The 112,080-nt window shown below is 63.9% G+C and carries 109 protein-coding genes and 6 tRNA genes (2 of these 115 cut by a window edge); 67 read left to right on the forward strand and 48 right to left on the reverse strand.

Going from position 1 to position 112,080, the window contains the following annotated elements:
* The 9 genes from FPZ08_RS04145 to FPZ08_RS04185 all read left to right on the forward strand — a co-directional run.
* Window positions 1-874, forward strand: partial view of an ABC transporter substrate-binding protein gene (locus tag FPZ08_RS04145; RefSeq protein ID WP_146288815.1) — the 3' portion only. The gene continues 104 nt to the left of window position 1, outside the view; the window shows 874 of its 978 coding nt (coding positions 105-978); the start codon falls outside the window, past its left edge; its stop codon occupies window positions 872-874.
* Window positions 875-1,320: 446 nt separating this feature from the next.
* Window positions 1,321-2,661 carry a homoserine dehydrogenase gene (locus FPZ08_RS04150; protein WP_246132869.1) on the forward strand — a complete coding sequence of 447 codons (1,341 nt, stop codon included), beginning with the start codon at window positions 1,321-1,323 and terminating at the stop codon, window positions 2,659-2,661.
* A gap of 37 nt (window positions 2,662-2,698) precedes the next feature.
* A complete protein-coding gene (gene glpX, locus FPZ08_RS04155; RefSeq protein WP_146288817.1) occupies window positions 2,699-3,685 on the forward strand; it encodes a class II fructose-bisphosphatase in 987 nt (328 codons plus the stop codon).
* A gap of 413 nt (window positions 3,686-4,098) precedes the next feature.
* Window positions 4,099-5,889 carry a single-stranded-DNA-specific exonuclease RecJ gene (recJ, locus tag FPZ08_RS04160; RefSeq protein WP_146288818.1) on the forward strand — a complete coding sequence of 597 codons (1,791 nt, stop codon included), beginning with the start codon at window positions 4,099-4,101 and terminating at the stop codon, window positions 5,887-5,889.
* 164 nt (window positions 5,890-6,053) lie between these two features.
* Window positions 6,054-7,292 carry an SAM-dependent methyltransferase gene (locus FPZ08_RS04165; RefSeq protein WP_146288819.1) on the forward strand — a complete coding sequence of 413 codons (1,239 nt, stop codon included), beginning with the start codon at window positions 6,054-6,056 and terminating at the stop codon, window positions 7,290-7,292.
* A gap of 341 nt (window positions 7,293-7,633) precedes the next feature.
* Window positions 7,634-8,584, forward strand: coding sequence for an ABC transporter substrate-binding protein (locus FPZ08_RS04170; RefSeq protein WP_146288820.1), 951 nt, complete (start codon window positions 7,634-7,636; stop codon window positions 8,582-8,584).
* The gene (locus FPZ08_RS04175) at window positions 8,584-9,615 is read left to right on the forward strand and encodes a FecCD family ABC transporter permease (RefSeq protein WP_186767201.1); all 1,032 of its coding nucleotides are present in this window, start codon (window positions 8,584-8,586) and stop codon (window positions 9,613-9,615) included. The genes FPZ08_RS04170 and FPZ08_RS04175 overlap by 1 nt, the downstream gene beginning before the upstream one ends.
* Complete coding sequence (locus tag FPZ08_RS04180) at window positions 9,615-10,667, forward strand: FecCD family ABC transporter permease (RefSeq protein WP_146288821.1); 1,053 nt, start codon at window positions 9,615-9,617, stop codon at window positions 10,665-10,667. Before FPZ08_RS04175 ends, FPZ08_RS04180 begins: the two co-directional genes overlap by 1 nt.
* Before the next feature lie 130 nt (window positions 10,668-10,797).
* The gene (locus FPZ08_RS04185; RefSeq protein WP_146288822.1) at window positions 10,798-11,613 is read left to right on the forward strand and encodes an ABC transporter ATP-binding protein; all 816 of its coding nucleotides are present in this window, start codon (window positions 10,798-10,800) and stop codon (window positions 11,611-11,613) included.
* A gap of 152 nt (window positions 11,614-11,765) precedes the next feature.
* Here the strand turns inward: FPZ08_RS04185 and FPZ08_RS04190 are convergent, their stop codons facing one another.
* Entirely contained in the window at window positions 11,766-12,842 is a 1,077-nt protein-coding gene (locus FPZ08_RS04190; protein ID WP_146288823.1) for a tartrate dehydrogenase, read from the reverse strand.
* 54 nt (window positions 12,843-12,896) lie between these two features.
* Window positions 12,897-13,865: a tripartite tricarboxylate transporter substrate-binding protein gene (locus FPZ08_RS04195; RefSeq protein ID WP_146288824.1), complete on the reverse strand. Its 969-nt coding sequence runs from the start codon at window positions 13,863-13,865 to the stop codon at window positions 12,897-12,899.
* Between the two features lie 125 nt (window positions 13,866-13,990).
* Between FPZ08_RS04195 and FPZ08_RS04200 the strand changes: the two genes are divergently transcribed.
* Complete coding sequence (locus tag FPZ08_RS04200) at window positions 13,991-14,653, forward strand: GntR family transcriptional regulator (protein WP_246132800.1); 663 nt, start codon at window positions 13,991-13,993, stop codon at window positions 14,651-14,653.
* A 185-nt stretch (window positions 14,654-14,838) separates the two neighbouring features.
* Here the strand turns inward: FPZ08_RS04200 and FPZ08_RS04205 are convergent.
* The 4 genes from FPZ08_RS04205 to FPZ08_RS04220 form a co-directional block, all read right to left on the reverse strand.
* A tRNA-Glu gene (locus FPZ08_RS04205) sits at window positions 14,839-14,913 on the reverse strand.
* A 51-nt stretch (window positions 14,914-14,964) separates the two neighbouring features.
* Window positions 14,965-15,039, reverse strand: a tRNA-Glu gene (locus tag FPZ08_RS04210).
* 61 nt (window positions 15,040-15,100) lie between these two features.
* Entirely contained in the window at window positions 15,101-15,577 is a 477-nt protein-coding gene (locus FPZ08_RS04215; RefSeq protein ID WP_146288825.1) for a YcbK family protein, read from the reverse strand.
* Between the two features lie 162 nt (window positions 15,578-15,739).
* Window positions 15,740-16,156 carry a VOC family protein gene (locus FPZ08_RS04220; protein ID WP_146288826.1) on the reverse strand — a complete coding sequence of 139 codons (417 nt, stop codon included), beginning with the start codon at window positions 16,154-16,156 and terminating at the stop codon, window positions 15,740-15,742.
* 244 nt (window positions 16,157-16,400) lie between these two features.
* Between FPZ08_RS04220 and FPZ08_RS04225 the strand changes: the two genes are divergently transcribed.
* Together FPZ08_RS04225 and FPZ08_RS04230 are read left to right on the forward strand one after the other, a co-directional pair.
* Window positions 16,401-16,943, forward strand: coding sequence for a cold-shock protein (locus tag FPZ08_RS04225; protein WP_246132870.1), 543 nt, complete (start codon window positions 16,401-16,403; stop codon window positions 16,941-16,943).
* A gap of 11 nt (window positions 16,944-16,954) precedes the next feature.
* Entirely contained in the window at window positions 16,955-17,437 is a 483-nt protein-coding gene (locus FPZ08_RS04230) for a DUF192 domain-containing protein (protein ID WP_146288828.1), read from the forward strand.
* Between the two features lie 2 nt (window positions 17,438-17,439).
* Here the strand turns inward: FPZ08_RS04230 and trhA are convergent, their stop codons facing one another.
* Window positions 17,440-18,123 (reverse strand): PAQR family membrane homeostasis protein TrhA, encoded by a 684-nt coding sequence (gene trhA, locus FPZ08_RS04235; protein WP_146288829.1) that lies wholly within the window; start codon window positions 18,121-18,123, stop codon window positions 17,440-17,442.
* Between the two features lie 189 nt (window positions 18,124-18,312).
* Between trhA and FPZ08_RS04240 the strand changes: the two genes are divergently transcribed.
* Window positions 18,313-18,741 carry an ArsR/SmtB family transcription factor gene (locus FPZ08_RS04240; protein WP_146288830.1) on the forward strand — a complete coding sequence of 143 codons (429 nt, stop codon included), beginning with the start codon at window positions 18,313-18,315 and terminating at the stop codon, window positions 18,739-18,741.
* 1 nt (window position 18,742) lies between these two features.
* Here FPZ08_RS04240 and FPZ08_RS04245 read toward each other — a convergent pair whose 3' ends face one another.
* From FPZ08_RS04245 to FPZ08_RS04255, 3 genes are all read right to left on the reverse strand, one after another.
* On the reverse strand, window positions 18,743-19,024 hold the full coding sequence (locus tag FPZ08_RS04245) for a PilZ domain-containing protein (RefSeq protein ID WP_186767202.1): 282 nt from the start codon (window positions 19,022-19,024) through the stop codon (window positions 18,743-18,745).
* Between the two features lie 108 nt (window positions 19,025-19,132).
* Window positions 19,133-19,209, reverse strand: a tRNA-Arg gene (locus FPZ08_RS04250).
* Entirely contained in the window at window positions 19,200-20,342 is a 1,143-nt protein-coding gene (locus FPZ08_RS04255; RefSeq protein ID WP_146288832.1) for a LacI family DNA-binding transcriptional regulator, read from the reverse strand. The genes FPZ08_RS04250 and FPZ08_RS04255 overlap by 10 nt, the downstream gene beginning before the upstream one ends.
* A gap of 227 nt (window positions 20,343-20,569) precedes the next feature.
* On the opposite strand from FPZ08_RS04255, the gene FPZ08_RS04260 reads away from it, so the two are divergent.
* The 8 genes from FPZ08_RS04260 to FPZ08_RS04295 all read left to right on the forward strand — a co-directional run bounded on the left by FPZ08_RS04260 (window position 20,570) and on the right by FPZ08_RS04295 (window position 29,437).
* A complete protein-coding gene (locus FPZ08_RS04260; RefSeq protein ID WP_146288833.1) occupies window positions 20,570-21,811 on the forward strand; it encodes an ABC transporter substrate-binding protein in 1,242 nt (413 codons plus the stop codon).
* Between the two features lie 134 nt (window positions 21,812-21,945).
* Entirely contained in the window at window positions 21,946-22,848 is a 903-nt protein-coding gene (locus FPZ08_RS04265) for a carbohydrate ABC transporter permease (protein WP_425457592.1), read from the forward strand.
* A gap of 14 nt (window positions 22,849-22,862) precedes the next feature.
* Complete coding sequence (locus FPZ08_RS04270) at window positions 22,863-23,780, forward strand: carbohydrate ABC transporter permease (protein WP_246132872.1); 918 nt, start codon at window positions 22,863-22,865, stop codon at window positions 23,778-23,780.
* A 4-nt stretch (window positions 23,781-23,784) separates the two neighbouring features.
* Window positions 23,785-24,867: an ABC transporter ATP-binding protein gene (locus FPZ08_RS04275; protein ID WP_146288836.1), complete on the forward strand. Its 1,083-nt coding sequence runs from the start codon at window positions 23,785-23,787 to the stop codon at window positions 24,865-24,867.
* Window positions 24,868-25,056: 189 nt separating this feature from the next.
* Window positions 25,057-25,806: a sugar phosphate isomerase/epimerase family protein gene (locus tag FPZ08_RS04280; RefSeq protein WP_146288837.1), complete on the forward strand. Its 750-nt coding sequence runs from the start codon at window positions 25,057-25,059 to the stop codon at window positions 25,804-25,806.
* Between the two features lie 5 nt (window positions 25,807-25,811).
* Window positions 25,812-26,951 carry a Gfo/Idh/MocA family protein gene (locus tag FPZ08_RS04285; protein ID WP_146288838.1) on the forward strand — a complete coding sequence of 380 codons (1,140 nt, stop codon included), beginning with the start codon at window positions 25,812-25,814 and terminating at the stop codon, window positions 26,949-26,951.
* Between the two features lie 144 nt (window positions 26,952-27,095).
* Entirely contained in the window at window positions 27,096-28,151 is a 1,056-nt protein-coding gene (locus FPZ08_RS04290) for a sugar phosphate isomerase/epimerase family protein (RefSeq protein WP_146288839.1), read from the forward strand.
* Window positions 28,152-28,285: 134 nt separating this feature from the next.
* A complete protein-coding gene (locus tag FPZ08_RS04295) occupies window positions 28,286-29,437 on the forward strand; it encodes a Gfo/Idh/MocA family protein (RefSeq protein WP_146288840.1) in 1,152 nt (383 codons plus the stop codon).
* Window positions 29,438-29,503: 66 nt separating this feature from the next.
* Here the strand turns inward: FPZ08_RS04295 and FPZ08_RS04300 are convergent, their stop codons facing one another.
* From FPZ08_RS04300 to FPZ08_RS04315, 4 genes are all read right to left on the reverse strand, one after another.
* Window positions 29,504-30,370, reverse strand: a complete 867-nt coding sequence (locus FPZ08_RS04300; RefSeq protein WP_146288841.1) for a TraB/GumN family protein — start codon at window positions 30,368-30,370, stop codon at window positions 29,504-29,506.
* Between the two features lie 52 nt (window positions 30,371-30,422).
* A complete protein-coding gene (locus tag FPZ08_RS04305) occupies window positions 30,423-31,166 on the reverse strand; it encodes a sulfite exporter TauE/SafE family protein (RefSeq protein WP_146288842.1) in 744 nt (247 codons plus the stop codon).
* Window positions 31,167-31,235: 69 nt separating this feature from the next.
* On the reverse strand, window positions 31,236-31,541 hold the full coding sequence (locus FPZ08_RS04310; protein WP_146288843.1) for an ETC complex I subunit: 306 nt from the start codon (window positions 31,539-31,541) through the stop codon (window positions 31,236-31,238).
* 29 nt (window positions 31,542-31,570) lie between these two features.
* Window positions 31,571-31,647, reverse strand: a tRNA-Pro gene (locus FPZ08_RS04315).
* 103 nt (window positions 31,648-31,750) lie between these two features.
* On the opposite strand from FPZ08_RS04315, the gene FPZ08_RS04320 reads away from it, so the two are divergent.
* Window positions 31,751-32,488 carry a phosphatase PAP2 family protein gene (locus FPZ08_RS04320; protein WP_146288844.1) on the forward strand — a complete coding sequence of 246 codons (738 nt, stop codon included), beginning with the start codon at window positions 31,751-31,753 and terminating at the stop codon, window positions 32,486-32,488.
* Here the strand turns inward: FPZ08_RS04320 and metC are convergent.
* Window positions 32,470-33,657, reverse strand: coding sequence for a cystathionine beta-lyase (gene metC / locus FPZ08_RS04325; RefSeq protein WP_146288845.1), 1,188 nt, complete (start codon window positions 33,655-33,657; stop codon window positions 32,470-32,472). The two genes, FPZ08_RS04320 and metC, sit on opposite strands and share 19 nt — an antisense overlap.
* A gap of 222 nt (window positions 33,658-33,879) precedes the next feature.
* Between metC and FPZ08_RS04330 the strand changes: the two genes are divergently transcribed.
* From FPZ08_RS04330 to FPZ08_RS04350, 5 genes are all read left to right on the forward strand, one after another.
* The gene (locus FPZ08_RS04330) at window positions 33,880-34,896 is read left to right on the forward strand and encodes an amino acid ABC transporter substrate-binding protein (protein WP_056229623.1); all 1,017 of its coding nucleotides are present in this window, start codon (window positions 33,880-33,882) and stop codon (window positions 34,894-34,896) included.
* Window positions 34,897-35,007: 111 nt separating this feature from the next.
* Window positions 35,008-36,198, forward strand: a complete 1,191-nt coding sequence (locus FPZ08_RS04335) for an amino acid ABC transporter permease (protein ID WP_146288846.1) — start codon at window positions 35,008-35,010, stop codon at window positions 36,196-36,198.
* 8 nt (window positions 36,199-36,206) lie between these two features.
* A complete protein-coding gene (locus tag FPZ08_RS04340; protein WP_056229630.1) occupies window positions 36,207-37,334 on the forward strand; it encodes an amino acid ABC transporter permease in 1,128 nt (375 codons plus the stop codon).
* A 4-nt stretch (window positions 37,335-37,338) separates the two neighbouring features.
* Complete coding sequence (locus FPZ08_RS04345; protein ID WP_146288847.1) at window positions 37,339-38,139, forward strand: amino acid ABC transporter ATP-binding protein; 801 nt, start codon at window positions 37,339-37,341, stop codon at window positions 38,137-38,139.
* Window positions 38,140-38,249: 110 nt separating this feature from the next.
* A complete protein-coding gene (locus tag FPZ08_RS04350) occupies window positions 38,250-39,281 on the forward strand; it encodes an amino acid ABC transporter substrate-binding protein (RefSeq protein ID WP_146288848.1) in 1,032 nt (343 codons plus the stop codon).
* A 166-nt stretch (window positions 39,282-39,447) separates the two neighbouring features.
* Here the strand turns inward: FPZ08_RS04350 and FPZ08_RS04355 are convergent, their stop codons facing one another.
* The 3 genes from FPZ08_RS04355 to cls are packed head-to-tail and all read right to left on the reverse strand — an operon-like array spanning window position 39,448 to window position 41,577.
* Window positions 39,448-39,996 (reverse strand): alanyl-tRNA editing protein, encoded by a 549-nt coding sequence (locus FPZ08_RS04355; protein WP_342780162.1) that lies wholly within the window; start codon window positions 39,994-39,996, stop codon window positions 39,448-39,450.
* Window positions 39,996-40,163, reverse strand: a complete 168-nt coding sequence (locus tag FPZ08_RS22755) for a hypothetical protein (RefSeq protein ID WP_342780163.1) — start codon at window positions 40,161-40,163, stop codon at window positions 39,996-39,998. Before FPZ08_RS22755 ends, FPZ08_RS04355 begins: the two co-directional genes overlap by 1 nt.
* 13 nt (window positions 40,164-40,176) lie before the next feature.
* A complete protein-coding gene (gene cls / locus FPZ08_RS04360) occupies window positions 40,177-41,577 on the reverse strand; it encodes a cardiolipin synthase (RefSeq protein WP_246132801.1) in 1,401 nt (466 codons plus the stop codon).
* Window positions 41,578-41,884: 307 nt separating this feature from the next.
* Between cls and FPZ08_RS22965 the strand changes: the two genes are divergently transcribed.
* Window positions 41,885-42,577 (forward strand): glyoxalase superfamily protein, encoded by a 693-nt coding sequence (locus FPZ08_RS22965; RefSeq protein ID WP_425457570.1) that lies wholly within the window; start codon window positions 41,885-41,887, stop codon window positions 42,575-42,577.
* A gap of 39 nt (window positions 42,578-42,616) precedes the next feature.
* On the opposite strand, the gene FPZ08_RS04370 is transcribed toward FPZ08_RS22965, so the two are convergent.
* The 3 genes from FPZ08_RS04370 to FPZ08_RS04380 all read right to left on the reverse strand — a co-directional run bounded on the left by FPZ08_RS04370 (window position 42,617) and on the right by FPZ08_RS04380 (window position 45,605).
* Window positions 42,617-43,660, reverse strand: coding sequence for a cysteine synthase A (locus FPZ08_RS04370; RefSeq protein WP_146288850.1), 1,044 nt, complete (start codon window positions 43,658-43,660; stop codon window positions 42,617-42,619).
* Between the two features lie 269 nt (window positions 43,661-43,929).
* Window positions 43,930-44,388: an SRPBCC family protein gene (locus FPZ08_RS04375; RefSeq protein ID WP_146288851.1), complete on the reverse strand. Its 459-nt coding sequence runs from the start codon at window positions 44,386-44,388 to the stop codon at window positions 43,930-43,932.
* Window positions 44,385-45,605: an MFS transporter gene (locus tag FPZ08_RS04380; RefSeq protein WP_146288852.1), complete on the reverse strand. Its 1,221-nt coding sequence runs from the start codon at window positions 45,603-45,605 to the stop codon at window positions 44,385-44,387. Before FPZ08_RS04380 ends, FPZ08_RS04375 begins: the two co-directional genes overlap by 4 nt.
* A 127-nt stretch (window positions 45,606-45,732) precedes the next feature.
* Here FPZ08_RS04380 and FPZ08_RS21835 point away from each other — a divergent pair, with 127 nt between their 5' ends.
* Window positions 45,733-46,002, forward strand: coding sequence for a DUF2188 domain-containing protein (locus FPZ08_RS21835; RefSeq protein WP_186767203.1), 270 nt, complete (start codon window positions 45,733-45,735; stop codon window positions 46,000-46,002).
* Between the two features lie 24 nt (window positions 46,003-46,026).
* Here FPZ08_RS21835 and FPZ08_RS04390 read toward each other — a convergent pair.
* From FPZ08_RS04390 to FPZ08_RS04405, 4 genes are all read right to left on the reverse strand, one after another.
* A tRNA-Asn gene (locus FPZ08_RS04390) sits at window positions 46,027-46,102 on the reverse strand.
* A gap of 201 nt (window positions 46,103-46,303) precedes the next feature.
* A complete protein-coding gene (mobA, locus tag FPZ08_RS04395) occupies window positions 46,304-46,924 on the reverse strand; it encodes a molybdenum cofactor guanylyltransferase (protein WP_186767204.1) in 621 nt (206 codons plus the stop codon).
* Entirely contained in the window at window positions 46,921-48,123 is a 1,203-nt protein-coding gene (locus tag FPZ08_RS04400; RefSeq protein WP_210246879.1) for a benzoate/H(+) symporter BenE family transporter, read from the reverse strand. The genes mobA and FPZ08_RS04400 overlap by 4 nt, the downstream gene beginning before the upstream one ends.
* Window positions 48,124-48,267: 144 nt before the next feature.
* A tRNA-Cys gene (locus FPZ08_RS04405) sits at window positions 48,268-48,341 on the reverse strand.
* Between the two features lie 81 nt (window positions 48,342-48,422).
* On the opposite strand from FPZ08_RS04405, the gene FPZ08_RS04410 reads away from it, so the two are divergent.
* From FPZ08_RS04410 to FPZ08_RS04425, 4 genes are all read left to right on the forward strand, one after another.
* Window positions 48,423-48,989, forward strand: coding sequence for an SH3 domain-containing protein (locus FPZ08_RS04410; RefSeq protein ID WP_146288855.1), 567 nt, complete (start codon window positions 48,423-48,425; stop codon window positions 48,987-48,989).
* A 172-nt stretch (window positions 48,990-49,161) separates the two neighbouring features.
* Window positions 49,162-49,806: a protein-L-isoaspartate O-methyltransferase family protein gene (locus FPZ08_RS04415; RefSeq protein ID WP_146288856.1), complete on the forward strand. Its 645-nt coding sequence runs from the start codon at window positions 49,162-49,164 to the stop codon at window positions 49,804-49,806.
* 136 nt (window positions 49,807-49,942) lie between these two features.
* Window positions 49,943-51,322: a TolC family outer membrane protein gene (locus FPZ08_RS04420; protein ID WP_146288857.1), complete on the forward strand. Its 1,380-nt coding sequence runs from the start codon at window positions 49,943-49,945 to the stop codon at window positions 51,320-51,322.
* A 260-nt stretch (window positions 51,323-51,582) separates the two neighbouring features.
* On the forward strand, window positions 51,583-52,308 hold the full coding sequence (locus tag FPZ08_RS04425; protein WP_246132802.1) for a PopZ family protein: 726 nt from the start codon (window positions 51,583-51,585) through the stop codon (window positions 52,306-52,308).
* 146 nt (window positions 52,309-52,454) lie between these two features.
* Here the strand turns inward: FPZ08_RS04425 and FPZ08_RS04430 are convergent, their stop codons facing one another.
* Complete coding sequence (locus FPZ08_RS04430) at window positions 52,455-52,730, reverse strand: hypothetical protein (protein ID WP_146288858.1); 276 nt, start codon at window positions 52,728-52,730, stop codon at window positions 52,455-52,457.
* A gap of 155 nt (window positions 52,731-52,885) precedes the next feature.
* Between FPZ08_RS04430 and FPZ08_RS04435 the strand changes: the two genes are divergently transcribed.
* Entirely contained in the window at window positions 52,886-55,642 is a 2,757-nt protein-coding gene (locus FPZ08_RS04435) for a valine--tRNA ligase (RefSeq protein WP_146288859.1), read from the forward strand.
* 186 nt (window positions 55,643-55,828) lie between these two features.
* Here FPZ08_RS04435 and FPZ08_RS04440 read toward each other — a convergent pair whose 3' ends face one another.
* The gene (locus FPZ08_RS04440; protein ID WP_246132873.1) at window positions 55,829-57,565 is read right to left on the reverse strand and encodes an ABC transporter ATP-binding protein; all 1,737 of its coding nucleotides are present in this window, start codon (window positions 57,563-57,565) and stop codon (window positions 55,829-55,831) included.
* A gap of 662 nt (window positions 57,566-58,227) precedes the next feature.
* Here FPZ08_RS04440 and FPZ08_RS04445 point away from each other — a divergent pair.
* Window positions 58,228-59,037: a tetratricopeptide repeat protein gene (locus tag FPZ08_RS04445; RefSeq protein ID WP_186767205.1), complete on the forward strand. Its 810-nt coding sequence runs from the start codon at window positions 58,228-58,230 to the stop codon at window positions 59,035-59,037.
* Between the two features lie 225 nt (window positions 59,038-59,262).
* Here FPZ08_RS04445 and xth read toward each other — a convergent pair whose 3' ends face one another.
* From xth to FPZ08_RS04460, 3 genes are all read right to left on the reverse strand, one after another.
* Window positions 59,263-60,042: an exodeoxyribonuclease III gene (xth, locus tag FPZ08_RS04450; RefSeq protein WP_146288862.1), complete on the reverse strand. Its 780-nt coding sequence runs from the start codon at window positions 60,040-60,042 to the stop codon at window positions 59,263-59,265.
* Between the two features lie 109 nt (window positions 60,043-60,151).
* A complete protein-coding gene (locus tag FPZ08_RS04455; protein ID WP_146288863.1) occupies window positions 60,152-61,249 on the reverse strand; it encodes a serine hydrolase domain-containing protein in 1,098 nt (365 codons plus the stop codon).
* A gap of 55 nt (window positions 61,250-61,304) precedes the next feature.
* Window positions 61,305-61,655 (reverse strand): HesB/IscA family protein, encoded by a 351-nt coding sequence (locus tag FPZ08_RS04460; protein ID WP_146288864.1) that lies wholly within the window; start codon window positions 61,653-61,655, stop codon window positions 61,305-61,307.
* Window positions 61,656-61,748: 93 nt separating this feature from the next.
* On the opposite strand from FPZ08_RS04460, the gene FPZ08_RS04465 reads away from it, so the two are divergent.
* The 12 genes from FPZ08_RS04465 to FPZ08_RS04520 all read left to right on the forward strand — a co-directional run bounded on the left by FPZ08_RS04465 (window position 61,749) and on the right by FPZ08_RS04520 (window position 75,180).
* Window positions 61,749-62,939 (forward strand): deoxyguanosinetriphosphate triphosphohydrolase, encoded by a 1,191-nt coding sequence (locus tag FPZ08_RS04465; RefSeq protein ID WP_146288865.1) that lies wholly within the window; start codon window positions 61,749-61,751, stop codon window positions 62,937-62,939.
* A 30-nt stretch (window positions 62,940-62,969) separates the two neighbouring features.
* A complete protein-coding gene (argS, locus tag FPZ08_RS04470) occupies window positions 62,970-64,715 on the forward strand; it encodes an arginine--tRNA ligase (RefSeq protein WP_146288866.1) in 1,746 nt (581 codons plus the stop codon).
* A gap of 107 nt (window positions 64,716-64,822) precedes the next feature.
* The gene (locus FPZ08_RS04475) at window positions 64,823-66,982 is read left to right on the forward strand and encodes an SPOR domain-containing protein (protein WP_186767206.1); all 2,160 of its coding nucleotides are present in this window, start codon (window positions 64,823-64,825) and stop codon (window positions 66,980-66,982) included.
* 104 nt (window positions 66,983-67,086) lie between these two features.
* Window positions 67,087-67,875, forward strand: a complete 789-nt coding sequence (locus FPZ08_RS04480; RefSeq protein ID WP_146288868.1) for a segregation and condensation protein A — start codon at window positions 67,087-67,089, stop codon at window positions 67,873-67,875.
* Window positions 67,872-68,537, forward strand: coding sequence for an SMC-Scp complex subunit ScpB (gene scpB, locus FPZ08_RS04485; RefSeq protein WP_146288869.1), 666 nt, complete (start codon window positions 67,872-67,874; stop codon window positions 68,535-68,537). The genes FPZ08_RS04480 and scpB overlap by 4 nt, the downstream gene beginning before the upstream one ends.
* The gene (locus tag FPZ08_RS04490) at window positions 68,537-69,634 is read left to right on the forward strand and encodes an ABC transporter ATP-binding protein (RefSeq protein ID WP_146288870.1); all 1,098 of its coding nucleotides are present in this window, start codon (window positions 68,537-68,539) and stop codon (window positions 69,632-69,634) included. The genes scpB and FPZ08_RS04490 overlap by 1 nt, the downstream gene beginning before the upstream one ends.
* 57 nt (window positions 69,635-69,691) lie before the next feature.
* Window positions 69,692-69,901: a twin-arginine translocase TatA/TatE family subunit gene (gene tatA / locus FPZ08_RS04495; RefSeq protein WP_146288871.1), complete on the forward strand. Its 210-nt coding sequence runs from the start codon at window positions 69,692-69,694 to the stop codon at window positions 69,899-69,901.
* Between the two features lie 105 nt (window positions 69,902-70,006).
* Window positions 70,007-70,720 carry a Sec-independent protein translocase protein TatB gene (gene tatB / locus FPZ08_RS04500; protein ID WP_146288872.1) on the forward strand — a complete coding sequence of 238 codons (714 nt, stop codon included), beginning with the start codon at window positions 70,007-70,009 and terminating at the stop codon, window positions 70,718-70,720.
* A gap of 3 nt (window positions 70,721-70,723) precedes the next feature.
* Complete coding sequence (gene tatC / locus FPZ08_RS04505) at window positions 70,724-71,539, forward strand: twin-arginine translocase subunit TatC (protein WP_146288873.1); 816 nt, start codon at window positions 70,724-70,726, stop codon at window positions 71,537-71,539.
* A gap of 136 nt (window positions 71,540-71,675) precedes the next feature.
* Window positions 71,676-73,007, forward strand: a complete 1,332-nt coding sequence (gene serS / locus FPZ08_RS04510) for a serine--tRNA ligase (protein WP_146288874.1) — start codon at window positions 71,676-71,678, stop codon at window positions 73,005-73,007.
* The gene (gene surE / locus FPZ08_RS04515; RefSeq protein ID WP_146288875.1) at window positions 73,004-73,771 is read left to right on the forward strand and encodes a 5'/3'-nucleotidase SurE; all 768 of its coding nucleotides are present in this window, start codon (window positions 73,004-73,006) and stop codon (window positions 73,769-73,771) included. The genes serS and surE overlap by 4 nt, the downstream gene beginning before the upstream one ends.
* A gap of 143 nt (window positions 73,772-73,914) precedes the next feature.
* On the forward strand, window positions 73,915-75,180 hold the full coding sequence (locus FPZ08_RS04520) for a peptidoglycan DD-metalloendopeptidase family protein (protein WP_146288876.1): 1,266 nt from the start codon (window positions 73,915-73,917) through the stop codon (window positions 75,178-75,180).
* A gap of 56 nt (window positions 75,181-75,236) precedes the next feature.
* Here the strand turns inward: FPZ08_RS04520 and FPZ08_RS04525 are convergent, their stop codons facing one another.
* Window positions 75,237-76,115 (reverse strand): ATP-binding protein, encoded by an 879-nt coding sequence (locus tag FPZ08_RS04525; RefSeq protein WP_146288877.1) that lies wholly within the window; start codon window positions 76,113-76,115, stop codon window positions 75,237-75,239.
* Between the two features lie 207 nt (window positions 76,116-76,322).
* Between FPZ08_RS04525 and yajC the strand changes: the two genes are divergently transcribed.
* The 4 genes from yajC (at window position 76,323) to FPZ08_RS04545 (ending at window position 80,523) form a co-directional block, all read left to right on the forward strand.
* On the forward strand, window positions 76,323-76,673 hold the full coding sequence (gene yajC, locus FPZ08_RS04530) for a preprotein translocase subunit YajC (protein WP_146288878.1): 351 nt from the start codon (window positions 76,323-76,325) through the stop codon (window positions 76,671-76,673).
* Window positions 76,674-76,736: 63 nt separating this feature from the next.
* Complete coding sequence (gene secD, locus FPZ08_RS04535) at window positions 76,737-79,283, forward strand: protein translocase subunit SecD (protein ID WP_146288879.1); 2,547 nt, start codon at window positions 76,737-76,739, stop codon at window positions 79,281-79,283.
* 14 nt (window positions 79,284-79,297) lie between these two features.
* Window positions 79,298-79,681, forward strand: a complete 384-nt coding sequence (locus tag FPZ08_RS04540; protein ID WP_146288880.1) for an Mth938-like domain-containing protein — start codon at window positions 79,298-79,300, stop codon at window positions 79,679-79,681.
* On the forward strand, window positions 79,681-80,523 hold the full coding sequence (locus tag FPZ08_RS04545; protein ID WP_146288881.1) for a phytoene/squalene synthase family protein: 843 nt from the start codon (window positions 79,681-79,683) through the stop codon (window positions 80,521-80,523). The genes FPZ08_RS04540 and FPZ08_RS04545 overlap by 1 nt, the downstream gene beginning before the upstream one ends.
* 71 nt (window positions 80,524-80,594) lie before the next feature.
* Here FPZ08_RS04545 and trmFO read toward each other — a convergent pair whose 3' ends face one another.
* Window positions 80,595-81,980, reverse strand: a complete 1,386-nt coding sequence (gene trmFO, locus FPZ08_RS04550; RefSeq protein WP_146288882.1) for a methylenetetrahydrofolate--tRNA-(uracil(54)-C(5))-methyltransferase (FADH(2)-oxidizing) TrmFO — start codon at window positions 81,978-81,980, stop codon at window positions 80,595-80,597.
* 94 nt (window positions 81,981-82,074) lie between these two features.
* On the opposite strand from trmFO, the gene FPZ08_RS04555 reads away from it, so the two are divergent.
* Complete coding sequence (locus FPZ08_RS04555; RefSeq protein ID WP_246132803.1) at window positions 82,075-82,728, forward strand: glutathione S-transferase family protein; 654 nt, start codon at window positions 82,075-82,077, stop codon at window positions 82,726-82,728.
* Between the two features lie 79 nt (window positions 82,729-82,807).
* Here FPZ08_RS04555 and FPZ08_RS04560 read toward each other — a convergent pair whose 3' ends face one another.
* The 4 genes from FPZ08_RS04560 to FPZ08_RS04570 all read right to left on the reverse strand — a co-directional run bounded on the left by FPZ08_RS04560 (window position 82,808) and on the right by FPZ08_RS04570 (window position 87,406).
* Window positions 82,808-82,957 carry a DUF1127 domain-containing protein gene (locus tag FPZ08_RS04560; protein WP_082530928.1) on the reverse strand — a complete coding sequence of 50 codons (150 nt, stop codon included), beginning with the start codon at window positions 82,955-82,957 and terminating at the stop codon, window positions 82,808-82,810.
* 200 nt (window positions 82,958-83,157) lie between these two features.
* Entirely contained in the window at window positions 83,158-83,310 is a 153-nt protein-coding gene (locus FPZ08_RS21840) for a hypothetical protein (protein ID WP_186767207.1), read from the reverse strand.
* Between the two features lie 338 nt (window positions 83,311-83,648).
* On the reverse strand, window positions 83,649-86,543 hold the full coding sequence (gene uvrA / locus FPZ08_RS04565; protein ID WP_210246858.1) for an excinuclease ABC subunit UvrA: 2,895 nt from the start codon (window positions 86,541-86,543) through the stop codon (window positions 83,649-83,651).
* Window positions 86,544-86,761: 218 nt separating this feature from the next.
* Window positions 86,762-87,406, reverse strand: coding sequence for a LysE family translocator (locus FPZ08_RS04570; RefSeq protein ID WP_146288885.1), 645 nt, complete (start codon window positions 87,404-87,406; stop codon window positions 86,762-86,764).
* Window positions 87,407-87,647: 241 nt separating this feature from the next.
* Between FPZ08_RS04570 and ssb the strand changes: the two genes are divergently transcribed.
* Window positions 87,648-88,154, forward strand: coding sequence for a single-stranded DNA-binding protein (ssb, locus tag FPZ08_RS04575; RefSeq protein WP_146288886.1), 507 nt, complete (start codon window positions 87,648-87,650; stop codon window positions 88,152-88,154).
* 850 nt (window positions 88,155-89,004) lie between these two features.
* Here the strand turns inward: ssb and FPZ08_RS04580 are convergent.
* From FPZ08_RS04580 to FPZ08_RS04595, 4 genes are all read right to left on the reverse strand, one after another.
* Window positions 89,005-90,258 carry a sensor domain-containing diguanylate cyclase gene (locus FPZ08_RS04580; protein WP_246132804.1) on the reverse strand — a complete coding sequence of 418 codons (1,254 nt, stop codon included), beginning with the start codon at window positions 90,256-90,258 and terminating at the stop codon, window positions 89,005-89,007.
* A gap of 186 nt (window positions 90,259-90,444) precedes the next feature.
* On the reverse strand, window positions 90,445-90,966 hold the full coding sequence (locus FPZ08_RS04585; protein ID WP_146288887.1) for a hypothetical protein: 522 nt from the start codon (window positions 90,964-90,966) through the stop codon (window positions 90,445-90,447).
* A 177-nt stretch (window positions 90,967-91,143) separates the two neighbouring features.
* Window positions 91,144-93,537, reverse strand: coding sequence for an efflux RND transporter permease subunit (locus tag FPZ08_RS04590; protein ID WP_186767208.1), 2,394 nt, complete (start codon window positions 93,535-93,537; stop codon window positions 91,144-91,146).
* 305 nt (window positions 93,538-93,842) lie between these two features.
* Window positions 93,843-94,721 carry an NAD(P)H-binding protein gene (locus FPZ08_RS04595; protein ID WP_146288889.1) on the reverse strand — a complete coding sequence of 293 codons (879 nt, stop codon included), beginning with the start codon at window positions 94,719-94,721 and terminating at the stop codon, window positions 93,843-93,845.
* 137 nt (window positions 94,722-94,858) lie between these two features.
* Here FPZ08_RS04595 and FPZ08_RS04600 point away from each other — a divergent pair, with 137 nt between their 5' ends.
* Window positions 94,859-95,263: a winged helix-turn-helix transcriptional regulator gene (locus tag FPZ08_RS04600; RefSeq protein WP_146288890.1), complete on the forward strand. Its 405-nt coding sequence runs from the start codon at window positions 94,859-94,861 to the stop codon at window positions 95,261-95,263.
* 4 nt (window positions 95,264-95,267) lie between these two features.
* Here FPZ08_RS04600 and FPZ08_RS04605 read toward each other — a convergent pair whose 3' ends face one another.
* From FPZ08_RS04605 to FPZ08_RS04615, 3 genes are all read right to left on the reverse strand, one after another.
* On the reverse strand, window positions 95,268-95,603 hold the full coding sequence (locus FPZ08_RS04605) for a hypothetical protein (protein WP_146288891.1): 336 nt from the start codon (window positions 95,601-95,603) through the stop codon (window positions 95,268-95,270).
* A complete protein-coding gene (locus tag FPZ08_RS04610) occupies window positions 95,596-95,853 on the reverse strand; it encodes a hypothetical protein (RefSeq protein WP_246132805.1) in 258 nt (85 codons plus the stop codon). The genes FPZ08_RS04605 and FPZ08_RS04610 overlap by 8 nt, the downstream gene beginning before the upstream one ends.
* Window positions 95,854-95,927: 74 nt before the next feature.
* Window positions 95,928-96,974, reverse strand: a complete 1,047-nt coding sequence (locus tag FPZ08_RS04615; protein WP_146288892.1) for a serine hydrolase domain-containing protein — start codon at window positions 96,972-96,974, stop codon at window positions 95,928-95,930.
* 124 nt (window positions 96,975-97,098) lie between these two features.
* Here FPZ08_RS04615 and FPZ08_RS04620 point away from each other — a divergent pair, with 124 nt between their 5' ends.
* From FPZ08_RS04620 to gyrA, 4 genes are all read left to right on the forward strand, one after another.
* Window positions 97,099-97,464 (forward strand): bleomycin resistance protein, encoded by a 366-nt coding sequence (locus FPZ08_RS04620; RefSeq protein ID WP_146288893.1) that lies wholly within the window; start codon window positions 97,099-97,101, stop codon window positions 97,462-97,464.
* A 65-nt stretch (window positions 97,465-97,529) separates the two neighbouring features.
* A complete protein-coding gene (locus FPZ08_RS04625) occupies window positions 97,530-98,141 on the forward strand; it encodes a winged helix-turn-helix domain-containing protein (protein ID WP_146288894.1) in 612 nt (203 codons plus the stop codon).
* Complete coding sequence (locus FPZ08_RS04630) at window positions 98,138-99,358, forward strand: MFS transporter (protein ID WP_146288895.1); 1,221 nt, start codon at window positions 98,138-98,140, stop codon at window positions 99,356-99,358. Before FPZ08_RS04625 ends, FPZ08_RS04630 begins: the two co-directional genes overlap by 4 nt.
* Window positions 99,359-99,521: 163 nt before the next feature.
* A complete protein-coding gene (gyrA, locus tag FPZ08_RS04635; RefSeq protein ID WP_210246881.1) occupies window positions 99,522-102,206 on the forward strand; it encodes a DNA gyrase subunit A in 2,685 nt (894 codons plus the stop codon).
* A 58-nt stretch (window positions 102,207-102,264) separates the two neighbouring features.
* Here the strand turns inward: gyrA and FPZ08_RS04640 are convergent, their stop codons facing one another.
* The 4 genes from FPZ08_RS04640 to FPZ08_RS04655 form a co-directional block, all read right to left on the reverse strand.
* The gene (locus FPZ08_RS04640; protein ID WP_146288897.1) at window positions 102,265-102,666 is read right to left on the reverse strand and encodes a hypothetical protein; all 402 of its coding nucleotides are present in this window, start codon (window positions 102,664-102,666) and stop codon (window positions 102,265-102,267) included.
* A gap of 64 nt (window positions 102,667-102,730) precedes the next feature.
* Window positions 102,731-103,357, reverse strand: a complete 627-nt coding sequence (locus tag FPZ08_RS04645; RefSeq protein ID WP_146288898.1) for a dihydrofolate reductase family protein — start codon at window positions 103,355-103,357, stop codon at window positions 102,731-102,733.
* A 136-nt stretch (window positions 103,358-103,493) separates the two neighbouring features.
* Window positions 103,494-103,745 (reverse strand): DUF1127 domain-containing protein, encoded by a 252-nt coding sequence (locus FPZ08_RS22970; protein ID WP_146288899.1) that lies wholly within the window; start codon window positions 103,743-103,745, stop codon window positions 103,494-103,496.
* A gap of 223 nt (window positions 103,746-103,968) precedes the next feature.
* Window positions 103,969-104,466 (reverse strand): DUF805 domain-containing protein, encoded by a 498-nt coding sequence (locus tag FPZ08_RS04655; RefSeq protein ID WP_146288900.1) that lies wholly within the window; start codon window positions 104,464-104,466, stop codon window positions 103,969-103,971.
* Window positions 104,467-104,628: 162 nt separating this feature from the next.
* On the opposite strand from FPZ08_RS04655, the gene FPZ08_RS04660 reads away from it, so the two are divergent.
* The 7 genes from FPZ08_RS04660 (at window position 104,629) to queA (ending at window position 109,309) form a co-directional block, all read left to right on the forward strand.
* Complete coding sequence (locus tag FPZ08_RS04660) at window positions 104,629-105,246, forward strand: LysE family translocator (protein WP_146288901.1); 618 nt, start codon at window positions 104,629-104,631, stop codon at window positions 105,244-105,246.
* A 74-nt stretch (window positions 105,247-105,320) separates the two neighbouring features.
* Complete coding sequence (locus tag FPZ08_RS04665) at window positions 105,321-105,941, forward strand: LysE family translocator (RefSeq protein ID WP_146288902.1); 621 nt, start codon at window positions 105,321-105,323, stop codon at window positions 105,939-105,941.
* A gap of 90 nt (window positions 105,942-106,031) precedes the next feature.
* Window positions 106,032-106,526: a pantetheine-phosphate adenylyltransferase gene (coaD, locus tag FPZ08_RS04670; RefSeq protein WP_146288903.1), complete on the forward strand. Its 495-nt coding sequence runs from the start codon at window positions 106,032-106,034 to the stop codon at window positions 106,524-106,526.
* Window positions 106,523-107,110: a peptidylprolyl isomerase gene (locus tag FPZ08_RS04675; RefSeq protein ID WP_146288904.1), complete on the forward strand. Its 588-nt coding sequence runs from the start codon at window positions 106,523-106,525 to the stop codon at window positions 107,108-107,110. Before coaD ends, FPZ08_RS04675 begins: the two co-directional genes overlap by 4 nt.
* Before the next feature lie 198 nt (window positions 107,111-107,308).
* Window positions 107,309-107,788 (forward strand): peptidylprolyl isomerase, encoded by a 480-nt coding sequence (locus FPZ08_RS04680; RefSeq protein WP_146288905.1) that lies wholly within the window; start codon window positions 107,309-107,311, stop codon window positions 107,786-107,788.
* 19 nt (window positions 107,789-107,807) lie between these two features.
* On the forward strand, window positions 107,808-108,170 hold the full coding sequence (locus tag FPZ08_RS04685) for a hypothetical protein (RefSeq protein WP_146288906.1): 363 nt from the start codon (window positions 107,808-107,810) through the stop codon (window positions 108,168-108,170).
* A 50-nt stretch (window positions 108,171-108,220) separates the two neighbouring features.
* Window positions 108,221-109,309, forward strand: a complete 1,089-nt coding sequence (gene queA, locus FPZ08_RS04690) for a tRNA preQ1(34) S-adenosylmethionine ribosyltransferase-isomerase QueA (protein ID WP_146288907.1) — start codon at window positions 108,221-108,223, stop codon at window positions 109,307-109,309.
* 149 nt (window positions 109,310-109,458) lie between these two features.
* Here the strand turns inward: queA and FPZ08_RS04695 are convergent, their stop codons facing one another.
* Complete coding sequence (locus tag FPZ08_RS04695; RefSeq protein ID WP_146288908.1) at window positions 109,459-109,899, reverse strand: hypothetical protein; 441 nt, start codon at window positions 109,897-109,899, stop codon at window positions 109,459-109,461.
* Window positions 109,900-110,029: 130 nt separating this feature from the next.
* Here FPZ08_RS04695 and tgt point away from each other — a divergent pair, with 130 nt between their 5' ends.
* Both tgt and pgi read left to right on the forward strand, forming a co-directional pair.
* Window positions 110,030-111,169 (forward strand): tRNA guanosine(34) transglycosylase Tgt, encoded by a 1,140-nt coding sequence (tgt, locus tag FPZ08_RS04700; RefSeq protein ID WP_146288909.1) that lies wholly within the window; start codon window positions 110,030-110,032, stop codon window positions 111,167-111,169.
* A gap of 14 nt (window positions 111,170-111,183) precedes the next feature.
* Window positions 111,184-112,080: the 5' portion of a glucose-6-phosphate isomerase gene (gene pgi, locus FPZ08_RS04705; protein ID WP_146288910.1), read on the forward strand. Its footprint extends 741 nt past the window's final position; 897 of the gene's 1,638 nt are visible here — the first part of the coding sequence; the start codon lies at window positions 111,184-111,186; the stop codon falls past the right edge of the window.

The raw sequence follows: 112,080 nt of genomic DNA on the forward strand, positions 1-112,080 counted from the left end.
CTTCGGCGAAACCACCATTCCCGCCAAGCCGCAGCGCATCGTCACCTGGGGCTGGGCCAGCCAGGATGCCGTGCTGGCGCTGGGCGAAGTCCCGGTCGGCATTCCGTACTTCGCCTATGGCGGCGACGAAAACGGCGCCCTGGGCTGGGACAAGGATGCCGTGGCCGCGCTGGGCGGCACATTCCCCACCATCCTGCCGGCGGGCAATGACGTCCCGATAGAAGCCGTCGCCGCCCTCCAGCCCGATCTCATCATCGCCGTCTATTCCGGCCTGACCGAGGACGAATACAATACCCTCAGCGGCATCGCCCCCGTCGTCGCCTATCCCGAACTGCCCTGGAGCACCGCCTGGCAGGAGGTCATCACCACCTCGGGCAAGGCCATCGGCAAGGGTGCCGAAGCCGAAGCCCTCGTCGCCGAACTCGAACAGTTCATGGCCGACGAAACCGCAAAATATCCCGAAGTGCAGGGTGCCACCTTCGCCGGCATTGCCGAATATAATGGCGAAGTCGCCGTCTATGCCGGGCTCGATCCGCGCATGAGCTTCCTCGAAGATCTCGGCATGGTCCTCGCCCCCAGCGTCACCGAACTGGCCCAGGGCGAAAGCTTCTTCTATTCGCTGAGCTTCGAAACCTTCGACCGCCTCACCAGCGACATCCTGATCTCCTATTTCGAGACCCCCGAAACCGACGCCGCCTTCTTCGCCAATTCCCTCGTCGCCCTGCAGCCTCAGGTCAAATCCGGCGCCGTCGCCCATGTCGTGGGCGCCGAACTGATCAATTCAGTCTCCCCGCCCACCGCGCTCTCGATCAGGTGGGGCTTTCCCCAATACATCAAGCTGATCGCCGACGCGGCGAAGGCGGCCGGGAAGTAGGCAGGGGCAGGGCACTCTCTTCCCGCACTCACGGTGTCACCCCGGCCTTGAGCCTGGGCCCATCTCGAGATCAGGCCACAGCCGCGAGGTGTGGCGATCGGCGGGACGATCTGGCGGCTGTTATGGCGATCCCGACTCAAGGCCGGGATGACATCGTGGTAGCGGCGAATGAAGGGCAAGCCGAGTCGCATCTTCGGCCCGCAACCCACACAAGCCGCTGACTTTTCCATCAAACTCCTATTGACGACTAGGCATATTCCTATGCACATGGCGCCACCATGAGTGATATTGCTTCCTTCCGCCAAGCCGTCGAAACCTTCATCTCCGCCCGTGGCTGGACGCCGACACGGTTCGGCCGCACCGTCGCGGGCGATCCGCTGTTCGTCTTCGACTTGCGCGAGGGCCGCGAGCCGCGCTCCGATACCCGCACGCGTATCCTCAAGGCCATGCAGGATTTCGGCGATGGCGAAACCCAGACGCCCCTGCGCGTCGGCGTCGCCGGCCTCGGCAATGTCGGCGCCACCCTGGTCCGCATCCTGCAGAAGGACGCCGCCGACCTCACGCGAAAGCTAGGGCGCCAGCTCGTCGTGACGGCTGTTGCCGCGCGCTCGCGATCCCGCGACCGCGGCATTGATATTTCCGGGCTCGACTGGTTCGACGATCCGGTCGCCCTCGCCAAGTCCGACGGCATCGATCTCTTCGTCGAACTGATCGGCGGCGAAGACGGCCCCGCTTTTGCTGCTGTGAAAGCTGCCCTCGAAATCGGCCGCCCCGTCGTCACTGCCAACAAGGCGCTGCTCGCCAAGCACGGCGTGACCCTTGCTCGCCTCGCCGAGGAATCCGGCGCCCAGCTCGGCTTCGAGGCCGCCGTGGCCGGCGGCATCCCCGTCATCAAGACCCTGCGCGAGGGCCTGGGTTCGGCCCGCATCGCCAAGGTCTTCGGCATCATGAACGGCACCTGCAATTACATCCTCACCCGCATGGGCAATGAGGACATCAGTTTCGCCGACTGCCTCAAGGACGCGCAGGCCCTGGGCTATGCCGAAGCCGACCCCACTTTCGACGTCGAAGGCTTCGACACCGCCCACAAGCTCTCCATTCTCGCCACGCTCTGCTTCGGCTACGAGATCGCGCCCAACGAGATCCGCGTGGAAGGCATTTCCCGCATCACCCAGCACGATATCAAGGTCGCCGCCGAACTCGGCTACAAGATCAAGCTGCTCGGCATCGCCCAGCGCACCGATCAGGGCATCGAGCAGCGCGTGCACCCCACTTTCGTGCCCAAGGGCTCGGCCATTGCCGGCGTCGATGGCGTGATGAATGCCGTGGCGCTCGAAACCGACCACGTGCACGAACTGCTGCTGGCCGGCCCCGGCGCCGGCGGCCCACCCACCGCCTCCTCGGTGCTGTCTGATATTCTCGACATCGCCCGCGGCACCCGCGTGCCGCCTCTGGGCGTACCCAGCCACGAGCTGCTGCCCTATAAACAGGCCCCCAACCGCGCGCATGATGGTGGCTATTATATCCGCCTCAATGCCAAGGATGTGCCCGGCGCCCTGGCCGCCATCTCCACCCGCATGGGCGAACGTGGCATTTCCATCGATTCCGTCATCCAGCGGTCCGATTTGGGCGCTAAAGCCGTCGCGCCGGATGGCTCGCCCACCCGCACCGTGGTGATGATCACCCAGCAGACTTTGGAATCGTCCGTGCGTGAATCGCTTGCGCAGATCGCCGCCGACGGGTTTATCGTCGGTGAACCGCAATTGATCCGGATCGAAACGCTCTGATATCCCCACCCGGGGCAAGTCAGGCCCGGGAGGAAATATGAGACTTTCGAAGGTCGAGGGCGAAAAAACCCCCGCCAACCTGCATCGCAGCCTGGCGCTGGAACTGGTGCGCGTCACTGAGCGCGCTGCCATCGCCGCTGCCGAATGGCGCGGCAAGGGCAATGAGCAGGCGGCCGACGAAGCCGCCGTGCTCGCCATGAAGGCCGAGCTCGACCGCGTCGCCATTTCCGGCCGCATCGTCATCGGCGAAGGCGAAGCCGGCGAGGTCGACAATCTCTATATCGGCCAATCCGTCGGCGCTGGGCAGGGGCCTGAGGTCGATATTGCCGTCGATCCGCTCGAAGGCGTCACCCTCTGCGCCAAGAACCAGCCCGATTCCATCGTCGTGCTGGCCATGGCCGAGCGCGGTGGCCTGCTCAACGTCGCCCGCAACGTCTATATGCACAAGATCGCCATCGGCGCCGAATACGCGCCCGGCACCGTCCATATCGACTGGACGGCCACCGAAAACGTCAAGGCGCTCGCCAAGGCCAAGGGCGTGCCGCTAAGCGAAATCACCGCCATCGTGCTCGATCGCCCGCGCCACGCCGCCCTCATCGAGGAGCTGCGCACCACTGGCGTCGCCGTCAAGCTCATCAGCGACGGCGACATTGCCGGCGTCATCCACGCGGTCAATACCGAGGATACCGGCATCGATATCTATCTCGGCTCCGGCGGCGCCCCCGAAGGCGTCCTCGCCGCTGCCGCTCTCCGCTGCATTGGCGGCCAGATGCAGGGCAAGCTCATCCTCGACACCCCGCCCAAGCGCGACCGCGCTGTGGCCATGGGCATTACCGACCCCAACCGCATCTACGATGTCACCGATCTGGCTGCGGGCGACGTCCTCGTCGCCGCCACCGGCGTCACCGACGGCACCTTGCTGGAAGGCATCCGCCTCCGCCGCAACGCGGTGCAAACCAGCACCATCGTCATGCGCTCCTGGAGCCAGACCGTTCGCTGGATCAAGGCGCAGCACGCACGGTAAAGCGGCGAGTAGCCCTAACGGTGAGCTTGTCGAACCACGAGGGCGTGGCAGATACCGCTCGCCCAAGAGTGGAGCCACCCCTCGCCCCTTGCGGGAGAGGGGGTAATTTCTTCGTTCAGAAGAAATTACGGGTGAGGGGCTTCGAACCGGCCGAAGGCAAAATCGCTCCAGTGGAGCGATTTTAGGCGAGAAGGCCATGAGCGCTATGCGCGAATGGCAGGCGCCCTCCCATGCTTCACCGCCCGTGAAAGCGACCCCTCATCCGCCCTTCGGGCACCTTCTCCCGCAAGGGGAGAAGGGGAACTCGTTGCCTGCCAAACACACCGGCCGGATTCCTCCCCCTTTTCAGGGGGAGGCTAGGAGGGGGTACTCTTCCTCTTCCCACCACCTCCCAAATCGCCTACCTCTCCCTCATGCTCGACGCGCCGCGCCCTTTCCTTGACGTCACCCGCTCGGTCACCGGCCGCGCCTGGATCGACCGGCTCGATGCCGCCACCACCCGTACGGCCACCGCCATCGCCCAGCGCGCCGGCATCTCCGAAATCCTCGCCCGCATCATCGCCGCCCGCGGCGTGAGCCTCGATGAAGCCGCCACCTGGCTCGAGCCCACCATTCGCGGCCTCATGCCCGATCCCTCGACGCTGACCGCCATGGATGCCCTGGCCGAGCGCCTCGCCAAGGCCATATCAGACAACGAGGCCATTGCCCTCTTCGGCGATTACGATGTCGACGGCGCCTGTTCCTGCGCCCTCATGGCCAGATACCTGCGCCATTTCGGCATCGAGCCGCAGGTCCACATCCCCGACCGCATTTTCGAAGGCTATGGCCCCAATATCGCGGCCATGGACAAGCTGATCGATTCCGGTGCCACCCTCATCATCACCCTCGATTGCGGCACCACCAGCGACGGCCCCATCGCCCATGCGCGGCAGAGGGGCGCCGATGTGCTGGTCATTGACCACCACCTCAGCGACCACGAGCTCCCCGACGCCACCGCTCTGGTCAATCCCAACCGCCCCGACGATATTTCCGGCCTCGGCTATCTCTGTGCCGCCGGCGTCACCTTCATGGTGCTGGTCGCCGTCAACCGCGCCTTGCGTAACCGCGGCGACACCGGTCTGCCGGACCTGCTGAAACTGCTCGACCTCGTGGCGCTTGCCACCATCTGCGATGTCGTCCCGCTCACCGGCCTCAACCGCGCCTTCGTCGTCCGCGGCCTCGAAGTCGCCCGCCGCGGCGACAACAAGGGCATTGCCGCCCTGGCGCTCGCCGCCCGGCTCAGCGGCCCGCTCAATCCCTATCATCTCGGCTTCCTCATCGGCCCGCGCATCAATGCCGGCGGCCGCATCGGCAATGCCGCCATGGGCACTGAACTGCTGACCGTGGACGATGAACACCACGCCCTCGCCATCGCCGCCCGGCTCGACGAACTCAATGCGGAGCGCCAGCGCATCGAGGTCGAGGCTGTGGAGGAAGCCGCCGCCGTCGCCGAAATGGAAATCGGCAGCGGGGAGGGGCCGCCGGTCCTCGTCCTCGCTTCAGCCAATTGGCATCCCGGCGTTGCCGGCCTCATCGCCGCCCGCCTGCGCGAACGCTTCGAGCGCCCCACCTTCGCCATCGCCCTCGGCCCCGATGGCACGGGCACCGGCTCGGGTCGCTCCATGCCCGGCGTCGATCTCGGCCGCGCCGTCATCGAGGCGGTAGAACTCGGCCTCGTCGCCAAGGGTGGCGGCCATGCCATGGCGGCCGGCGTCACCATCAAGCCGGGCCAGCTCGGCCCGTTCCGCTCCTTCCTCGCCGGGGCGCTCTCGGTCGATGTCACCGCCGCCCGCGCCGCCACCGCGCTCTCCATCGATGCGGCACTGACAGCGCGCGGCGCCAGCCTCGATCTGGTGCATGATCTGGAGCGGGCAGGGCCTTATGGATCAGGCAATCCCGGCCCGGTCTTCGCCTTTCCCGCCCATCGCGCCCGCTTCGCCCAGGTCGTCGGCAAGGGCGGCCATGTCAGTTTCACCCTGGCCTCCGAGGATGGCGCCCGCCTCAAGGCCATCGCCTTCCGCGCCGCCAGCACGGCCATTGGCGATGCCCTGCTGCGCGATGGCGATTCGGCGTTCCACTTCGCCGGCGCGCTCTCCATCGATCACTATCAGGGCCGCGAGCAGGTGCAGCTCCGCCTTACCGATCTGGCCCGCCCCAAGGGGTGAAATCGCAGAAACTGCTGCTTGCATATCCCCTTATGGCGGATAAACTGGCTTCAGGCAGACCCTGGAGGCGCTGTTTTCCGCTCAAGGGTGTGCCGCCGACACGCGCATTGAGACGACAGCTCGGATGCTGTCGCCAGGTTTAGTAATTTGGATCAAGCGGCCCGATGACGAAGTCCCTAGCAGAAAATTCCACCGATACCGGCGCAACCCTGTGGACCCGGTTTGCCTCCTGGGCCGTCGAGCGTATCGGCGTGACCATGATCGGCAAGCCCAGCCATGGCGCGCTGACTGTCATTTTCCCCAATGGCCGCACCCGCACGGTCGGCAATCCGGCGACCGGCGAACACGCCGTGCTGCGCCTCAGAAATTTCCGCGTCCTCACCGAGGCCATGCAGCGCGGCACCGTGGGTTTTGCCGCCGCCTACATGAATGGCGATATCGAAGTGGACGACCTCACGGCCCTGTTCCGCTTCTTCCTGCAGAACCGCGACATGTTCGAAAGCGCCAATCCCGGCTTTTTCCGCAAGGCCGCCGGCGACCTGCATTACCACCTGGCGCGCCGCAACACGCTCGAAGGCTCCAAGAAGAACATCGCCGAGCACTATGACCTCGGCAACGATTTCTACGGCCAGTGGCTCGACCCCTCGATGACCTATTCCTCGGCGGTCTTCACCTCCGGCGACCAGAGCCTCGAAGAAGCCCAACTCGCCAAATACCGCCGCGTCGCCGACATGGCCGGCATCACCGAGGGCTCCTCCGTGCTCGAAATCGGCTGTGGTTGGGGTGGTTTCGCCGAAACCGTCGCCCGCGACTACAAGGCCCACCTGCGCGGCATTACCCTCTCCGCCGAACAGCTCAAATTCGGCCTCGAACGCCTGGCGCGCCAGGGCCTCGACAAATTCGCCACCCTGGTCTTCGAGGATTATCGCCACACCGAAGGCCAGTTCGACCATATCGGCTCCATCGAGATGATCGAGGCCGTCGGCGAGGACAACTGGCCGAGCTATTTCCAGACCATCCACGACCGCCTCAAGCCCGGCGGCACTGCCGCCATCCAGGCCATCACCATCCGCGAAGAGGATTTCGACGGCTACAAGAGCGGCCCCGATTTCATCCAGCGCTACATCTTCCCCGGCGGCATGCTGCTGACCAAGACGGTGATGAAAGACTTCGGCGACAAGTACAATCTGGTGCTCGAAAACGTCGAAACCTTCCGCCTCTCCTATGCCCGCACCCTCAAGCTCTGGCGCGAACGCTTCCTCGAGCGCTGGCCCATGATCGCCCCGCTCGGCTACGACGAAGAATTCAAACGCAAGTGGGTCTACTACCTCTCCTATTGCGAAGCCGGCTTCACCGAAGGCTCCATCGACGTCGGCATCTACCAATACCGCAAACCGGCCTGACCGCCGCTCTGCGGCCCTCATGTTAGGGAGTGTAGACCTGAAGCGCAGGCCTTACCCTCTCCCCTCGTGGGAGAGGGTGGAAATCCGCGTCCAGCGGATTTCCGGGTGAGGGGGCTGCGCCATCCCATGCTTCACTGCCAACGGACAGCCCGGCGCCCCCTCATCCGCCCTTCGGGCACCTTCTCCCACGAGGGGAGAAGGGAAAGCACCCAGACATCCAGAATAGGCATCCCCTCAGGGTGCCAGTCGTCCCACACTCCCTTGCGCTAAACATGACTTGACCAATCAACTTACCTCCCGTAGGGAACGGCCAAGTTTCGTCACCAGCGCATGAGCCGAAAATGCCGTCCAGGACCCTGCTTTCCCTCGCCGTCGCCGCCTTTGCCCTGACCCCGCTCATGGCCCATGCCGAACCCTGGTCCTACACCGATAGTCTGGGCAACACCGTCACCCTCGACGCCGTGCCCACCCGCATCATCGCCAGCCAGGACGCCGCGGCCGGCCTCATCCCGCTGGGCATCCGCCCGGTCGGCATCTATGCCGATGGCCCCCTGGCCGATGCCAAGGCCCTGCAGGGCCTCGACCTCACGGGCATCGAGATCATCGGCCAGGCCTGGGGCGAGGTCGATATCGAAAAGGCCGCCGCGCTGCAGCCCGATCTGGTCATTGCCGAATACTGGCCCCTCGACAATGCCTGGAGCGGTGGCGAAAACGTCGTCAATGCGCTGACCCCGCTCGCCCCCATCACCGGCCCCACCAATGGCGATTCCATCCTCGCCCTCATCGAGGATTACGAAACCATCGCCACCAGCCTCGGCGCCGATCTCGACGAGCCCTCCATCGCCGCCGACAAGGCCGCCTTCGCCGCCGCGAAAGCCGCCTTCGAGGCCGCCACCGCAGCCAAGCCTGATCTCACCGCGCTCGCCGTCTGGGCCGGCACCGACGCACTCTATGTCGCCGCCACCGCCGGCGCCGCCGAGCTGATGGATTTCCACGCCTGGGGCCTCAACCTCATCGATCCCGAAGTCGCCGATGACCGCGGCTATTGGGAAACCCTCTCCTGGGAAAACACCGACAAGTACCAGCCCGATCTGATCCTGGTCGACAATCGCTCGCCCGCCACCATGGAAACCGCTCTGGCCCAGCCCACCTGGACCCTGATGAAGGCCGCCGAAGCCGGCGCCGTCACCGACTGGCCGGCCTTCTGGCTACGCAGCTACCACGCCTATGCCGGCGAGCTCGACAAGATCACCGCAGCCATCAACGCCGCCGACGAGAACCTGGGCGACTGATGCCCGACACACCGGCAGGCGTCGTCAGGACCAGGGGGGCCGCGCTTGCGCTCGGCCTCCTTTGCCTTGCCGTGGCTTTGCTGCTGGTCGCCTTCTTCTCCATCACCGTCGGCGCCCGCCCGATCACGCTCGAAACGGTGTGGACGGCGCTAACCGCCTTCGACCCAGATTCCACCGATCACCGCATCATCTGGGATCTCCGCCTGCCGCGCACCGCCATCGGCCTGGCCGTCGGCGCCGCCCTCGGCCTGTCCGGCGCAGTCCTCCAGGGAGCCACCCGCAATCCCCTGGCCGATCCGTCCATTCTCGGCATCCACTCCGGCGCCGCCGTCTTCGTCGTGCTCGGCGTTGCTGTCTTCGGCATCACCCAGCTCAGCGCCTATGTCTGGCTGGCCTTTATCGGCGCTGGCGTCGCCATGCTGGTGGTCTATGCCGTGGCCTCGCTCGGCCGCGAAGGCGCCACCCCCATCAAGCTGGCTTTGGCCGGCGCGGCGATGACGGCCGCCATGCAGTCGGTCACCAATGCCATCCTGCTCACCAGCCCGCGCACGCTCGATGAAATCCGCTTCTGGCAGGTCGGTTCGCTCGTCGGCCGCGATATGGAAATCTTCATCCAGGTCGCCCCCTTCCTCGCCGTCGGCATCGTCCTGGCCCTCGCCACCGGCCGCATGCTCGATGGCCTCTCCATGGGCGAGGACGTCGCCCGCTCCCTCGGGCAGAATGTCGGCCGCTCCCGTGCCATAGCCGGCCTCGCGGCGGTCATTCTGGCCGGCGGCGCCACTGCCGCTGCCGGTCCCATCGCCTTTGTCGGCCTCACCGTGCCCCACGTCGCCCGCGCCATGACCGGCCCCAACTACCGCTGGATTCTGCCCTATTCCATGCTGCTGGCACCCATATTGCTGCTTGGCGCCGATGTCATCGGCCGCGTCATCGCCCCGCCGGGCGAGGTGCAGGTGGGCATTGTCACCGCCTTTCTCGGCGCGCCCTTCTTCATCGCGCTGGTCCGCCGCCGCAAGCTGGCCAGCCTCTGATGACCGCGCTCGACGCAACAGGCACCGTCCGCCACATCCGCCACCGCCTCGCCACCCGCCGCCGCACGGTCACGCTGGCGCTGCTGGTCCTCCTGGCGCTGACTTTCGCCGCCGCCCTCTATCTCGGCGATTACTACGTGCCGCCGGGCGAGGTGCTGCGCTCGCTGCTCTCGCCCATCACCGGCCTGACCGACAGGGGCGTCGATTTCATCGTGCTCAATGTCCGTCTGCCCCGCGCCACCCTGGCCGTTCTGACCGGAATATCCTTCGCCCTCAGCGGAATCATTTTCCAAACGCTTCTGCGTAACCCCTTGGCTAGCCCCGATATTATCGGCATTTCCCATGGCGCCAGCGCCTCGGCCGTGTTCTGCATCATCATCCTGGGCTTCTCCGGCATCCTTGTTTCGCTGGGCGCCCTGGTCGGCGCCATCGTCACTGCGCTCGTCATCTATGCCCTGTCCTGGCGCGGCGGCGTCACGGCCTATCGCGTCGTGCTGATCGGCATCGGCATGGCCGCCATGATGGCATCAGTCATGTCCTACCTGTTCACCCGCGCCCGCCTCTTCGAGGTGCAGAAGGCCCTTGGCTGGCTCGTCGGCAGCCTCAACGCCTCCAATAGCGGCGATATTATCGGCCTCGCCATTGCCCTGGCGCTGCTGCTCCCCGTCACCGTGCTGCTGGTTCGCACGCTCGATGCCATGCAATTGGGCGACGATACCGCCACCGCCCTCGGCGCCCGCGTCGAAGCCGTGCGGCTGGGCCTCATGCTGGTCGCCGTGGCCTATGCCGCCTTCGCCACTGCTGCGGTCGGCCCGGTCACCTTCGTCGCCTTCGTCGCCGGCCCCATCGCCCGCAACCTGCTGTCAGGCGCGGGCAAGGGCTTTGTGCAGGCCGCTCTCGTCGGCGCCCTGGTCATGCTCGGCTCGGACCTCGTCGCCCAGCACGCCCTTCCTGCCGTCCAACTCCCCGTCGGCGTCGTCACCGGCATCTTCGGCGCCGGCTTCCTGCTCTGGCTGCTGGTCGTCTCCAACCGGGCCGGTAAGGTGAACTGATGGTACTCCACCCCCGCATCTCAAGTAGACCTCATGGTGAGCTTGTCGAACCACGAGGGCGTGGCACCGGCGGCGCGCCCGTCCGCATGGTTCGACAAGCTCACCATGAGGCCTTCGAGAGGATTGTGAAATGACCACGAACCACCAGCTTCTCGCCGCCGGCATGGATCTCGGCTATGGCGAGCGCAAGGTCGTGGACGACCTCAGCCTCACCATCCCGCCCGGCAAGCTCACGGTCATCGTCGGCGCCAATGCCTGCGGCAAGTCCACCGTCCTCCGGGGTCTGGCGCGCCTGCTCGCGCCCACCCGCGGCGCCGTCTATCTCGATGGCAAGCCCATCCACCAGATGCCGACCCGCGAAGTCGCCACCATCCTCGGCGTCCTACCGCAATCCCCCATCGCCCCCGATGCCATCGTCGTCGCCGATCTGGTCGGTCGCGGCCGCTATCCCCATCAGGGCTGGTTCCGCCGCTGGACCCCGGAGGATGATGCCGCCGTTGCCGAAGCCCTCACCGCCACCAACACGCTCGACCTGGCCGACCGCCCGGTGGATGAACTCTCCGGCGGCCAGCGCCAGCGCGTCTGGATCGCCATGGCCCTGGCCCAGCAGACCGACGTCCTGCTGCTCGACGAACCCACCACCTTCCTCGACATCAACCACCAGGTCGAAGTCCTCGACCTCCTCACCGACCTGGTCAAGCATGCCGGCCGCACCGTCGTCGTGGTCCTCCACGACCTCAACCTCGCCTGCCGCTACGCCGACCACATCGTCGCCATGAAAGCCGGCCAACTGGTCGCCGAAGGCCGCCCCGCCGACGTCATGACCGAAGCCGTTGTCGCCAACGTCTTCGGCATGACCTCACGCGTCGTCATCGACCCCATCTCCGACACCCCCATGATCATCCCCATCGGCCGGCATCATGTCGGGGCAGGGGTCCTGGCCTGACGCTTGTCATCCTCCGGAGTGGAGCCACCCCTCGCCCCTTGCGGGAGAGGGTGGTTTTCCGCGTTCAGCGGAAAACCGGGTGAGGGGTTCTCTCCACGAGTCCGATAGTGCCGTGAAAACCGGCATTTGCAGGCCAGCATCGGCTGACCGCACTAGATGATGTTGGCGCCCTCGATCGCCCGGCACACCGCCTCGGTCACGTCGCGCGTTGTGGCTGTGCCGCCGACATCCGGCGTCAGCACGCCTTCGCCGGTGACGCGCTCCACGGCATTCATCAGCACCCTGGCCGCCTTGGCTTCGCCGAGATGCTCGAGCATCTGCGCTGCCGTCCAGAACGTGGCGACCGGGTTGGCGATGCCCTTGCCGGTGATATCGAAGGCCGAACCGTGGATGGGCTCGAACATCGAGGGAAAGCGCCGTTCCGGGTCGATATTAGCCGTCGGGGCAACCCCCAGGCTGCCAGCCAGTGCGCCAGCCAGGTCCGACAGGATGTCGGCATGCAGATTGGTGGCGACAATGGTGTCGAGGCTCTGTGGCTTGAGCGTCATGCGCACGGTCATGGCGTCGACCAGCATCTTGTCCCAGGTGACATCGGGAAATTCCTTCGATACCTCGGCGGCAATCTCGTCCCACATCACCATGCCGTGGCGCTGCGCATTGGATTTGGTGACCACGGTCAGCAGCTTGCGCGGCCGCGACTGGGCCATGCGGAAGGCGTAGCGCATGATGCGCGTCACCCCCACACGGGTAAAGATGGCGACTTCGGTGCCCACTTCCTCGGGCAGGCCGCGATGTGCCCGCCCGCCATGGCCGGAATATTCGCCTTCCGAATTTTCCCGGATGATGACCCAGTCGAGATCGCCAGTGCCGACATTGGCCAGTGGCGACTGGATGCCGGGCAGGATGCGCGTTGGCCGCACATTCGCATATTGATCAAAGCCTTGGCAGATCGGCAACCGCAGGCCCCACAGCGTGATGTGGTCCGGCACGTCGGGCGCCCCGACCGCCCCGAAGAAAATGGCATCGAACGGCTTGAGCGTTTCGATGCCGTCCGCCGGCATCATCGCGCCGTGACGCTTATAATAGTCCGAACCCCAGTCGAAGGTCTGGGTGTGGATTTTGAAATCGCCGACGCGCTTTTCCAGGGTTTCGAGCACCTGTAGGCCGGCGGCGATGACTTCAGGGCCGATGCCGTCGGCCGGGATGGCGGCGATACGATATTCGCGCATGATGATATCCGTATGAAGAAGGTGGGCGCGGCAACAGCGCCGCGCCCGGGGAGGTCAGTTTTGGGGCAGCGTGGCGATCAGTGCGCCCAGGCGCTCCAGCTCGCTCTTGAAGCGCTCGTCCAGCGCCGCGGGCGTCGCCATCTCGGCGGGCACCGGCGCGGTGCCCAGTCCGGCAAAGCGCTCGATCAGCGTGGGGTCCGTCAGGGCAACCTGCAGCGCCGCCGGCAGCTTCAGCCTGATATCTTCCGGCGTTCCGGCGGGCGCCCACAGAGCATGCCAGGCGGAAACCTCGAAGCCGTCGAGGCCGCTTTCGGCCAGGGTGGGCAGGTCCGGCAAGACTGCAATGCGCTCACGCGTGGTCACCGCATAGGGCTTGATTTCGCCGGCCTTGATCTGGGTAGTGGTATTGGTGGTCTGGTCGCACATCAGGTCGATGCGGCCTCCGATCAGGTCGGTCATGGCTGGCCCCGACCCCTTATAGGGCACATTGGTCAGCGTGGTGCCGATAGCCTCTTCCAACAGCATGCCGCACAGGTGGGACACCGCGCCAACCCCCGCCGTGCCGAAGGTGACCTGATCGGCATTGTCCTTGAGATAGGCGAGCAGTTCAGTGATATCGGCCGGCGGCAGGTCATTGCGGCCGACGATCGTCATGGGCACTTCGGTAATCAGGCCCACCGACGTGAAATCGGCTGGAACATAGGGCAGGGCAGGGTACAGGGCGGCAAAGGTCGCCACCCCGATATGATAGAGCAGCAGCGTATAGCCGTCGGGCTCAGCCTCGGCGACGGCGCCCGAGCCCAGCGAGCCGCCCGCGCCGCCCTGATTCTGCACCAGCACCTGCTGGCCGAGTTCCTTGCCCAGCGCATCCGCCACCAGGCGCGCCACCGTGTCGCTGGGACCGCCCGCCGCGGCCGGCACCAGGATGGTGATCGGATGGTCGGGAAAGTCCTGCGCCATTGCCAGCGTCGAGACGCTGAGGCCAGCCATCAGGGCCACGGTGGCCGCTATTTTGGTGATCATGGAATTCCTCCCTTGCAGCATGTCTATGTATGTTATCTTGCATGCAAGAATAAATGTGAGGATGTGCGCTACCGTTTGTCAACCGGAAATCGGCACGCTAGGCTGGCGGCGTAATGAGAGGCATCATGCGTTCTACCCAACAACTTCAGTCGTCGTCGGCCCCGCACAACCCACCGCGTCTATCCGTCGAGCCGGATGTCGAGGCGGATGACGGCAAGCAGAATCTGGTCGATCTGGCCTATGCCGAAATCAAGCGGGCCATCCTGGATAACGTCTTTCCTCCCGGCTTCCAGGCTGCCGAGGTGGACATAGCCAAGCGCCTCGATATGAGCCGCACCCCGGTTCACGAAGCCATGGCCCGCCTGCAGGAGGAGGGGCTGGTCCGCATTCAGCCACGGCGCGGCATCCTGGTGCGCGGCCTGACTTCTGAAGATGTGCAGGAAATCTATGACGTCATCATCGCCCTGGAAGGGGCGGCGGCCGCCCGTCTGGCGCAATTTGGCAGCGAGGAAAGGCGCAAGCTGGTCGCGGCGCTTGAAGCGCAGACCTCAGCCATGCAAAGGGCGCTCGAAGGCGAAGACCTCAAGCAGTGGGCCGTCGCCGACGAAGCCTTCCACGACCTTCTCGTGGCCAATTGCGGCAACCGGCGCCTGCAAAGGATTGTCGGCACTGTGAAGGACCAGTTGCACCGTGCGCGCATGTTCACGCTCAATCTGCGCCCGCTGCCTGTCACCTCGGGCCAGGAGCATCGCACGCTCATCGCGGCCATCGCCGCCGGCGATTCCTGAAACCGCCAGCGTCGCCGCGCGCCTCCATCGCACCCATGCCCGCGACCAGTTGCTGCCGCTGATCGCCCGCCTCAACCTCAACAACCTCTAGCTGCACCCGCCCGGCGCGCGGCAAGCGCAGGTCATGGCCATGCGCATTCGGCAACATGCCGGCGACGGCCTCGAGTAGGGGGAAGAAGAAATCCTGGTACGCCCAAGGGGAATCGAACCCCTGTTCCCGCCGTGAGAGGGCGGTGTCCTGACCGCTAGACGATGGGCGCGGAGCAAGGAACTCGATGCTAGCTGTCAGCTTCCCCGCCAGCAAGGGGGAATGGTACGCCCTAGGGGAGTCGAACCCCTCTCTGCACCGTGAAAGGGTGCCGTCCTAACCGATAGACGAAGGGCGCTTAAGCGCTGGTCGACCGTATAGTTGGGGGATTTGTTAAGTGCAAGCCCCTGTGGATGTTTTTAACACCCCGAGAACGTCACCGGCCGCTTATAGCCGCGCGGCCGGTCGCGCACATCGACATGGATGAAGCTCTTGCCCGGATAGCAGCCCAGCCCGCCGACGCTGCCGGTCTGCATGGCGAAGGCGATGAGTTGGCCCTTGTCGACGCCCGGAATGTAGAAATCGGCCGCCATGCATTTGGTGTGGTAGGAATTGTCCGCGCCGCCCGCCGCGCTGTTATGCTGTCCGTCGCGATAGCCGGAATTCATGATGACCTTCTTGCCGAAATGGCCCTCGAATTCCCAGATGAGGAAGCGCAGCTTGGGCGAAATGCAGAGCGCATTGACCTCGCGGCTGGAGACGAACGTGCCCCAGTCGCTGCGTTTGCCGGCATAGCCCGAGCCGCTGGAGCTGGCGAACATCGCCATGGGGGCACAAGCTGCTAACGCGAGGGCCGTAACGACCAGGGCGGCGATGGAGCGGGTTTTGGTCTGCATGGCGGCTTCCGAAAGACCCCTGTTGCGCTTGCGCAACAGGCAATGGTCCGTTCTGTGAAGTCGCTAAAATACGATCGGTTTTGCTAACCGCCGGCTAAGCAAAACGGTTAACGAATTTCACCGCATCGTTTCCGTCGATGCTAACAGTACGCTAACCGATAGCTACCATTTGCCACTGTTCGGCATCGACAGCCACGGCTCCTGCGGCGGCAGCGATCCGTCCTGGATCAGCTCCACCGAAATCTCGTCCGGCGAGCGCACAAAGGCCATATGCCCGTCGCGTGGCGGCCGGTTGATGGTGATCCCCATATCGCTAAGATGCTGGCAGAGCTTGTAGATATCCTGCGTCCGATAGGCCAGGTGCCCGAAATTGCGCCCGCCCGTATACTCCTCGGGGTCCCAGTTATAGGTCAGTTCCACCTCGCCGCCCGAATCGCCCGGCGCAGCCAAGAAAATCAGCGTATAGCGACCTTTCTCGTTCTCGCTCCGCCGCACCTCTTCCAGCCCCAGGCCCTCGCAATAAAAGCGCAGGCTGGCTTCGACATCGGTCACCCGGACCATGGTGTGCAGGTATTTCATGGGGCTGTCTCCTTTGGCGAAATTGTTGCAGCTGGCCTACCAAGCGCCGGCTTGCGCCGCAATTCCAAACAGAGTCTTAACAATTGCTTTTGAATCGGACACAGTGTCCTCCTGTCTTGTGGAGTACCTCGCGGCAGCGAGGCGAGTAAAAAGGGCTTTGGGGAGCATGGGGGCCAAGTTCACTGGCGAAGGCGAAGAAGGCACGGGCCTGTCGGGGGAGACAGGGCCGGCTGGCCACGATGACATGCTGTCGTCGGATGCCGGGCATGACACGACGATCGAGGTTTCCGGCGCTATCAAATGGTTCGACGCCGGCAAGGGCTTCGGTTTCATCGTGCCCGACAATGGCATGCCCGATGTCCTGCTGCATGTGACCTGCCTGCGCCGCGACGGCTACCAGACTGCCTATGAAGGCGCCCGCATCGTTGTCGAGGCGCTCAATCGCCCCGGTGGCCTGCAGGCCTTCCGCATCGTCTCCATGGACGGATCGACCGCCCGCCATCCCGCCCAGATGCCGGCCCCGCGCACCCATGTCGTGGTCGAGCCGACCTCGGGCATGGTCCGGCTCGAAGTCAAGTGGTTCAACCGCATCCGCGGCTTCGGCTTCCTCTCGGCCGGCGAGGGTACGCCCGATATTTTCGTCCATATGGAAACCCTGCGCCGCTTCGGCATCACCGAATTGCGGCCGGGCCAATATGTGCTGGTGCGCTACGGCAATGGCCCCAAGGGCCTTATGGTCGCCGAAATCCGGCCCGATGGTTGGGGCGACGCACCGTCTTCCCACTAGGATTCACCATCATGTTCCATGCCCAAGGCCTTGCCCCGGCGCTGCGCCGCGCCGCGGTTGCGGTAGCGATTGCCACCGTAGCGCTGCCGCTCGCTGCCTGCAGCGATGAAGGCAAGCTGGTGCTGCATTCGGCGACCGGCGATTACCGCTTCAATGTCGAGGTGGTCGATACGCCCGAAAGCCGCGCCCAGGGCCTGATGTTCGTGCAGGAACTGGCCGACGATGCCGGCATGCTGTTCGATTTCAAGGAAGAGCGCCCGGTATCCTTCTGGATGCGCAACACCTTCATTCCGCTCGACATGATCTTTGTCGGCGCCGATGGCGTGGTCAAGACCATCCACGTCAACGCCCGCCCGCATGACGTGACCTCGATTCCATCCGAAGTACCGGTGCAATTCGTGCTGGAAATCCCGGGCGGCCGCTCGGTCGAGATCGGGCTCAAGCCCGGTGATACGATGGAGCACGACCGCGTAGGAACGCTGGCCATCGACTAATCCTACAGCCGGTGAATGACCATGCAGTCGATCACCGCCCACAGATGCAGGCTGGCGCCCGCCACCACGAAGACATGCCACAGTGCATTCTGGAATTTGAGCCTTTCCCACAGGTGGAACACGATCCCCAGGGAATAGGTCACCCCGCCCGCCAGCAGCAGCCAGAGCGTCGTCGCCGGCAGCGTTTGCGCCAGCGACTGGAACACCAGTATGCCGCTCCAGCCGATGGCCAGGTAGAGCACAATGGCCAGCCGCCCGAAGCGCTCGGGCACGATCAGTTTCAGCGCCACCCCGATCAGCGATGCGCCCCAGATAAAGGTCGTCATCAGGACTCCGGTCGTGGTGCCGCCGATGACAGCGAGGAAAGGCGTATAGGAGCCGGCAATGAACAGGAATATGGCCGCCTGGTCGAAGCGGGCCAGCAGCCGCTTGATCGGCGAAACCGGCCACAGATTATAGGCCAGCGACACGCCGAGCACGGCCACGAGCGAGCCGACATAAACCACGAGGGCAGGGGCGGCCTCAGGCGCGGTTTCCAGAATGGCGAAGGCCAGCAGGATCGATCCGGCCGCAATGGCGACCACGAGGCCAAGCACATGGACAATGCCGTCCACCACCAGTTCGGCAAGGGTGAACGGCCGCTGCTCACGGCTCCACCACGAATATTTTGCCACTGGCTTCTGCACGGCTCGCGTCCTCCTGGTTCCCGAACCTGACGCAGGGAAGTGACCAGATTATTGCCGCAACACGGTCATCGTGCGGCATCGTAAAGCCCGGCTCAACGCATCTGGTGAATAACCCCTTGCCCGACAAGGCCGGCGCTTGACGCGTAACGCGACCGTTACTACTGCATCGTCAAAACCTTCGGAACGCCCATGCCGCCTCTCGCCACCCTCGTCGCCCTGGCCGACCCAACACGGTGCCGCATCATCGAAATCCTGCATGAAGGCGCCCAGCCGGTGCATGTGCTGGCCGGCCATTTCGATATCAGCCGCCCGGCCATTTCGCGCCACCTGCGCGTGCTCCGGCAGGCGCGGTTGATCAGCGAGAAAAAGGTCGGCCGCGAAAACCGCTACGCACTGCATGCCGATCGCCTGAAACCGGTCGGCGACTGGCTTGCCGGGCTGACGCCGGCGTCAAAGCCCATGCCCAAGCCGAAGGCGATTGCCAAGCCGAAGCCTGCCAGCAAGGCAAAGCCCGCAATCGTCGTGGCGCCGGCTCCCATTCCCCCGCAGACGCCCGTGCCCCCCGCGCCAAAGCCGGCCCCGGCCAGCGCCGTCTCGCAGATGGGTTTCGATTTCTAGCTTAGCCCCGGTATTCCACGCCCAGTTCCCGTAGCGCCCGCCAGACCACACGGCAGGTCTGCGGCCGATGCCCCGGCGCATGCAGCAGGATCACATCCGGAATCCCGGCCACCTTGGCCACTTCCAGCTTGGCACCCGTATCCGAAACGTTACGGATGATGCAGTTCAGGCTGGTCTTCCCGAAGGTGATACGGGCTTCGATAGCAGTGTTCCGCCGCGGCGCCAGCCTGCGCTCAAGCAGCAGAGCCGAGGGGCCGGACGAAGATTTGGACAGGTCGCGCATAAGGCCAATTACCGACCCCGTCCTTGCCGAAACCTTAAATGAGCCGGGACACCGGCAGACACCGTTACCCGGCGCTCTATCGGTTCGGTGCATTTTTAAGCAAGGAACTGGCGATCCCGGCAGGACTTGAACCTGCGACCAACAGCTTAGAAGGCTGCTGCTCTATCCAGCTGAGCTACGGGACCAGCGCAGTGGCCTCATTTAACGCATTTTCGCGCAAAGGGAACGCCTTGTGCCGCGCTATTGCACAGCCAGCGCCGACGGTGCCGCATCCGAGCCCGTCGGGGCAGGGGGGCCGGCCAGTGGTGCCCCGCACGATCATTTCCGAGCTCAGCACCATATGCATCGGCACCCGATCGCGCCGCTCGCCCTCGATCAGGTCGATCAGCGCCCCGGCAGCGATCCGCCCCAGCGCGGCCCGCGGCTGCCGCATCGTGGTGAGCGGCGGCCAGACATGCGCCGCCAGTTCCAGGTCGTCGAACCCCACGACCGACACATCGCCGGGGCAATCGAGCCCGCGCTGGCGCAGCCCGGAAATGAAGCCGATGGCGCTTTCGTCATTGGCCGCGAAAATCGCCGTGGGGCGGTCGCGAAGGCCCATGAAATGCACCGCCGCCACCTGGCCCGCCTCCATCGCGAAACCGCCCTGCAGCAGCCATTCCGGCTTTATCTCCAGCCCCGCCACCTGCATCGCCCTGGCATAGCCGCGCTGGCGTTCGCCGGTCAGCACATTGCCCTGCGGCCCCAGCACATGGCCGATGCGCTTATGCCCGAGCGCGATCAGGTGGCGCGTGGCCTGCTCGGCTGCATAGCCGTTGTCGGTCTTGACCGTGTGGAACGGCGCATCGGGAATTTCCTCGCAGGCCACGATCAATGGCACCGGCATGGGATCGCCGGTCAGCATCATCAACTGCTCAAGATCCACCGAGCCGTCGAACAGCAGCAAGCCATCCACCCGGTTGGACATGAAATAATCGCGCATAAGCAGGCCCGAACTGTCGCCCGGAAAGCGGTTGGCCACCAGCACGCCATAGCCGCGGCACGCCGCCTCCCGCTCCACCGCATCGAGGATGACCGAGAAGAACGGATTGCCGATATCGGGCAGCGCCACGAGGATGGTTCGGGCGGTTCGCTGGCGCAGCGAGCGGGCCGACTGGTTGGGTGTATAGCCGGTAACGCGCACGGCCTCGGAAATTCGCGCGCGGGTCTGCTCGCTCACCCTTTCAGGGCTTGAAAGGGCGCGGCTGACCGTAGCTGTAGACACTTCCGCGAAACGCGCAACATCTTGAATTGTCGGCGTTTTCTTCACCAGAGTCATTCCCGGCAGCACCCCTCTCGCTGTCAGTTATGCAAACGATCTAAATCGATCTTGACAGGTGCGCAAGGCGTGTACGAAACTAATGCAATCGATTGCAGAGGTTTCGGGAGCCGAACGATGCAATCGATTACACGCCGCCAGCTCGGGATGCTTCGCAAGAAGGCAACCTTGCGGCTGGCAGCTTCGCGGGAGCGCTTCGCTCCAAGTGATCGTTGGGAGGACATTCTATGAAGAAGTTTGCAGTGGTTGCCGCTATGGCGACCGCTTTGCTCGGGTCGACTGCCGTCTTGGCTGCTGACCTCGAAGTAACGCACTGGTGGACCTCGGCTGGTGAAGCTGCCGCTGTCGCCGAATTTGCCCGCGTGTTCGAAGAAGAAACCGGCAACCACTGGGTGGATAGCGCCCTGGCCGGTTCGGGCACCGGTGCCAACCCCGTCATCATCAGCCGTATCATCGGCGGCGACCCGATGGGCGCCACCCAGATGAATACCGGCCGTGACGCCGAGGAACTCATCCAGGCCGGCCTCATGCGCGACCTGACGGACGTCGTTGCCGACATGAACATCGACGAATTCTATGTCGATGAATCGCTGCTCGAGCCTTGCCGCTACGAAGGTGGCCTCTACTGCCTGCCGGTCAATATCCACTCGTGGGATTGGCTGTGGCTCTCCACCAAGGCCTATGAGACCATCGGCCAGCCCGTTCCGAAGGACTGGAACGAATATGTGGCCTCCTGGCCCGCTCTGGAAGAAGCCGGCATCCTGCCGTTCGGTCTTGCGACCGGTTGGCCCTTCTCGGGCATTCCGGGTGTGCTGATGGCCGGTCTCGGCGGTTCGGACCTCGTGCTCGCCATCAACCGCGACAAGGATGCCGAAGCCGTTCGTGGCCCGGAATTCCGCAAGGTTGCCGAAGCTCTGGATCACCTGCGCGGCGTTCTCTCGCCCGACATGATGGTTCCGGCCTTCGCTGACGTTGGTAACCAGCTGCTCGAAGGCACGGCTGCCGGTAATATCCACGGCGACTGGCTGCAGGGCGACCTGCAGGTTGCCGGCGGCGTCCCCGGCGAAGACTACGAATGTCTCCCCGCTCTCGGTCTCGGCGATCAGCTGAGCGGTGGCGGTGACTCGTTCTACTTCCCGGTTCTGCCCGAAGGCACCGATCCGGCTGTGATCGAAGCGCAGACCCAGCTGGCTCGCCTGCTGATCTCGCCGGAAGCCCAGCTCGCCTTCAACCTGAAGAAGGGCTCCATGCCGATCCGTACCGACATCGATCTGAGCGGTGCCAATGCCTGCATGACCAAGGCCCTCACCTTCCTCGACAAGGGCCTGCTGCCCTCGGGTGACTTCTCGCTCTCCAGTGACACCCAGCAGCAGCTGACGGACCTCAACACCGAGTTCCTGGATGACGACAGCATCACCGTCGACGACTATGTCGAGCGCTATGCTTCGATCATCGAACAGGCGGACTAATCGTCCGGCTTCTCGGATGAGACTGCGGTCTCATCGTTGAAAAGCGGTGGTCGGCCTTGATCGACAAGGTCGACCACTTTCTTATGGAGAGATTGATGGCGGATACAGCCGTTTATAAGGAAGAGAGCGCCGGCATAGCCGGTCAGCGCGGCTTCCTTCGGAAGACCTTCCTTCACAACATACCCGCCAAGATCGCGGCCCTGCCGATGGTCGCCACCGTACTAGTCGTCTTCGTCGGCTGTACCCTCTGGACCGTCTATTACTCATTCACCAATTCCAGGCTCCTGCCGACCGGCAAATTCATCGGTTTCGAGCAGTATGAGCGGCTCTTCGCCACCTCGCGCTGGAACATTTCGGTCACCAACCTGATCAGCTATGGCGCCATGTCGCTGGTGCTCACGCTGACGCTCGGCTTCCTGCTCGCCGTGCTGATGGACCAGAAGATCCGCTTCGAAAGCGCCTTCCGCACCATCATGCTCTATCCCTTCGCCCTCAGCTTCATCGTGACGGGCCTGGTCTGGCAGTGGATCATGAATCCCACGCTCGGCCTGCAGGGCACGTTGCGCAATCTGGGCTGGGAAGGCTTCACCTTCGACTGGATCGCCAATCCGCGCATGGTGCTCTTCGCGCTGCTCATCGCCGGGCTGTGGCAGGGCGTCGGCTTCTGCATGGTGCTCATGCTGGCCGGCCTGCGCGGCGTCGATGACGAAATCTGGAAGGCCGCCCGTATCGACGGCATTCCCACCTGGCGCACCTATGTCTCCATCGTCCTGCCCATGATGCGCGGCGTGCTGGTGACGGCCGTTGTGCTGATCGGCTCCGGCATTGTCCGCCTCTACGACCTCGTGGTGGCGCTGACCAATGGCGGCCCGGGCATCTCCTCGGAAGTGCCGGCCAAATACGTCTACAACTACATGTTCTCGGGCGGGAATATCGGCCAGGGTCTGGCCGCTGCCACCATGATGCTGCTGACCGTTATCATCATCATGGTTCCCTGGGCCTATCTCGAATTCGGCGGAAAGGGACGTCGCTCATGAGCCAGACCGCAACCATGGCCGGCTCCGCGCCGGAAACCGGAGCCAGCACCGCCGTCGAGCCGCGCGGGCCCCGGCCCAAGCCGTTCTTCACGCCGCGCAAGATCATCATCTATTCGGTGCTGGTGCTGTTCTCCTTCTACTTCCTCTTTCCGCTCTATGTGATGATCGCGACATCGTTCAAGACGATGCCCGAAATCCGCTTCGGCAACATCTTCGCGCTGCCCCAGCAGATCAATTTCGATGCCTGGGTCCGCGCCTGGACCAGCGTCTGCACGGGCCTGACCTGCGAGGGCCTGTCGCCCGGCTTCTGGAACTCGGTGAAGATCACCATTCCGAGCACCATCGTGTCGATCTTCATCGCGGCGGTGAACGGCTATGCCCTGGTGAACTGGCGCTTCAAGGGCTCCGAAATCTTCTTCGCCATCCTGATCTTCGGCTCGTTCATCCCCTACCAGGTATTCCTCTATCCGCTGGTGATGATCACTCGTGAACTGCGCATCTTCGGTACGCTGCAGGCCGTCATTCTCGTCCATACCATCTTCGGCATGCCGATCCTGACGCTGCTGTTCCGCAACTACTTCGCGTCACTGCCGCAGGAGCTGTTCAAGGCCGCCCGCGTCGACGGGGCAGGGTTCTGGCGTATCTTCTTCGAGATCATGCTGCCCATGTCGCTGCCGATCTTCGTGGTGGCGCTGATCCTGCAGGTCACCGGCATCTGGAACGACTTCCTGTTCGGCGTGGTCTTCGCCGGCACGCAGAACTATCCGATGACCGTCCAGCTCAACAATATCGTCAACTCGGCCCAGGGGTCGCCGGAATACAACGTCAACATGGCTGCGACCGTGCTGACGGGCCTGGTGCCCCTGATCATCTACTTTGTGTCCGGCAAGCTGTTCGTTCGCGGCGTGGCCGCCGGCGCCGTGAAGGGATAATTCAATGCAACACAGCGTTTCCATCCGCGATCTGTCGCTTAACTTCGGTAGCGTGAAGGTGCTCGAGACCCTCAATCTCGACATCGAACAGGGTGAGTTCATCGTCCTGCTCGGGCCCTCGGGCTGCGGCAAGTCCACCCTGCTCAACTGCATTGCCGGCCTGCTGGACGTCTCCGCCGGCCAGATCTTCATCGGGGGCAAGAATGTCACCTGGATGGAGCCCAAGGACCGTGGCATCGGCATGGTGTTCCAGTCCTATGCGCTCTATCCGCAGATGACCGTCGAGCGGAACCTCAGCTTCGGCCTGCGCGTGTCGGGCATGAAGAAGGACGAGATCGAGCGCCGCGTCGCCCGCGCCGCCGAAATCCTCCAGATCGAGCCGCTGCTCGCCCGCAAGCCCGCCAACCTGTCCGGCGGCCAGCGCCAGCGCGTGGCCATCGGCCGTGCTTTGGTGCGCGACGTGGACGTGTTCCTGTTCGACGAGCCGCTGTCCAACCTCGACGCCAAGCTCCGCTCGGACCTACGCGTCGAGATCAAGCGGCTGCACCAGCGGCTCAAGAACACCATGATCTACGTGACCCACGACCAGATCGAGGCCCTGACCCTGGCCGATCGCATCGCCATCATGAAGAATGGCGTGATCCAGCAGCTCGCCGATCCGCACACCATCTACAACAAGCCGGTCAATCTCTACGTCGCCGGCTTCATCGGCTCGCCCTCGATGAACTTCATCGATGGCACGCTGGATGGCTCCTCCTTCACCGCCGAAGACGGCACCGTCATTCCGGTCGCCACCTACGACTTTGCCGACAAGGCCAAGGCCACAGGCAAGGCCGTGCTGGGCGTTCGCCCCGAGCATATCCTGCTCGGCGATGACGCCGCCAAAATGCCCTACACGGCGGAGGTCGAGATCGAGATCGTCGAGCCCATGGGCTCGGATACCCTGGCCTGGACCACCATTGCGGGTCGTCCCGTGACGTTCCGTGCGGCCAGCGACGTCCATCTCGAAGCCGGCCAGAAGCTGGTGATCGGCTTCGACCCGGCCCGCGGCTCGTTCTTCAGCACCGAGACCACCAACCGTCTCTAGTGCCGACCTTACCATCCCGCGGTGGCGCCTCCGGGCGCCCCGCTCCTGTCCTTCTGCCGCTATCAGGCAAAATGTTACTTTTGCGGTGATTGGCCTGTCCGGCAGGCGCGACAGCATCCCTGAACAGCTTTACCCCTGCATCGCCAGAACCGATGCCATGGTTCCATTCCAACGTTACAAGAGGCCACGATGACCGAATTGTCATTCCAGCTCTACAGTGCCCGCAACGTCCCCTCGCTCGAGGACTTTCTCGTCACCCTCGGCAAGCTGGGCTACACCCAGACCGAAGGCTTTGGCGGGCTTTATGCCGATGCCGCCGGCCTCGCCGCCAATCTCAAGAAGAACGGCCTCTCCATGCCGACCGGCCATTTCGGCCCGGCCCAGGTCGCCGATGTCTCGACCACGCTCAAGACCGCCGAAACCCTCGGCATGAAGAAGATCATCGTCCCCCATATCGGCCCCGAAGGCCGCAGCGAGGACGAGTCCAAGTGGCTGGAACTGGCCGAAACGCTGGCCAAGGCCGGCGAGACCTACACGAAAGAGGGCTACGGCTTCGGCTGGCACAACCACGATTTCGAATTCGTGCCGACCACGTCCGGCCGCACCCCGATGGAAATCATCCTCGAAACCGCGTCCAATATCGAATGGGAATGCGACATCGCCTGGGTCGTGCGCGGCAAGGCCGATCCGATCGCCTGGTTCGACCGCTATGGTGACCGCATCACCGCCGTCCACGTCAAGGATATCGCCCCGTCAGGCCAGAATCTCGATGAAGACGGCTGGGCCGATGTCGGCCACGGCGTGCTCGATTGGGACAACCTGATCGGCAAGGTCACCAGCAAGACCAAGGCGCAGTATTTCGTAGCCGAACATGACAAGCCCTCCGATGCCGAGCGTTTCGCAACCCGCTCCATCGCAACCGCCAGCAAGTGGAAGTAATCCAGATGGCCAAGACTTTTGGCGTCGGCATCATGGGTGCCGGCAATATCTCCAGCGCCTATCTGCGCCTCGCGCCCCTGTTCAAGGGGCTCGAAGTGCGCGCCGTCGCCGACATCCTCCCCGCCGCCGCCCAGAAGCGCGCCGAGGAATTCGGCGTCACGGCACAGACGCCCGACGAGCTGCTCAAGAACAGCGAAATCGACGTCATCGTGAACCTCACCATCCCCTCGACCCACTATGCGGTGTCGATGGATATCGTCTCGGCGGGCAAGCATGCCTATTCCGAAAAGCCCTTCGTGCTGTCCCTCGAAGAGGGCATGGCACTGAAAAAGGCCGCCGATGATCGTGGCCTCAAGGTCGGCTCTGCCCCCGATACCTTCCTGGGCGGCGCCCACCAGCAGGCGCGCGACATCATCGACAGCGGCAAGCTCGGCAAGATCATGAGTGGCACGACCCATGTCATGAGCCGCGGCATGGAACACTGGCATCCCAATCCGGATTTCTTCTTCCAGCCCGGCGCCGGCCCGATCCTCGATCTCGGTCCCTATTACGTCACCGACCTGATCCACCTGCTTGGCCCGGTCAAGCGCCTCTCGGCCTTCACCAACATGGCCCGATCAGAGCGCGAAGTGACCGCCGAAGGCCCCTACAAGGGCACCTTCGTCAAGGTCGGCACGCCCACCACCATCCATGGCGTGCTCGAATTCGTCTCCGGCGCCATCATCACCATGGGTGCGAGCTGGGATGTGGCGGCCCACGGCCACCACAATATCGAACTCTACGGCACCGACGGCTCGATCTTCGTGCCCGATCCGAACTTCTTCGGCGGCGATCTGGTCACCGCGGATATTTCTGGCACCCGCACCAAGGTCACCCCGTGGGATCACCCCTTCGGCAAGGCCAATCAGGACCTCGACAGGGAGCATCCGCGTGCCAATTACCGCACGGCGGGCCTGGCCGATATGATCGCCTCGATCGACGGCGGCTATAATGCCCGCTGCGGCCTCGATGTAGCGCTGCATGCGGTGGACGTGATGACCAGCCTGCTCAAGGCCGGCGAAAGCGGCCAGGTGCTGACCCTGTCGACCACCTGCGACCGCCCCAAGGCACTCACCCCGGCCGAGGCCCAGGCCCTGCTGAAGTAGTGAGGTGCGTACCTCATTGACAGGCATCACCTGCCGGTCAACATTGTCAACTAACGAGCCAGACAGGCGGCGGGCACCCGCCGCCTGTTTGCATGAAACGGCAAAAGACCAGGGCGCGAAGCGCTCGAAACGAGGAGAAACGATATGCGCACCATCAAGGGGCCGGCTATTTTTCTGGCGCAGTTCACGGGGGATGCGGCGCCGTTCAATTCCTTCGACGCCATTTGCGGCTGGGCCGCCAATTACGGCTACAAGGGCGTGCAGATCCCGACCTGGGCCGACAGCCTGATCGATATCGAGAAGGCCGCGACATCAAAGACCTATGCCGATGAACTCAAGGGCACCGCGGCCAAACATGGTCTGGAAATCACCGAGCTGGCCAGCCACATCATCGGCCAACTGGTCGCCGTGCACCCGGTCTACGACACCCTGTCGGACGGCTTTGCCATTCCGGCGGTGCATGGCAATCCCAAGGCGCGGCAGGAATGGGCCGTGCAGCATCTCAAGCTGTGTGCCGCCGCTTCAAAAAATCTCGGCCTCAAGGCGCATGCCACCTTCTCGGGCGCGCTGGCCTGGCCCTTCCTTTATCCCTTCCCGCAGCGCCCCGCCGGCCTGGTCGAAGAAGCCTTCGACGAACTGGCCCGCCGCTGGACCCCGATCCTCGACATCTTCGACGAAAACGGCATCGACCTCTGCTACGAGATCCATCCGGGCGAGGACCTGCATGACGGCATCACCTACGAGATGTTCCTCGAGCGGGTGAACAACCATCCGCGCGCCAACCTGCTCTACGATCCCAGCCACTTCGTGCTGCAGCAGCTCGATTATCTCGACTATATCGACATCTATCACGAGCGGATCAGGATGTTCCACGTCAAGGATGCCGAGTTCAATCCGACCGGCCGCCAGGGCGTCTATTCGGGCTACCAGAGCTGGATCAACCGGGCAGGGCGCTTCCGCTCGCTCGGCGACGGCCAGGTCGATTTCGCCTCCATCTTCTCCAAGATGGCGCAATACGACTTTGCCGGCTGGGCCGTTCTGGAATGGGAATGCGCCATCAAGCACCCCGAGGACGGAGCCCGCGAAGGCGCCGAGTTCATCAAGAACCACATCATCCGCGTCACCGAAAAGGCCTTCGACGATTTCGCGGCGTCGGGCACCGATCTGGCGGCCAACCGCAGGATTCTGGGGCTTTCGTAACCCCCCACGCCCTCGTCCTTCGACAGGCTCAGGATGAGGGCTACTCGCACTTTCAGTAGACCTCATGGTGAGCCTGTCGAACCACGAGGTCGTGGCACCATCCAGCCACAGGCTGGAATATTGAGGAGGCATCAATGGCTGAAAACGGCGCAAAGCGCATTCGCCTGGGCATGGTCGGCGGCGGCACGGGAGCCTTTATCGGCTATGTCCATCGCGTCGCCTCCCGCATCGATGGCGATTACGAGCTGGTGGCCGGCGCCCTGTCGTCACGCCCCGATGTGGCAAAAGAATCCGGTCGCAATATCGGCCTGGCCGAAGACCGCATCTACACCTCCTATGAGGACATGGCCCGCGCCGAAGCCGCGCGCCCCGACGGCATCGAGGCCGTTTCCATCGTCACGCCCAACCATATGCATTACAGCCCGGCCAAGGCCTTCCTTGAAGCGGGCATTCACGTGATCTGCGACAAGCCAATCACGAGCACGCTGGAAGATGCCCGCAAGCTTGCCGCGATCAAGCCTGCCAACGGCGCCAAATTCCTGCTGACCCACAATTACACCGGCTATCCCCTGATCCGGCAGGCCCGCGAACTCGTCGCCTCCGGTGCGCTGGGCAAGATTCGCGTCATCCAGGCCGAATATCCCCAGGATTGGCTCACCGAAGCCACCACTGACGACAACAAGCAGGCCTCCTGGCGCACCGACCCGGCTCGGTCAGGCGCCGGCGGCGCCATCGGCGATATCGGCACCCACGCCTATAACCTCGCCCGCTTCGTTACGGGCTTGAAAACACAGGCAGTTTCCGCCGATCTCACCAGCTTCGTCCCCGGCCGCCAGCTCGATGACAACGTTCACATCCTGCTGCGCTTCGAAGGCGGCGCCAAGGGCATGCTCTGGGCCAGCCAGGTCGCTGTCGGCAACGAAAACGGCCTCCAGCTCCGCGTCTACGGCGACAAGGGCGGTCTCGAATGGCGCCAGGATAATCCGAACTACATGTGGTTCACCGAATTCGGCAAACCCAGGCAGCTTCTCACCCGCGGCGGTGCCATTTCCGGCAACGCCGTCTCGACCATGAATGTCCGCATTCCCTCCGGCCACCCCGAAGGGTATCTCGAAGCCTTCGCCACGCTCTACAGCCAGTTCGCTGCCATCATCCGCGGCGACGGCGCCGCCTATGAGGGCCTGCTGCCCACCATGGCCGACGGCGTCGAAGGCATGCAGTTCATCGTGGCCTCGGTGCAATCGAGCCAGAACGACGGCAAGTGGACCAGGCTCAGCGACGTCTGAGCCGCCGCAAACCCGATCTGTTCCTCCCCTGTCAGGGGGAGGCTAGGAGGGGGTACCCTCTAAAACTTATTGTATCCGTTCAACCGCATACCCGGCCTGCTCCAGCAGCTCGAGCACATTGCTGTCCCCGATCAGATGGGCCGCGCCCACCACGATCAGGTTCTCGCTGTTGTCAGCCAGCATGGTCTCGATCGGCGCGATCCAGTTGCGGTTGCGCGCATAGAGCAGCCGCTCCAGGAAACCCGCCTCATAGCCGCCCATCCCGGTGATGAACGCATCGCTCAACTGGTCCGGCGTGCCGCTCATCCAGCTGCGCAGCATCTTGTCCATCACCTTGGGCAGCGTATCGAGCTGGTCCAGCGTCGCCACCAGCATGGCGACCTGCTCCTCATCCGACGCGCCCGCCAGCACTTCCAGCTGCTCGCTGCCGGTTTCGAGGAAGCCAAGCCGCTCCTCCGGCAGGTCGGGCAGCAGCAGCAGTTCCACGCCATCAGCGGCAAAACCCTTGCCGGCCATGGCCTGCACCGTGATTGTGTTGGCAGCCAGCCACGGCTTCATCGCCTGCACCATACCCATCGGCATGTCGATATCGGCGGCCTTCGCGCGCAGTTGCGTCTCGATCGTTTCCCCCAGCACGTCGGTCAGCAGCGTGCCATCGGTATAGACGCCGCGCATATAGGCCTCGGCGCCCACCTGCGCCGCCGCCGCCGGGCGGATATCGGTCTCGAACACGATCCTGTCGGCATCGGCCAGAAGGGTGTCGAACAGCTCCGTTCGCCACGCCGTCCCCTCCGGCAGCACATGGAACGAGCCAAACAACCAGATCGCGCTGTCATCGTCGCGAACTTCCCACATGGCCGGCTGGGCCTGTGCGGGCAAAGCAAGGCCAAGCGTGGCAAAGGCAGGGAGCAGGCAGCGAGCCGATAGTTTCATGGACTGGTCCTCGATGTCGTCCTGTCCAAGATAGGGCGTATGGCGTTAAAGGCTAGAGCCAGGCGGCAACACTGCCCCAGACCAGCGTCACTCCCGATACCAGCAGCAATAGCAGAATCAGGCGGCGGAAGGTCTGCATGGCCAGCCGCCGGAACAGCAACACGCCCAGCACCGCCGGAATAGCGAGCGCCGGCGCGATCCAGGCAAACATCACCAGCGCTTCGCTGGTAATGCCGCCTGACAGGGCATAGGCGCTGAGCGTGATGATATGCATGGCGATATTGAACGCCTGCAGCACGCCGCGCTGCGTATCCTTGTCCCAGCCCCGCAAAGCGGTCCATAGCGCCGGCACTGGCCCCGAAATCCCGGCCAGTCCGCCCAGTATGCCGCCGGCAAACCCGGCTGTGCCATCGGCTATCCGCCCACCATGCCGCCAGGCATAATCCGCCGGCAGCAGCAGCATGACCGGGCAATAGAGCAGCAGGAACACGCCCAGCGCGAATTTGAACAGTGTGGGATCGACCCACTGCAGCAGCATCACACCGAATGGCACGCCGATCAGCCCGCCGATGACAAGCGGCAGCAGGCGCCTGACATCAAATCCGCGCCACACCCAGGGCAGGGCCACCAATTGGCCGATGAGGGAGCCGAAGACCGCCATTGGGGCCGCCAGTTGCGGGTCGATGGCCCAGGCCCAGATCGACAGGGCCACCAGCGAAAAGGCGAAGCCGGATACGCCTTGGGCGAACCCCGCTGCGACGGCTCCAACCAGCACGATCAACAGCACGCTATCCATGCGGTCTCCCGAAAACAAAAGCGCCACAATCACTTGTGGCGCGTTGCATCATTCCTGTTGCCGGGACCTCTAATGCGTCCAGGGCGTCTTGCGATCGGCGCGGAAATTGTCGGGATAGCTCTGCCGCTTGGGCGTGGCGTCATGCGCCGGCTGCACCGAATAGGCGATGCCGCTCTTCTGCGCATAGGCTTCCGCCTCTTCCTGCGATTCGAAGCTGAGCCGCACCTGCTGACGCGTGTCGCCCGAGCTCGTATAGCCCATCAGCGGATCGATTTCGCGCGGGCTGGCCGGTTCGTAAACCAGCACCCAATGCCTGGATTTCCCTTTTCCCGACTGCATGGCGTTAGGGGCCGGGCGGTAGATACGGGCGGTCATGCAAGGTCCTCAACACGATGCAGGTGCGATGGTCGGAGTACAAAGATTCGAACTTTGGACCCCCGGTTCCCAAAACCGGTGCTCTACCAGGCTGAGCTACACTCCGAGATCGCTCATTCCGTTACCGTGTTCGGTTGCAAAGGGCAAGCAGCCGATGCGGCCCTTCGCACTATTGACGGGCAGGGGGCATCACCCGCAAAACCATCGGCATGACCGATCTCACCAAGCCTTGGCCCCTGGGCCTCGATAGTCGCCGCTGGCCGTGGTTCTGTCTGGGCGTCGTGCTCGGCGTTGCCCTGCTGTCGCAGATCGATATCTGGGCTTCGCGCGGCGCCATCGGCTGGCCCGACCAGTGGCGTGCGCCGTTTTTCTTCATCACCGATTACGGCCTGTCGGATTGGGTGCTCATCCCCTCGCTGGCCGTCTTCATTCTCGCGCTGCCCGCTGCATTGCTGCTGAAACATCTGGCGCGCCTCGTCGCCATCGAAATCACGCTGCTGTCGGGCTTCATCTTCCTCGGCGTCGGCGTGCCGGGTCTCATCGCCAACCTGCTCAAGCGCCTGATCGGTCGTAGCCGCCCCAGCGAATTCGAGATTTCCGGCGCCTTCTCGTTCCAGCATCTCTTCAATGGCTGGCAGTTCCAGAGCTTCCCGTCCGGCCATACCACCACGGCCATTGCCCTGGCTTTCACCATCGGCTTCCTCTGGCCGCGCCTGTTTCCGCTGTTCTTCGTCGTCGGCGCCGTGGTCGGCATTTCGCGCGTGCCGGTGGGCATGCACTATCCCACCGACGTTTTCGCCGGGCTCATCGTCGGCATGCTCGGCGCCTATCTGGTACGCAATGTCTTCGCCCGCCGCGGCTGGCTGTTCACCAGGCACCCCGATGGCCGCATCACCCGCCGGCCTTTCGTCGCCATCAGGCGCTCCGTTCAGCGCGCCTTTGCATAGCGGTCGATCGCGGCCTTGAGGTCCGCCTTGAGGTCCTCGACGCCCTCCAGCCCCACATGCAGGCGGAACAGGTTCCCCTCGGCGGTCCAGGGCTTGGCCGTCCGGTTCTTGCCCAGCTTCACCGGGGTGCACAGGCTTTCAAAGCCGCCCCACGAATAGCCCATCGTGAACAGTTCCAGCCCATCCACAAACGCCGCCACCGAAGCGCGCGGGGCAGGGGCCAGCAACACGCTGAACAGGCTCCCCGACCCGGTAAAGTCACGCTGCCACAGGGCATGGTCCGGATGGGCCGGCAGAGCCGGATGCAGCACCTGCATCACTTCGTCCTGCCCTTCGAGCCAGCCCGCAATGTCCAGCGCCCGCTCCTGATGCTCCTTCATGCGGATTGCCAGCGTGCGCAACCCGCGCGCCACGAGGAATGCATCATCCCCCGAGGTGAAAAAGCCGAGCTGCGCCCGTGTGCGCTCCACATCGGCCCAGGCCGCCTCGGTGGTCGAGATCGTGCCGGCAAAGGCGTCGGAATGGCCTACGAACATCTTGGTGCCGGCATGCACGACGAGATCGGCCCCCAGCGCCAGCGGCTGGTGGTAAAGGGGGCTGGCCCAGCTGTTGTCGACGATGAGTCGGGCACCCCCGTCATGCGCGGCCTTGGCCAGCGCCGGAACGTCCTGCACTTCGAAAGTCAGCGAGCCGGGGCTTTCGGCTAGCACGGCGCGCGTATTGGGCTGCATCAACGCTGCCAGTCCCGACCCGATGCGCGGATCGTAAAACCGGGTCGTCACCCCCATCCGCGCCAGAAAACCATCGCAGAAGACCCGGCCCGGCTCATAGGCGCTGTCGCTGACCAGGACGTCGTCGCCCGCCTTGACGCAGCTCAGTAGCGCAATGGTGATCGCCGCCAGCCCCGATGGCACCAGCCTTGTGCGATACGCCCCCTCCAGCTCTGTAACGATGGCCTCGACGCCTTCGGTGGTGGGATTGCCGGCCCTGCCATAGAGATAGCGCTGCTGCTGCGCCTCGATATCGGCGAGCGTTTTGAACAATACGGTGGAGCCCCGATAAACCGGGGTATTGACAAAGCCGAACTGCTCGCTGGGTTCGCGCCCCCCATGAGTCAGCACTGTCTCTACTGACGCACCGGAAATGCTGCCATTTTTCTTGTCATTCATTGTAGGCTCACTGCTCAAAATCAGATCATTTCGCGATACGTGGCTAATTAAGCGACAGCTTTGCTGTCCCAAGCCGCCATCAGCCCTTGACGCAACACGCAATAGACGCTTGCATGCTTAACAGCATCACAACCGCCATTCAAAGGCGGTGGTGCAACCCGGAGACGCTGACGCAAATCTGATGAACTCCGGGACAGGGTCAGGAAACAAAAAGGCAATACAATGCAAAAAACGCTCGCAACGATCGCTCTGGCGGCCTCTCTCGGCCTCGTAGCGACGACGGCACAGGCGGCCATTCTCGATGACGTGAAAGCCAAGGGCTATCTTCAATGCGGTGTGACGGGCGGCGTCGCCGGCTTCTCCGCACCGGATTCGAACAACGTCTGGACCGGGCTCGAAGTCGATTTCTGCCGGGCCATGGCCGCTGCCATCTTCAATGATGCCGATGCCGTCCGCTACACCTCGCTGACCAGCCAGGAACGCTTCACCGCGCTGTCGGCCGGTGAAATCGACGTGCTGTCGCGCACCACCACCTGGACGATGAGCCGCGATACCCAGCTCGGCATCAGCTTTGTCGGTACCATGTATTATGACGGCCAGGGCTTCATGGTTCGCAAGGCCGATGGCATTGCTTCCGCTCTCGACCTCAGCGGCGCCGCCATCTGCATCGAATCGGGCACCACCACCGAGCTGAACGCGGCCGACTATTTCGCCGCCAACGGCATGGAATTCAACACCGTGGTGTTCGTCGACCAGGACGAAGTGGTGAAGGCCTATGAAGACGGCCGCTGCGACGTGTACACGACGGACTCCTCGGCCCTGGCTGCCGAACGTTCCAAGTTCGCCAACCCGGCTGACCACATCATCCTGCCGGAAATCATCTCCAAGGAGCCCCTCGGCCCCGTGGTCCGCGCCGGTGACACCACCTGGTTCAACATTGCCCGCTGGACCTATTTCGCCCTGCTCGAAGCCGAGGAGCTCGGCGTTTCGCAGGCCAATGTCGATGAGATGCTTGGCTCGGACAACCCGGCCGTCAAGCGCCTGCTCGGCGTTGAAGGTGACTTCGGCACCCCGCTCGGCCTGACCAAGGACTGGGCCTACCAGATCGTCAAGCTGGTCGGTAACTACGCCGAGTCCTTCGAGCGCAACGTTGGTCCCTCCACCCCGATCGGGCTGGAGCGCGGCCTGAACGCGCTGTGGAAAGATGGTGGCATCCAGTACGCCGCGCCGATCCGCTAAAACTGAACAAGCCCGGCGCTCCCTTGTGGGGCGCCGGATGCTTTTGTTCCGTCGTCCACCCTCGCGGGGTGGCGCGTGGAACGGCCGTCATGGCCTGGGGACACCTATCACATGACCACACTTGATACGGGGCCCGCTGCGGCCCCCAGGGTTTCGTTTTTCAACGATCCGGTAATCCGCGGCATCATCTACCAGGTCGTCGTTGCCGGCCTGCTGATTGCCTTCATCGTCTGGATCGTCGGCAACACCGCTGCCAACCTGGCTGCGCAGAACAAGACGACCGGTTTCGATTTCCTCTGGAAGACGGCCGGCTTCGACATCAGCTTCGCGCTGTTCCCCTGGTCGCGCGCCTCCTTCTATTGGGAAGCCTTCCTGGTCGGCATCACCAACACGCTGCTGGTCGCCTTTGTCGGCATCATCTTTGCCACCATGCTGGGCTTCACCATCGGCATTGCGCGCCTTTCCAGCAATTTCATCGTGTCGCGCCTGGCCACGGTCTATGTCGAGACCATCCGCAACATTCCGCTGCTGCTGCAGCTGTTCTTCTGGTATTTCGCCGTGCTCAAGGCGATGCCCTCGGTGCGCGAGTCGATCCTTCTGCCCTTCGATTCCTTCATCAACCAGCGTGGTATCTTCGTGCCGCGCCCCATGCCCGACGAGCAGTTCGGCTTCGTCTGGATCGGGGTGGCTCTGGCCATATTGGCCATCATCGCGCTGCGGTTCTGGGCAAAAAAGCGCCTCGAAACCACCGGCCGGCGCTTCCCGGTATTCCTGTCCTCGGTTGCCCTGCTGATCGTCCTGCCGGGCCTCGTCTGGTTTGCCAGCGGCGCCAGCGTCGCTTTCGAGCCGCCGGTGCTGGAGCGCTTCAACTTCAAGGGCGGCATCCAACTGCCCCCCGAATTCGTCGCCCTGCTGTTCGGCCTCTCCATCTATACGGCGTCCTTCATTGCCGAAACGGTTCGTGCCGGCATTCAGGCCGTCAACAAGGGGCAGACCGAGGCGGCCCAGTCGCTCGGCCTCAAGGAGGGTGACCGGCTGCGCCTGGTCATCGTGCCCCAGGCCATGCGGGTCATCATCCCGCCACTGACCAGCCAGTATCTCAACCTCACGAAGAACTCCTCGCTCGGCGCCGCTATCGGCTATCCCGAGCTGGTCAACGTCTTCGCGGGGACGGCCCTGAACCAGACCGGCCGCGCCATCGAATGTATTGCGCTGACCATGCTGGTCTATCTCATCTTCTCTCTCCTGACCTCGGTGATCATGAACTGGTACAATGCCCGCGTCAGCCTGGTGGAAAGGTAGGAGCCGCCATGACCGACCTTGCATTCGTCCGCTCCGATCTGGTTGATGCCAAGCCGCCACCGCACCGCACCAGCGGCGCGTGGGCCTGGGCACAGAAGAACCTGTTCGCCACCCCGCTCGACACGCTTCTTACGGTGCTGGGCATCCTCTTCCTGCTCTGGGTAGTGCCACCGATCTACAATTTCTTCATCGGTCACGCCGTTGGTCCCAACGGCACCGTCGAAGAATGCCGCATGGAAACAGCCGGCGCCTGCTGGGCCTATATCAGCAGCGAGATGGAGTTCTTCATCTACGGCTTCTACGACATCCCCGAACACTGGCGTCCCAATATCGTCTTCGCCCTGGGCGCGCTGCTGTTCATTCCGCTGTTGATGCCCAAAGTGCCGTTCAAGCGCACCAATGCGGTGCTCTTCCTCTTCGTCTACCCCATCGTCAGCTATTACCTGCTGGCTGGCGGCGTCTTCGGCCTCAAGCCGATGCCGACCGAAAAGTGGGGCGGCCTGCTGGTCACCCTGATCATTTCGGTGGTGGGCATCACTTTGTCCTTCCCCATCGGCATCGTCCTGGCGCTCGGGCGCCAGTCCAAGATGCCTGTCATCAAGACGTTGTGTATCGGCTTCATCGAGCTGGTGCGCGCCGTGCCGTTGATCAGCGTGCTGTTCATGGCCTCGATCATGCTGCCGCTGTTCATGCCCCAGGGCATGACCATCGACAAATTGCTGCGTGCTCTGGTGGGCGTCACCCTCTTCACCTCTGCCTATATGGCCGAAGTGGTGCGCGGTGGCCTCCAGGCCATTCCACGCGGGCAATATGAAGCCGGTGCCTCGCTTGGCCTGGGCTACTGGCAGAGGATGTATTTCATCATCCTGCCCCAGGCGCTCAAGCACGTGATCCCCGGCATCGTGAACAGCTTCATCGCGCTCTTCAAGGATACGTCGCTTGTCTACATCGTAGGCATGAAAGACCTGCTCGAAGCGGTGAAGACCAAGAACGACACCGCGCTCGAATGGCAGTCCGCCAATACGGCCACCACCGGCTATCTGTTTGCCGCCATGGTGTTCTGGGTCTTCTGCTTCGGCATGTCGCGCTATTCCATCTTCATGGAGCGCCGTCTCAATACTGGCTACAAGAGGTAGTTCAATGTCTCAGGTTTCCGAAACTACCGTGGATCGCCCGGTCGACACATCTCACATGCAGGTGTCCTCGACCAATGTGGCCATCGAGGTCATCGGCATGCACAAATGGTATGCCGACTTCCATGTGCTGCGTGACATCAACCTCAAGGTGATGGAGGGCGAGCGTATCGTCATCGCCGGGCCCTCGGGCTCCGGCAAGTCGACGCTCATCCGCTGCATCAACCGGCTGGAGGAGCATCAGGAAGGCCAGATCATCGTCAACGGGACGGAACTCACTGCCGACCTCAAGCGCATCGACGAGGTGCGCCGCGAAGTGGGCATGGTGTTCCAGCACTTCAACCTGTTTCCCCATCTCACCATTCTGCAGAACCTGACTTTGGCCCCCATCTGGGTGCGCGGCATTCCCAAGGCCGAGGCCGAGGATACGGCGATGCATTATCTTGAGCGGGTCAAGATTCCCGAACAGGCCCTGAAGTTCCCGGGCCAGCTCTCGGGTGGCCAGCAGCAGCGCGTGGCCATCGCCCGCTCGCTCTGCATGCAGCCGCGCATCATGCTGTTCGATGAGCCGACGTCCGCCCTCGACCCCGAAATGGTCAAGGAAGTGCTCGAAGTGATGATCTCGCTGGCTGAAGACGGCATGACCATGATCTGCGTGACCCACGAAATGGGCTTTGCCCGCCAGGTGGCCAATCGCGTCATCTTCATGGATCAGGGCCAGATTATCGAGCAGAACGAGCCCGAGGCCTTCTTCTCGAACCCGCAGCACGAACGCACCAAGCTCTTCCTCAGCCAGATCCTTCACTGAGGCCCAATCCCGGATTGCCCGTGCATAATGCACAGGGCAATCCGTTGCCCGGCTTGACCGCATCCCTCCGCCTGCCAATATGTTGGTGAAAGGCAAGGAAAGCCGCCGGTTTGACCAGATTTTTCAAGCGATTGCTGTCTTTGGCGGCGGGCTTTGCCTGCCTGCTGACGCTCGCCATCGCCCCGGCAAGCGCGCAAACCTTGGACCTGGTGCGCGAGCGCGGCTTTCTCATCTGCGGCGCCACCAATGCCTTGCCCGGCTTTGCCCAGCAGGATGCGCAGGGCCGCTGGTCGGGCTTTGACGTCGATCTCTGCCGCGGCATTGCCGCTGCCATTTTCGGCGATCCGGAAAAGATCGAGTTCCGCGCTTTGCGAGGCGAAACCCGCTTCGCGCCGCTGCAGACCGGCAGGGTGGACGTGCTGACCCGCAACGGCCCCTGGACCGAGCGCCGTGATACCCTCTATGGCGCCGCCTATGTCGGCACCGCCTTCTTCGATGGACAGGCTTTCCTCGTCCCGCAATCGCTCGGCGCCGTCTCGGCTTTCGAGCTCGACGATGTCAGCGTCTGCGTCATCGATGGTGGCGAGGAACTGGAGCGTATCCAGGAATTCTTCTTCGCCAACCAGGCCAGCTATACCGAAGTGCCCTACGAAGATGTCGCCGACCTGGCCGTCGCCTACCAGGCCGGCCTCTGCCAGGCCGTATCAGCGTCCGGCCGCCAGCTCCAGGCCATCCGCCGCGCGCTGCCCGATCCTTCCGCCCATCGCATCCTGCCCGAGCGCATCTCCAAGGAACTGCTTGGCCCGGTGGTTCGCGAGGGCGATCCGCAATGGTTCAACATCGTCCGGTGGACGCTCTACACCCTGATCAATGCCGAGGAAGTTGGCATCACCCAGGCCAATGTCGATTCCCTGCTCGCCGCCCGCACCCCCGCCGTGCGCCGCATCCTCGGCGTGGAGGGTGATTTCGGCACCCCGCTCGGCCTCGCCCCGTCCTTCATGGCCAATGTGCTGCGAGCCGTCGGCAATTACGGCGAACTCTACGACCGCCATTTCGGCCCCCAGACCGGCGCCGCCCTGCTGCGCGGCCAGAACGGCCTCTGGACCAATGGCGGCCAACTCTACGCCCCGCCGGTGCGCTAGCCGCAGGGAAACGGGTAGGACCGGTTCACCCAACGGCCGTCACCCTCGGGCTTGACCAGAGGGCACTTCACTTATCGAACGCTCCGCAAGCACAGGGCCCTCGGGTCAAGCCCGAGGGTGACCATCCGGGGTGAAGAACGGGCGGTGTTCCAATAATCGGCGGAATCTACTCCGCAAAAACCACGCTTACCCGCCGGTTCTGCTTGCCCTTTTTCTCGATCTTCCCCAAGGCAAGCTTGCCGATTTCCTGCGTATTTCTCACATGCGTCCCGCCACAGGGCTGCAGGTCCACGTCCCCGATGCGGATCAGCCGCACGCGCCCCTGGCCCATGGGCGGCTTCACATTCATCGTCTTGATCAGGTTAGGATTGGCAGCCATTTCCGCATCGGTGATCCATTCCTGCGTCACCGCGTGATTGCCTTCGACTAATTCATTGAGCGCCGCCTCCAGCGCCGGCAGGTCCTCGGGCACCTCCGGCATGTCGAAATCCAGCCGCCCCTTGTCCTCGCCCACGGAGCCACCGGTCACCGCAAACGGAAATACCACCGACAGCAAATGCAGCGCCGTATGCATCCGCATCAGCCGATAGCGCCGCTCCCAGCCGATAGCGGCCGTCACCGCTTCACCCACGGCCACCGTGCCTTGCCCTTCCGCCGGCACATGCACGATCCGCGTCTTGTCGCCTTCCGGATGCACCGCGGTGGCAATTGCCATCACCGACCCATCCGCTTGAGTGATCGTCCCGGCATCCCCGGCTGCCCGCCCGAAGCGGCATAGAACACCGTCCGGTCGAGCACGATGCCGCCATCCTCCGTCACAGCGACCACCTTGGTCGGGGTCGATTGCAGATAGCTGTCGCCGCGAAACAGGAATTCGGTCATGGCAGGAAAAATCTCAGAGCAGGGGGGAGAGCAGCTTGGCGGCCTGGGTCAGGAAACGCATCCACATCGAGCGCCCCCGGACCTCGTTCAGGTCGACCTGCCGGCAGAGCTTGAAATCCTCCGCCAGCATGGCCTCGACATTATCGATCGTATGCTGGTCGGCAAACCACAGCGTGATCTCGAAATTGATGGCAAAGGACCGGTTGTCGAAATTGACGCTGCCGATGGAGGCGATCTGGTCGTCCATCAGCACCACCTTCTGGTGCAGGAACCCGTCCTGATAGCGATAGATCGACACCCCATGCTCGATCATCGCATCGGCATGCGCAATGCTGGCCAGCCACACCAGCTTGTGGTCTGGCTCATTGGGCAGCATCACCCGCACATCGACGCCCCGCAGCTTCGCCGCATACAGCGCCGTGCGGATATCGGTATCCGGCACGAAATAGGGGCTGACGATCCACACCCGCTCCCGCGCCCGACCGATAATATCGGTAAAGGCAATGGCGCATTCTTCCAGCTTGTCCGCCGGCCCGCTCCCCATCACCAGCACGGACTGGTCGCCCGGCGTAGCTACCGTCTCGGGCGGCGTAGCCGGCAACACTTCCCCGGTCGCCCATTCCCAATCCTCGCGGAACAGCAGCGCGCAGCCCAAAGCCGCCGGTCCTGAAACCCGCACATGCGTGTCGCGCCAGCGCCCGAAGCGCGGGTCGTCGCCGAGATATTCCACGCCCACATTATGCCCGCCCACCCAGGCATGCTCGCCATCCACCACCACGATCTTGCGATGGTTGCGATAGTTGATCCGGGTCGGCCCGTAGAAACGCAGGAATTTGTGCCGCTGGTTGAACCCAGCCACCTTGATCCCCGCCTTGCGCAATTCGGCGCGATAGCGCTTGGGCATGCCAGTGCTGCCGATATCGTCATAAAGCAGGAAGACCTTCACCCCGGCATTGGCCCGCTCGATCAGCCGCTCCGCCAGCTCCTGGCCCAGCGCATCGTCCCGCACGATGTAGAACTGCACCAGCAGGTAGTCCTTCGCCTTCTCGATGCCGGCAAAGATCGAGTCGAACGTCGCTCGTCCATCCACCAGCAATTCCACGTCATTGCCGTTGAGAAACGGCACTTCCGACACCTTCACCTGCACCGGCCACTTATGGCTGGTTTCCCGGTCGATCAGCGCCAGGTCCTTGGCCCGCAGCGGGCGCGCGGCGCGGCCATTGCGAATGCGGTCGGTGGCATAATCGTCAAACGCCTTCCAGCCGAACAGCAGGTAGAGAAAAACCGTGGGCAGCGGCAGCAGCGCCAGCGCCAGGATCCACGCAATGGACCCCTGCGACGTCCGCGAATTCATGATCTCGCGCACCGCGCACACAAAGGCCAGCACATAAACCGCAGCCATGATCGCGGCCACGACATGAAACTCTGCCAGAAGCGTAGCCAGAAAATACTCGATACCGATCAAAGCACCGCCCCGGAGTCGTGAGGGCGCCACTCTATCAGCGTGGCATGATTGAACAATGCCGGCCGTTGACAACATCATCGCGCGGCGTAGTCTCACTTTGTGCCTGTGCAGCCGGCCGCTCGCGCCCCCGACAGGGGAGGGTGAATGCACGATAGTCCTGCTGGTTTGATCCCGATGTCAGGGCAAGCCGTCAGTAATGCGAGCGCTGACTTCGACGTCCTTGCCCATGTGAGAGGTTCAAACCATGCACAACTTCATGGACGCAAAACTCATGGCCAAGCTCCTGCGGCAGGGGCTGGCCGACCGCCAGATAGACCTCAGCCACAGCGAATGCCTCGAACTGGTCGCGCGCCAGTTCGGTGTCGCCAACTGGAACATCCTGAGCGCCCGGATCGAGGCAGAGGATAAAGAGCCGGCTCCGCTGCCCGCCGGTTGGTTCCTCAGCGGCAAGAGCCCTGCATTCTATCATGCTGGGCTGGACCCCGACCGACCGGGAACTGTTCTCATCATGCATCGCGACGAGCTTGCCGGGCAGATCCGCGGCGACGACTTCTGCACCGTCATGCAGAGCGCCGATGCGACCTCATTCCGCGGCAAACGCCTGCGGTTGTCCGGCGACCTGCGGACCGACGAAGTTTCGACGGGAGCAACGCTTTGGTTCCGCGTCGACGGGCCCAAGGGCACCATCCAGTTCGACAATCTGGAGTTCCGCACCCAGGACGGGCCGCTCAAGGGCAACTGCGACTGGACCGAACGCAGTGTCGTATTCGACATTCCCGCTGAGGCAACAAGTCTGCACTACGGCTTCTACCTCAAGGGTCTCGGCAAGGTCTGGTCCCGTCGCTTCGCGCTGGACACGGTCGATGCGGCAACGCCTGTGAGTGCCAATCGGGGTGGCATTCTCCCGGGCCCGACCAATCTCGACTTCCGCCAGCCGCCCACCAACTAACGGCAAGCACCAGCGATCACCTGGCCGACTGGGTGATCGCTACTCCGCCTCGATCACACTGGAAATATCGATCGGCGTCCGCCCTTCGAGCCACCCCGGCACCGGCAGGCCCTTGCCATGCAGGAATTCCGGATTGAAGATCTTGCTGGCATAGCGGTTGCCATAGTCGCACAGCACGGTGACGATGGTCTTGCCCGGCCCCAGGTCGCGCGCCATGCGCACCGCGCCGGCGATGTTGATCGCGCTCGATCCGCCCAGGCACAGGCCCTCATGTTCGAGCAGGTCGAAAATGTAGGGCAGGGCCTCTGCGTCGGAAATCTGGTAGGGATTGTCGATCGTCAGCCCCTCCAGGTTCGCCGTGATACGCCCCTGGCCGATGCCCTCGGTAATCGAATTGCCCGAGGATTTCAGCTCCCCATTGGCGTAGAAATTGTAGAGCGCCGCGCCCTCAGGGTCGGCCAGTCCGATCTTCACATCCTTGCTGCGCGCCCGCAGCGCCTCGGCCACGCCCGCCAGCGTGCCGCCCGAGCCCACGGCGCAGATGAAGCCGTCGATACGCCCGCCCGTCTGCTGCCAGATTTCCGGCCCCGTCGTCTCCACATGCGCGCGCCTGTTGGCGACATTGTCGAATTGGTTGGCCCAGATGGCGCCGCCAGGCAGCTCCCTGTTGAGCTTTTCGGCCAGGCGTCCGGAAATCTTGATGTAATTATTGGGGTTCTTGTAGGGCTTGGCCGGAACCTCGATCAGCTCGGCGCCATACAGCCGCAGCGCGTCCTTCTTTTCCTGGCTCTGCGTCTCGGGGATCACGATCACCGACTTGAAGCCCAGCGAATTGGCCACCAGCGTCAGCCCGATGCCGGTATTGCCCGCCGTACCCTCGACAATGGTGCCGCCCGGCTTGAGCGCGCCCGATTGCACCGCATCATGGATGATGAACAGGGCCGCCCGGTCCTTCACAGACTGGCCCGGATTGAGGAATTCAGCCTTGCCCCAGATCTCGCAACCGGTGAGCTGGGACACCCGGTTGAGACGGATCAGCGGCGTGTTGCCGATGGCGGAAATCAGGTCTAGGTGCTTGGACATGGATCAATCTGGCAGGTCGATGAAAGACTTATGCTAGGTGTGAGCCCGTCCTCCGGCAAGCCTTAACCGCCTCATCCGGCAAGGCTTTTCGCCACGCTCCGGCGCCGCGCAACGTCCGTGCGCCAATGGCTCGCCCACGCAATATCATTCCTGCCTTCACCGGGTCATTCCCGCGAAAGCGGGAACCTCCGTTATGTGGACTGTCCTGCCAACCGAGGCTCCCGCTTTCGCGGGAATGACATTGGTAATGGTCCACGGGTCGCCCGGGACTATTCCATCACCTCGGCCAGATGCTCCAGCGCCGCGCTCCACGCTTCCATCGAAAAGATGCGCGATTCCGGGTCGGCATGGGCCAGCCCGCGTTCGGTCAGCGTCACGCGGGTCTGCTCGTCGCCAATGGCCTTGAAGGCGATTTCGAGCACGAAGATCAATTCTTCTGCATCATCGCCTTCGCCATCCTTGTGGACCCAGCTCATGACCAGCTTTTCGTTCTCGACGAATTGCAGGATTTCTCCGCTCACGACATGGTCTTCGGGGTCCTCGTCGTCGCCAAAGGTGGTGAATGTGTATTCGCCGCCCTCGAAGGCATCGAGTTCGGCCTCGTCGGCCTGCCATTGCTCGATCAGTGCCGGGTCGGTCCAGGCCGCGAACACGTCATCGATATGGGCGTCGATGGTCCGCGTCAGGGTGATCTGGCTTTCGCCGTCCGTTTCCATGCCATTGCTCATGCCGCCGCCTCTTTCCCATGCAGTTCCGCGTGTCGTGGCAGGAAGATGGTGAGGAAACCGAGGAACGGCAAGAAGGCGCAGAGCCCGAACACCGCCACGATGCCGATCTGGTCGGCCAGCGCCCCCAGCACGGCCGCGCCGATGGCGCCGATGCCGAAGGCAAAACCGAACACGAAGCCTGCCACCATGCCGACCTTGCCCGGCACCAGTTCCTGCGCATAGACCACGATGGCTGAAAAGGCCGAAGACAGGATCAGCCCCACCAGCACGCTCACCACCGCCGTACCGAACAGGTTCATATGCGGCAGCAGCAGCGTGAAGGGCAGGGCGCCCACGATGGAGCACCAGATCACCGTCAGCCGCCCGAACCGGTCGCCCACCGGCCCGCCGATAAAGGTGCCGGCCGCGATGGCCCCGAGGAACAGGAACAGATAAAGCTGCGCCTGCTCGGCGGTGAGCGCGAATTTCTCGATCAGGAAGAAGCTGTAATAGCTGGTGATCGAGGAAATATAGACATACTTGCTCAGCAGCAGCGCCCCGATGACCAGGAACACCATGGTCAGCCGCCGCCGCGACAGCACCTGCTGCGCCGCCTTAAGCACCGGTCTGCCCGAGCTCGCCCGCTGATGCGCCGCATACCACCGCCCCACCGCCGCCAGGATCACCAGCGCCGTGATGGCCACCAGTGCAAACCACGCCGTGCTGCTCTGCCCGCGCGGCAGCAGGAAATAGGCGGCGGCCAGCGGACCGACCGCCGTACCGACATTGCCGCCCACCTGGAACAGCGACTGCGCAAAGCCCAGCCGCCCACCCGAAGCCAGCCGCGCCACGCGCGACGCTTCCGGATGAAAAATGGCCGAGCCCACGCCGCCCACCATGGCCGCCAGGATCAGCAGGCCGAAACTGTTCGCCGTGGCGATCAGCCCCACGCCGACAAGCGCAAACACCATCGAGACGGCCAGCGCGTAGGGCATGGGATTCTTGTCGGTGTAATAGCCGACCACCGGCTGCAGCAGCGACGCCGTCATCTGCTGCGCCAGCGTGATCAGCCCGATCTGCACATAATCCAGCCCATAGGCATCCTTGAGCAGCGGATAGAGCGCCGGCAGCAGGAACTGCATCAAATCATTGAGCAGGTGCGAGGCGCTGACCGCGACGATGATGATGAGCGATGTCTGCTGCACGGCAGGTGCAGTCTTGGCCGAAACGGCGTCCATGGGAGAGAAGTCCAAAAATGGCTGGAATATGTGCAGGCACCCGTACCCCGCTCCACCGGCTCTGGCAATGGTCCCCACCCATGCAACGACAATGGCGCGCCCGCGTTTTGTCGCACGGGAGGAAATCATGAGCACCGATCATTTCGTCGTCTCGCAGCGAGACAGTGCCTGGCAATTCAGCTTCCGGGGCGATGTCACCGCGCCCTTCACCAGCCGGGGTGCCGCCATCGAGGCCGCCATCGCCGCAGCCGGCAAGGTCGAGGGCGCCGAAGTCGCGGTGGTGCTGCGCGACGGCGATCTGCGCAGCGAAACCATCTGGCGCAGCAGCCAGACCGATCTCACCGAAAGCGAGACCGAACAACTGGCAGCCGATATCGAACGCGACAGCGACGCCTGAGACTATCGGTGATTTAGGGGGAAATGGCTCCGCGAGCTGGACTCGAACCAGCGACCATTCGATTAACAGTCGAACGCTCTACCAACTGAGCTATCGCGGAACATCGATGCCTCCGTGCCGGAAGCGAGGTCCATGTACCGAACTTGTTTTGCTTTGCCAAGCCCTTTCGCCCAGATGTGCAAAAGTCGCTTCGGGTTCGCGCCGGAGTGGAGTTTACCCTCCCCCTTGAGGGGAGGGAAGCGAGATAGGACTTAGCCCGGCTAAGTCCGTTGAATCGAGCAGGGTGGGGGTATGCACCCGCCTATGCCTTTGTCGGGTGCGTGCGCTTCGCCAGCATCAGCAGATCAGCCATCGTATTCACATTGAGAAACGGATCGGCCGCGCACCGGCCGCTCCAGTCCACCCGCCGCGCACCCATCGCCGCCTGCAATCCCTTGAGACTTCGTGGTGCCGTCTCCGCCAGGATTTGCCTCGGCAGGTCCGCCAGCGCCGCGATCCGCCAGATCGCATTGGGCGGATAAAAATCCGCACCCCAGCCGGCAAACGCCGCCGGTGCATCGCCCAGGGCCTCGATCATCACCGCCGCGAAATCATCAGGCAGAAACGGCGTATCCACCGCCGCCGACATCAGCAGTCCATCGCCGATTCCCCGCGCCTCCAAAGCCGCCACCGCCGCCGCCAATCCCGCCAGCGGCCCGCCGACTGGCGCAGCCAGGTCGATTACCGCCACCGCATCATCCCGCCGTCCGCGCCCGTCATCCTCAGGCCCCACCGCAATCATCAGCGGCGGCGCCACTGGCCCCAACGCCGCGGCCACGCGGTCCACCAGCCGCCTGCCGCCGATCCGCAAATCCGCCTTGCGCACGCCGCCCAGCCGCTCGCCTCTGCCTCCCGCGATGATCACGCCATGCGGCAAGCTCACTTGCCCGTCGTCTCCGGCTCGGGGCGTATGCCGAAGCGCAGCAACAGCATCATGCCGATTCCCGCCACCAGCCCCCAGAACGGCGCGCCGACCCCGATAATGGTGATTCCCGACGCCGTGGTGATGAAGGTCAGTGCCGCCGGCAACCGCGTCTCCTCCATCACCAATGCGCCTGACAGCGCCGCCGTCAGGCTCGACAGCAGCGCCAGTCCCGCCACCGCCTGGATCAGCAGCGGCGGCGAGGCGGCGATGAAGGCTGCAGCCAGGCTCGCGGCCGGGGCCAGCAGCAGATAGACAACGCCCGCCGAAATCGGTGCCGGCCAGCGCTTGGCCTTTTCCGGATGCGCCTCCGGCCCGGCGCAGATCGCCGCCGTGATCGCCGCCAGATTGCTGCTATGCCCGCCGAAAAACGCCGTCACCGCGCTGGCCAGCCCCGTCATGACAAACAACGGCGCGGGCTTGAGCGTGTAGCCATTGGCCCGCATCACCGCCAGCCCCGGCAGGTTCTGCGACGCCATGGTCACGATATAGAGCGGCAGCCCGATCCGCACGATCGCGTCCAGCGTGAACACCGGCATGACCGGCACCGGGCTCGGCCAGCTGCCATCCAGCGCCCCCGCCGGCAGGTTCGTCGTCAGCGCCAGCACGATCCCCGTCACCACCACGGCAATCGGCACCGCATAGCGCTTGGCAAAGCGCAGCCCGATGACCCAGGCCAGCACGATCGGCAGCGCCAGCATGGGCATTTCCGCCACCGCCGTGATCGGCGCCAGGCACAGCGTGAACAGCATGCCCGCCAGCATGCCATTGGCCAGCGGCGCCGGAATGGCCCCGATCAGCCGCGCCAGCGGCTTGATCAGTCCCGTCAGCACGATCAGCCCCGCCGCCACGAGGAATGCCCCCGCCACCGCGGGAAAACCACCCACCGGCTCGCCGACTGTCAGGATGAAGGCCACGCCCGGCGTCGACCAGGCAAAACTGACAGGCAGCTTTACCCGTGCGCTGACCACGATATTGAGAATGCCGATGGCGATGCACACGCTCATCAGCCCCGAGCCCGCCTGCTGCGGCGAGGCCCCGGTCGCCGTCAGCGCCGCCAGCACCAGCGTGAACGTGCTGGCATAGCCCACAATGGCGGCCAGCGCCCCGGCCATGACAGGTTGCAGATAGTCGCGCCGGCTGCCGCCGGTTATCGTCATTTGGCTCACGCTGTGCCCTCGTCCCATGCGAGCCAGCAACCTATGCAAGCCCGCCGTTCCGGTGAAGCGGAAACATCATTTCACGGCAAATCATGCGGGCGTGGGAACGACCGGCAATCACCTAAGGAATATTTGGAAAATTGATGGAGGCCACGTCCGGAATTGAACCGGAGTACGCGGATTTGCAATCCGCTGCGTAACCACTCCGCCACGTGGCCTCTGGCGCGGGGTTCTAGTCCAGCGCCCTTTCTTATGCAAGGTATCGGGTTGCCAAAGAGTTATTTTCCGGGAGGGCGTCCGTGAGCCACTTTTTGTTTCGCACACGCACCGTCGCGATCCTGCTGCCGGTGCTCGCGCTCTGTGCCATATCGGTCCCCACCGCAGCGTCCGAAATTGCCGCCTGCACAATCTCTGCCTGGTCGAACGATACCGACCCGAACGGGCTCAATATCCGGGCCGGCGCCGGAAGCGATACCGCGATCATCGGCCAGATCCCTGTCGGCGGCGAAGTCTCGATCACCGGAGCGAAGGATGGCTGGTTCAGGATCGATCAGGCCGTGCTGATCGACTACGAGTCAGATGAAACTACCGACGTTTTTGCCGGCGAGGGCTGGGTTTCCGGGCGGATGCTCGGCCTTGTCCTGCATGACGATTTACATGCCGCCCCCTCGGACGACAGCCCGGTCGTGGCCCGGCTGTTCCACGAGGATGCGGAGGGGAACATCGGCGGGGCGGATTCGTTTGGGGTTAGCCGAATCCTTACCTGCCAGGGAGACTGGGTTCAGGTCGAAGGCACATTCTTCGACACCCCCCTGACCGGCTGGGCAACGCGGACCTGCTCAAACCAGGTGACTACCTGCTCCTGAGCGCTTGCATCTGCCGGGGGTAAGGGAAAGCCCAACCCGACGCCTCTCGATCCGGCCCGCATACCCGCCATGCACCGCCATTTTGCCGCAACGCCCTCTCGGCCCTTGCCATGCCCCGCACCCGACGATATTCACGTCCGGCATATGGTTTGAGCCGGGCAGGGCTGTCTTCATGGTCGATTTCGAACGCGCACGGGCGCAAATGGTGGAGAACCAGCTGCGCAGCGGCGGTGTCACCAATGCGCCGATTCTGGCGCGGATGCGCGCTATCAAGCGCGAAAATTTCGTCGCCCCCGAGCGGCGCGACCTGGCCTATATAGACGACATTCAGTGGCTCGGCGACCGCTTCATGGCAGCGCCGGTCACGCTGGGCAAGCTGCTCAAGCTGGCCGAAATCAGCCCGACCGATACCGTCCTCGATATCGGCGCCGCCACCGGCTATTCCACCGCCATCATTGCCGGCCTCGCTGCCGCCGTCACCGGCCTCGAGCCCGATGCCGGGCTGGCCGCGACGGCATCGGCCAATCTGGCCGCGCTGGGCCTCGACAATGCCAGCGTCATTGCCGGCGGTATCGAGCGCCTCGGCAAGGCCCGTTTCGATGTCATCATGGTGCAGGGCGCGCTTGATAGCGTGCCGGACGCCTTCACTGCGGCGCTTGCCGATGGTGGGCGTCTCGTCGCGCTGATCCGTACGGGGGCCGTTTCGGTGGCCCATGTTTTCGTCAGGTCTGGCGGGCAGGTCACGGCGCGAGCCGAGTTCAACGCCGTTCTGCCGCCGCTCTTTGCGCCGCAGCGTGATGAGGAATTTGTGTTCTGATGTGGTATTATACGTCTGTGTTGCCTCAGGGGCACGGCACGGATTATTCGCACATTAATGTTTAGTAGGGATTGTCGCGGCCGGTTGTCTACCCCATGTGCCGCGCATAGAGTTCCGGGGTTTTTGGAGGCGGGCAATGGGTTTTCGCGTTAAATTGGTCGCAAGTGCGCTGGCCCTGGCTTTGGCTGCCGTTTCGGTGGGCGGGGCCCGGGCGCAGTCGATCAGCCAGGCGCTGACCATTGCTTACGATCATGCGCCCGATCTGCAGGCGGCCTTGCTCAGTGCCAAGGCTGCGGCGGAAAACGTCGCTCTTGCCCAGGCCGGCATGCGCCCCCAGATTGGCGCGAGCTTGGGTGGCACCTACAGCTGGTCGGCCGGACAGGCCTCGCTCGGCAATCCCTCTGGTGCCTTCTCGGACAGCCAAACCTATACGGCGGGTCTTTCCTACAACCAGACCATCTTCGACAATTACAAGACCGATGCGCAGGTCGAGGCCGCCCGCGCCGGTGCCGAGGCCGCCGAATACCAGATCCGCAATACCGAGCAGAATGTGCTGCTCGCCGTGGTCCAGGCCTATATGTCGGTGCTGAGCGATCGCCAGCTGGTCGCCCTCCGGCAGGAAAATATCAGCTTCTTCCAGGCCCAGTTGCAGTCGGCGCGTGACCGGCTCGATGTGGGCGAGGGCACACGCATCGATGTCGCCCAGGCCGAAGCCCGCCTCGCCCAGGGCGATGCCACCTACCGTGCTGCCGTCAGCAGCCTTGAAATCAGCCAGGCCACCTTTCAGCGCTATGTCGGCGCCGCCCCGCAAAATCTCGACGCCTCGCACAATTATGCGCGCCTGATCCCCTCGTCATTGCAGGCTGCTCTGTCCCAGGCTGAAACGGGCCATCCGGCCATCCTGATGTCCAAGGCCGCCATTCGCGCCGCCCAGGCCGGCACCGATTCCGCGCAGGCCGCCTTCGGCCCCTCCGCCAGCGTTAGCGGCTCCATTGGCACCGCCTACAGCAATCCGGGCGGCGCGCAGGGCATCAGCGGCAAGCTGGGCTTCACCATCACCATCCCGCTCTATGCGGGCGGCGCCATCGGCGCCAGCGTGCGCAAGGCCAATATCGAGCAGATCAAGTCCGAGGTCGACGCCATGTCGTCCTACGACCAGATTCGCGAGGCGGTGATTTCCGCCTGGGCCGGCATCCAGAGCGCCGATGCGCAGATTTCCGCCGCCAATGCCGCTGTTTCGGCCGGCCGAACCGTGCTTGACGGCGTCATTCAGGAACGTGACCTGGGCACCCGCACCACGCTCGACGTGCTCAATGCCCAGGCCGAGCTGACCACCGCGCGCGAAGGGCTGATCAACGCTTCGACCAACAAGGTCATCGCCACCTTCTCGCTGCTGTCGGCCATGGGCCACCTCACCGCGACCGATCTGGGCCTGGCCGTCGAGGTCAAGTCCGCCGTGCGGTACAATCAGGTCGTCGAGGACGTCTGGCAGGAATTGCGCACCGTCGCCGAGTGATCGGACGCCCGTTCCGGGCGCCTTTTCACCAAACTGCACGCACTGCCTTCGTTGTTCTGCAACGTCCGACATCTATTGCTTTACTGTCGATCCGTGGTGGTCGGGCTATGCTCGGCCACAACTTTTAGTGGAAGACCGCTCTCAGCGTGCTGTGGCGATTCCTAATTGCAGCCGCTGACGCTAAGGTGTTGTTGACGAATCAGGTTGGCGGCACCGGCGGATGCTGCAGGTCGGTTCGGGCGCACGAGTAAGAGGCACTGATGAACAAGCCGGCACCCAAAGAACCCTCTATGGATGAAATCCTGTCGTCCATCCGGCAGATCATTGCCGATGACGATGCCGCCGGGGTGCCGCGCCGTCCGACAATTCAGGCCGCGCCCCCGCCCATGCAGGCGACGCCGGCTCGGCCCATGGCCGATTCGCTCGATCGCGATCTCAGCGACATGCTCGACGATATCGAGCCGCTGGCGCTTTCGCCCAACCAGATCGTCGACAAGGGTGACGACGACGAGGAAGCCGGTGGCTTCAGCTTCGATTCCATCCTGGCCGACACCGCGGCCGATGAAGCCGCCGCGGCATCCGCACCGCAACTGGTCGATCCCGACGACATCACTTTCGCACCGCCCGAGGCCGTCGAGGACGAAGAGGAAGAGCTTCCCGCCTTCGATCCGCCGCCCATGGCCGTTGCTCAGCCAGCGCCGCAACCGCAGCCCCAGCCGGGGATTGCCCAGGCCGCGCCGCTGCCCGACCCGACCCTGTCCAGCGACATGGCCGATCAACTGCTTGGCCCGGCCACCCAGGCCGCCGTGCGCAGCTCCATCACCAAGCTCAATGGCCTGGGTCTCGGCAATGCCGGCGCCACCATCGAGTCCCTGATGCGCGACATGCTGCGCCCGATGCTCAAGGAATGGCTGGACGAAAACCTGCCCGCCGTCGTCGAGCGCATGGTGGAACGCGAAATCACCCGCATTTCCCGCGGGGAATAGGCCTTGGACCGATCGATATTCAGCTCAGGCTGAGCCGAAAATGTTGGTTTTCGAGAACCGGCCCGGAGCGCACTTTGAGTACGTGAGGACCGGAAGCGCAGAAAACTGGCATTTGCAGGCCGGCATCAGCTGAATGGCGATTGGTCCTAAAGCAAGGGCGGTTGAGGCGGCTTGATGGTCTCCAGGACCTGGAGCCGCCTTTCCATTTCCAGCCTTTGCTGGTTCGCTTCCAGCATCCGCAGCTTCATCTCCAGCGTCCTGCGCTCGGCATCGGCGGCCACTTCGCGTTGCAGGCAGACCAGGCGCTCCTGATTGTTCCGGATCGCTTCGGCGCTATTGCCGGGCACCACGGCGGGGCAGGCGCCCAGCGCCGGCGTAGCCACCAGAATGACCGCCACCGCGGCCAATACCATCGCCTTCATTGCTGCCTCCATGTTAAAGCCTGTTCAGGCGAAACGCGCGCCGCGCCTGCTGGCTCCCTGTTGACCCCGCACCCGGCATTTGCTTGAAGTCTGCCAACCTGTCTATCCCGCCCGCCACACTCCCTCTGGCGGGTCGCTGTTGTTGCGAGTCACCAATGCTTGAAAAGTCCTATGAGCCCGGCGCCGTCGAAGACCGCGTCTATGCCGATTGGCTCAAGGCCAATGCCTTTGCCGCCGGGGCAGGGGCCGCTGCTGGCGCCGAGACCTTCACCATCGTCATTCCGCCGCCCAATGTCACCGGCTCGCTCCATATCGGCCACGCGCTGAACAACACGATCCAGGATATCCTGATCCGTTTCAACCGCATGCTGAAAAAGGACGTCCTCTGGCAGCCCGGCACCGACCATGCCGGCATCGCCACCCAGATGATCGTCGAGCGCCAGTTGATGGAGCGCCAGCTTCCCGGCCGCCGCGAAATGGGTCGCGAGAAATTCGTCGAGCGCGTCTGGGAGTGGAAGGCCGAAAGCGGCGGCACCATCATGAACCAGCTCAAGCGCCTCGGCGCTTCGGCTGATTTCTCCCGCGAACGCTTCACCATGGGCCAGAATGGCGCTGCCGACGACCAGATGGTCCGCGCCGTCACCAAGGTCTTCGTCGAGCTGCACCAGCGCGGCCTGATCTACCGCGCCAAGCGCCTGGTCAACTGGCATCCCGGCCTCGAAACCGCCATTTCCGATCTCGAAGTCGAAAATATCGAGATCAAGGGCCACATGTGGCACCTGCGCTATCCCCTGGCCGATGGCGTCACCTATCAGTTTCCGCTTCTGGACGAAGAAGGCAATGTCACGGGCCACGAAACCCGTGACTACATCATCGTCGCCACCACCCGCCCCGAAACCATGCTGGGCGATACCGGCATCGCCGTTCATCCCGAAGACGAGCGCTATGCCCCCCTGGTCGGCAAATTCGTCGACCTGCCACTGGTCGGCCGCCGCATCCCCATCGTCGCCGACGAATACGCCGACCCTACCCTGGGCACCGGCGCCGTCAAGATCACCCCGGCCCACGATTTCAACGACTTCGAAGTCGGCGCCCGCAACAATCTCGACCAGATCAATGTCTTCACCACTGGCGGCGCCATTATCTCGGCCGATTTCATCCCGACCGCCTATCGCGGCATGGATCGCTTCGTCGCCCGCAAGGCCATCGTCGCCGACCTGACGGCCCTCGCGGAGGAAAATCCCACCCGCGGCCTCGATCACATCGAGGACAAGAAGATCATGGTCCCGCATGACGAGAAGAGTAAGCTCGTCGTCATCGAGCCCTTCCTGACCGACCAATGGTGGGTCAAGGCTGACATTCTCGCCCAGCCCGCCATGGCCGCGGTCCGCGAAGGCCGCACCAAATTCGTGCCCCAGCAATACGAAAACACCTATTTCGCCTGGCTGGAAAACATCAAGCCGTGGTGCATTTCGCGCCAGCTCTGGTGGGGCCATCAGATTCCGGCCTGGTACGGCCCTGACAATCACGCCTTCGTCGCCCATAGCGAAGCCGAGGCGCAGAAGCTGGCCGACGCGCATTACATGAAGCCGACGCAGCTCACCCGCGACCCCGACGTCCTCGACACCTGGTTCTCCTCGGCCCTCTGGCCCTTCTCCACTTTGGGCTGGCCGGACGATACCGCCGAGCTGCGCCGTTACTACCCCACCGACGTTCTCGTCACCGGCTTCGACATCATTTTCTTCTGGGTTGCCAGAATGATGATGATGGGTCTTGAATTCCTGGATAAAGAGCCGTTCCACACGGTCTACATGCATGCTCTGGTCCGCGACGAGAAGGGCCAGAAGATGAGCAAGACCAAGGGCAACGTCATCGACCCGCTCCAGCTCATCGACCAATACGGCGCCGACGCCACCCGTTTCACCCTCGCCGCCATGGCCGCGCAGGGCCGCGATCTCAAGCTCTCCCTCCAGCGCGTGGAAGGCTATCGCAACTTCGTCACCAAGATCTGGAACGCCGCCCGCTTCCTCGAAATGAACGAGTGCCGCCGCGTCGAGGGGTACGATCCCAAGGCCAACAAGCTCCCGCTCAATCGCTGGATCGTTGGCGCCACCGCACGCGGCGCCGCCGCCGTCACCCAGGGCATTGTCGACTACAAGTTCAACGAAGCCGCCAATGCCGCCTATGACTTCGTCTGGGGCACCTTCTGCGACTGGTATGTCGAATTCGCCAAGCCGGTCCTGATGGGCGAGGACGAAGCTGCCAAGGCCGAAACCCGCGCCACCGCGGCCTGGGCGCTCGACCAGATTCTCGCCATCCTCCACCCCTTCATGCCCTTCGTCACCGAAGAGCTGTGGGCCGAGACCGGCAAATTCGGCGCCCCGCGCGAGGCCATGCTGATCCTCTCGGAATGGCCTGACCTGTCCGGCCTCGAAGACCCCGAAGCCGATGCCGATCTCAACTGGCTCATCGACGTCATCACCAATGTTCGCTCGGTCCGCTCGGAGATGAACGTCCCGGCCGGCGCCAAGCTGCAAATGGTCGTGGTCGGGGCAGGGGAAGACACATTGCGCCGCCTCGTCGCCGGCACCTCGCTGATCACGCGCCTGGCCCGCCTCGAGGAAATCTCGCCGCAGTCAGAGGTTCCCGGCGAATCCGCCCAGTTCGTCGTCGGCGAAGCCACCTTTGCCCTGCCTTTGGCCGGCGTCATCGACATCGCGGCTGAAAAGGCGCGCCTCGAAAAGGAAGTGACCAAGCTCGACGGCGAAGTGCTCCAGATCGACAAGAAGCTCGGCAACGAACAATTCGTCGCCAAGGCCCCCGAAGAGGTCATCGAAGAACAAAAGGCCCGCCGCGAAGCCGCCGTGGAACGCCGGCATCACATCATCGAAGCGCTCAAGCGCCTGAGCTGACGATCTCCGGTTACCCACCGGGCTCACCCTCCCCCTTGTGGGGAGGGAAGCGAGATAGGACTTAGCTTGCTAAGTCCGTGATCGAGCAGGGTGGGGGTATCTCACCGCGAGTCCGGTGCGCGTGGCCACCCCCACCCTTGATCCCTCCCCACAAGGGGGAGGGAGACGACTGCGAGTTCGGCGGCGTCAAATACTCCCCTGCACCCGATGCAGCCCGGCATAAAGCCCATCCGCCGCCATCAGCGCCTCATGCGTCCCTTCCTCGCCAATCCCGTCAGGCGTCAGCACCAGAATCCGGTCCGCATGGCGCACGGTGGACAGCCGATGGGCAATCACCACTGTCGTCCGCCCTGCCGCCAGCGTCAGCAGCGCCTGCTGCACCGCCCTTTCGCTCTCATTATCCAGCGCGCTGGTCGCCTCGTCGAAGATCAACACGGCCGGATTCTTGAGAAACGCGCGGGCAATGGTCAGCCGCTGCTTCTGCCCGCCCGACAGCTTCACCCCGCGCTGCCCGATATTGGAGTCATACCCCTCCGGTAGTCCCATGATGAAGTCATGCGCATTGGCCGCCTTGGCCGCCGCGACCAGTTCATCGTCACTGGCCTCCGGCCGTCCATAGCGCAGATTCTCCGCCACCGTGCCGCTGAACAGATACACATCCTGCTGCACCACGCCAACGCTGCGCCGCAGCGAAGCCAGCGTCACCTCGCGCACATCCTTGCCGTCAATGGTAATGGCCCCGCCACTCACATCGTAAAACCGCGGGATCAGCGCACAAAGCGTGCTCTTGCCCACGCCTGACGATCCCACCAAGGCCACGAATTCCCCCGGCGCGATATCGAGCGATAGCCCCTTGAACACGGGCGCGCCGCCATCGCCATAGTCGAAGTCCACATCGCGAAAACGGATCGCCCCGCTGATCGGGCCGATATCCACCGCACCGGGCGCATCGGCAATGTCGGGCTCTTCCTCCAGCAGTTCCATGGCGCGCACGAAACCGGTCGCGCCCTCCTGCCAGAGCCGGATGAAGTTATCCAGCCGCCGCACCGGATCGACCAGAACACCCACGCAGAGCAGGAAAGTCAGCATCTCCGCCACGGTCAGCTCGGCATGCAGGATGCGGATGGCCCCGCCCACGATCACCATGATGGTGACCAGTTGAGCAAAGCCGTCCATGCCCACCCAGAGCAAGGCTTCACTGCGATAGCCGTCCTTGCGGCTTTGCAGGAAGTGCTGGTTCTCCACCTCGAACCGCTCCAGCTCCATCGCTTCATTGGCGAAGGACTGCACCACGCGCACCCCGCCCAGCGCATCCTCCACCCGCTCGTTGACGCCGGCGATCCGCTCCTTGCTGGTCTTGAGCGCCACATTCATCCGCCGGTTGAAATGCCGCGCATAGAGCACGGCCGGCGGCACCAGCAGGGCGATCAGCCCGGCCAGGACCGGGTCGATAATGGTCAGCACCACCATGGCCCCACCGAATTTCAGCACGCTGATCGCCAGGTCTTCCGGCCCGTGGTGGAACAATTCACCCAGCCACAGCGAGTCGTTGCTGATGCGGCTCATCAATTGCCCGACGCGCTGCCGGTCATAAAAGCCGAAGCTGAGCTTCTGGCAGTGCTCGAACAGCTCCCGGCGCACATCGGCCTCGATCCGCGCGCCCATGGCATGGCCCTGATAGTCGACGAAATAGGTGGCCAGCGACTGCACCAGGAACACGGCGAGCATCACCCCGCCCATGCCCAGGATTTGCAGCAGCGCATCGTCAGCCGCCGCCAGTTCGGGCAGGCGCGTGGTGATATAGCTGGCGCAGAGCGGCAGGGCGATCGCGCTGGCGGCCACCAGCACGGCACAGGCCAGGTCGGCCAGCAGCAGCGGCACATAGGGTCGATAATAGCCCAGGAATTTCTGGGCGCGCGCCATTGCCCGGCCGGAAGAGCCGTCCCGGTTTCTGGTCAGTCTGGCGAGAAGTTTGAGAAAGAAGTGGCTACGGCTGGCGTCTTGGCGCTGCTCCTGCCACGAATTTTGGGAATGCATGAGTGATCACGTCCTGTTGAAATCTGTCTCCTTTCGCGTTGAACAGGGTTTTCATCGATGCGCTCCTTGGTTCGCTTGTCGGCGAAGTATGATCATCGCGCTGCCGTCAGCAACCTTTTCACGCCGGGATGGCCGCGTCGGGGCAGACTCTGTGACGATTCCGCAACATCACGTGTGAATCGATTTCACCATGCCGTGCAGCAACGATTTGGCGATATTTGTCGCCACAATCTCATCCTAAACGAGACGGCATAGGCATCTGGGGGCGGATGGCCTGTAAGCGACGGTAAGGCCCGCGCTTGCGCGTTTTTCTCCCCATTGCCGAATCCGGCGGCGAAGCTCCTGGCTTCGCCATTTTCGGCGGCAAACGACGCTGTGCCCGCATCATACCTCCCGATCGCCATGCGGTCGGCCGAATGCGGTCACAAACGGAGTTTACCAAAAAGTTAATGTCCGGAGTGCTGCCGTCAGGCTGCCGCACCGGGGCAGGGCCGAATATCCGGTTCGGCAAACAAGGTTTGCCCGCTTCGCGGGCCAGAAGGAGCAAGATGCGGACTGTTAGGGACCATTCCCTGATTTCCGTTGCAACGGCAGCGATCCTCGCCTTCTCGGCGGTGATGGCGCCTGCTTATGCCCAGACGGCCGCCGATGCGGCGCTGAATATGGCCAACATGCTCGATGGGGCCGGTGGCGGCGTATCCGGCGACGATCTGCTCGCCGCCCTCGAAGATGCCGCCGATGCGGGCCAGCCCATGGCCATGTGGCAGCTCGGCACCATGTATGAAAACGGCGAAGGCGTGGACAAGGACCCGGCCAAGGCCTTCGGCTATTTCGCCCAGATCGCCAATCAGCACGCCGATGCTGCGCCCAAGGGCGTCGAGGCCGATATCGTGGCCCAGTCCTTCGTCAAGGTCGGCGATTACTACAAGGAAGGCCTGCCTGACGCCGGCATTCCCGCCGATGCCGAGCGCTCCCATGCCCTGCTGCTGCATGCCGCCACCTATTTCGGCGATGCCGATGCGCAATATCGCGTCGGCCTGCTCTATATGCAGGAAAACGAAATGGGCATTAATCCGCTGCAAAGCGCCCGCTGGTTTTCCCTCGCGGCCCGCAAGGGCCATTGCCCGGCCCAGGCCCAGCTTGGCGACATGATCTTCAACGGCGTAGAGGGCATCGAAGCCCAGCCGGTCGAAGGCCTGATGTGGCTGGCCATCGCCCACCAGCGCTGCGCCGGCACCGGCGACGCCGCCTGGATCGACGAACGCCTCAACCGCGCTGTCTCCCTCGCCACCCCCGACCAGCGCACCGAAGCCTTCGCTCTGGCGGAGAGCATCGCCCCACAGTTTGCTGGCTTCTGAGCGAAGAAGGCCACGAGATCTACGGTCGAGTGGCGGGCAGGAGAATTCCCCACCCACGATGCGTCACCCTCGGGCTTGACCCGAGGGCTCTACACTTGCGGAGCCTTGGCTAAGTGAAGTGTCCTCGGGTCAAGCCCGAGGATGACGGCTGGTGATTGGGCAAAATCGTGCCAGGCACTCGATCTGTTCCTCCCCTATCAGGGGGAGGCTAGGAGGGGGTATCCCCTAAAACCGAAACTCCCCCTCCACCGGCACATGATCGCTCGGCTTGTCCCAGCCGCGCACATCCTTATGCACGACAACACCCTCCAGCCGATCCGCCGCCTGCGGCGACAGCAGCAAATGGTCGATGCGGATGCCGGCATTGCGCCGCCACGCCCCCGCCTGGAAATCCCAGAACGTATAGGACGGCTCCGACGTCGTTGCCCGCAGCGCATCGGTCAGCCCCAGATTGAGCAGCGCGCGCCAGCGCTCCTGGCTTTCCGGCCGGTAGAGCGCATCGCCCCACCAGGCCTCCGGATCATGCGCATCGATCGGCCCCGGGATGATGTTGAAATCCCCCAGCAGCACGAAGGGCTCTTCCAGCGCCAGCCGGCCCTCGACATAGGTCTCAAGCCGCCGCATCCAGCTCAGCTTGTAGGGAAATTTCTCGCTGTCGACCGGATTGCCATTGGGCAGGTAGATGCCGCACACCCGGATCGCCCCGGTCTCCACCGAGAACACCCCCTCGATCAGCCGCGCCTGCTCGTCGCTGTCATCGCCCGGCAGTCCGCGCGATACCTCGTCGAACGGTAGCAGCGACAGGATCGCTACGCCATTCCAGCTCTTCTGCCCATGCGTCTCGATATTGTAGCCCAGCGCCTCGATCTCGAGCCGCGGAAAGCCCTCGTCCACCGTCTTGATTTCCTGCAGCACGACGATGTCGGGCTTTTCCTCGGCCAGCCATTTCAGCAGCGCTTCGATCCGGGCTTTGATGCCGGCAATGTTCCAGGTGGCAATACGCATGGCGAGTCTCCGTTGGCCGCCAAGCTAGAGCATCGGACCGAAAAGTGCGACGCGGTTTTCGGGCAAATCCGATGCGTAAGATGTGACGGGCCGGGTAGGGGGCAACCGGTCAGGCTGCGTATACCGCCTGAAGAATGTCGTCGCGGAACGGCCCGTTGCAGCCCTCGAAGGTCGTATTGGTGCAGACCACTGTCGTCATCCGGTTGACCGGATCGACCACCCAATTGTGTCCCCATGCGCCGCCCCAATCCACCGTGCCGACAGGGCAGGGATTGTTCGCCGCCATCGGGTCCTGCAACAGCGCGCCGATAAAGCTGAAGCGCTTGCCGGCATCCACCTCGCGTCGGGGCAGGTCGCCGATCTGGTTGGCCAGCGCCATGGCCATCGTCTCCGGCGCCAGCAGGCCCGGATTGCCGTTATAGACCTCCAGCAGCTTCATGACGTCGTCCGCCGTTCCCGCCATGCCGGCCCCGCCATTCTGCGGCGCCGCCGGGTTGAAGATGCGGCCGGGGGAGAACACCGTCGTGCCATAGCGATCGGCCACGGCATGCGGCTCGCCCATGCGCACCGGCGGATTGCCATCCGCATAGGGCGTCGCGAGCCTCTCCTTGTCCGTCACGTAAAAATGCGCGTCGGTCATATCAAGCGGCCCGGTCACATACCGCCCCAGCGCATCCTCAACATTGGAGCCGTTGATGGCCGCCAGTACCCCGCCCAGCACATCGATACTGGTGCCATAGTCCCAGCCCGTCCCCGGCGCAAAGGCCAGCCTCACCTTCGCGATATTCTGCAGCGTCTCGGTCAGCGAATTGACCGGCCCCGACAGCCCGCCGCTGGCATCATCAGGCACATTGCCATAGGCCAGCCCCGACGTATGGCTCAGCAAATGCCGGATCCGGATATCGGCCTTGCTGCCATCCGGATTATCAGGCGTGAACCACGGCAGATACCGCGTCACACGGTCATTGAGCCCGATCAGCCCGAGATCGACCAGCCGCAACACTGCCGTCGCCACGATGGGCTTGGTCACCGAAGCCAGCCGGAAGATCGCCTCGCGCCGCATCGGCATATTGGCCTCGCGATCCGCCGGCCCGGCAGCCCGCGCATAAACCTCCTCGCCATCCCGCTTGATCAGGATGACGCAGCCGACAATGCGCTGCACCAGCGCGGCATCCACCGCCGCGTCCACGCGTTCGATCAGGCTCATGCGTCCCTCCTCTTTGGGCGAGACGCTATGGGGAGATGACTAGGATTTCAATGTTTTAGACGGCAAAGCTCGTGCCGCAGCCGCAGGAGGCCACCGCATTGGGATTCTTGATCTGGAAACTCTGCCCGATCAGGTCGTCGACGAAGTCGATCTCCGCCCCGCCCATGAATTCGAGACTCATCGAATCGATCAGCACCACGGCATCGCCCTTGCTCAGAACGATATCGTCGTTGCCAGGCTTTTCCTGTACGAGATTGTATTCATACTGGAATCCCGAACACCCGCCGCCCGCCACCGAAATGCGCAGCACTGTTCCTTCCGGCTCCTTGGACAGGATACGGGACACCCGCTTGGCAGCGCGATCGGTCAGCACAACGTCGGGAGAGGCAAGGGCGGTAGCAGTCATGATAGGTCCACGCCGTAATGTCATAACGGTAGGGCTAAAATAGTAACTCTTGCCGGAAATGAAAAGGCCCAAAAGATTGAGCTACCATCACCGATGAGCGATACAGCCCCCTACGCATCCAAGCCCGAACGCTCCCTCGGCCGCCTCCACGGCACCGGCCCCAGCCCCACGCGCTCTGAATTCCAGCGCGACCGCGACCGCATCATCCATTCCACCGCCTTCCGCCGCCTGCAGCAGAAGACCCAGGTCTTCCTGCAATATGGCGGCCATTTCCGCAATCGGCTCACCCATACGCTCGAAGTCAGCCAGATGGCCCGCTCCATGGCCCGCGCCTTGCGGCTCGATGAAGACCTGGCCGAGGCCGTCGCCCTCAGCCACGATCTGGGCCACACCCCCTTCGGCCATGCCGGCGAACGCGCCCTCCACAGCGCCATGGCCCCCTATGGCGGCTTCGATCACAATATCCAGGCCATGCGCGTCGTCACCCGCCTCGAAAACCGCTATGCCGAGCATGACGGCCTCAACCTCACCTGGGAAACCCTCGAAGGCATTCTCAAGCATAACGGTCCCCTGACCAATCCCGACGGCACGGCCTATGGCCGCTACATAAAGGAAGGCCTCCCCACCGGCCTCGACGACATTCCCGCCGTCGCCGACCTGCGCCTTTCCAGCTTCGCCTCGCTCGAAGCCCAGACCGCCGCCATTGCCGACGACATCGCCTACAATGCCCATGACATAGACGACGCCCTCCGCGCCGGCCTCATCACCCTGGCCGACCTGGTCGATGTCCCGCTGGCCGGCCCCATCGTCCGCGAAGTCCTCGCCCGCTATCCCGATATCGCCCCCAAGCGCCAGGCCCACGAAGTCCAGCGCCGCCTCATCACCCGCGCCATCGAAGATGTCATCACCACGACGTCAGCCAATATCGCCGCATCCGGCGTCGCTTCAGCCGAGGATGTCCGCAATGCCGGCCGCACCCTCGTCACCTTCTCTCCCGCAGCCGCCGAAGCCGAACGCGGCCTCAAGACCTTCCTTTTCGACCGCGTCTACCGCCACGAAACCGTCATGGGCCCGGTCCGCCAGAGCGAAACCGTCGTCACCGACCTCTTCGCCCGCTACATGGAAACCCGCGACCTCCCCACCCGCTGGGGCGAAGCAGCCGCCTCCGCGCCCGACGCCGCCCATCTCGCCCGTATCGTCACCGATTTCATCGCCGGCATGACCGATCCCTATGCCCTGGACGAATACCAGCGCCTGTTTGACGCTCGCCCGGATTTCCGTTAACCCCGGCGCACTTTAGTTTCCGGGTTTATCATGGACGTTTTCGCTCTCTTTTCCGCGCGCATCGGCAATGCCATGCAGGTTCTCTTCCCCCAGGCCGGGGCGGACCTGCTGGCCCGTATCGTCGTGGAACCGCCGCGAGATCCCGCCCATGGCGACCTCTCGACCAATGCCGCCATGATCGTGGCCAAGCCGCTCGGCATGAATCCGCGCGAAGTGGCCAATGCCCTGGTCGAACACTTCAAGCACGACACCGACGTCACGTCAGTCGAGGTCGCCGGCCCTGGCTTCATCAATTTCCGCCTCGCCACGCCCATCTGGCATCAGGTCTTGCGCTCCGTCGCCGAGCAGGGCGCCGATTACGGCCGCTCCACCCTGGGCGGCGGCGAAGCGGTCAACATCGAATATGTCTCGGCCAATCCCACCGGCCCCATGCATGTCGGCCACACGCGCGGCGCCGTGTTCGGCGACACGCTTGCCTCGCTCATGGCCTATTCCGGCTACGAGGTGACGCGCGAATATTACATCAATGACGCCGGCAGCCAGATCAACACGCTCGCCAATTCCGCCTTCCTGCGCTACCGCGAGGCCCTGGGCGAGACCATCGAGATTCCGCCCGGCTTTTATCCCGGCGATTACCTGATCCCGGTCGGCCAGGCCCTCAAGGCCGAATTCGGCGACAGCCTTCTCGGCAAGCCGGAAGCCGAGGTCACTCCGCTGGTCAAGGAACGTGTCCTGGCCGCCATGCTGGACCTCATCAAGGCCGATCTCGCCCAGCTCAATATCCATCACGACGTGTTCTTCTCCGAGCGCACGCTGCACGGGGCAGGGGGCGATATCGAGCTCACCCTGGCCTGGCTGCGCGCCGAAGGCATGATCTACGAAGGCCGCCTCGATCCCCCCAAGGGCAAGACCCCCGAGGATTGGGAAGACCGCGAGCAGACCCTGTTCCGCGCCACCGACTATGGTGACGATGTCGATCGGGCCCTGATCAAGTCCGACGGCTCATACACCTATTTCGCCGCCGATATTGCCTATCACCGCAACAAGTTCCTGCGCGGCTTCAAGCACATGATCAACGTGCTGGGCGCCGACCATTCCGGCTACGTCAAGCGCCTGCAGGCGGCCACCAAGGCCGTCTCGCTCAACGCCGCCGATATGGATGTCCGCATTTGCCAGCTCGTCCGCCTGCTCAAGAATGGCGAGCCGTTCAAGATGTCCAAGCGCTCCGGCGATCTGGTCACCCTGGCCGATGTGGTCGAGGAAGTGGGCGCCGACGCCACCCGCTTCATGCTCATGTATCGGCGCAATGACGCGGCGATGGATTTCGACTTTGCCTTGGTCAAGGAGCAGACCAAGGACAATCCGGTCTTCTATGTGCAATATGCCCATGCCCGGACCCATTCCATCTTCAAGACCGCCGCCCGCGACCTGCCGGCCCTCGATTTCTCGCCCGCCGCTCTGGCTGCTGCCGAAATCGAGCGCATTGTCACGCCGGCCGAACTCGATCTTGTTCGGGTGCTGGCCGCCTGGCCGCGCACCGTCACGGCCGCGGCCGTGGCTCACGAGCCGCACCGCATAGCCTTCTACGTCCACGAGCTTGCGGCCGCCTTCCATAGCTTCTGGGCCAAGGGCAAGGACGATGTCAGTTTACGATTTGTTAATGAAGACGATCCAAAGCTCACTTTGGCTCGACTCGCGCTGGTTGATGCCGTGCGTCAGGTTATCGTCAACGCACTAGCAATTCTGGGCGTTTCCGCTCCCGAAGAGCTTTCATAATTCGGGCGCATTACTATGATGACTCGCGGCATGATGCCCCAATTGGGGCAGCGCCGTAGTAGTCGTAATCAAGAGGGCGCTGGTTGATGTCAGCGAAACCGCAGCCAATGGCCGGACAATCTGACGCCGCAGACGATCTGATTGCTGAGCTTGCCAAGCTCATGGCGCAGGATGCCAAAGGCGATCGTCCGGCGGAAGCGGCCGCTCCAGCCTTCTCGGTGCGTATTCCCGGCGGCGATGCTGCCCCGGCGGCCACGCCTGCGCCCGCGCCCACGCCCCGTTTCGATTTCGATCGCACCACGGCCCTGGCCGCCGAACAGCCTTCGGCGCCTGCCGAGCCGGCCGCCGATCCCGCGTCCGAAGAAGCGCCCGAGCCGTTCCGCTTCGATTTCGGCCTCGACAAGCCCAAGGCGCCCGTCGCCGAGGCGCCCGCCGAACCCGTGGAAGAACCGGCCGCCCCGGCCGATCACGACAGCATTGCCGATCTGATCGCGGCCGAGCTTTCGAACGAATCTGCCCCGGAGCCGGTGCCGCAGCCCGTTCCGGCGCCTCCGGTCTCCCGCGCGACCCCGCTTCCGGTTTCGGGCGCCCCCAGCGACAAGCCGGCTGGCCCCAGCCTCGATACATTCAATCTGCGCCCCGCCGCGCGTCCCGAGCAGGATCGCTTCAAGATTCCTCCGGTCTTCGGGCTCAGCTCCCGCCCGGCACCGTCCGAACCATCAGTCAGCCCGGTTGAGCCCGCTCCCGAGGCGCCGGCCCCGGTCGAGCCCTTTGCCGGCTTGCGCCAGCCCACTCCGTCTGTTGCGGTCAATCCCGGTCCTGCGCCTGAGGATGACGGCCTTGGCCGTGATCCCATCGACGAAATAGAACATCTCATCGGCCGCGCCATGCGCGTCGAATTCGACAAGCCCGGCGTCGCTGCCGAAGACCGGCCCGTAGCCAGCCCGGCCCTGCACAATCTGGCAGCCGTTGCCGTGCCCGCCGCGGCAGCCGAGCCTGCGGCCGTCGAGCCCGCCGCGGCGCCGCGCGCCCTGTCCGGTGCCGACGAAGCCATTCTCGCTGCGGCCGAAGCCACCGGCGCCCAGATCGGCTGGGTCGAGGCCCCCGAAGTCGATGAGACCGAAGCGGTCGCGCCTGTGCCCCGCCAGCGCCGTGCGCGCGGCTTTACCATGAGCCGTTCGCTGGCCGGCCCCCTGGTTGCCGTGGCGCTGCTCCTGGCTGCCGGCTTTGGCCTCTATTGGGTTCTGGGCATGGGCGGTGATTCCGGTCCCGCGCCCTTGCTCACCGCCGATACCAGCCCGATCAAGGAAACGCCGGCCGTTCCGGCCGATGCTGCTGCCGCGCCGCAATCGATCGTCTTCAACGAGATCAATGGTGTCGTGCCGGGCGCCGAGGAACAACTGGTCTCGCGCGATCAGGCCGATGTCAACGAGGTCACCCAGGTTCCCCCTGCCGCCGATGTGAGCGAGGAAGGCCTGGCCAATCGCAAGGTTCGTACCGTCACCGTTCGCCCTGACGGCACCATTGTCAGCGGCGACGAAAGCGTTGCCGGCAGCTCCATCCTGCCGGTGGATCGCCCCAATGTGCCCGAAGTTCCGGGTGCCGAAACCGCCAGCCCCGAACTGCTGGCCAGCGCCGATCCCGAGCCCGCCACGCCGGCCGCGACCCCGGCAGCCGAACCCGAAGTCACTGTGACGCCCGTCGTCCCCGGTTCCATGGTTCCCGCCATCGATGCCGCGGGCAATCCGCTGGCTGGCAGGACCGCGCCTGTGCCCATGCTGCGTCCGGCCGGTCTCGTGCAGGCCACCGAGCCCATGGTTACGGCCGCTGCGCCGGCCAATGCCGTCAACGCCGTTGTTGCCCCCGCTGGTGGTGGCAATCTGTTGCCGCCGCCGCCGGCCAATTCCGCCTTCGGTACCACGCCAGCGGCCACACAGCCGGCCACCAGGCCGGTCGTGGAAACCCAGCAGCCGGCCGCCACCGCCAATATTCCCGGCGCTGTGGAAGTCGATGCCCTGCCCAATTCCGCGCCGGCCTATGCCCAGCTTGCTTCGCTGCGCAGCGAGGAAGAGGCCCGTCAGGCCGCGCAGAACCTGGTCGCCCGCTTTGGTCCGCTCTTCGGCGGCGCCAATATGGAAGTCCAGCGTGTCGATCTCGGCGCTCGCGGCATTTACTACCGCGTCCGCGTCCCGGCCGCTTCGACCTCCGCTGCCACCAATATCTGCACCAATGTCGTTGCCGCCGGTGGCGATTGCGTCGCGATGTGACCTGCCGGTCCGAGCGACCGGTGTAACATCGTCTTCAATGCTTGACGCCCGCGGAACCAGTGGCCAAGGATGGCCCAGGACTCCTGCAGCGCGGCACTGAATTTATGACGACTGCCCAGACCGACTGGTTTGATACGGCTGCCCAACCGGCGCCCGAAGACGTGATGTATGTCGATGTCGGCGGCTATGAGGGCCCGCTCGATCTGCTGCTCGACCTCGCCCGCCGCCAGAAGGTCGATCTTGCCGCCATTTCCGTGCTGGCCCTTGCCGAGCAATATCTCGCCTTCATCGAAACCGTGCGTGAGAAGCGCATCGAGGTTGCCGCCGACTATCTCGTCATGGCCGCCTGGCTCGCCTACCTCAAGAGCCGCCTCATGGTGCCACAGGCGCCCTCCGATGACGAACCGTCCGGCGAGATGCTGGCCGCCATGCTGCAGTTCCGCCTCAAGCGCCTCGAAGCCATGCGCGGCGCCGCCAGCCAGTTGATGAACCGCCCGCGTCTCGGCTTCCAGGTCTATGCCCGCGGCATGCCCGAGCCCATCGAGATCAAGCGCACCTCCCTTTGGGAAGCCAGCCTCTACGATCTGCTCAAGGCCTATGCCGGCCAGCGCGAGCGCGGCATCACCACCGACTATTCGCCCATCCAGCGCACCGTCTGGTCGCTGCAGGAGGCGCGGGATATCCTCCAGCGCCTGATCGGTGATAGTTTCGAATGGGTGTCGATGGATTCCTACCTGGCCGATTACCTCTCGACGCCGGCCGAGCGCGCCACCATCCGCGCCTCGAGCTTCGCCTCGAGCCTCGAACTGGTCCGCCTGGGCCAGATCGACCTCCGCCAGACCGAGACTTTCGGCCCGCTCTTCATGCGTCGCCGCAAGGCAGACCGGCCGTGAGCGGGCTTTCCGATGACGATCGCAGCGAAGTCCTGGAGCGCAACCTGCGTGTGCTCGAGGCTCTCCTTTTCGCGTCAAGTGAGCCTCTCGATGCTAACAGTCTGCTAACGTATTTAGGGGAAGGCGCTAACATTGGTGAACTGCTGCTGACGCTGCAATCCCGCTACGCCACGCGCGGGGTAAACCTGGTCCAGCGTGCCGACAAATGGGCCTTCCGCACCGCCGAAGACCTCGGTTTCCTGCTGCGCCGCGACGAACAGGAGAACCGCCCGCTCTCCCGCGCCGCCCTCGAAACCCTCTCCATCATCGCCTACCACCAGCCCGCCACCCGCGCCGAGATCGAAGAGGTACGCGGCGTCGCCACCGGCAAGGGCACGCTCGACCTGCTGATGGAAGCCGGCTGGATCCGCATGCGCGGCCGCCGCCGCACCCCCGGCCGCCCCGTAACCTACGGCACGACCGACGCTTTTCTTGATCACTTCGGGCTGGAAACCCTCAGCGATCTGCCCGGCCTCGACGAACTCAAGGGCTCTGGCCTGCTCTCCAGCCGCCTGCCGCCCAACCTGCAGATCCCGCTCCCCTTCGACGGCGCCGCCCTGCGCGACGACGAGGATCCGCTCGATCCTGACGATCTCGGCAGCGACGAGGAGGAACAGGACTGATGGCCGAAAAATCCAGCGCTGACTGGGGTTTGCGGGGCACGACCGGCGTCAGCTTCGCCGCGACGCTCGAATTCGACGCCGTCGAGGTGCAACTCGGGGGCAGGGTGGTGCTCGACCGCTTCAGCCTCACCCTCAAGCCCGGCGAGATCGTCTGCCTGCTCGGCGAATCCGGCTCGGGCAAATCCACCGCCCTGCGCGTCGCCGCTGGCATCCAGCCCATCCACGCAGGCGCCGTGCGCATCAACGACGAGATCGCCTCCGCCCCGGGCCTGACCATCCCGCCTGACCGGCGCGGAATCGGCCTGATGTTTCAGGACTTTGCCCTCTTCCCCCACCTGACCGTTCTGCAGAATGTGCTGTTCGGCCTGCGCAAGCTCGGCCGCACCGCTGCACTCGCCCAAGCCCGCGCCGCCCTGCGCCGGGTCGGCCTGGCCGATCGCGAGGCCGACTTTCCCCATAGGCTCTCCGGCGGCCAGCAGCAGCGCCTGGCGCTGGCCCGCAGCGTCGCTCCGCGCCCCGGCGTCCTGCTGCTCGACGAACCCTTTTCCAGCCTCGACGCCCGCCTGCGCGAAACCGTGCGCGAGGAGACCCTGGCCGTGTTGCGCGAGACCCACGTCACCAGCCTCATCGTCACCCACGACCCCGAGGAAGCCATGGTGCTGGGCGATCGCGTGGCCCTGCTGCGCCATGGCCGTATCGCCCAGATCGGCACGGCCGCCGAGATTTACCGCCACCCCGTAGACCTGGACGCCGCCCGCTTCTTCTCGCCGCTGAGCGAGATCGACAGCCGCGTTGCCCAGGGCCACGTCACGACGCCGCTAGGCCCGCTAGCCACGCCGGAACTGGCCGAAGGTACCAGCGTCACGGTCGCCATCCGCCCCGCCGGCGGCGCCGCCATGGCGGCCAGCGGCCCCGGTACGCCGGGCCGCATCGTCGGCAAGCGCGACGCCATCGGCGTGGATATCTGCGAGGTCATGGTCGATGGGCTCGACGTCCCGCTCGGCCTGCGCCAGCCGTCCGATGCAGCAATGAAGGTGGGACAAGATGTATTCGTCACGCTGAACCCGGAACACGTTCTTGTGTTTGCGCGCGATTGAACCTATTTCTGACCTATCTTTCGCGTGTAACGCGTTCTGAAATTTAGGGAGACCAAAATGCACGCGCCAGGAATTTGGGGCATTCTCGTTGTCGCCGTCGTCGTGATCCTGCTGTTCGGTCGCGGCAAGATTTCCGGTATGATGGGCGAAGTCGCCTCGGGCATCAAAGCCTTCCAGAAGGGCATGAAGGACGACGACAAGCCGGTGGAACGCGTCACCACCACGGCCGATGCGCCCGTCGCCGAGCCCGAGAAGAAGGACGTCTGAAGCGTCGGACTGAAAAGTGGCTTCCAATTTTCAGTCATATCCGACGCGACTTTGACGGGACGTCCTGACGTCGCCGGCCGCGCCGCTGCTTTGAAGGAATAGAATATGCTCGGCTTGGGCTGGACAGAGATGCTGGTGATCGGCGTCGTCGCGCTGATCGTCATCGGGCCGAAAGATCTGCCTGTGGTGATGAACCGCATCGGCAAGATCGCCGGCCAGATCAGGCGTATGGGCAACGAGTTCCAGCGCGAGATCAACAAGACCACCGGTCTCGACGAAGTGCGTAACTTGCGCAATTCGATCGCCGCTCCGCTCAAGAAAACCAGCGACGAAATCCGCAAGGAATTCAACGCCATGACGCCTAACGGCCCCAAGCCGAGCGGCGTCATCAAGCCCGCCGATCCCAAGGCCGAAAGCGTCGTTGACGAGATCAAGGCCGCCGCCGGCATGACGCCGCCCAAGACCGCCGATCAGGTCGCTGCCGAGGCCGGCTTCAAGCCGCCCCGTCCGGCCGCCAAGGCGGCCGCGGCGCCCGCAAAGAAGCCTGCGGCGAAGAAGGCTCCTGTAAAGGCCAAGGCTGCGCCGACCCGCCCCGTCGTCACCACCGACCTGGCGCCGTTGGACGCTCCGGCTCCGGCCAAAAAGCCCGTCGCGAAAAAGCCGGCTGCCGTGAGGAAGCCGGCGGCAAAACCCGCTGCCAGCAAGCCGCAGAACCCGACCGAAGCTGCGCCTGTAGCAACCAAACCTGCACCGAAGAAGCGTGCCGCTGCCAGGGCCAAGCCTGCTGCAGCCGAAACCGCCAAGGCCGGGGACGCATAAACCATGGCCGACACCAAGCAGATCGAAGACAAGACCAAGGAACCCGAGGACGAGCTCGCCGGCAGCGAAGCGCCGCTGCTCGAGCATCTGGTCGAGCTGCGCAAGCGGTTGATCTACTCGGCGATCACCATCGTCGTGTTGATGGCCTTCTGCTTCATCTTCGCCAGCACCATCTATGACTGGCTGCTGATCCCCTACAAGAACGCGGTCCCCGGCGCGAACCTCATCTTCACCGCGCCACAGGAGCTGTTCTTCACCTATCTGAACGTGGCCCTGTTCGGCGCCATTTTCCTCGGCTTCCCCATCGTCGCCAGCCAGATCTACATGTTCGTGGCGCCCGGCCTCTACAAGCATGAGCGCAAGGCGTTCCTGCCCTATCTGGTCGCCACGCCGATCTTCTTCGTGGCCGGCGCGGCCCTGGTCTATTTCATCGTCCTGCCCATGGCGCTGCACTTCTTTGCCGGCATGCAGACCGCCGATATCCAGATGCTGACCAGCGTCAGTGAATATCTGGGCCTGGCCATGCTGCTGATCCTGGCTTTCGGCGTCTGTTTCCAGCTTCCGGTCATCCTGACGCTGCTGGCACAGATCGACCTGATCCACGTCGATACGCTGAAGAAGGGCCGTCGTTACGCCATTGTCGGCATCCTGATCTTTGCCGCCTTCATCACGCCGCCCGACCCGATCTCCCAGATCGGCCTTGCCTTGCCCATGTACGCGCTCTACGAACTTTCGATCATTTCCGTTCGGATGATCGAAAAGCGCCGTGCCGCGGCCCTGGCCGCCCAGGAAGCGGAACTTTCCGGTTCATCCGAATAGACAAGTAGACCTCATCCTGAGCGTGTCGAAGGACGAGGTCGTGCCCCAGTGCCGCGCCTCGTCCTTCGACGGGTGAGGTGAGGCGACCGGGGCGTTCTTCCCAATCAGAGAGGCGGGCAGCGACCCGTAGCAACCGATGTTCGATATCAAGTGGATCAGAGCCAACGCCGAAGCCTTCGACGCCGCCGTTTCGCGGCGCAAGGGGATTTCCGTGCGCGCCTCCGATCTGCTCGCCATCGACGACCGCCGCCGCGACATCATCACCCGCCTGAACGACGCGCAGGAAAAGCGCAACGCGCTCTCCAAGCAGATCGGCCAGGCCAAGGCGCAGAAGGATGAAGCCAAGGCGCAGGAGCTGATGGCTGAAGTCGCCAGCCTCAAGGACTTCATCCCGCAGGGCGAAGCCGACGAACGCGCCGTCGAACTCGAATTGAGCAATGCCCTCTCGGTCATCCCCAATCTGGTGTTCGACGACGTGCCCGATGGCACCGACGAAACCGGCAATGTCGAATATTTCGGCCGCAACGGCTCGCCCGAAACCGCCGCCAAGGCCCGCGCGCCCAAGCCAAAACTCTCGTTTGCGCCCAAGGAGCATTACGAGATCGGCGAAGCCATGGGCCAGATGGATTTCGAAACGGCCGCCAAGCTCTCCGGCAGCCGCTTCGTCGTGCTGAAAGGGCAGGTGGCCCGGCTCGAACGCGCCATCGGCCAGTTCATGCTCGACCTGCACACGACCGAGCACGGCTATACCGAAGTCCAGCCACCGCTGCTGGTGCGCGACGAGGCCTTGTTCGGCACCAACCAACTGCCCAAGTTCGAGGAAGACCTGTTCTTCACTCCGCATGGCGAAAGCCGGCTGGCGCTGATCCCGACTGCCGAAGTGCCGCTGACCAATTTCGTCCGCGAGTCCATCCTGGCCGAGGAAGAGCTGCCGCTGCGTCTCACCGCCCTCACGCCCTGCTTCCGTTCCGAGGCCGGCTCGGCTGGTCGCGACACCCGCGGCATGCTGCGCCAGCATCAGTTCAACAAGGTGGAGATGGTGTCGATCACCACGCCCGAAACCTCTGTTGACGAACATGAGCGCATGCTGGCCTGCGCCGAGACCGTGCTGCAACGCCTGGGCCTGCACTATCGCGTCATGAACCTCTGCACCGGCGATATCGGCTTCGGTGCCAAGAAAACCTATGATCTGGAAGTCTGGCTGCCCGGCCAGGACACCTATCGCGAAATCTCCTCGGTCTCGGTCTGCGGTGATTTCCAGGCCCGCCGCATGGATGCCCGCTATCGGCCATCAGGCGAAAAGCAGGCGCCGCGCTTCGTCCATACGCTCAACGGGTCCGGCACCGCCGTCGGCCGCTGCCTCATCGCTGTAATGGAAAACTACCAGCAGGCAGACGGTTCGGTTTCCATTCCCGAAGTACTCCAGCCCTATATGGGCGGAATCAAAGCCATTGGCGGTCGTGGATGAGCTTGCGCTTTCTCATCACCAATGACGATGGCATCGATGCGCCCGGCATCGCCATCATGGCCGACATCGCCCATGCACTGAGCGATGACGTGTGGATCGTGGCGCCCGATGGCAACCAGTCGGGGGCAGGGCACCGCTTCACCCTCGGCCGGGAGCTGCATTTCGAGCGGCATGGCGAGCGCAGCTTTGCCGTGGTTGGCGGTTCGCCTGCCGACTGTGTCGTTGCCGGCATGACCCATCTTCTGGGTGACCGCCCGGCCGATGTGGTGCTGTCAGGGGTCAATGCCGGCCAGAATCTGGGCGATATCATCAACTGCTCGGGCACTGCGGCCGGCGCGCGGGAAGGGGCCTTGCAGGGCGCCATCGGCATCGCCATGAGCCAGGGCATCAATTACGAGCATGGCCGCGATGTCGACTGGTCCAACGCCATTCGCCATGGCGAGGCCGTCGCCCGCGCCATCATCGCGGCCGTGCAGGGCCGCGAGCACTATTACAATGTGAACTTCCCGTTCTGCCCGCCCGACACCACCAAGGGCATAGCCGTGGTGCCGCACCAGCGATTCTCGCGCTCGCCCTTCCGCTATTATCCGAGCGACAATGACGGCAAGTTTTTCGTCGCCATCCCCGAAACGCCGATGCCGTTGGATCGCTCTGCCGACTTCGAAATCCTGCGCAGAGACGGCTATGTGACGGTAACGCCGATGCTGCTGCAGCAGACCGATACGACGCTTGTCGAGCGCCTGCGGGGCACCCTGTCGCTGTAGGGTACCGGCGCCCGGCTCTTAACCTTACCCAATCCAGAATCCCGCCATGACGATTTCGCTCAAATCGCATCGGCTTTAAACTCGTCTTTACCTTACCGGCCTAGTCTCAAACTCGTGTTGAGTACCTGCGTACGAGTAAGCTGATGAGTATCCGCGTATCCCGTCGGGCGCCCAAAGGTGCCGTTGCAATGGTGGGCCTTGTGGTCGCCGCTGTTGCGCTGTCCGGGTGTTCCAGTCTCGGTAGCCGATCGTTTGGCGATCCGACGACAACCGGCGCCCTGCCGCAGAACGCTCCTGCCACAAGTTACAGCCAGCCCATGCCGGCCAGCCTGGGGTCGCCCCAGGCCATGGTGGCCGAAAACCGGTTCCTGCCGCCCGCCAATGTCGGTGGTGGCTGGAATGCCCCAACCAATGCCGGTGTGCAGCCGGCCTGGAACCAGTCGGTTGCAGGCTACAGCCAGCCGGTAACGCCGGCCGGCGCTCTGCCATCCGTCCAGTCCCAAGACCTTCCTGTACTGAGTAATTCGTCTTCTCAGGGATCCGCTATGCAACCCCAGTCCGCTTTCGCCTCGACCGCTCCGATGCCGTCGCCCGCCGTTCTCGGCACTTTGCCGACCAACAGCTCCGTGCCATCTCTTGCGGCGACCACGCCTGCACCGTCTCTGCCAAGTGCCGGTGGCACCTTCACCCACACCATTGCCAGCGGCGAGTCGCTTTATACCATCGCCCGCCGCTACGAGGTGACGACCCAGGCCCTCGTCCAGGCCAACAACCTGTCCTCGCCCGACAAGATCGTCGTCGGCCAGAAGGTAATCATCCCTGGCCGCGCCGACCTGCTTGCCACCAAGGCGCCGACCCAGGTCGCCAGCACCACGCCGATAGCCACGCCCGCTCCGGCGCAGCAGCCGCTGCCGCAGGCGACGCCGAACGTCGTCCAGGCCGCGACCACACCGGCCGCATCCACCTTGCCGCAGCAGGCTGCACCGGCGGCCCAGCCGACCCAGGTGGCCAACGTGCCGGCCGCTGAGCCGGTTATGTCGGGTAGCGACAAGTTCCGCTGGCCCGCCAGCGGCCGCGTCCTGGTCGATTTTGCCTCATCCAAGGGCACCGGCATCAATATCGAAGTGCCGGAAGGCTCTGCCGTCAAGGCTGCCGAAAATGGCACGGTGATCTATGTCGGTTCCGGCGTCGAAGGCTATGGCAACCTTGTCCTGATCCGCCACCCCAATGGCTATGTCTCGGCCTATGCCCACCTGCAGTCGATGAGCGTCGCCAAGGGCGCCACCGTCGGTCGCGGCGACACGATCGGCGCCGCCGGCATGACCGGCTCGGTGACCAAGCCGCAACTGCATTTCGAACTGCGCAAGGGCGCCACGCCCGTCGATCCGGTCCCGCTGCTGGCGAGCTGATCGAATTACGAAATCAACGAAGGCCCCCGCGAAAGCGGGGGTTTTCGTTTGTGGTGCTAGATCGTCTTGCCCAGTTCGCCCGCCAGTGTCCGCACCAGTTGGATCGCGACCCGGCCCGAACGGGCGCCGCGGGTGGCCGACCACTCGATGGCGCGGGCGCGGAGCGTTTCGTCGTCGATATCCAGCCCGTAATGGTCGGCATAGGCGCGGACCATGGTGAGGAAGGTGGGCTGGTCGCAATTGTGAAAGCCCAGCCACAGCCCGAACCGGTCGGACAGCGACACCTTTTCCTCCACCGCCTCGCCGGGATTGATCGCCGTCGAGCGCTCATTCTCGATCATGTCGCGCGGCATCAGGTGGCGGCGGTTGGATGTGGCATAGAACAACACGTTTTCCGGCCGCCCCTCCAGCCCGCCATCGAGGATGGTCTTGAGCGATTTGTAGCTGGTCTCGCCATTGTCGAAGCTGAGATCGTCGCAGAAGACCACGAAGCGCGCATCCTCCCCGGCGATGCGGCGCATCAGGGCAGGGAGCGTTTCCAGGTCCTCCCGCGCAATCTCGATCAGCACCAGCCGTTCGAACCCCTCGGAGCGCCTCTGGTTGATGTCGCCGTGGATGGCCTTGACCAGCGAAGACTTGCCCATGCCGCGCGCGCCCCAGAGCAGCGCATTGTTGGCGCCATGGCCGCGGGCGAACTGTTCGGTATTGCGCAGCAGGATATCCTGCACGGAGTCGATGCCCTTGAGCATGCCCAGCGGCACCCGGCTGACCCGGGGCACGGCCATCAACACTCCGGCATCGCCATCCCAGTGATAGGCGTCGGCATCGCCCAGCGCCGGTTGCCCTTCATTGCGGCCGGGCGCCAGGGCATTGAGAGAGCGGGCGATTTCACTCAGTGAAGCGGCGATTTCGGCCAGGTATTCCTTGCTGTTCAAGACGGCTATTCCTCATGGTCGGCGCGGCAAATTGCGGCCCCCGGAATGGCTTTGCAATCGCCGGGGTGCAAATGTATAGTCCGCGCGATTTTGACCGGGGCGCAAGTGCAACAAGCCCCAAATGCGTCCAGCAGCGTCGTAACGTTGATGCGGGTCTCTGGCGCCGCCCCTTCACAAGCCAAAAAGAAAAGATAGGAGCCTCGCCTTATGTTTGTAACGCCCGCTTATGCTCAGGCAGCCGGTGCCGCGCCCGGTGGTGGAATCAACGATATTCTCATCCAGCTGATGCCGATCCTGCTGCTGGTGGTGATCTTCTGGTTCCTCATCTTCCGCCCGCAGCAGAAGCGCCTCAAGGCCCAGCAGGCCATGCTCGCCTCGATCAAGCGCGGCGATACGGTCGTGAGCACCGGCGGCATTATCGGCAAGGTGACCAAGGCTGTTGACGGCGAAGACCTCGAGATCGAGATCGCGACCGGCATCAAGGTGAAGCTGGTACGCGGCATGGTTGCCGATGTTCGCTCCAAGGGTGAACCGGTCAACGACAACAAGCCTGCCTAAGCGGCAGCACTAGAATATCACCGGCGCCCAAGGGCGCCGGTTTTTCCTTTCAGGACGTCTTTCATGCAGTTTTCGCCCGTTCGTACCGTCATTATCGCTATCGTTTCCCTGCTGGGTATCCTGTTCGCACTCCCCAGTTTCCTGCCGGAGAATGTGCGCGATTCCTGGCCGGGCTTCCTGCCCCGGCAGACAGTGGTTCTGGGTCTCGACCTGCAGGGCGGTTCACACCTGCTGCTGCAGGTCAACGAAAGCGGTATCGTCTCGGAACGCCTGCAATCGCTGCGCCGCGACGTCCGCAATACCCTGGCCAACGACAACGGCATCGGCAACCTGATCGCCACCGACGAGGCCACCAGGACGCTGACGGTCGAACTGACCGATCCGACACAGAAGGAAACCGCCCGCACCGCCATTGCGGCTTTGCAGAATACCATCAGCAATTCGCTGATCGCGGTCGGTGGCGTGAACGAGCTGGCCTTTGGCGAAACGCCCGATGGCAAGCTGACCGTGACCCTGACCGAAGAAGGCGTCAGCGAGCGCATGTCGGCTCTGGTGGCGCAGTCTATCGAGGTCATCCGCAAGCGCGTCGACGAACTCGGCACCACCGAACCATCGATCCAGCGCCAGGGCACCAACCGTGTGCTGGTGCAGGTGCCCGGCTTTGGTGACAGCCAGCGCCTCAAGGACATCATTTCGCGCACCGCGCGCCTGACCTTCCACATGGTCTATCCGGGCATGACTGCCGCCCAGGCCGAGGCCCAGGGCCTGCCGGCCGGCACCATGGTCCTGCCCAGCCAGGACGGCGGCTCGGAACTGCTCTACGAAGACGTCGCGCTTGGCGGTGAATCGCTGGTCGATGCCCAGCCCAGCTACGATTCGCAGCGCAACATTCCGGTGGTCAGCTTCAAGTTCGATACGCGTGGCGCCATCACCTTCGGCCAGATCACCGGCGCCAATGTGGGCAAGCGCTTCGCCATCGTGCTCGACAATACGGTGATTACCGCCCCGGTCATCCAGCAGCCCATTACCGGCGGCTCGGGCCAGATCAGCGGTACATTCACCACCGCCACGGCCAATGACCTGGCCGTGCTGCTGCGCGCCGGCGCCTTGCCGGCCTCGCTCGACGTGGTCGAGGAGCGCACGGTGGATGCCAGCCTGGGCGCCGATTCCATCCAGCACGGCTTGACGGCCGGTGTTGTCGCCAGCGTGCTCGTCATCGCTTTCATGGTCATTGCCTATGGCCTGTGGGGCGTGTTCGCCAATGTCTCGCTGATCCTCAACATCATCCTGATCTTCGGCGCGCTCTCCATGCTGGGGGCAACGCTGACCCTGCCGGGCATTGCCGGTATCGTGCTGACCATCGGCATGGCCGTGGACGCCAACGTGCTGATCTACGAACGCATGCGTGAAGAACAGCGATCGGGCAAATCGCCGATCCAGGCCATCCAGGCCGGCTTCGAGCGCGCCTGGGGCACCATCATCGACTCGCACCTGACCCAGCTGATCGCGGCCATCGTGCTGTATTTCCTGGGTTCGGGCCCGGTGCAGGGCTTTGCCGTCACGCTGGCGCTCGGCATCCTGACCTCGCTCTTCACCTCCTACACGGTGACCTCGTACCAGGTGCATGCCTGGTATCGCGCGACCCGGCCGAAAGTGCTGAAAATCCAGCATTTCCGCTTCATCCCGGACGGCACCAAGATCCCGTTCATGAAGATTTCGCGCTACGTGATCGCCTTCTCGATCGTCGCCAGCGTGCTCTCGATCGGTTCGGCCTATTTCAAGGGCTTCAACCTGGGCATCGACTTTGTCGGCGGCACCGCCATCGTCATCCAGCATGACGGCGGCCCGGCCGATGTCGGCCAGGTGCGTGAACTGCTCGATGGGCTCGAGCTGGGCGAAGTGCAGGTGCAGGGCTTCGGCACGCCCGAAGACGTGCTGGTGCGCGTGCAAGCGCAGGAAGGCGGCCAGGACGCCGACCAGGTTGCCGTCACCAAGGTCCGCGATGCGCTCGCCACCGAAAACTACACCGTGCGCAGCACCGAGGCCGTGAGCGGCACCGTGTCCAGCGAACTGGCGTGGAAGGGCACGATGGCGGTGGTCATCGCGCTCGTTGCCATCCTGATCTACATCTGGTTCCGCTTCGAGTGGCAATTCGCCCTGGCCGCTGTGACGACCACCACCCACGACGTGATCATGACCATCGGTCTGTTCTCGATAACCGGGCTGGAGTTCAATCTGACATCCATCGCGGCCGTGCTGACATTGGTGGGCCTCAGTTTGAACGAAACCGTGGTCGTGTCGGACCGCGTGCGTGAAAACCTCCGAAAACATCGAAAGATGCCGCTGCCCGAACTCATCGACCTGTCGATCAACCAGACCATCGTGCGCACGTCGCTGACGCAGTTCACCGTGTTCCTGGCCCTGATTCCGCTGGTGCTGTTCGGCGGCGAAGTGATCCGCAGCTTCACCATCGCCATGACCTTCGGGTGTCTCGTCGGCATGTATTCGTCGATCATCGTCAACGGCCCCATCCTCATCAATTTCGGCCTCAAGTCGAAAACCGAAGAGGACAAGCCGACGCCCAAGGCCGCTGACGGGGCCTCCGTCTAGAGCCGGAGGTTCATGTGACCGACGCGCGGCACTATCCCGGGCAGGTTGGCATCGATGCCTATGGCAATGGGGGTTTCCGCTTCGCGGGAATCTCCCATCGCGGCTCGCTGCTCTGCCTGCCCAGTGGCATGTTTGCCTGGGATGTCACCGATGTGGCCGACATCACGGCGGAAACGCTGGCGCCGGTCTTTGCCGTGGCCGACGATATTGACGTGCTGCTGATCGGTGTCGGGCCTGACATAGCCGCTATTCCGCGCGACCTGCGCGAGGCCCTGCGCGAGCGGAAAGTCATCGTCGAGGCGGTGAATACCGGCAGCGCTATCCGCACCTATAATGTGCTGCTGGCCGAGGAACGCGCCGTTGCCGCGGCCCTGATCGCCGTCGACAAGGTGCGCTGATGGCCGAGGCCAGCTTTGCCCATGCCGCCGAGGCCCTGCGCCAGAACGACCGGGACCGGTATCTCTCCACCCTGGTTCTGTCAGGCGCCCATCGCGATGCGGTGACCGCGCTCTATGCCTTCAATGCCGATGTCGCCTCGATCCGCGAGCGCGTGTCCGATCCCGCGCCGGGCGAAATCCGGCTGCAATGGTGGAGCGATGCGCTGGAGGGCGAAGGGCATGGCGCCGTGCGCCAGAACCCCGTCGCCGATGCTTTGCTCGATACCATCGGCCGCTACACTATTCCGGCTGGTACGCTGCTGCGGTTGATCGGCGCCCGCCGCTTCGATCTCTACGACGATCCCATGCCCGACCTCGAAACGTTCGAGGGCTATGCCGGCGAGACGGTGTCGACGCTCTACCAGCTTGCCGCGATGATCCTCAATGAGGGCGAGACCATCGAGACCGGCGATGCTGCCGGCCATCTGGGCGTTGCCCATGCCATGATCGGCCATATCAGGGCCTTCGGCCATGTTTCGGCGCAGGGCCGCATCATGCTGCCCTGGTCGATCTTCGCCGCCAATGGCGTGCGGGAAGGCGAGATTTTCTCGGGCACCGAAAGCGAAGGCCTGTCAGAGGCGCTGGGGCAGATCGGTGACCTGGCGGCCGAGCATCTGGGCAAGGCCGAGACGGCGATTGCCGCCCTGCCGGCCCGGCTCAAACCGGCCTTTGCCAGCATTGCCGTGCTCCAGGCGCAGCTTGCGCTGCTGGGCCAGCGGCCGGGTATTTTCGCGCCGGCCGCCGACGATCCCGACTGGCGCAAGATCGCCCGGCTGGCCTGGTGGAGCTGGCGCAACCGCTGAACTCTCGATAGCCCTCATGGTTCGACAAACCCACCATGAGGTTTCCGGGTGTTCCTTGCCCCAGGCCTCGCTCAGGCCCAGCTCTTCAAATCCTCCAGCGCGCGGGAGGTGATTGCCCGGCGCTTGGCGATGGTCTTGTCCGGCCCGCGCCAACGCGCCACGCCTTCGGGCCGCGTGATGCTGACTTCGGGGAACAGGCCGAAATTGACGTTCATCGGCTGGAAGCTGCGGGCGCCGCTATAGCTTTCGGACTCGATGTGGCCGCCGGTAATGTGATCAACCAGCGCCCCGAGCGCCGTGGTTCTGGGCGGCGTCGTCAGTGTCTCGCCCCGCGCCTCGGCAGCGGCGAGGCGGCCGGTGATGAGGCCGACAGCAGCACTTTCCACATAGCCCTCAACGCCGGTCACCTGACCGGCAAAGCGAATGCGTGTATCATTTTTTAGTTTAAGATCGTCCCGTAACACTTTCGGTGAGTTGATGAATGTGTTGCGGTGCAAGCCGCCAAGACGGGCGAATTGCGCATTCTCCAGGCCGGGAATCATGCGGAAGATTTCAGCCTGAATGCCGTAGCGCATCTTGGTCTGGAAGCCGACCATGTTCCACAGCGTGCCCAGGGCATTATCCTGCCGGAGCTGGACAATGGCGTAGCACTTGACCGTGGGACTGCGTGGATTGGTCAGGCCAACCGGCTTCATCGGCCCGTGGCGCAGCGTCTCGACGCCGCGCTCGGCCATGACTTCGATGGGCAGGCAGCCGTCGAAATAGGGGACCTTTTCCCAATCCTTGAATTCGTGCAAAGGCGCGGTCTTCAGCGCCTCGACAAAGGCAAAATACTGGTCCTTGTCCATCGGGCAGTTGAGATAGTCCGCCCCCGTGCCGCCCGGCCCGGCCTTGTCGTAGCGCGACTGGGCCCACACCACATCCATGTTGATGCTGTCCTTGTGGACGATGGGGGCAATGGCGTCGAAAAAGGCCAGTGCATCCTCGCCGGTCTTGGCCAGGATGGCATCGGCAAGGGCAGGGGAGGTCAGCGGGCCGCTGGCGATGATGACATTGCTCCAGTCATCAGGTGGCCAGCCGGCCACTTCCTCGCGGACCACGGTGATATTGGGGTGATTGTGGATGGCGCGGGTGACTTCGGCCGAAAAGCCGTGCCGGTCCACCGCCAGTGCGCCGCCCGCCGGCAGCTTGTGCAGGTCGGCCGCGCGCATGATCAGTGAGTTGCAGCGGCGCATTTCCTCATGCAGCAGGCCCACGGCATTCTGCTCGTGATCGTCGGAGCGGAAGCTGTTGGAGCAGACCAGCTCGGCAAAACTGTCAGTGCTATGCGCGTCGGTCTCTTTGACGCCGCGCATTTCGTGGACGATCACCGTGGCGCCCGCCTCGGCAGCCTGCCATGCGGCCTCGGAGCCGGCGAGACCGCCGCCAATGATGTGAATAAGTTCTTGACTGGACATGGCGGGCAGATAGCAAGCGGGGCTCGGGGGCGCAACCGGCACTTGTGGTTGCCAGCACGCAGATTAGCATGCGCGGCGAAACGGGAGGATAAGATTGAGTCCAAATCTGACGCTGTGGGGGCGCGCCAACTCTGCCAATGTGCAGAAAACGCTGTGGGCGCTTGAGGAACTGGGCCTGCCCTATACCCATAAACTGGTCGGCGGGTCGCATGGCGGGCTGGATGAGCCGAGCTATCGGGCGATGAACCCCAACGGGCTGGTGCCGACCCTGCAGGACGGCGAACTGACCGTGTGGGAGAGCCACGCAACTTTGCGCTATCTCGCTGCCAGCTATGGCGAAAATACGCTCTGGCCGGTGGATCCGCGCGAGCGGGCCATGGTGGATCAATGGACCGACTGGACCGCGACGACGTTCCAGCCGGCCTGGATTGCCGTGTTCTGGCTACTGGTGCGGACGCCGCCGGAACAGCGCGACGACAAGGCCATCGCGGCGGCGCTGGCGAAGACGGTTGCGGCCCTGCGCATTCTCGATGCGAACCTGGCCGAACGAGACTATGTGGCCGGGGATAGATTGAGCTATGCCGATATCGCTTCCGGCGTAGCGCTCTATCGCTGGTTCACTATGGATATCGACCGCCCGGCCATGCCCGGCGTCGAGAACTGGTATCGGCGCTTGCAGGAACGGCCGGCTTTCCGCAAGGCTGTCATGGTCAGTTATGACGAGCTCGTCGCCAGACTAGCCTTTTGATCCAGAAAGCAAAACAGCCGCATCTCAGAGAGAGGCGGCTGTTCGATTTGCGCAGGCTGAAAGTTCAGTTGAGCAAATATTAGAGGGCGCTGGCATGATCGCGGGCGATGCGATTGATGTCGGTACGCGAAATGCCCAGATCGTTGAGCTGACGATTGTCGAGAGCGGCGAGCTCACGAACGGTCTGCTGGTAAGCGGCCCACTTTTTGAAAGTCTTGCGAATGTCCATTTGAAGTCTCCTTTCGTTTACGAGCTTGTATTTAGGGCAGGGCTCGTCGGTTGAGCAGTGGGAGATTGGTCAAATGGGTCATGCGTCTGGCGCAGGGCTTTAACCAAACCCGTTCATGCGGGGTTAATGCGTCGGGCAAAGTCATGGCCGCCCTGTGGTGGAGAGGCGGCCATGCGGCAGGTTTTGCGGACACAAACGGCTCAGCGGTCGAACAGGCCGCGAGTCATCTTGGAAAAGTCGGGGCCCGAAAGCCCCAGTAGATCGGCATCACGCGTCGAGGGAACGTCCATTTCCCGCAACGTCTGCTTGATGTCGATCAGGCGCTTCAGACGCCAGACGGCACGCACAAACATCGGCGTATTCCCTTCAGGTCAGAGTGCTGACACTTGCAAGATGGGACGATTTGTCGGCCGACGCCATGCCGTAAACGTCAAGCACTGCATGCGCGAGGTGCATGGCGGTTTTCGTGAGATTGTCATTTTCGAGGGAATACCCCCTCCTAGCCTCCCCCTGATAGGGGGAGGAATCCGGCTGGTGGGTGGGCAAGATGGTGCCGCAAACGCGATCTGTTCCTCCCCCTATCAGGGGGAGGAACAGGAGGGGGTACCACACCAAAACCCCCTTCACCACCCCCCGCTAATGCTAACGGACTGTTAGCATCGACGCGTCGGATGCGTGAATCGATCTGGCCCTATTCCGCCGCCCGCGTCGCGAAATGCGGGCGCCTGGCCATGACTTCCTTGAGGAACTGGCCGGTATAGGAGCGGGCATTGGCGGCCACGTCTTCGGGCGTCCCCACGGCGACGATCTCGCCGCCGCCATCGCCGCCCTCGGGACCGAGGTCGATGACCCAGTCGGCGGTCTTGATGACTTCGAGATTGTGCTCGATGACGATAACCGTATTGCCGCCCTCGACCAGCTCATGCAGCACGTCGAGCAGCTTGGCCACGTCGTGGAAATGCAGGCCCGTGGTCGGCTCATCCAGCATGTAGAGCGTGCGGCCGGTGGCGCGTTTGCTGAGCTCCTTGGAGAGCTTGACGCGCTGCGCCTCGCCACCCGACAGGGTGTTGGCCGGTTGGCCCACTTTGACATAGCCCAGGCCGACGCGTTGCAGCGTGGCAAACTTGTCGCGGATGACAGGGACGGCGGAGAAGAAGTCCACGCCCTCATCAATGGTCATGTCGAGCACGTCGGAGATCGACTTGCCCTTGAACTGCACTTCCAGCGTCTCGCGGTTGTAGCGCTTGCCCTTGCAGACATCGCAGGTGACGTAGACGTCGGGCAGGAAGTGCATCTCGATCTTGAGAACGCCGTCGCCCTCGCACTTCTCGCAGCGCCCGCCCTTGACGTTGAAGCTGAAGCGGCCGGGGCCGTAGCCGCGCGTCTTGGCTTCGGGCAGGCCGGCAAACCATTCGCGCAGGGGCGTGAAGGCGCCGGTATAGGTAGCCGGGTTTGAGCGCGGCGTGCGGCCGATCGGCGACTGGTCGATATCGATGACCTTGTCGAGGAATTCGAGGCCGGTCAGGCTTTCATGCGGCGCCGGGACCACGCGGGCGCCGTTGAGGCGGCGAGCAATGGCCTGGTACATGGTGTCGATCATCAGGGTCGACTTGCCGCCGCCCGACACGCCGGTAATGGCGACGAAAAGGCCCAGCGGCACATCGACCGAGACATTCTTGAGATTGTTGCCGGTGGCGCCCTTGACGCTCAGCACCTTGCCCTGTCTGCCCTGGCGACGCTCGGCCGGCATGGCAATGCCCATGCGGCCGGAGAGATATTTGCCGGTGAGGGAGTCAGGGTGGTTTAGAATGTCCTGCGGCGTGCCCTCGGCGACGATATGGCCGCCATGCACGCCGGCACCGGGGCCGATATCGACCACATAATCGGCCGTCATGATCGCGTCTTCGTCATGTTCGACCACGATGACCGTGTTGCCGATGTCGCGCAGCCGCTGCAGGGTTTCCAGCAGCTTGGCATTGTCGCGTTGATGCAGGCCAATCGAGGGCTCGTCCAGCACATAGAGCACGCCGGTCAGCCCGGAGCCGATCTGGCTGGCCAGCCGGATGCGCTGGCTCTCGCCGCCCGACAACGTGCCCGAATTGCGCGACATACTGAGATAGTCGAGGCCGACCGCAACGAGGAAATTCAGCCGCTCGTTGATTTCCTTGAGAATGCGTTCGCCGATGGTCCGCTGGTTGGGAGTCAGCTTGGCGGGCAGCGCTTCGAACCAGGCGACCGAATCCTTGATCGACTTTTCGGTGACCTGGCCGACATGCAGCCCGTCGATCTTGACGGCGAGGGATTCCGGCTTGAGCCGATAGCCGCTACAGGCCACGCAGGGTTTGGCTGACATGTATTTTTCGATCTCTTCGCGCATGCCGGCGCTTTCGGTTTCCTTGTAGCGGCGCTCAAGGTTGCCGATGACGCCTTCGAAGACCTTCGAGGTCTTGTACTGGCGCAGGCCATCGTCATAGACGAAGTCGATCTTGGTCTTGTCGGTGCCGTAGAGCACGGCGTGCTGCACATCGAAGGGCAGCTCGTTCCAGGCCGTGCCGGTCGAGGCGCCATAATGCTTCACCACCGCCTGCAGGGTCTGCAGGTAATAGGGCGCCGAGGTCTTGGACCAGGGCAGGATGGCCCCGTCGCGGATGGACAGGGTCGCATCGGGCACGATCTGGTCGGGGTCGATCTTCTGCTCGGTGCCCAGGCCATCGCAGACCGGGCAGGCGCCGAAGGGGTTGTTGAACGAGAACAGGCGCGGCTCGATTTCGGCAATGGTGAAGCCGGAAACCGGGCAGGCGAACTTTTCCGAGAAAGTGACCTGGCGCGGCGTGCCATCCTCGTTCTTCTCGTCGGCCAGCTCGACCAGGGCAATGCCGTCGGCCAGCTTCAGCGCCGTCTCGAAACTCTCGGCCAGGCGGCCGGAAATGTCGGGCCCGACCACGACACGGTCCACCACCACTTCGATATCGTGCTTGAACTTCTTGTCGAGGGCCGGGGCATCCTCGATCTCGTGATACTCGCCATCGATCTTGACGCGCTGGAACCCCTTGCGCATCAGGTCGGCCAGTTCCTTCTTGTATTCACCCTTGCGGCCGCGGGCGATCGGCGCCAGCAGGAAAAGCCGGGTGCCTTCGGGCATTTCGAGCACCTTGTCGACCATCTGGCTGACGGTCTGGCTTTCGATGGGCAGGCCTGTGGCCGGCGAATAGGGCACGCCGACGCGGGCATAGAGCAGGCGCAGATAATCGTAGATCTCGGTGACGGTGCCAACCGTAGAGCGCGGGTTACGCGACGTCGTCTTCTGCTCGATGGAGATGGCCGGGCTCAGGCCCTCGATATGCTCCACATCGGGCTTCTGCATCATTTCGAGGAACTGGCGGGCATAGGCCGACAGCGATTCCACATAGCGGCGCTGGCCCTCGGCATAGATGGTGTCGAAGGCGAGCGAGGATTTGCCGGAGCCGGAAAGCCCGGTCATCACGATGAGGCTGTCGCGCGGCAGCTTGAGGTCGATGCCCTTGAGATTGTGCTCGCGGGCGCCGCGCACGATGATCTCACGGTTCTGGCTCGGTCTTGGCGTCATCATTTCAGTCCATGGCTCTCTGCGCGCAAAGGCGGCGCGGCGGCAAAATCGGTATCGGCTGCGGGGCAGGGAAGCCCTTCAGATAGGCGCGGATCGCCCGTCTCGCAAGCGGCCTCGGCGCATGGCCGCTCCTCGGTCCGCTCACCTTAGCGTGTCCCCGATCGCTTGCCAAAGCGTCCTTCGTCGCCTGGAACATAAGCGGAACGATAGGGATTCGGTCAAGGGCCGACATGCTGGGTCAATCCATGCCAGGCGGTGAACAGGGCTGCCGCGACGAATAACGCGCCGGCGCCGCGGCCGATCCAGATCGTGACGTCGGGGTGGCCCACCAGCGCATCACGCCCGCGGCCGGCGGCCAGCACCAGCCCGCCATAGATGAGGAACTGCATGGCGACGGTCATCAGCCCCATGACCAAAGCCTGCGACCAGATGGGGCCGTATTCAGGCCGCATGAATTGCGGGAAGACGGCGAGGACAAAGAGATAGGCCTTGGGATTGAGCAGGCAGGTGACGAGGCCCTGGCGGAAGGCCACCCAATCGGAGCGGGTGGTGGCACTGCCGATACTGTCCACGGTGATGGAACTGCGCAGCAATGTATAGCCGATCCAGGCCATATAGGCGGCGCCGATGAGGATCATCACCTGGAACAGCATGGTGGGTAACTGGGTGAGCACGCCGACGGCCAGTGCGCCGAACATCGTGTGGACCGCACCGCCCACCATGATGCCGCCAACGGCGCTGAACCCGGCGCGGCGGCCGCGCGTCAGCGCATTGGCCAGCACGAAGAACATGTCCATGCCCGGCACCACGATGATGCCGAACAGCAGGATGAGGTAGAGCCAGAGCGCCTGGGCGTAGTCCATGAGGGGTTTCCGAGTGAAGGTCTGGCTTTGGGGCAGGGCTGCTGACAGGGCGTGTCAGGAGCGCGCATCGCTCTTGACGGGTTACCGAAAACGGAACATAAAGAGAACAAGAACACTTCTGTTCACAACTGTAGCAACAGGCAGGCGGTGGACTGCGCGCGGGAGTAAGATGCCGCCGCTATGTAAGTGAGCGTCCCTGCTGGCTTGAGGTCCGGGGACTGAATCGAAAAGGAATTTTGCCATGGCAGGCAGCGTGAACAAGGTCATCCTGGTCGGCAATCTCGGCGCCGATCCAGAGGTGCGCAATCTCCCCAGCGGTGGCAAGGTGGTCAATCTCAGCGTCGCCACCTCCGAGAACTGGAAAGACAAGAATACCGGCGAGCGCCGCGAAAAGACCGAGTGGCACCGCGTGGTGATTTTCTCGGAAGGGCTGGCGCGCGTGGCCGAGAGCTATCTGCGCAAGGGCAGCAAGGTCTATCTCGAAGGCCAGTTGCAGACCCGCAAATGGCAGGACCAGTCCGGCCAGGACAAGTACAGCACCGAAATCGTGCTGCAGGGCTTCAACTCGAACATGACCCTGCTCGATGGCCGCGGCGAGGGCGACAATGCCGGCGGCGGTTATGGCGGTGGCGACACCGGCTTCCGCGGCGTGCGCGACAACAATAATGGCGGCGGTGGCGGCCAGCGCCCCCGCGCCAACGCCCCGGCCTTCGAGCCCGGCGGCATGGACGACGACATTCCGTTCTGAGGACGGGATTTGGGAGGCGCCCGGTGGGCGCCTCTTTTGTTTTGGGGGGTGGGCTGGTTCAGATTGGACGCATTCCATCCGTTCAATTTCCACGATATCATTCCCGCGTAGGCGGGAATCCACTCTGTGGAGAGCCCTGTAAGAATGGATTCCCGCCTACGCGGGAATGACGCTGCGGAAACTAAAGCGTCCAGATTGAACACTCCCCCATCGAAGGGAGGGAGGCGCTGGAGCGACCGTCAAGGGTTACCCCACTTCCGTAGTCATAGGGCACAGCTTGTGTGGGGCGGTGTTTTACTCCGGGTGTTTGGGCAGCTCCCTTCTCCCCTCGTGGGAGAAGGTGCCCGAAGGGCGGATGAGGGATCCTGCGCTATCCACCAGCATTGAAGCATGGGCAAGCGCAGCACCCCTCACCCGTAATTTCCTCTGAACGAGGAAATTACCCCCTCTCCCGCAAGGGGCGAGGGGAAGGCCGGTGCGTGCGGCCAATCCTGTGGAGATCACAGGGATGGATCCCGGCTCGAGGTCCGGGCGCGGGCCGGGCGCGGGATGACATCGCGCAGTTGGCAGCATGGTGCCATGCCCACTGAACGTCATCCTCGGGCTTGACCCGAGGACACTTCACTTATGCGGTGTTCCGCAGGTGCAGAGCCCTCGGGTCAAGCCCTGACGTGACAGACGGTGGGAGGGGCAGCGTGGTGCCACGCCCTCGTGGTTCGAGGCTCGCAAAGGGCTCGCACCTCACCATGAGGGCTACTGGGAACTCGACATCTCAGCAACCCTCATGGTGAGGTGCGCGTTCTTCGCACCTCGAACCACTGACGCGTGGCACTCACCCCGCGCAATCCCCTCACGCCGCAAAGGTGCGGCTGGTGTCGCGGCCGGCGGCTTTGGCGGCGTAGAGGGCGGTGTCGGCCTGGCGGAACAGGTCTTCGGCGCTGATGCCGGCGCGATAATGGGCCACGCCCACCGAGGCGCCGAGATGGAGCGTCTGGTCGAGCCTGGTGACGGGGCGGCGCATGGCTTCGACGATATTGCCGGCCAGAATTCTGGCGTCGCCAGGCGACATGTCGGCATCGAGCAGCACGGCAAATTCGTCGCCGCCGATGCGGGCCACGAGGTCCGCGCCGCCGCAGCTTTCCAGCAGGCGGATAGCGGCTTCCTTGAGGCACTCATCGCCAAGGGCATGGCCATAGGTGTCGTTGACCTGCTTGAAGCCGTCGAGATCGACCAGCAGCATCGTGCCGATGCGCTTGCGGCCCTCGTCCAGCGCGGCAAGGCGCGCCTGGAACTGGCCGCGGTTCGCCAGGCCCGTCATCACGTCGAATTCGGCGAGATAGCGCGTCCGGTCGGCCAGCAGCTTTTCCTCGGTAATATCCTGCTTCATGCCGAAAATGCGATGCGCGACGCCGTCGCGGCTTTCCACCGCCCCGGTCAGCCGCATCCAGCGCCGCTTGCCCGTGGTGGTGATGATTTCGCAATCGAGCGAGAAATCCGAACAGGTGGCGATGGCCTGGGCGCGTGCGGCCTCCATCTCCCGGCGCGAGCTCTCGCTGTAAAGCGCCATCGTGGTTTCGCGGGTAATGGGCGTATCGCGCGCAATCTCGAACAGGTCGTAGACGCCGTTGGTCCAACTGAGGCTGTTATCGGCGAGATTGCATTGCCAGATGCCGATGCTGGCCGTGGCCGAGGCGCGATCGAACAGGCTCCGCCGCTGCTCCTCGAGCGCGTCATAATCGGCAATGGTCCGCGCCTGGGCCGCGATCCGGCGGCGCTGCTGCGCAATGGCGGCCTGGGCCAGAACCTCGCCGGCCAAAGCGGCAATGGTGGTGGCCATGCCGGGGCTGCGCGGGCGCGGATCGAACAGGCTGAGCAGCCGCGTCGGCTGGCCGGGTTCGGCCGGCAGGACCAGACCGGCATAGAAGGCTGGTGATGCGATGACCAACGGCTGGCCGGCGGCAAGGGCGCGGGCTTCGAGCGCCGGCAGGTCGGTTGCGGCAGGGCCGGTGGCGGCGGTGACTCTGGACGTGCCATCCGACAGCAGGCTCAGCCGCGCGCCGGCAATGCCGAGCAGGGGAGCACAGACGCTGCAGGCGAACGCCAAGGGCGTCGCCCGCCAGCATGGTGGCGGAACTGGGCTGGGTGTCGGCACTGGTCACGGCAAGGCTGCGCAATTGGGCGCTCCGGGATAATTCCCGAACCCTAGCGCCAAGCTGGTTAAGACTTCTTCAGCCGCAAGGGCCCGGGATTTAAAACAAATCCCGGCGCGTGCCGATGAGCGGCCTGGCCATTACCGGGAGAAGGGCACCTCGGCGCGGAGGCTGTCGCCGCTTTCGACATAGACCACTTCGAACACCACATTGATGGCGTCGTCATTGAGGCTGATCTGGGCGGAAATGTTGAGGTCCTTGCCCTCTTCGTCCTTGTCGCGCTCGCGCAGGTTGAAGATGAGGCCATTGCCGCGTTTCTGGCCCACGGCAATGCCGGTAAAGGTGGCGTTGGAGCTCATGGCGGCCTCGAAGCGCCGGCTGGCCTCGACATAGGCCATGGTGCCCGCCACCGAAAGCTGCGTGCCGGCCAGGGTGCAGCGGCCGTTGTAATTGACCTTCTGCTGATTGCCCTGGGTCAGCGACATACGGCAGACCACCGTTTCGGTATTGGCGCCGATCAACACGCCGCGCCCGCGCCATTCCCCGATATAGGATTGCAGCAGGGCCACATCGGCCGGGGCTGAAAGCGCCGGGCCCGCGCCGCAGAGAGCCAGCAGGCCTGCCAGCGCGGCGGCGCGCCACCGGGATGCGAAAGAAGTCATTGCACTTAGCCTCCAGTGAATCATGCCTGCGGCAGATCTCGAAATCATGCCCCCCGGCAGATTTCATCCCCAAACCTTCCCGATAATCCGCCGCCGGCAAACCCCGATCTGGGGGACGGCGTCAGAATCAGCCGAGCTATGTAAGCGGGCGCCACTGCGGCCCGCAAGCGCCGCTCGCTATACCGTGTGCGGATGGCCGCCCTCCGTGCCGCCATCGCCGGTCGCGGTGTCCCCGGTCGGATCGTCGGGGGTCGCGTCGTGATCGACGGTGCGCACCTTTATCTTGCCCAGCGGCTGGAAGAACTTGCCACCCGCCGCCAGCAGAGCCGGCAGAATGAACAGGTCCCCGATAACAGCGAAAGCGAGGGTGGAGACGAAGAGCGTGCCGAACAGCGCCACCTGCGGCAATTCGGAGAAGGTGACGATGACAACGCCCGAGCACAGGATGATTGTCGTGGCAACGATGGCCCCGCCAATGCGATCCAGCGTGTGCTTGACCGCTTCGAGATGCGGGCGTCCTTCCTCACGGCGTGAATGCAGATAATGCGACAGGAAATGCACCGTATCGTCCACCGCGATGCCGAAGGCGATGGTGAGGGCGATGACCGTGGTCAGTTGCAGGCCCTGGCCGCTGAGATAGAGCCAGGCAATGGTGCCCAGTACGGGAAAGAGGTTGGGAATGGCCGAGGCCAGGGCGACCCGGAAGGATTGGAAGGCGAAGCCGATCAGGGCGATATTGACCAGCACCGACCCCGTGAGGTCGAGTTGCAATCCGGTGACGATCTGGTCGGTGGCATAAGTGGTGAGAATGCGGAAGCCGCCGATTTCGGCGCCGTCTATGCCAGCCGCCCGCATCTCGGCGGTGACATTCTCGACCAGGAGCTTCAGATCTTCGGAATCGATAATGGTCGGCATGAAGCCGGTGACAAGCGCCTGCGATCCGTCATCGGTCACGAAGCGCTTGCGCATGAAGGTGCCGACGGCATCGAACACCTCTTCGCGGGTAAAGCCGCTATCGGTGTAATTGGTCAGCGCCGCGGCGGAGATGACCTTGTTCTGCCCGAGATGGCTTTCGAGGATTTCATGGACCTTGCGAATGGTCTCGAAATCGCGCGGGGTGACATTGGGGTCGTTATCGGCCAGCGGCACGCGGATATAGAGCGGCGCCACGCCCCCCACGCCATCGTCGATCTCCTCGGCCGCGGTCAATGCGGTCGAATCCTTGGCCACGAAATCCTCGAAGGAGAAATGCGGCTTGATCAGCACGTAGGGGATGAACAGCACCAGCGTGACGACAATGGCCAGGATGGACAGCAGGCGCCCGAAGCGGCTGGCGATGAACCAGGCGAGGGGCAGGGGGGCCGTCAATACCAGGCTGGAACGCTTGGGGGCCTTGAAGCCGAGCCGCACGGCGGCTTTAAGCATCAGCGGCAGGAAGGTCATCAGGCACACGAACAGCAGGAACGTGCCGATGCCGCCGGCAATGGAGAATTCGCGGATGCCCTGGCCCGGTGTGAACCAGAGCGAGGCGAAGCTGACCAAAGTGGTCAGCATGGTGAGGCCCGCCGCGGGGCCGACCAACTTGACCGTGGCATCCACCGCCTTGTTGGGCTCCATGCCGTCGCGCCAATAGGCCAGCCAGTTGAAGATGAAGAACATCGACTCCGCAAAGCTGATCACCAGCACCAAAGTCGTGACGATGATGGTGAGGAAGGAGAAGGAGCCGAAGAACAGGAGGATTATGCCCATCGACCACATCACCGCCAGGAACGGCGTGGCTGCGACCAATAGCGCGCCGGGTAGCGAGCGGAGGGCGAGCAGGGCGATGATGGCGCCGAGCCCGAAACCCCAGACGGTGAACTTGACCTGGTCGTCCACCGCGGCATTGAGCATTTCCGAGGTCCAGATCGGCGGGCCGGTCAGCTCGATGGAAATGTTCTCGTCCTGATAGGGCACGATCGTGTCGCGCAGGGAGGCGATCATGCGTTTGGTGCCGTCGCCCTTGGTCATCTCCTGATTGGGGAACATGATGAGCACCACGCCGCTCAGATCCGGCGTGATGAGGTTGCGCATCATCGGGTCGTTCTGCTGCAGGTCGCTCAGCGCGATGGCAACTTCGCCGAAATCGTCCATGCCCTCGGGCACGGCCGGCACCGAACCGCCGCGGCCATCGGGCTTGCGCAGGGTGAAGGGCGACATGGTGCCTACGGCGAATTCATTGAGCTCGAGATCGAAGGCCAGTTCGCGCACGCGCTCCAGCGTTTCGGGCTCGGTCAGGCGCGGGGAGGAGACCAGCACATAGATGTCATTCTCGAAGGTGCCGAAGGTTTCCGAGAGCTGGGCATAGGCATCGTAATGCTCGCCGGAATGGGCATAGACGCGCAGCAGGTCGCCATCGACATTGGCGCGGGGGATCTGCGTGAAGCAGAGGATGGAGAAGGCCAGCACGGCCAGTGCCACGGCGCGCGGATAGCGCAAAGTGGTGAGGCCAATATATTCGAGGCCGAAGCCGATGGATCGATCATAAGCGAAAAGCGCCCAAAGGCGGCTGAAGAACGATCCAACTGACACGGCGACCCCGACTCCGCGAAATACGGCAACAAATTGGCGCGATTTCGGCGGGTTGTCACCATGGCGGCCGGCAATGGCCGGTGTTCGGGGGATGATTGTTGCAAGAATGCCTGCGGATGGGTTGGCCCACAGGTTACCTTCTCCCCTCGTGGGAGAAGGTGCCCCGAAGGGGCGGATGAGGGGGCGCTGAGCGATCCACGGGCTTTGAAGCATGGGATGGCGCAGACCCCCTCACCCGGTTTTCGCTGAACGCGAAAAACCACCCTCTCCCACAAGGGGCGAGGGGGCTTCGAGCTTGGGGCGGCTTATTGTGCCAGCGCCGCCTTGTTCTCTTCCAGAAACGCCACCAGCGCCTGTGGTTTGCGGCCGGAATAGCGTTCGACGACATCTGTGGTGATGGCGTGGTAGCCGGCGGCGGCGTCGCGGTCGAAGGCAACCAAAAGGGCGGCATAGAAGGCGGGCAGGCCGGCGGCTTCGAGGCCCGCCTGCAATTGCTCGGCCGTGAGACCGACGCGGGCGACGGGCTTGCCGGTCAGCCTGGTATAGAGCGCTGCGACCTCGGCCTGGGTGACCGGGGCAGGGCCGGTGACGTCGACAATGTCCCTGCCGCTGGCCGAGAGCAGGGCGCCGGCGGCGGTGCGGGCAGTGTCGGCGCGGGTGACATAGTTGCGGCCACCGCCCTCGGTGGCGTCGAACAACTGGCCGCTGGCCAGGGCTGCACCGGCGCCGACAAGGGTCATGTCGGCATAGATGTGATTGCGCAGCAGGGTGAAATCGAGGCCCGAGGCGGCGATGGCCTGCTCGGTCCAGTAATGGTCGGCAATGCCGCCGGCATCGGCATTGGGCCGGGCATGGGGCGCCGAGGTATAGGCGAGATAGCTGACGCCGGCCGCCTTGGCTGCGGCAACCGCCGCGGTCTGCTGTTCGCGGCGGTTGGGCGCGACGGTGCTGATGATCAGCGCCCGGTCGACCCCGGCAAAACCGGTGACGAGCGAGGCGGCATCGTCGAAATCGAGACGACGGACTTCCACGCCCTGGGCGGCGATATCGGCAAGCTGGGCCGGATCGCGCGTGCCGGCGACCACTTTCGTTGCGCCGCGCGCCAGCAATTCGGCCGCGGCCAGCCGGCCGAATTGGCCGGCGGCGCCGGTGACCAGCAATGTCTTGTCCTTGAAATCAGTCATGTCATGTCTCCTGCTTGCCCCGCTTGCGGCACAGGCCAGCGGAGAGTAAGTATCGAAAGGAGAGTGCTATCTAGTCTGCGCGGGGCGCGGCGAAAAGGAGGCACTTTTGCCGCATAACGTTACCTGGAGGTGCCCCCATGCTCAGCGCGCTGGAAGAAGCCGGTCTCTACATTGCCAAATGGGCCGAACAGAATAGCGGCGGCTCGCTGACGGATTGCCCGGTGCGTGGCGTGCTGGACCGGATCAGCGACAAATGGAGCATGCTGCTGGTCATGACGCTGGCCGATGGCCCGCGGCGCTTCAACCAGATCCGGCGCGAAGTGCCCGATATTTCCCAGAAGATGCTGACCCAGACCCTGCGCGACCTGCAGCGCGACGGGCTGGTGGCGCGGCGCGTCTACGATACCAAGCCGCCCTCGGTGGAATACCGGCTGACCCCCATGGGCGAGTCTATCATCGTGCCCTTCGGGCACCTGATCGAATGGGCCAGCGAGAACCACAGGCGGATCACCGCGTCGCGGGTGGAATTCGACGCCGCCTGACGCGTCAGGGATAGGTTACGGATACCGGCGGAAAGCGCAGGGATTCGGCGGCGCAGGCATGCCACTCCATGTCGGCATTGGCCTCGCTTTCGCGGCCATAGCACCAGTCCTGTGCATTGAGCGCGGCGCCATAGATTGAGCGGGACACGCAGGCGACCTGGATTTCCACGTCGTCGCTGGTGGAGAGCCGGCATTGCCCGTCGGCGGCATCATAGAGCGCGATCAGTTCCTCCGGCGTTTCGGTGGCGCCGGAGAAATCCAGCGGGCTTTGGGCCGACGTCGCGCCGCAAGCGGCCAGCAGGACGGCGATGGAGAGCAGATAGCGGCCTGATCTAGGCATCTCGATTCCTTTGGCGTTTGGCCAGCCTCGACCACACGACAAGGCTGGCGAAATACAGCAGGATGCCGCCAATGGGCATGACATAGACGGCGGCAACCAGTTCGCACGAGCCGTCCTGGCAGGTGCCGAGAAAGCCCAGGCGGGCAAGGAGCAGCCCGGCACCCAGAGCGAGGCCACAACTGGCGACGAGGATCACGGCGAGGATCAGTACCCGCAATCCGGCGCCCAAAGCGACGGATGGTCCATCCATGAGGTTTCCTTCTTCCGCGGCGACTCGATCAGGGTCGGCCGCAAAGATGACGAGAATTTGATCCGGCCGGACGGCTAGAGGATGAGATTGGGCAGCACCAGCTGTTCCCAGAGCCGCTGCGGGCCTTCCTCGGCGCCTGATGTGTCGTAGAGACCGGCCAGGACGACGCAGGCCAGGCCCGCTTCGGGCAGAACGAACAGGCGCTGGCCGCCATTGCCGAAGCCGGCAACGCTTTGCGTGCCGGCGGCAAAGGCGGGCGGCGTGGCGCTGTCGAGATACCAGAGATAGCCATAGGCCTGGCCCCAACTGGTCGTAGTGCGCGGCGTCCAGCTTTGCGCGAGCCATGCGGCTGGCACCACGGTGCGACCCTCATGGCGGCCGCCATTGGCCAGCATGGCGCCGATGCGCAGCAGGTCGAGGGCACCGAGCCGTAGGCCGGCGGCGGCGGAATAATTGCCATCCATGCCGGCGAACCATTCGCTATTGGTGATGCCCAGCGGGGTGAACAGGTTGTCCTGGGCAAAGGCTGTCAGCCGCTGGCCCGAACCACGTTCGATCAGCGCCCCCAGCAAGGCTACGGCGCCGCCCGAATAAATCCAACGCGCGCCCGGCGCGGCGACGATCGGGCGATCGAGGGTGAAGCGATAGCGATCCGGGGCGAATTCCATGGCGATCTCGGAATTGCGCGCATCGGTATAGGGCAGGCTCTCGTCCCATTCGAGGCCGAGCGTCATGTCCAGGGCATGGGCGACGGTGAGACGCCGCCGCGCGGGATCGGCAGCGAGATCGGCATATTCGGGGAAGCTGTCGACTATGGGCGCGTCGAGGCCGGGGACGAGGCCACGATCCAGCGCGATGCCATAGAGCAGGCCGACAATGCTCTTGGTGACGGAGCGCAGGTCATGCAGGCGTTCGCCGGTGAAGGCGATGAGGCCGAGGTCGCCCACGGCGATCTGCTGGTCATTGCCGGTGAAGTAGCGTTCCAGCACCAGCCGGCCATGGCGGCAGACGGCTATAGCATGGATGGCGCCCAGCGTGCCGCCAGACACCATGGCATCCAGCTTTTCCGCGATATCGGGCGAAAATCCCTGCGAATCCGGCTCGCTCCTCATCCAATCCATGCGCGTCCCTCCCGTGCGGAGGCAAGTTGACAGGGATTTGGCAAGATGGGGAAGCGATATGTGCCCGCGCTGCGGATTTCGCTACTATGGCCGGGCCGGCGATGCAGCCCTGTGAGATTGAGCCATGACCGATCACGCGACGCCCAACCTGCCATCCCGCGACTTCGATGCGACCGCGCGCTTCTATGCTGCGCTCGGCTTCACCGAAAGCTGGCGCGATCCGGACTGGATGATCCTGCGGCGGGGCGGGCTGCAACTCGAATTCTTCCTGCTGGCCGAACTCGACCCGGCAACCAGCTCATTCGCCTGCTGCCTGCGGCTCGACGATCTCGATGGTTTTTACGCCGCCTGCCGGGCGGCCGGCATTCCCGAGGCCAGCACGGGGTGGCCGCGCCTGCACCCGCCGCGCCTCGAGGACTGGGGCGGAACGGTGGGCTATCTGGTCGATCCCGACTGCACGCTGTTGCGGCTGGTGCAGAATTCCGGTTGATCGCAAAGAAAGTTTTGCAAAGATTTGTTTGCGATGATATGACGGACCCATAGCGAGGTCCTGTCATGTCCGAAAAAACCCTGCGCGATATCAGCAGTGTCGTTCCCGATGCTACGGCGCTCAAGGCGCTGGCCCATCCCTTGCGACTGCGCATGCTGGGCCTGCTGCGCATCGAGGGGCCGGCCACCGCGTCGGGACTGGCGGCGCGGCTGGGGCTGAATTCGGGGGCGACGAGCTACCATTTGCGGCAGCTGGCGCAGCACGGCTTCATCGAGGAGGACGCCGAACGCGGCAGCCAGCGCGACCGCTGGTGGCGGGCGCGGCACGAGGCGACCAATGTCATGCCCGCAAATGCGGAAGGCGAGGCGCTGGAACTGGGGCTGGCTTTCGAGCGGGCCGCCCTGCATGGGCAGATGCGGCAGATGCAGCGCGCTCAGGCCGCCTATCCCGACCTGCCGCAGGAGTGGCGGCAGGCTTCCACGGTCAGCGACTATACGATCCCCCTGACCGCCGAGGCCGCCAAGGCGCTGGTGGAAAAGCTGCAGACCGTGCTGTGGGAGGCCATGGCGGCCGCTCCGGCTCTGGGCACGCCGCTGCCGCAGGATATGCGGCCCTTCACCGTGGTCCTGCATGCGGCGCCCCATGTTGGCGAACCGGCGGCGGGAGAGGGGGAATGAATATTCACCGCGCCTTCGTCGCGCTGGCCGGCGCTACGGTGCTGTCCACATCGGGTACGCGGCTTTCCGCCATCGCCATTCCGTGGCTGGTGCTGACCACGACAGGCAGCCCGGTTCTGACCGGGCTCGCCGGCTTTGCCGAAATGCTGCCCTATGTGCTGGCCAAGGCGCTGGGCGGGCCACTCATCGACCGCATCGGCGCCAGGCGGATCGCCATCTGGTGCGATTACCTGTCGACGATCGGGGTGGCGCTGGTGCCCTTGTTCTATTGGGCGGGGCTGCTCTCCATCTGGGTACTGCTGCCATCGGTGGCGCTGATCGGCGCCTTGCGCGCGCCGTCCGACGCGGCCAAGCAGGCGCTGGTGCCCACGGTCGCGGCTCTGGGCAAGGTGCCGCTGGAGCGCGTCACCGGCGTCATGGGCGCCAGCGACCGGCTGGCCGGCACTGTTGGCGCGGCGGCGGCGGGCGGGCTGATTGCGCTACTCGGGCCGGCGCCGGCTTTGCTGGCCAATGCCGTGGCGTTTCTGCTCTCCGCGCTGGTCGTGGCGATCGGCATTCCCCGCCACGAGGCACCGGCGCGCGACCGTTCGACCAGCTATCGCACCGAACTCGCGGCCGGCTGGACCGTGCTGCGCAGCGACCCGGTCTTGCGGGCGCTGGTCATCATGATCGCCATCACCAACCTGTTCGACCAGGCCTATGCCACGGTGCTGCTGCCGGTCTGGGTGCGGACGGCGGGGCTCGACGTGACCTGGGTCGGCATTTTTCTCGCCGCCTTTTCCGGGGCATCGATCGTCGGCGCCGGCATTGCCGCGGCCATCGGCGAGCGCCTGCCGCGGCTGACCGTCTATACGATCGGGTTCCTGTGCGCCGGGCCGATGCCCTTGGCCATCTTCGCCATGGATGCCGCGCTGCCGGTGCTTGTCGGCGTGCTTGTCGTGAGCGGCTTTGCCGCCGGCTTCCTCAACCCCATCCTCGGGGTGATCCTGTTCGAGCGCATTCCGTCCGCCATGGTGGGCCGGGTGATCGCGCTGTTCGGCGCGCTGGCCTGGGGCCTGATGCCGTTTGGCGGGCTCTATGCTGGGCTATTGGTCGACAATCTGGGCATCGTCGTCGCGCTGGGCATAACGGGATTGCTCTACCTTTTGGCCACGCTGGCGCCCGTCGCCATACCCAGCTTTCGCCAGATGCGGCGCAAACCGCTGGTCCCGGCCTGATCTCCACAGTTACTGGCGTGCATAAATTCGCATATTTCCGCGAAATCGCCTATCAAAGGAGCAGCCTAACCAACGTAGAATCATCCCAGTGACCGATACGCCTGAGAACGGAACTGGCGCACCGCCGCCCTCCGATATTTCGATAATCGCCATCACCGACGAGATGCGCAAAAGCTATCTCGATTATGCGATGAGCGTGATCGTGAGTCGTGCGCTGCCCGACGTGCGCGACGGGCTCAAGCCTGTGCATCGGCGCATCCTGTTCTCGATGAACGAGAATGGCTACGAATATAACAAGCCCTATCGCAAGTCGGCGCGCGTGGTCGGCGACGTTATCGGTAAATACCACCCGCATGGCGACAGCGCGGTCTATATGGCCCTGGTGCGCATGGCGCAGGATTTCTCCATGGGGGAAATGCTGGTGGAAGGGCAGGGCAATTTCGGTTCGGTCGACGGCGATATGCCTGCGGCCATGCGCTATACCGAAGTGCGCATGCAGAAGATCACCAATTCCCTGCTCGATGACCTCGACAAGGACACGGTGGATTTCCGCGACAACTATGACGGCTCCGAACACGAGCCGACCGTATTGCCGGCGCGCTTCCCCAATATGCTGGTCAATGGCGGCAGCGGCATTGCCGTGGGCATGGCCACCAACGTGCCGACCCACAATCTGGGCGAGACCATCGACGCGGCTTTGCTGCTGCTCGACAATCCCGATGCGCTCACCGAGGAACTGATGGAAGTCCTGCCAGGGCCGGATTTCCCGACGGGCGGCATCATCCTGGGCCGCGCGGGCATCCGCTCGGCCTATGAAACCGGCCGGGGCTCCGTGCTGGTGCGCGGGCGCGTGGCGGTGGAGGAAATCCGCAAGGAGCGCGAGGCGCTCATCATCACCGAATTGCCCTATCAGGTGAACAAGGCGACCATGGTCGAGAAGATCGCCGAACTGGTGCGCGACAAGCGCATCGAGGGCATCGCCGACCTGCGCGACGAGTCTTCGCGCGAAGGCATGCGCGTGGTCATCGAGATCAAGCGCGATGCGCTGGCCGATGTGGTGCTGAACCAGCTCTATCGCTTCACCGCGCTGCAAAGTTCGTTCGGCTGCAATTTCGTGGCGCTCAATGGCGGCAAGCCGCAATTGATGAACCTGCGCGAAATCCTTTCGGCCTTCATCGATTTCCGTCACGAAGTGGTTACGCGTCGTGCCCGCTTCCTGCTCAACAAGGCCCGCGACCGCGCCCATATCCTGGTGGGTCTCGCCGTGGCGGTTGCCAATATCGACGAGGTCATCGCCCTGATCCGCACCGCGCCCGATCCGGCGACGGCGCGCGAGCAGCTGATGACCCGCCGCTGGCCGGCTGCCGATGTGGCGCCGCTGATTGCGCTGATCGACGATCCGCGCCACCGCATCAACGATGACGGCACGTTCAACCTGTCCGAGGAACAGGCCCGCGCCATCCTCGAACTGCGCCTGGCCCGCCTGACGGCGCTGGGGCGTGACGAAATCGGCGAGGAACTCAATGGCCTGGGCACCGAGATCGAGGACTATCTCGATATCCTGCGCAGCCGTGAGCGCGTGATCGAGATCATCCGCACCGAACTGACCGAGATCAAGGAACAGTTCGGCACGCCGCGTCGCACCGAAATTTCCGACGTGGTCGGCGATTTCGACGACGAGGACCTGATCGCCCGCGAGGACATGGTCGTGACCGTGAGCCACGAGGGCTATATCAAGCGCGTGCCGCTCTCGACCTATCGGGCGCAGAACCGCGGCGGCAAGGGCCGCTCGGGCATGGCGACGCGCGAAGAAGACTTCGTGTCGCGTCTCTTCGTGGCCAATACCCATACCCCCGTGCTGTTCTTCACCGACCGCGGCATTGCCTACAAGCTCAAGGTGTGGCGCCTGCCGCTGGCCCAGGCCAATGCGCGGGGCAAGGCCCTGATCAACATCCTGCCGCTGGAGCAGGGCGAACGGCTGACCACCATCATGCCGCTGCCCGAGGACGAGACGAGCTGGGCCAATCTCGACATCATGTTCGCCACGACGCGCGGCACGGTGCGCCGCAACTCGCTGGCCGATTTCGTCGAAGTGCGCCAGAACGGCAAGATCGCCATGAAGCTGGACGAGGGCGACCAGATCGTCGGCGTCGAGACGGCGACGGCCAATGACGACGTGCTGCTGACCACCGCGCTCGGCCAGGCCATCCGCTTCCGCACCGACGACGTACGCCTGTTCAAGGGCCGCGATTCCATGGGCGTGCGCGGCATATTGCTGGCCAAGGACGACGTGGTCATCTCCATGGCCGTCATCAACCACTCCGACGCCTCGGCCGAGGAACGCGCCGCCTACCTCAAGATGAGCCGGGCCGTGCGCGGCGAGGGCGCCGAGGAGGAAGCCAGTTCGGACGAGGGCGACGTGGTCGCCGGCGAGCTGAACCAGGAACGCTATGCCCAGATGAGCGCCATCGAGCAGTTCATCCTGACCATTTCCGAGAATGGCTATGGCAAACGCACCTCGAGCCACGAATACCGGATCACCGGGCGTGGCGGCAAAGGCATCGTCGCCATGGCGGTCAACAAGCGCAACGGGAACCTCGTGGCCAGCTTCCCGGTGGAAGACAGCGACCAGATCATGCTGATCAGCGACGGCGGCCAGACCATCCGCCTGCCTGTGGGCGGCGACAAGCCGATCCGCATCGTCAGCCGCGGCAGCCAGGGCGTGATCGTGTTCGACACGGCCGAAGGCGAGAAGGTGATGTCGGTGGAACACATCAAGGAGCCGGAAGGCGACGACGATGTGCCCGAGGCACCAGACGCGCCGCCGGAAACGCCGGCAGAGGAATAAGAAAAGGGGCGCTTCGGCGCCCCTTGGTTTTGGTGGGATGTGGTGCGGCTGATTGGGCTTAGCGGGCCGGCCGCAAGCGCCGCCAGAGCATGGCCCCAAGCGCCACGATCACCCAGGCGATACCGATGCCAACCAGGTCTGGAGCAAGATCGGCGAGCCGCGGATTGTTACCAATGGTGGGCATCTGCACCACTTCCCAACCTATCGCCACTGCGAAGGTCAGCAAGGCGGCCAGCCAGAGCCGGCCGAGGCCCACCGCCAGCGCGGCGAGCAGGAAGATCAGGACCATGGAGCTGATATGCGGCATCTTGGTCAGGGCATTGGCGATGGCGGGCCAGGAGATGTCCCAGTCGAATACCGGGTCTCGATAACCTTCCGTGGTTCGGGCCGAGGCCCACAAGCTCGCGACGCTGATGATGATGAAAGGCACCCAGCGTGCCAGGCTCAGGATGTTGCGCATGTTACCCTCGTCCAACGGTGTGACAGGTTTGCATTTGCGTGAGCGCCGTGTCGATGCCCCTCGGCTATCCGCCATTTCCTGCCGCAGGTTCCGAAAAGGATCCGGTTCGTAGCGCGCCGACAGAACGATACGTGTTGATGAGCACGCCCGTGGACGCGGCCTTGCTGCTGGAGAGCGAAAGTTCGCGTGGATCGATAGCGTCAGACAGGAAGCGTTTCCCCCGGCCCAGCAGGACCGGGAAAACAAGCAGGAGAACCTCATCTGCAAGGCCGGCCTGGAGCAGCACCGGCGTGAGCGTTGAGCTGCCCCACACGATCACATCCGGGCCTTCGCTCGACTTGATGCTGCGAATGCCTTTGGTGATGTCCGTTCCCACAGCTTCGAGCGGTCCCCATTGCAGACTGTCTGGCCGGTGGGTCGCGACGAATTTTCGGGCCGCATTCAGCTTGATCGCCATGGGATCGCGCAATGCCGGCCAGTAGCGGCTAAAAATATCATAGGTATGTCGACCGAGCAGAAGGTCGAAGCGTTCGCCCTGCGCTGCCGTAATGGCTTCGCCAATGGCCGGATCGGAAAGCGGCACCGCCCATCCGCCATCGGTGTAGCCGCCGTCTCTATCCTCGTCCGGCCCGCCAAATCCCTGAATCACGCCATCCAGCGAGATGTGTTCGATGATCTTGATCTTTCTCATGGGTCCTTCTCCAGCTTCTCTGCTTCATAGGGGGAGGGGGCAATTCAACCTGCCAGCATGTGGCCCACGAGGCCGCAGCAGTGGCTCGTCTGACAGGCCTTCCGGCCCCGGTTCATCTGCGTCAAGTTTGCATCCGCTACCGAATGTCGGGCCGAATGTGGGGCTTTTCCCACAAGGGGGCCGGCCGACCATTGGTCGCGCTAAAGACCTCGTCAGGGTCCTGTCCCACATCTCTCAACTGGCGCTCGCTCAATTGCGACAGCCGAGCCAGTGTTCGGCGCCGGTCATACCAACGCTTCATCGGGGCAAATGCGCGCCATAGACCTTCTCTGAAGCGGCCTGTTTCCCGCTGCCCGCAAGCAACGTCCTCGAATTCAAGTGCTGCCATTTTGCAAACTCCATTAACAGACAGGTCTGTCTATTAAACTGAACAGACCTGTCTGTTAATGTCAAGCGCTGACGCGTGAGAAGCTCAAAACGATGAAAACACTGACGTCCGACGCTGACCGGCCGGTCCTGTCCGCGAGCGCCTGCAGGCCGGCCGGCGTACTCGACTGTCCGCCAACCTTTCAGTCTGGCCGGGATGTGGGCTTCTTTGTATTGCGAGCCGTCTAGATAAACCGCTCCGGCGCGGCCAACCCGTCATAGCCGAGGGACGGGGGCCTCGTGGCATTGCTGCCCATGCGGATGGTGCGCGGGATGGTGGAATGGCGGGGCAGGGCTGCCTGGCGTCCGCGCGGTTCGTAGCTGCTGGGTTCGGGATCGTCATAGGCATTGTGGCCCGGCTCGGACGGGCAGCAGGCCCAGTAGAGTAGCCAAAGCCCGGCAAACGGCACGAAATAGAGCAGGTACCAGAAGCCCGAGCGGCCGATATCGTGCAGGCGGCGGACGGCGACGGTAATGCCCGGGATGAAATGCACGATGCTCACAAACATCGTGGCCGTCGGCTGCGGGTTCTTCAGGTTCTTGAAGCCGCCCAACTGGTAGTCGATGATTACAGCCATGACGGTCAGCACGAACTGGATGGTGAAGAACATCCAGTACTGCATGCGGGTGCTGCGTCCGGAAATCTCGAAATAGCGCAGCATGCCGTCAAAGTAGGAGCGCATCCAGGTCCCCGGCGCGGATGTGTCGATGCTGCCTTGGTAGCGGGCAGGCGTCACTTTTCGATGCGGCAAGTCGATACAGTTTTATCGAGATCGGGCGGCACGCGAAGCCCCTTGCCAAGCGGCAGCGCCGGTGGCTTGCTCGCTATTCCAAGGAGTTTCGCCATGATCGACCCCGTCATCATCCTGCCCTACATGCTCGCCTGCCTGCTGTTTGCCGTCATTCCGGGGCCGTCGGTCTCGGTGGTCATCGCCAATTCGCTGGCCGGCGGCACGCGGGCAGGGCTGTTCACCATCCTGGGCACGGCGCTGAGCATGGTCAGCATGGTCTTCATCGTGGCGGTGGGGCTGGAGGCGGTGATGTCGCTGGTGGCTGGCGCCTTCGAGATCATCAAGCTGGCCGGCGCGGCCTATCTTATCTGGATCGGCTGGAAAATGTTCCGCTCCACCGGCCAGCTCGCCATCGGCAATGGCGATCGGCTACCCGTCGCGCGCTATATGTGGCAGGGCGCGCTGACCAACTGGTCCAATCCCAAGACGCTGCTGTTCCTCAGCGCCTTCCTGCCGCAATTCATCGACCTGAGCCGGCCCGCTTTCGGCCAGATCATGGTGCTTGGGCTGATCTGCATGGCCGTGGCCGCCATGAGCGACAGCGCCTATGCCCTGGCTGCCGGCCAGGCGCGGCACCTGCTGACCGCCGCCCGCGTCCGCATGGTCAACCGGGTCTCCGGCGTCATCCTGATGGCCGGCGGCATCTGGCTGGCGCTGCAGAAGCGGGCATGATCGACGGATGAAGCGGTACGGCTCTTGCCAAGCTCCCGCGCAAATGGCTTGCTCGCTGCCCAAGGAGTCCTGCCATGTTCGACCTCACCACGCTCATCCCCTATCTCGGCGCCTGCTTCCTCCTGGCCATCGTGCCCGGGCCCACCGTGACCGTTATCGTCGCCAATGCGCTGGCGCGCGGCACCGGGGCTGGCCTTGCCATCGTGGCGGGTACGCAGGCCGGGTTCTTCGTCATGACGGTGGTCGTGGCCCTGGGCATGCAGGCGCTGGTGGCCTTCATGGGCTGGGCCTTCGATTGGATCAAACTGATCGGCGCTGCCTATCTGGTCTGGCTGGGCTGGAAGATGTGGCGTTCGAATGGCGAACTCGGCACCGGAAGCGTCGAGCGGACCAAATCCCGCCGGGGCATGGCGGTGGAGGGGTTTCTCGTCATTCTCTCCAATCCCAAGGCGCTGATCTTCCTGGGGGCCTTCCTGCCGCAATTCGTCGATGTGACGCAGCCGACCTTCCCGCAGGTGATGGTGCTGGGCCTGTTCTTCATGCTGGTCGCCGGCTCGACCGACGCCATCTATGCCGTGGTCGCCGGCCGCGCCCGTGGCATGCTGAGCGCCGCACGGGTCCGCGTCGTGTCGCGCGTCTCCGGCCTGCTGCTGATGGGCGGCGGCATCTGGCTGGCCCTGCAGAAGCGGGCGTGACGGGGGACGGGCACTCGGGCGGCTTTCCCGTGCCTTGCCTTGAATCCCGGCGCGTGACAAAACCCATGCAACAACAATGGGGAGGGCGTCATGAGCAAGCTGGTTGGGTTCTATCCCGGCTCGTTCGATCCGCTGACCAATGGGCATCTCGACGTCATCGAGCGCGCCTGCAAGCTCGTCGATACGCTGGTGGTTGCCGTGGGGATCAGCGCCACCAAGAAGAATCCGCTCTTCGCCCATGACGATCGCATCGCCATTCTCGACCAGGTGCTGGGGCCGGTGGGCAAGCGCACCGATACCGAATTCAGAATAGTCGATTTCTCCGGCCTGATGGTCAATGCGGCGCGCGAGCATGGCGCCAAGCTGATCATCCGTGGCCTGCGCGACACCACCGACTATAATTACGAAATGCAGATGGTGGGCATGAACGCGCAGATGGCGCCGGACCTGCAGACCGTCTTCCTGCCCTCCAGCCCCCCGGTGCGGCATATCTCGGCCACATTGGTGCGCCAGATCGCTGAAATGGGCGGCGATATTTCCGCCTTCGTCCCGCAAATCGTTCTCAAGGCCCTGAAAAGCAAATGACCGCCATTACCCGTCGCCTGTTCGGCGCCCTCGTCATCGGCGCCGTGGCGCTGTCCGCCGCGCCCGCTTTCGCCCAGACCGGCACGCCGCATCTGATCCTCACCATCAAGGGCGGCGACGTCGATATCGAATTGCTGCCGGCCATCGCCCCCAAGCATGTCGAGCGCGTCATCGCGCTGACCGAAGCGGGCGCCTATGACGGCGTGGTGTTCCATCGCGTCATCGACGGCTTCATGGCCCAGACCGGCGACGTGCAATATGGCAAATCCGGCGCCGAGGGCTTTGACCTCAACCGCGCCGGCATGGGCGGTTCGGACCTGCCCGATGTCGAGGCCGAGTTCAATTCGGAGAGCTTTGGGCGCGGCGTGCTCGGCGCAGCCCGCTCGCAGGACCCCAATTCGTTCAACTCGCAATTCTTCATCACGACAGCCGATGCCAGCTTCCTCGACGGGCAGTACACGGTATTCGGCAAGGTCGTGAGCGGCATGGAATTCGTGGACGGGCTGGAAAAGGGTCCGGCCGAACAGAATGGCGCCGTGGCCAATCCGGACCAGATCATCAAGGCTGTGATCGAATATAAGTAACCTGCCACGCCCTCGTGGTTCGAGGCGCTGAAGAAGCGCACCTCACCATGAGGGCTGCTGCTAAACCGAGTTCTTAGTAGCCCTCATGGTGAGGCGGGAGCGCAGCGACCCTCGAACCACGAGGGCGTGTCCCCGCCTTGCACCGACAGCGCAATGGCCTTACATGCGGGCCACAAATTCCAACCGAAAGTTGCAAAAATGGCCGAATATGCCGATCCGGAAAACACCCTCGTCATCGAAACCACCAAGGGCAATGTCGTCATCGAGATGCGCCCCGACCTGGCGCCGAACCATGTCGCCCATATCAAGAAGCTGGCGCGCGAAGGCTTTTATGACGGCATCGTGTTCCACCGCGTGATCGATGGCTTCATGGCCCAGACCGGCTGCCCGCAGGGCCGCGGCACCGGCGGTTCCAAATACCCCGATCTCAAGCAGGAATTCAACGCCGAGCCCCACGTGCGTGGCACCGCCTCGATGGCCCGCGCGCAGAACCCGGATTCGGCCAATTCGCAGTTCTTCATCTGCTTCCAGGATGCGCCTTTCCTCAACAAGCAGTATACTGTGTGGGGCAAGGTCATCGAGGGCATGGACAATGTCGACCAGATCAAGCGCGGCGAGCCGGTCATCAACCCGGACAGCATGGTTTCGGTCAAGGTTGCGGCCGATATCACTGCCTAATCCGGGCTGGCTGGCCCTGGTGGCCAGCCTCGCTCTGGTCGCCCCGGCTTCGGCAAGCGGCGGCATTCAATGCGATGGCGGGGACGGTGTCTCCGCCTATCTTGCGACCGGCCATCTGCCGGTGCTGCAGGTGATCGGCGCCCATGTCGAAGCCGGCGGCGCGGCCTGGTCCACCGGGCCTGAGCGCGGCGAGGGTACACCCTTCGTGGTCGGCCAGGCCTTTGCCGACAACCAGCAGGTGCTGGTGGATTTCACCGATCCCAATATCGAAGCCATCCTGGTCGGCCTGCGGCTGCGCTTTGACGGCAGCGAGGACTTGCCGCTGACCGGCATGCTGACGGTTGGCGGGAACAGCTTTCCGGTGCAATGCGGTGAAGGCTGAGCCAAGGATAGGCGTTTTCGCCCGGCGTTCGGCATGCTAACCAGCCGGCCATGCGTGTTTCCGATTTCGACTTCGACCTGCCCGAAAACCTGATCGCCCTGCATCCGGCCGAGCCGCGCGATTCTGCGCGCCTGCTGCTGGTGGACCCGGAGGTCGGCCTGTCCGACCGGCATGTGCCTGATTTGCTGTGGCTGCTGAAGCCGGGCGACGTGCTCGTGGTCAACGATACGCGGGTGCTGCCGGCCGAATTGCGCGGCACGCGGCTGCGCGGGGAGAACCGCGCCAATGTGTCGTTCAACCTGCATAAGCGCGTCGACGCTCATACCTGGCGGGCCTTTGCGCGCCCGGCCAAGAAGCTGGCTCTGCTCGACCGGCTGGAACTGGGCAATGGCCAGGCTGACGCGCTGGTGGCACAGGTCGCCGGCAAGGGCGATACCGGTGAAGTGACGCTGGAATTCGAACTCGGCGGGGCGCAGCTCGACGAGGCGATCAAGTCGCACGGCGCCATGCCGCTGCCGCCCTATATTGGCGCCAAGCGCGATGTGGAGGAGCGGGATCTGGTGGATTACCAGACCGTCTATGCCGCCGAGGATGGCGCCGTGGCCGCGCCGACGGCGGGGCTGCATTTCACCGAAAGCCTGCTGCAGCAATTGACCGACAAGGGCGTGACCATCGAGCGGGTGACGCTGCATGTGGGGGCAGGGACCTTCCTGCCGATGAAGGTGGATGATACCGACGACCATGTCATGCATGCCGAATGGGGTGAGATCGACCAGGCGACGGTCGAGCGCATCCATGCGAAGCGGGCTTTGGGCGGGCGGGTGATCGCGGTGGGCACGACCAGCCTGCGGCTGCTGGAGACCGCGTCACGCGCGACCGGCACGCTGCAGCCGTTTGTCGGCGATACCGACATCTTCATCACGCCGGGCTTCCGCTTTGCCACGGTGGATGCACTGATGACCAATTTCCACCTGCCCAAATCGACCCTCTTCATGCTGGTCAGCGCCTTTGCCGGGCTGGACGTGATGAAAGAGGCCTATGCCCACGCGATACGCGAGGGTTACCGGTTTTATTCGTATGGGGATTCTTCGCTGCTATTGCGGGCGGCGCAGGAAGAGCCTGAGGATGACGGGCTTTAATCTCCGCTTCTCCCTAACCACCGGCCGTCACCCTCGGGCTTGACCCGAGGGCGTTTCACTGGCTGAGCGCTGTGTAAGTACAGAGCCCTCGGGTCAAGCCCGAGGGTGACTATCGGTGGGTGGGGTGCTTCTTCCCGTCGCGATGGACACTAAATCCCCGCCGCGTCGTGGAACAGCGTGCCGGTGAAGCCGCAGGCGGCACCGTGATAGCTGATGCAGCCGTCCCGCTCCTCGATCTGCAATTCGCCCTTACCATCAAAGCTCAGGCCGATTTCGCAATAGCGGGCCTGGGATGATGGCGTATCGCCCTCGGGATCGTAGAATTCGTTCTCGGCGAAGAAATTGCCGCCGCTGCTCTCCAGCAGCACTTCGCCGTCAATGCCGCCGCCGCAGCCGGGAATGTCGTTTTCCATCGGCACTAGCGTATTGATGGAAATGACATAGCGGTCATTCTCGATATGGGTGATCTCGGCGGTGAGCTCGCCTTCGCCGTGGCCCATGTAATAGCCCTCGACCCCAATGAGGTCCTGCGCAAGAACGGGGCCTGAAACCAGGGCCAGGGTGGCGGCGAGAAGGGCGGTGCGACGCATGCAAATACCTCGGAATCATCAAAAAACAGCGATACGCCGATAGCCCCTGCAAAGCATGGCAAAAATCGGACGGAGCGGCGCCCAATGCACCGCATTGTCCGCTTGGGAACAACAGGCTAGAACCCGCGCCATGAGCTCCTCGACCAAACAAGTCACCTTCACCCTTTCGGCCACCGATGGCATGGCGCGGCGCGGCCGCATCGACACGCCGCGCGGCGATATCCAGACGCCAGCTTTCATGCCTGTTGGTACGGCCGGCACCGTCAAGGCCATGTATCCCGATCAGGTGCGCGAGACCGGCGCCGATATCCTGCTCGGCAATACCTATCACCTGATGCTGCGGCCGGGCGCCGAACGCGTGGCCAGCCAGGGCGGGCTGCATGACTTCATGGATTGGCAGCGGCCGATCCTGACCGATAGCGGCGGCTTCCAGGTCATGTCGCTGGCCCAGTTGCGCAAGCTGACCGAGAAGGGCGTAACCTTCCGCAGCCATATCGACGGCTCGAGCTACGAGCTGACGCCGGAGCGCTCGATCGAAATCCAGACTTTGCTGGACAGCGACATCATCATGCAGCTCGACGAATGCCTGAAGCTGCCGGCCGAGCGCAAGGAGATGGAGCGAGCCATGGAGCTGTCGCTCCGCTGGGCCGAACGCTCCAAGACGGCGTTCAACAACCAGCTCAACCGGGCTTTGTTCGGCATCGTGCAAGGCGGCGACGACGCCGAATTGCGGGCCAAGTCCGCGGCGGGCCTGCGTTCCATTGGCTTTGATGGCTATGCCGTGGGCGGGCTGGCCGTGGGCGAGCCGCAGGAAGTGATGTTCCGGGTAATCGAGGAGATCACGCCCGAACTGCCGACTGATCGGCCGCGCTATCTGATGGGCGTGGGCAAGCCCGACGATATTCTGGGCGCTATCGGCCGGGGCATCGACATGTTCGACTGCGTGCATCCGACCCGCGCGGGCCGGCATGGCCATGTCTATACCCGCTTCGGCGTCATCAACCTGAAAAATGCCCGGCATAGGGATGATCCGAGGCCGATCGACGAGGCCTCGCCCAACCTCAATTGCCGGCGCTGGAGCCGGGCCTATCTGCACCATCTCGTTAAGACAGAAGAGATTTTGGGCGCGATGATCCTTTCGCAGATCAACCTGGCCTATTATCAAGAGCTGGTGCAGGGCTGCCGCGGTGCAATCGAGGGCGGCCGCTTCAACGATTTTGCGGCAGAGACGCGCGCGGCCTGGGCTGCCGGCGACCTGCCGGTCATCTGATGGAAGGTTCCGACATGGCTAAGGCTGGACGCAAGGCAAGTTTTGCGAGCCTCGACAAGCACAGGAAGCGGCTGGAAGAGCAGCCGATGCGCGTGCAGTTCGCCGTCGATCCGAACCGCTTCAAGCGGTATTCGGCTGATGGCGCCGGCATTCTGCTCGACTATTCCAAGAACCGCATCGACGAAGATGTGATGGCGGCCCTGTTCGACCTGGCGCGTGCCGCCGGGGTCGAGGAACGCCGCGACCAGATGTGCGAAGGCGAGCATATCAACATCACCGAGGATCGCGCGGTGATGCATATGGCTTTGCGCTATCAGGGCGACAAGCCGGTGCCGGTCGATGGCAAGGACGTGATGCCCGATGTGCGCGGCGTGCTTGCGGCCATCGAGACCTACACCAATGCGGTCCGGTCGGGCGAAATCCGTGGCCATGGCGGCGAGCAGTTCACCGACGTGGTCAATATCGGCATTGGCGGCTCGGACCTCGGGCCGGCCATGGTGACGCTGGCGCTGGCGCCGTATACGCGGCCCGACCTGCGCGCGCATTACGTGTCGAACGTCGATGGCGCCCATATCCACGATACGCTGAAGGGGCTGGACCCCAAGAAGACGCTGTTCATCGTGGCGTCCAAGACCTTTACCACCGACGAGACCATGACCAATGCCGGCTCGGCGCGGGCCTGGATCGCCAAGGCTTTGGGCGAGGAGGCGGTGCCGAACCATTTCGTGGCCGTCTCCACCAATATCCCCGCCTGCGCCAAGTTCGGCATTCGCGAAGACCGCATTTTCGGCTTCTGGGACTGGGTCGGCGGGCGTTATTCGGTGTGGTCGGCCATCGGCCTGCCCATCGCGCTGGCCGTGGGCTACGAGAATTTCGCCAGATTCCTCGCCGGCGCCGATGCCATGGACCGG

The sequence above is a fragment of the Devosia ginsengisoli genome, from assembly GCF_007859655.1.
Classification (GTDB): Bacteria; Pseudomonadota; Alphaproteobacteria; order Rhizobiales; family Devosiaceae; genus Devosia; species Devosia ginsengisoli.

Bases quoted from the DNA above. Each gene is read 5' to 3' on its own strand.
- metC (WP_146288845.1), bottom strand. From the start codon at position 33,657: ATGAATGACAAGAAAAATGGCAGCATTTCCGGTGCGTCAGTAGAGACA.
- FPZ08_RS04270 (WP_246132872.1), top strand. From the start codon at position 22,863: ATGGCCGGCTCCGCGCCGGAAACCGGAGCCAGCACCGCCGTCGAGCCG.
- FPZ08_RS04150 (WP_246132869.1), top strand. From the start codon at position 1,321: ATGCAGGATTTCGGCGATGGCGAAACCCAGACGCCCCTGCGCGTCGGC.
- FPZ08_RS04240 (WP_146288830.1), top strand. From the start codon at position 18,313: ATGCCGCCTCTCGCCACCCTCGTCGCCCTGGCCGACCCAACACGGTGC.
- FPZ08_RS04695 (WP_146288908.1), bottom strand. From the start codon at position 109,899: ATGCGTCGCACCGCCCTTCTCGCCGCCACCCTGGCCCTGGTTTCAGGC.
- FPZ08_RS04665 (WP_146288902.1), top strand. From the start codon at position 105,321: ATGTTCGACCTCACCACGCTCATCCCCTATCTCGGCGCCTGCTTCCTC.
- FPZ08_RS04215 (WP_146288825.1), bottom strand. From the start codon at position 15,577: ATGCAGACCAAAACCCGCTCCATCGCCGCCCTGGTCGTTACGGCCCTC.
- FPZ08_RS04290 (WP_146288839.1), top strand. From the start codon at position 27,096: ATGCGCACCATCAAGGGGCCGGCTATTTTTCTGGCGCAGTTCACGGGG.
- FPZ08_RS04625 (WP_146288894.1), top strand. From the start codon at position 97,530: ATGTCCGAAAAAACCCTGCGCGATATCAGCAGTGTCGTTCCCGATGCT.
- FPZ08_RS04475 (WP_186767206.1), top strand. From the start codon at position 64,823: ATGGCCGGACAATCTGACGCCGCAGACGATCTGATTGCTGAGCTTGCC.
- FPZ08_RS04420 (WP_146288857.1), top strand. From the start codon at position 49,943: ATGGGTTTTCGCGTTAAATTGGTCGCAAGTGCGCTGGCCCTGGCTTTG.
- FPZ08_RS04615 (WP_146288892.1), bottom strand. From the start codon at position 96,974: ATGGATTGGATGAGGAGCGAGCCGGATTCGCAGGGATTTTCGCCCGAT.
- FPZ08_RS04545 (WP_146288881.1), top strand. From the start codon at position 79,681: ATGGCCGAGGCCAGCTTTGCCCATGCCGCCGAGGCCCTGCGCCAGAAC.
- FPZ08_RS22965 (WP_425457570.1), top strand. From the start codon at position 41,885: ATGGACGCAAAACTCATGGCCAAGCTCCTGCGGCAGGGGCTGGCCGAC.
- FPZ08_RS04310 (WP_146288843.1), bottom strand. From the start codon at position 31,541: ATGACCGCCCGTATCTACCGCCCGGCCCCTAACGCCATGCAGTCGGGA.
- FPZ08_RS04380 (WP_146288852.1), bottom strand. From the start codon at position 45,605: ATGGACGCCGTTTCGGCCAAGACTGCACCTGCCGTGCAGCAGACATCG.
- FPZ08_RS04630 (WP_146288895.1), top strand. From the start codon at position 98,138: ATGAATATTCACCGCGCCTTCGTCGCGCTGGCCGGCGCTACGGTGCTG.
- FPZ08_RS04490 (WP_146288870.1), top strand. From the start codon at position 68,537: ATGGCCGAAAAATCCAGCGCTGACTGGGGTTTGCGGGGCACGACCGGC.
- FPZ08_RS04520 (WP_146288876.1), top strand. From the start codon at position 73,915: ATGAGTATCCGCGTATCCCGTCGGGCGCCCAAAGGTGCCGTTGCAATG.
- FPZ08_RS04345 (WP_146288847.1), top strand. From the start codon at position 37,339: ATGTCTCAGGTTTCCGAAACTACCGTGGATCGCCCGGTCGACACATCT.
- FPZ08_RS04180 (WP_146288821.1), top strand. From the start codon at position 9,615: ATGACCGCGCTCGACGCAACAGGCACCGTCCGCCACATCCGCCACCGC.
- FPZ08_RS04560 (WP_082530928.1), bottom strand. From the start codon at position 82,957: ATGGACATTCGCAAGACTTTCAAAAAGTGGGCCGCTTACCAGCAGACC.
- FPZ08_RS04460 (WP_146288864.1), bottom strand. From the start codon at position 61,655: ATGACTGCTACCGCCCTTGCCTCTCCCGACGTTGTGCTGACCGATCGC.
- serS (WP_146288874.1), top strand. From the start codon at position 71,676: ATGTTCGATATCAAGTGGATCAGAGCCAACGCCGAAGCCTTCGACGCC.
- ssb (WP_146288886.1), top strand. From the start codon at position 87,648: ATGGCAGGCAGCGTGAACAAGGTCATCCTGGTCGGCAATCTCGGCGCC.
- FPZ08_RS04435 (WP_146288859.1), top strand. From the start codon at position 52,886: ATGCTTGAAAAGTCCTATGAGCCCGGCGCCGTCGAAGACCGCGTCTAT.
- FPZ08_RS04610 (WP_246132805.1), bottom strand. From the start codon at position 95,853: ATGGATGGACCATCCGTCGCTTTGGGCGCCGGATTGCGGGTACTGATC.
- FPZ08_RS04305 (WP_146288842.1), bottom strand. From the start codon at position 31,166: ATGGATAGCGTGCTGTTGATCGTGCTGGTTGGAGCCGTCGCAGCGGGG.
- queA (WP_146288907.1), top strand. From the start codon at position 108,221: ATGCGTGTTTCCGATTTCGACTTCGACCTGCCCGAAAACCTGATCGCC.
- argS (WP_146288866.1), top strand. From the start codon at position 62,970: ATGGACGTTTTCGCTCTCTTTTCCGCGCGCATCGGCAATGCCATGCAG.
- FPZ08_RS04375 (WP_146288851.1), bottom strand. From the start codon at position 44,388: ATGAGCAATGGCATGGAAACGGACGGCGAAAGCCAGATCACCCTGACG.
- FPZ08_RS04330 (WP_056229623.1), top strand. From the start codon at position 33,880: ATGCAAAAAACGCTCGCAACGATCGCTCTGGCGGCCTCTCTCGGCCTC.
- tatC (WP_146288873.1), top strand. From the start codon at position 70,724: ATGGCCGACACCAAGCAGATCGAAGACAAGACCAAGGAACCCGAGGAC.
- FPZ08_RS04480 (WP_146288868.1), top strand. From the start codon at position 67,087: ATGACGACTGCCCAGACCGACTGGTTTGATACGGCTGCCCAACCGGCG.
- FPZ08_RS04400 (WP_210246879.1), bottom strand. From the start codon at position 48,123: ATGACGATAACCGGCGGCAGCCGGCGCGACTATCTGCAACCTGTCATG.
- FPZ08_RS04415 (WP_146288856.1), top strand. From the start codon at position 49,162: ATGGTCGATTTCGAACGCGCACGGGCGCAAATGGTGGAGAACCAGCTG.
- FPZ08_RS04640 (WP_146288897.1), bottom strand. From the start codon at position 102,666: ATGCGCAACATCCTGAGCCTGGCACGCTGGGTGCCTTTCATCATCATC.
- FPZ08_RS21835 (WP_186767203.1), top strand. From the start codon at position 45,733: ATGAGCACCGATCATTTCGTCGTCTCGCAGCGAGACAGTGCCTGGCAA.
- FPZ08_RS04605 (WP_146288891.1), bottom strand. From the start codon at position 95,603: ATGCCTAGATCAGGCCGCTATCTGCTCTCCATCGCCGTCCTGCTGGCC.
- surE (WP_146288875.1), top strand. From the start codon at position 73,004: ATGAGCTTGCGCTTTCTCATCACCAATGACGATGGCATCGATGCGCCC.
- FPZ08_RS04320 (WP_146288844.1), top strand. From the start codon at position 31,751: ATGACCGATCTCACCAAGCCTTGGCCCCTGGGCCTCGATAGTCGCCGC.
- FPZ08_RS04285 (WP_146288838.1), top strand. From the start codon at position 25,812: ATGGCCAAGACTTTTGGCGTCGGCATCATGGGTGCCGGCAATATCTCC.
- FPZ08_RS04220 (WP_146288826.1), bottom strand. From the start codon at position 16,156: ATGAAATACCTGCACACCATGGTCCGGGTGACCGATGTCGAAGCCAGC.
- FPZ08_RS04255 (WP_146288832.1), bottom strand. From the start codon at position 20,342: ATGACTCTGGTGAAGAAAACGCCGACAATTCAAGATGTTGCGCGTTTC.
- FPZ08_RS04340 (WP_056229630.1), top strand. From the start codon at position 36,207: ATGACCGACCTTGCATTCGTCCGCTCCGATCTGGTTGATGCCAAGCCG.
- FPZ08_RS04300 (WP_146288841.1), bottom strand. From the start codon at position 30,370: ATGAAACTATCGGCTCGCTGCCTGCTCCCTGCCTTTGCCACGCTTGGC.
- FPZ08_RS04200 (WP_246132800.1), top strand. From the start codon at position 13,991: ATGCGTTCTACCCAACAACTTCAGTCGTCGTCGGCCCCGCACAACCCA.
- gyrA (WP_210246881.1), top strand. From the start codon at position 99,522: ATGCGCAAAAGCTATCTCGATTATGCGATGAGCGTGATCGTGAGTCGT.
- FPZ08_RS22755 (WP_342780163.1), bottom strand. From the start codon at position 40,163: ATGACCGAATTCCTGTTTCGCGGCGACAGCTATCTGCAATCGACCCCG.
- FPZ08_RS04335 (WP_146288846.1), top strand. From the start codon at position 35,008: ATGACCACACTTGATACGGGGCCCGCTGCGGCCCCCAGGGTTTCGTTT.
- yajC (WP_146288878.1), top strand. From the start codon at position 76,323: ATGTTTGTAACGCCCGCTTATGCTCAGGCAGCCGGTGCCGCGCCCGGT.
- FPZ08_RS04660 (WP_146288901.1), top strand. From the start codon at position 104,629: ATGATCGACCCCGTCATCATCCTGCCCTACATGCTCGCCTGCCTGCTG.
- glpX (WP_146288817.1), top strand. From the start codon at position 2,699: ATGAGACTTTCGAAGGTCGAGGGCGAAAAAACCCCCGCCAACCTGCAT.
- FPZ08_RS04275 (WP_146288836.1), top strand. From the start codon at position 23,785: ATGCAACACAGCGTTTCCATCCGCGATCTGTCGCTTAACTTCGGTAGC.
- FPZ08_RS04570 (WP_146288885.1), bottom strand. From the start codon at position 87,406: ATGGACTACGCCCAGGCGCTCTGGCTCTACCTCATCCTGCTGTTCGGC.
- xth (WP_146288862.1), bottom strand. From the start codon at position 60,042: ATGCGTATTGCCACCTGGAACATTGCCGGCATCAAAGCCCGGATCGAA.
- trmFO (WP_146288882.1), bottom strand. From the start codon at position 81,980: ATGTCCAGTCAAGAACTTATTCACATCATTGGCGGCGGTCTCGCCGGC.
- FPZ08_RS21840 (WP_186767207.1), bottom strand. From the start codon at position 83,310: ATGTTTGTGCGTGCCGTCTGGCGTCTGAAGCGCCTGATCGACATCAAG.
- FPZ08_RS04260 (WP_146288833.1), top strand. From the start codon at position 20,570: ATGAAGAAGTTTGCAGTGGTTGCCGCTATGGCGACCGCTTTGCTCGGG.
- FPZ08_RS04425 (WP_246132802.1), top strand. From the start codon at position 51,583: ATGAACAAGCCGGCACCCAAAGAACCCTCTATGGATGAAATCCTGTCG.
- recJ (WP_146288818.1), top strand. From the start codon at position 4,099: ATGCTCGACGCGCCGCGCCCTTTCCTTGACGTCACCCGCTCGGTCACC.
- FPZ08_RS04230 (WP_146288828.1), top strand. From the start codon at position 16,955: ATGTTCCATGCCCAAGGCCTTGCCCCGGCGCTGCGCCGCGCCGCGGTT.
- FPZ08_RS22970 (WP_146288899.1), bottom strand. From the start codon at position 103,745: ATGGCAGCACTTGAATTCGAGGACGTTGCTTGCGGGCAGCGGGAAACA.
- FPZ08_RS04600 (WP_146288890.1), top strand. From the start codon at position 94,859: ATGCTCAGCGCGCTGGAAGAAGCCGGTCTCTACATTGCCAAATGGGCC.
- FPZ08_RS04595 (WP_146288889.1), bottom strand. From the start codon at position 94,721: ATGACTGATTTCAAGGACAAGACATTGCTGGTCACCGGCGCCGCCGGC.
- tatA (WP_146288871.1), top strand. From the start codon at position 69,692: ATGCACGCGCCAGGAATTTGGGGCATTCTCGTTGTCGCCGTCGTCGTG.
- FPZ08_RS04445 (WP_186767205.1), top strand. From the start codon at position 58,228: ATGCGGACTGTTAGGGACCATTCCCTGATTTCCGTTGCAACGGCAGCG.
- FPZ08_RS04455 (WP_146288863.1), bottom strand. From the start codon at position 61,249: ATGAGCCTGATCGAACGCGTGGACGCGGCGGTGGATGCCGCGCTGGTG.
- FPZ08_RS04175 (WP_186767201.1), top strand. From the start codon at position 8,584: ATGCCCGACACACCGGCAGGCGTCGTCAGGACCAGGGGGGCCGCGCTT.
- FPZ08_RS04195 (WP_146288824.1), bottom strand. From the start codon at position 13,865: ATGATCACCAAAATAGCGGCCACCGTGGCCCTGATGGCTGGCCTCAGC.
- tatB (WP_146288872.1), top strand. From the start codon at position 70,007: ATGCTCGGCTTGGGCTGGACAGAGATGCTGGTGATCGGCGTCGTCGCG.
- FPZ08_RS04680 (WP_146288905.1), top strand. From the start codon at position 107,309: ATGGCCGAATATGCCGATCCGGAAAACACCCTCGTCATCGAAACCACC.
- FPZ08_RS04645 (WP_146288898.1), bottom strand. From the start codon at position 103,357: ATGAGAAAGATCAAGATCATCGAACACATCTCGCTGGATGGCGTGATT.
- FPZ08_RS04225 (WP_246132870.1), top strand. From the start codon at position 16,401: ATGCTGTCGTCGGATGCCGGGCATGACACGACGATCGAGGTTTCCGGC.
- FPZ08_RS04465 (WP_146288865.1), top strand. From the start codon at position 61,749: ATGAGCGATACAGCCCCCTACGCATCCAAGCCCGAACGCTCCCTCGGC.
- FPZ08_RS04430 (WP_146288858.1), bottom strand. From the start codon at position 52,730: ATGAAGGCGATGGTATTGGCCGCGGTGGCGGTCATTCTGGTGGCTACG.
- uvrA (WP_210246858.1), bottom strand. From the start codon at position 86,543: ATGACGCCAAGACCGAGCCAGAACCGTGAGATCATCGTGCGCGGCGCC.
- FPZ08_RS04280 (WP_146288837.1), top strand. From the start codon at position 25,057: ATGACCGAATTGTCATTCCAGCTCTACAGTGCCCGCAACGTCCCCTCG.
- FPZ08_RS04170 (WP_146288820.1), top strand. From the start codon at position 7,634: ATGCCGTCCAGGACCCTGCTTTCCCTCGCCGTCGCCGCCTTTGCCCTG.
- FPZ08_RS04675 (WP_146288904.1), top strand. From the start codon at position 106,523: ATGACCGCCATTACCCGTCGCCTGTTCGGCGCCCTCGTCATCGGCGCC.
- FPZ08_RS04620 (WP_146288893.1), top strand. From the start codon at position 97,099: ATGACCGATCACGCGACGCCCAACCTGCCATCCCGCGACTTCGATGCG.
- FPZ08_RS04190 (WP_146288823.1), bottom strand. From the start codon at position 12,842: ATGCGCGAATATCGTATCGCCGCCATCCCGGCCGACGGCATCGGCCCT.
- tgt (WP_146288909.1), top strand. From the start codon at position 110,030: ATGAGCTCCTCGACCAAACAAGTCACCTTCACCCTTTCGGCCACCGAT.
- FPZ08_RS04440 (WP_246132873.1), bottom strand. From the start codon at position 57,565: ATGGCGCGCGCCCAGAAATTCCTGGGCTATTATCGACCCTATGTGCCG.
- FPZ08_RS04355 (WP_342780162.1), bottom strand. From the start codon at position 39,996: ATGGCAATTGCCACCGCGGTGCATCCGGAAGGCGACAAGACGCGGATC.
- FPZ08_RS04295 (WP_146288840.1), top strand. From the start codon at position 28,286: ATGGCTGAAAACGGCGCAAAGCGCATTCGCCTGGGCATGGTCGGCGGC.
- FPZ08_RS04370 (WP_146288850.1), bottom strand. From the start codon at position 43,660: ATGTCCAAGCACCTAGACCTGATTTCCGCCATCGGCAACACGCCGCTG.
- coaD (WP_146288903.1), top strand. From the start codon at position 106,032: ATGAGCAAGCTGGTTGGGTTCTATCCCGGCTCGTTCGATCCGCTGACC.
- FPZ08_RS04655 (WP_146288900.1), bottom strand. From the start codon at position 104,466: ATGCGCTCCTACTTTGACGGCATGCTGCGCTATTTCGAGATTTCCGGA.
- FPZ08_RS04585 (WP_146288887.1), bottom strand. From the start codon at position 90,966: ATGACTTCTTTCGCATCCCGGTGGCGCGCCGCCGCGCTGGCAGGCCTG.
- FPZ08_RS04185 (WP_146288822.1), top strand. From the start codon at position 10,798: ATGACCACGAACCACCAGCTTCTCGCCGCCGGCATGGATCTCGGCTAT.
- secD (WP_146288879.1), top strand. From the start codon at position 76,737: ATGCAGTTTTCGCCCGTTCGTACCGTCATTATCGCTATCGTTTCCCTG.
- FPZ08_RS04245 (WP_186767202.1), bottom strand. From the start codon at position 19,024: ATGCGCGACCTGTCCAAATCTTCGTCCGGCCCCTCGGCTCTGCTGCTT.
- FPZ08_RS04165 (WP_146288819.1), top strand. From the start codon at position 6,054: ATGACGAAGTCCCTAGCAGAAAATTCCACCGATACCGGCGCAACCCTG.